This window comes from Actinospineispora spinosispora DSM 44797 (assembly GCF_000429025.1).
Classification (GTDB): Bacteria; Actinomycetota; Actinomycetes; order Mycobacteriales; family Pseudonocardiaceae; genus Pseudonocardia; species Pseudonocardia spinosispora.
In genome coordinates, this window is record NZ_AUBB01000006.1 from 623421 (window position 1) to 738763 (window position 115343).

Below are 115343 nucleotides of genomic sequence, written 5' to 3' on the forward strand. Positions count from 1 at the left end.
GCGGTCAACGAGGCGGAGAAGGCGGCCCGGATCAAGGTCGTCGACTACCGCATGATGGGGGCCACCGGCCGGATCTACCTGACCGGGGACGAGGACGACGTCCGTCAGGCGGCCGACGCCGCACGGGCCGCGTTGGGGGCCGGCCGATGAGCCCCACCGAGGACGAGATCCGCCGGATGATCCGTGAGCTGCTGCGCGAGCTCCTGCCGGCGCTTCCCGACCCGGCGCGCGCGTGCGGCCACCGGGTCGAGGCGAAGGCGGTCCTGGAGCGACATGTCGTGGCCGCGGCACAAGCCGGTGTCACGGAGCTGGTCATCGGGCCCAGGGCGGTCCTCACGCCGTTGGCGAAGGACAAGATCAGAACGCTCGGGCTGACCGTCCGGAGGGAGGACTAGATGCTGCGAGCCATCGTGCGGGGCAACGTGTGGGCCACCAAACGGCTCGACGGGATACCCGGCGGCGCGTTCCTCGACGTGGAGGTCGAGGACAGCGGCGCTCGGCTGATCGCATTCGACGTGCTGGGCAGCGGGGTCGGTGAGCACGTCCTGGTCGCCCAGGGCTCGGTCGCCGCCTCCTGGTTCCCCGGTACGCCCCCACCGGTCGATGCGCTGGTCATCGGCTCGATCGACGAACAACCCGACCCACAACCCGAGCAAGGAGACACCTCTCATGGCCAGTAACGCGATCGGTCTCATCGAGACCAAGGGCTACGTGGCGGCGCTCGCGGCCGCCGACGCGATGGTGAAGGCGGCCAACGTCGTCATCGCCGGCCGGGAACAGGTCGGTGGCGGCCTGGTCGCGGTCACCGTGGTCGGCGACGTCGGCGCGGTCAAGGCCGCCACCGAAGCCGGGGCTGAGACCGCCTCGGCCGTCGGCGAGCTGGTCTCGGTGCACGTCATCCCGCGTCCGCACGCGGAGCTGGGCAACCACTTCAGCGTCACCGGCGAGTAGACCGTGTCGCACGCGGGCGCACCGGAGCTGCGGGTCTACCTGCCGATCGAGGATCTGCAGCGCCAGTTCGCCGCCTACCTGGGTACACCGACCAGAGCGAGAGGCTATCCGCCGGTCCGGGGCCAGCACTCGCTGATCATCGAGGTGGCTCCTGGCCTGGCGATCGAGCGGGTGACCGACCTGGCGCTCAAGTCGGTGCCGAGCGTCGAACCGGGAATCCTGTTCGTCGAGCGCCAGTTCGGCGTGCTCGAGGTGCACAGCGACGACCGCGCGGACATCGACGCGGCGGGCAAGGCCATCCTGGATGGTCTGGGCGCCGGCCCGGCCGATCAGCTGGCACCCCGCATCCTCTACTCGGACGTCATCGAGAACCTCACCGACCAGCACGCGGTGATCATCAACCGCAACCGGGACGCGTCGATGGTGCTACCCGGGGACAGCCTGCTGGTCTACGAGATGACGCCGGCGCTGTTCGCGTCGGTCGCCGCCAACGAGGCGGAGAAGGCGGCGCCGGGCATCACGATCGTCACCGTGTCGATGATCGGCGCGGCGGGCCGTCTCTACCTGAGCGGCACCACCGCGCAGGTGCTGACCGCCCGCGATGCGATCACCTCGGTGCTGACCGGCATCGAGGGGCGCGCCGGCTAGCTCCCCGCGCAGGTCACTCAACGACGAGGACACCACCATGACCAACCACGATCTCTCCGAGGCCGACGCGGTCGCCCGGCTCACCGAGGTGGCCCACCAGGCACTCGAGCAGTACGACGTCGCGCCGGGCTGTGACGTGTCACTGCTCGACCTGTCGGAGAACGCCACCTTCCGCGTCACCGACGCCGCCACCGGCACGGCATCGATTCTGCGGGTGCACCGGCTCGGCTACCACGACCATGCCGACGTCGTGTCCGAGCTGCGCTGGCTCGACGCGCTGCGCGAGGAAGCCGGCGTGCGCACTCCGCACGTGCTGCCCACTGTGGACGGTGAACCGGTGGCGACGGTCGTCCCGACGGACGGTGGCCCGGAGCGCATGGCGGTCCGCTTCGAGTTCCTGTCCGGCGGGGAGCCGCCGGAGACACGCAGGCACCGGGACTTCGAGACGCTCGGCGAGCTGACCGCACGCATGCACCGGCACGCGAGGCAGTGGCCCCGACCGGCCGGGTTCAGCCGGTTCAGCTGGAACTGCGACGCGGCCTTCGGCCCCGGGGCCCGCTGGGGGCAGTGGCGCGACGGCGTCGGTGTCGGCCCCGAGGAACGCGCCGTTCTCGGCAGGCTGGAGGACACGCTGCGCCGACGGCTCGCGGCGTTCGGCTCGGGTCCGGCTCGGTGGGGGTTGATCCACGCCGATCTCCGGCTCGCCAACCTGCTGGTCGACGACAGCGCCGACGACGCCGATGCGGTCAGCGTCATCGACTTCGACCACTGCGGCAACGGCTGGTACCTCTATGACCTCGGCACGGCGGTGAGCTTCTTCGAGCACCAGCCGGAGGTGCCCGAGCTCATCGACCGGTGGCTGCGCGGCTACCGCCGGGTCCTGCCGCTGCCCGCCGATGACGAGGCGGAGATCTGGACGTTCGTGCTGTTCCGCAGGCTCCTGCTGGTCGCCTGGATCGGCTCGCACACCGGGGTGGATTTCGCGCGCGGCCTCGGCGCCGACTACACGGCGGACTCGTGCGCGCTCGCCGAGCAGTATCTGTCCCGACACACCTGACCAGGAGGACTCCATGTTCACCTCACTCGCCGGCAGCTCGGTCGTCGTGACCGGTGCGAGCAAAGGCATCGGCAAGGGCATCGCCTCGGTGTTCGCCGACGCGGGCGCGAAGGTACTGATCGTCGGGCGGGATGCCACGACCGCACAGGCTGCCGCCGAGGAACTCGACGCGGGCCGGGGCTCGGTCACCGCGCTCGCGGCCGACGTGAGCGACCCGGCGGGCTGCGCCGCGATCGCCGCCGCCGCAACGATGCGGCACGGCGGCATCGACGTGGTGTGCGCCAACGCCGGGAAGTTCCCGGAGGGCAGGCTCGCCGACCTGACCGCGGCCGACATCGACGACGTGCTCGGCACCAATCTCAAGGGCACGATGCTCACCGTCCAGGCGTGCCTGCCCGCGCTGCGCGCGTCCGGTCACGGCCGAGTGGTCATCACCTCGTCGATCACCGGCCCGTTCACCGGGTTCTCCGGCTGGACGCACTACGGCGCGAGCAAGGCCGGCCAGCTCGGCTTCATGCGGACCGCGGCACTCGAGCTGGCACCCGACGGCATCACGGTCAACGCGGTGCTGCCGGGCAACGTGCTGACCGAGGGTCTGCAGGATCTCGGCGAGGGATATCTGAACCAGATGAGCGCGTCGATCCCGCTCAAACGTCTGGGAACCGTCGCCGACATCGGTTACGCCGCGCTGTTCCTCGCCACCAGGGAGGCCGGCTTCATCACCGGCCACGCGCTCGTGGTGGACGGCGGCCAGATCGTCCCCGAGTCGCTGGACGCCATGGCCTGAGCATTCACAGCAGCAACACGCGACCGAATGCCAGCTTTGGTCGGTATTGGTTATACCCTGGGCTCACCGACCGGACGAAGAGGTGCAGTTCCAGCATGACCGTCGACATGATCGCCGAGGACGGCGGCGCCTACGAGTTCACCGCCGAGGAGATCCGCCACGAGCTCCACACGCGGATCACCGAGGGCACCCTCAAGCCCGGCGAGCGACTCAGCCCGGAGCGTGAGCTCGCCGCCTCGTACGGGGTGAGTCGTTCGACGATCCGGCTTGCGCTGGAGGCGTTGGAACGCAGCGGGAACGTACGACGGTTGCCCGGCCGAGGCGGCGGGACGTTCGTGAGCGAACCGAAGATCGAGCGCGACCTGTCGAGCGTGGTCAGCGTGCCCGCGCTGCTGCGCAAGCAGGGCATGACGGCCGGCACCCGCATCCTCAGCACGGCGATGGTCGGCGCCGACGAGGCGACCGCGACCGCGTTGCGGTTGCCACGTGGTGAGCTCGTGGTCGAGGTGGTCCGCATCCGGCTCGCCGACGGCAGCCCGCTGTCGCTCGAGCACGCGCGGCTGCCCGCCGCACGCTTCCCCGGGCTGTTGGAGCTACCGCTGGGCGGTTCGGTCTACGAGCTGCTGGAGGAGCACTTCCAGGTGAGCCCCGCCGAGTCGGTCGAACAGATCGAGGTGGTCACCGCGACCGAGCACGAGGCGGCGATCCTCAACCTGAGTGGTCCGGCTCCGCTGCTGTCGATCACCCGCACGACGACCGACCGGGACGGTGAGCCCATCGAGTTCTCCCACGATCTGTTCCGGGCGGACCGCACGCGCATCGTGATCAGGTCACCCTCGGCGAGTGGCGCCGCCGGCTCCTCGACCGAGCCCGGCCAGCGCATCGAGATCGTCTCCTCACCGGGGCGGTCGGGCTGAAACTCGGTGGCACCGCCCCGACGAGGGCCGCGACACTGGGCGGGTGTTGACCGACGAGGAGATCGCGAGATTTGTCGATGCCGGGTTCGTCCATGTCCCGGCCGCTGTACCGCGCGACCTCGTCGACCGGTGCGGCGCCGAGCTGTGGGCGGCGACCGGCTGTGACCCCGAGGACCCGTCCACCTGGACGGAGCCGGTGATCAGGCTGAGTGACTTCGCCACGGAGCCCTTCCGGCGCGCCGCGAACACCCCGGTGTTGCACGAGGCGTTCGACCAGCTCGTCGGATCCGGCCGGTGGGTGCCGCGAGGCAGCCTAGGTACTTTCCCGGTGCGTTTCCCCACCGAGCAGCTGCCCACCGACGACGGCTGGCACGTCGAGGCGAGCTTCGCGGGTGCGGACGGCAACTACCGGGTGAACCTGCGGTCCCGGGGCCGGGCGCTGCTCATGTTGTTCCTGTTCTCCGACGTCGGCCCCGACGATGCACCGACCAGGATCCGGGTGGGCTCGCACCTCGACGTGCCGCCGCTGCTCGTCGAAGCGGGCGACGACGGCCGCGAATGGATGGACCTGTGCCGCGACGCCGTACCCGCGTCGGCCCATCGCCCCGAGGCCTACGCCACCGGTACGGCCGGTGACGTCTACCTGTGCCATCCGTTCCTGGTGCACGCCGCCCAGCCTCACCGGGGCACGACGCCCCGCTTCATGGCGCAGCCCCCGCTGCTGCCCAGAGCACCTCTCCCCCTGGACCCCCAGGCCCCGACCCCCGTGGAGCGCCCCATCCTCGCCGCTCTGGCCGGCGCGCCCGCCCCCCGCGAGTCGGGCGCGTGAGCACCGCCTCACGGCCACGATCCTCCGACTCGCGCCGCGGGATCTAGCGGCTCGCGGGTGGTGGGGTCTTGCGGTAGCGAGCGGCGGCCTCGTCGTATCCGCTTTCGGTGGAGAGCGTCACCCAGGAGTCCAGGGCGCCGGCGAGGTTCGCCTCTCTGCGTGGGCCGTCCCAGGCGAGGCCGGCGACGCAGCGGCGGGCGAAGGCCGTCGCCGCGCCGGTGAGGTCGGCGAAGATCGAGACCAGGGCGTCCACGATCACCGGCTCCATCACGTTGAGCTCGAGCTCACCCGCCGCCACCGCGTACTCGACGGTGTTCGCCGCCCCTCGGATGCGGTAGCTCAGCTGCATCACGTACTCCGGGGTCGCCGGGTTGACCTTCGCCGGCATGATCGACGAACCGGCCTGGACGGCGGGGATGGTGAGGTCCCCGATTCCGCCGGCGGGCCCGGACGACAGTAGCCGGACGTCGGCCGCGATCTTCGCCAGCGTGATCCCGGCCCGCGCGCCCGCGCCGGCGACCGCCGCGTAGGGGTCGAGGTGGGCGAGCGCGTCGAACAGGTCGGGCGCGGGGCGCAGCTCGTGGCCGGTGACCGCGACGAGCTCGGTCAGGCACACCTCCGCGTATCCGTCGGGCGCACCCAGGCCCGTACCCACGGCCGTGGCCCCGATCGGCACCGAGGTCAGCTGCTCGGCGGCCGACCGCAGCCCCTCGGCGGCGCGCTGGATGGCGGCGGCCTGCGCGCGGTGAGTCTGTCCGGCGGTCACCGTCACCGCGTCGCGCAGGCAGGTACGGCCGAGGTGCGGGGTCTCGTCGAACTCCGCGGCCTTGCGCAGCAGCGCAACCGCCAGCTCGTCGAGCGCGGCAAGCGGCCGCGCGACGAGGTCCAGCACGGTGAGCGCCATCGCCGTCGGATAGGTGTCGTTGGTCGACTGGGAGGCGTTGACGTGGTCGTTCGGATGTACGTCGATGCCGCCCAGCCGGGAGGCGAGCGCGGCGACGACCTCGTTGACGTTCATGTTGGTCGTGGTCCCGCCGCCGCCGAGCACGAGCGCGGACGGGAACTCGGTGCCGTGGAGCCCGTCGGCGATCTGCGTGCACGCCTGAGCGATCGCGTCCGCGCGCGACACGTCGAGCACTCCGACGGCCTGGTTCGCGCGGGCGGCGGCCAGCTTCACCAGCGCGTAGTTGCGAACGAACTCGCCGACGTCGCCGAAGGCCCGACCGGGTGCCGGGAAGTTCTCGAAGGACAGCCGCGTCTGCTGGCCGTAGAGCGGGGTGTCGCGATCAGGCGCCATGTCCAGCCTTTCAACCAGGTGAGCCGGCCCCTCGCAACAGCCGGAGCTGGCCGACCTCCGCGATGTTCTTCATCAGTTCCGCGTTGACCCAGGCCAGGGTGTGGGCCACGGTCTTGTCCGGATCGTCCGACCACGGGAAGGGTGCGGCGCCGTCAAGCTCGTCATCGGTGAGCCGCGCGAGGACCGCCAGCCATTCCCGTCGAAGGTCGCGCAACCATTCGACGACCGAGTCGCGCCCGCCCGGCCATTCGACGTCGGTGCGCTCCCTCGGCTCCCGGCCCTGCAGGTGATCGAGCGTGACCGACCACCACCAGCCCATGTGCCAGGTGATCCAGCCGATCGTCGGAACGGGGATCGGGTCGGGCTCGGTGTCCGACCAGTCCGGCACCCAGCGACCGTCGGCCGGCCGCACCGTCCAGCAGAGCGCGGCGGGCTCCCACAGCAGGTCTCCCGGCTTCAACGCGTCCAGGTGCAGCTCCACGAGTGACCAGGTCAGGTCGAACTGCCAGCGGATCAGCTCGGCACGGGTGACAGCCATGACCTGATCTTGTCACGACTCCCCGGTAGCCGGACGACGAGCCGAGTATATCGATCGTCACACCGGGTCACCGGCTATATCAATAACAGCCATGCGTTACGGAAATGCGGCTGCGCCAGCTTTATTCCATTCGTTGACCAGTGCACTGACAGACGTCAACAGAGGAGTTGAGTTCGGTCGTGAGAAGAATCCCTCGGTGGCGGACGGTGGGAGCCGCGGCGGTGGTCGCACTCGCGGTGGCCATGCTGGTCCCGGCGACCTCGAACGCCGCTGAACCGGTGAACGACGACGCCGGGCCGGGGTGTCGGTTCCTCGATGTCCCGGTCCCGGCCTCGGTTCTGGACGAGCAGATGGTGCCAGCGCCGGGTGCGAATGTCCTGGCCAAAGCTGTCAACCCGGGAAAGCCCGACCTCACCGTGCACGGGCGGCTGTGCCTGCCGCACGACGGGCAGGTGAAGACCGTCATGCTCGCTCTGCACGGAATCACCTACAACAATGGTTATTGGAATGTCGGGTTCGAGCCGGAGAAATACAACTATTCACGCTACATGACCGATGCCGGATACGCGATCTTCGCAATCGATCGGCTGGGCGCGGGGAAGAGCAGTAAACCGCCGGCTGCTCTGGTCACGCTCGATGCGCAGGCAGCTATGGTGCATCAGCTGATCGGCAAGCTCCGGCACGGCGATATCGGCGGTCACAGGTTCGAGCGGGTCGTGCTGGTCGGCTATTCCTACGGTTCCGCGACGACGTGGCGGGAGACGTCGAAGTACAACGACGCCGACGCGATCATCACCACCGCGTGGGGCAGCACGTTCCAGAACGGCCCGCTGCTACGGGTGTTCTCGACGTTCCAGCCGGCCCAGCTGGACCCCCAGTTCCGTGACCGGCCGCCGGGCTATCTGACCCTCGGCCCGACCGGCCGCGACCAGGACTACTTCTACGACCTGAGCAACGTCGACCCGAAGATGCTGCGCTACTCCGCGACCGAGCTCGACGACACGCTCACAGCGGGTGAGGTGGCGAGCTTCTATCCCCGCTTCGGCGCCGTTCCGCTGGGCCAGGTGCCAGGAGGCAGCACGGAGCTGGAGCTGCCGCTCCCGCATCAGACGAAGTCCATCACCGTGCCCACGTTCCTGGTCAACGGCACCGGTGAGCTGTTCTTCTGCGGGGTGAACCAGCAGCACTGCACCAGCAGCCAGGAGCTGCAGCGCCAGGAGTCCAAGTACTTCTCCGAGGCCGCCTGCTTCCGGGCCGCGGTGATCCCGAACTCGGGTCACAACCTGAACCTGCAGCGCAACGCCCCGTTCGCCTTCGAGACGATGCGGACCTTCGCCGACGAGGTCCTCGGCCCGGACGGCGACAACCTGGACCACTACCGCGCGACGTGCTCCGGGATCAGCGGAAGCCACGTCCGCCCCGGCCCGGCCCGCTTCGGCGCCCTCTAGAAACCCGTGAGTGGCGAGTGGTCCTATAGGACCACTCGCCACTCACGGGTGGTTCAGCGGTTGCGCTGGTCGATGAGGCGTTTGAGCTTGCCGACGGAGCGTTCGAGGGTGTCCGGCTCGATGATCTCGCAGGTCACGCTGACTCCCACGGTCTCCTTGACCGCGTGAACGAGCGCGGCGGCCGCGGCCGTGCGCTGATCCGGGTCGACTCCGTGGCGCGCTTCGACGCGGACGCCCATGGCGTCCATCCGGCCTCGGGTGGTGAGGACGAGTTGGAAGTGCGGTGACAGCCCGGCGGTGCGCAGGACGATCTCCTCGATCTGGGTCGGGAAGACGTTGACCCCGCGCAGGATGATCATGTCGTCGGTGCGTCCGGTGATCTTCTCCATGCGCCGCATCGACGGTCGCGCCGTTCCCGGCCTCAGTGTGGTGAGGTCGCGGGTGCGGTAGCGGATGATGGGTAGCGCTTCCTTGGTGAGCGAGGTGAACAGCAGCTCACCCTGTTCCCCGTCGGTCAGCGGGGTGCCGTCGAGCGGGTCGATGACCTCGGGCAGGAAGTGGTCCTCCCAGATGTGCAGCCCGTCCTTGGTGTCCACGCACTCCTGCGACACCCCGGGCCCCATGACCTCGGACAGGCCGTAGATGTCGACCGCGTGCATGTCCATGCGCTCCTCGATCTCGGCGCGCATCTGCTCGGTCCACGGCTCCGCCCCGAACACCCCGACCCGCAGCGACGACGTGCGCGGGTCGATGCCCTGACGCTCGAACTCGTCCATGATCGTCAACATGTACGTCGGGGTGACCAGGATCGCGTGCGGCTGGAAGTCCTGGATCAGCTGCACCTGGCGCGGGGTCATCCCGCCGGACACCGGGATCGCCGTGGCTCCCAGTGCCTCGATGCCGTAATGCGCACCGAGGCCACCGGTGAACAGCCCGTAGCCGTAGGCGTTGTGCACCCTCTGACCGGCCCGAACCCCCGCCGCGCGCAACGACCGGGCGAACAGACCGGCCCAGTTCTCGATGTCGCGGGCGGTGTAGCCGACCACGGTCGGCCGCCCAGTCGTCCCCGACGAGGCGTGCACCCGGCGCACCTGGTCCTGGGGCACGGCGAACATGCCGAACGGATAGTTGTCGCGCAGGTCCGCCTTGGTGGTCGGCGGGAACTTCGCGATGTCCGCCAGCTCCCGGCAGTCGTCCGGGTGGACACCGGCCGCGTCGAAGCTCGACCGGTAGAACGGCACGTTGTCGTAGGCGTGCCGCAATGTCCACCGCAGCCGCGACAGCTGCACCGCACGTAGCTCGTCGGTGCTCATCCGCTCCGCGTCGTCCCACAGCTCGGCCGCCAACGGGTCACCGAGCCGGCGGGTGCTGGTGCTCATGGCTACTCGCCCTTCGGCTGTTTGGCGACCAGGGTCAGCACGTCGTACTGGGCGACCGACTCGCCGTCGCCCCTGGTGATGTTCGCGTCCCATCGGACCTCGCCGTAGTCGGCGGTGTCGCGCGGGGTGATCTGCTTCGCGGTCAACGTCACGGTCAGCTCGTCACCGAACTTCGTCGGCGCGAGGAACCGCAGGTTGTCGACACCGAAGTTGGCCAGCACGGGGCCCGGGTCAGGGTCGACGAACAGACCGGCCGCGAGCGAGACCACCAGGTAGCCGTGCGCGACCCGCTCGCCGAAGAACGGGTTCGCGGCGGCGGCCTCGGCGTCCATGTGCGCGTAGAACGTGTCGCCGGTGAACTCGGCGAAGTGCTCGACGTCCTCCTGGGTCACCGTGCGCGGACCGGCGACGATCGTGTCGCCGATGGACAGCTCCTCGAGGTGCCTGCGGAACGGGTGCACGTCGGTGACGGTCCGCCGCGAACCGGCGACCCAGCGCCCGGTGATCGCGGTCAACGTGTCCGGGTCGGCCTGGATCGCGGTGCGGCGCATGTGGTGCAGCACGCCCCGGATGCCGCCCAGCTCCTCACCGCCACCCGCGCGACCGGGCCCGCCGTGCACGAGCACCGGGAGCGGCGAGCCGTGCCCGGTGGACTCGGCGGCGTCGCGCGCGTTGAGCACGAGGAGCCTGCCGTGCCACGGCGCGACCCCGAGCACCAGCTGCCTGGCGAACGCGGAATCGGCGGTGACCACCGATCCCACCAAGCTGCCCAGGCCGCGTGCCGCATAGTCGATGAGCTGCTCGGTCGAGTCGTACGGCAGCACGGTCGACACCGGACCGAACGCCTCCACCTCGTGCGGCTCTGCCCGCTCCGGGTCACCGACCAGCAGGATCGGTGACAGGAATGCGCCGTTCTCGGCATCCGCGCCGACGACGTCGACCTTGTCCGGGTCGCCGAACACGATCCGCCCGGCGTCGGCGAGCGCCTTCACGCTGCGCCGGACGTCCTCGCGCTGCTCCAAGGACGCCAGCGCACCCATCCGGACGCCGTCCGCGCCGGGTGCCCCGACGACGACCTTCGCCAGCTTCGCGCTGACCGCCTCGACGACGGCGTCGACCTGCGCCGTGGGCACGAAAGCTCGCCGGATCGCGGTGCACTTCTGGCCTGCCTTGGTGGTCATCTCGGTGACCAGCTGCTTCACGAACAGCCCGAACTCCTCGGTGTCCGGCGTCGCGTCCGGCCCGAGCACCGACAGGTTGAGTGAGTCGGCCTCGGCACTGAACCGCACCGCGCGGGCCACCACGGTCGGGTGCGCGCGCAGTGTCGCGGCGGTGGACGCCGAACCGGTGAACGACACGATGTCCTGCTCGGTCAGATGGTCGAACGTGTCACCGAGGCTGCCCGCGACGAACTGCAGCGAGCCCTCCGGCAGCACCCCGGAGGAGACGATGAGCTCCACGAGCTTCGCGGTCAGGAACGCGGTCGGGCTGGCCGGTTTGACGATCGAGGGCACTCCGGCCAGGAACGCGGGCGCGAACTTCTCCAGCGGACCCCACACCGGGAAGTTGAACGCGTTGACCTGCACGACGACAGCCGGCGGCGAGGTGAACACGTGCTGGGCGACGAAGCTGCCGCCCTTGCTCAACGGCTCGACCGCACCGTCCAGGTAGACCGTGTCGTTCGGCAGCTCACGGCGTCCCTTGGACGCGTAGGACAGCAGCGTGCCGATCCCGCCGTCGACGTCGAACTTCGAGTCGCCGAGGGTGGCGCCGGTCCGCGCGGACTCCGCGTACAGCTCGTCGCGGTGTTCACGCAGGTGGGCCGCCAGCGCCTTGAGCAGGCCGGCCCGCTGGTGGAACGTCAGTGCCCGCAGCGCGGGCCCGCCGACCCGCCGGCCGTGGTCGAGCACGCCGGCGAAGTCCACCCCGGTCGAGGAGACCCTGGCGATCTCCTCGCCGCTGGCCGCGTCGTACAGCGGGCGCCCCTCGTCGGTCGGGCTGTGCCAAGCCCCTTGGACGTAGCTGCGCAGCGGGGTGGTGGTCATGACGTCCCTTCCATCTACCGAATGTTCGTTCGTGCAGACTAGCGGGTCAGGACTGTCCCGAACAATGGGTCGATCCGGACGGCGGCACGTCCAGCGTGGGGTTGCGGTCGAAGAACCCCACCGGCTTGAGGGTGAACCCGGCGTAGTCGACCGGCATGATCGGCCAGTCCTCGGGCCTCGGCACGTGGGTGAGCCCGAACGTGTGCCAGACGACGAGGTCCTGGCCGTTGATGTCCCGGTCGGCGGCGACGTAGCTGGGCAGTCCCGCTCCCCCGGCGTGCTGGTTGACGAAGTCACCCGCCGAGTACCGCTGGGCCGGGTCGTAGCGGGTCACCCACAGGTGCCTGGTGGCGAACGCGGCGCGCGAGGCGATCGAGGAGTCCGGGTCGGCCAGCAGGGTCGGCAGCCCTTCCGGCATGAGCGCGTAGCCGACCGGCTTGCCGACGTGGTTGAGCCGGTCCGGGTTGACGATGTGCCACACGCGGTTGCGGCTCCGGTCGGCGTCGCGCTGTGCCGCGGACTCGGTCTCCAGCGGGGTGTGCCGCATGGTGAACGCATTGCCGCGCAGGTTGTCCGGTCCCATCGGCACCCGCTGGACCTCGACCTCGTCGACCCGGTTGCGCACGCCGTCGACGGTCATGTCCAGCCGGGCGCTGAACAGGTGCTGGTGTACCGGGGCGCCCAGCCCGGGGGCGATCTGCGAGGCGTACGGGTAGTCGCCGCCGTCGTGGGCCGAGGTGAACACGACGCCGGTTGCCTTGGTCTCGAAGCCGATGGTGCCGTCGAGGTACAGGTACCAGTAGAAGCCGTAGTCGTAGTTGCCGACCGTGGTGAAGAACGAGACGACCAGCCGCCGTTGCCTGCGGGTCTGCGCGGAGCCGCTCCACAGGTCGGTGTGCTTCCAGAGGATTCCGTAGTCCTCCTCGTGGATGCAGATCGCGTTCGGCAGGGTCTTCGGGTTGCCCTGTTCGTCGGAGATGACCGCGTCGACGTAGGTGATGTCGCCGAGGCAGTCGCAGCCCAGCTCGAGTGCGTTGGCGTAGCGCCCGACGAGGTACTCGCCGGTGTCGAAGTAGTTCTGCCAGGACCGCACCGGTGCGGGGTCGCCGTAGGGCACGACCATCTCGGCGATGGATGCCCGGTAGATGATCGGCCGCACGCCGGCGCCTTCGTCGAACCCGATCTGGTGCAGCACCAGGCCTTCGCGTGCGTCGAACCCGACCCGCAGCGACCATTTCTCCCAGCTCAGCTGGTTGCCGTCGAGCTGGAGGCTGCTGCCTTCTGGTTGGGTGATCTCGATCGGCCGCTGGGTGGTGCGTGCCGGGCCGCTCACCGCCGGGTCGTCGTAGTTGCCGTCGGCGGTGGGGATCGGGACCGGGCCGGCGTCGATCACCCGGTCGACGACCCGGTTGATCGTGTCGACGTAGGCGACGAGCCCGTCGATGGGGTGCGCCCACGCGGCGTCGGTCGGGTGTTCCTGGACGAACGCCAGCCCGCGCAACATGCGCCGACCGGTCTCTTCGGGGTACTCGTCGGCGTAGACCCCGGCGGACAGCGGGGCCACCCGCACCTTCTCCACGTCGAGGCCCCGAGCCGCGAGCGCCGCCAGCCATCTCTCGTCCCCCGCCAGCAGCTGCTCGACCAGTTCGAACTCCGAGTCGAGCACCGGGAGCTGCCCGGAGGTGACGGTGTCCAGCTCGATCCGCGACACGACCGCCGAGGCCGCGACGTCGACCACGACGTCCCGCGAGACCTGGCTGGCCAGGTCGATCAGCAGAACGCGGAACCGCCGCGCAACAACGTCTCCCGGCGAGTGCCCGAGCACCTCCCCTTTGTCGGGTTCATCGAGCCCGACATACACGAACCGCGTGCTGTCGGTGACGAGCCCAGCCTCGTCGACGATCCGACGAACCTCGGCGACCTCCTCCGCGACAACCGCATCAAGCGGATGCGTGCGACGAAGCTGGTCGGTAGTGACGGTCATGGCAACTCCGTGTCCACTATCTGACGATCAGGATGGATGAGCTAGAGCAACCGCGGTAGGAACCAACTGAGGTAAGGACTGAGTGCGGTCGGACCAACTGCGGTAGGAGGTAGTGGAGCCGGCTCCGCGAGTCTCCGAAGGAGTTCCGGCGAAGGCCGGCGCACTGAATGTCCCCAACCAGGCTCCCAACCCGAACGGCGGCTGCCAAGGCCCCACAAGCGCGCGCCCGGCGACGAAGGAGCTTGTTTTTCTGGAAGCACCCCCGAAGCGAAGCGAGTGGGGTGGTTACAGAAAAACTCCGCGCGGAACAGGCCCAAAGAACAAGCCCTAGAGGATTACGGTCACAGCCTTCTCCTCCGTGTTGGCGAGGATTCCGCTCCAGCCGAGCTCGCGGCCGATGCCGCTGGTCTTCATGCCGCCCCAGGGCAGCGCCGGGTTGATCGCGGCCCACCCGTTGACCCACACGGCGCCGGCGCGGACTTTCCCGGCGAGTACGTGCGCGTGTGACACGTCGCGGGTCCAGATGGTCGCGGCCAAGCCGTAGCGGGAGGCGTTGGCGATGCGGATGGCCTCGTCCGGGTCGTCGAACGGGATGACCGAGCCGACCGGCCCGAAGATCTCTTCGCGCGCGATCGTCATGTCGTTGTCGACGCCCGCGAAGACGGTCGGTTCGACGAAGTAGCCGGGCAGGTCTGGCTGTCCGCCACCGGCGACGACGCTGGCACCGTCGGCACGGCCGGCCTCGATGTAGCCGAGGACCCGGTCGCGGTGCTTCGCGTTGATCAGCGCGCCCATGGTGGTCGCGCCGTCGAACGGGTCGCCGAGGACCTGGGCCTTCGCGGCGCCGGCGAGACCGTCGACGACCTGGTCGTACAGCGAGCGGTGTACGAGCACGCGTGTGCCGGCGGCGCACACCTCGCCCTGGTTGAAGAACAGGCCCATGGCGGTGCCCTGGACGGCGGCTTCCACGTCGGCGTCGGCGAGGATGATCTGCGGTGACTTGCCGCCGAGTTCCAGTGTGACCCGTTTGAACGTCTCGGCGGCCGCGATCTGGATGGCGCGGCCGACCTCGGGGCTTCCGGTGAAGCTGATCTTGTCGACGTCCGGGTGCGCGGTGAGCGCCGCCCCGGCATCGGGGCCGAGTCCCGGCACGACGTTGAGTACGCCCGGCGGCAGTCCGGCTTCTTCCAGCAGGGCGGCCAGGTGCATGGTCGACAGCGGTGCGTCCTCGGCGGGTTTGACGACCATGGTGTTGCCGGTGGCCAGCGCGGGTGCGATCTTCCATCCGCCGATCATGAGCGGGGTGTTCCACGGTGTGATCGCTCCGATCACACCGACCGGCTCGCGGACCGTGTACGAGTGCGTCGGCCGCCCGAAGTACCCGGCGGTGGGGATCGACGATCCGGTGATCTTGTCGGCCCATCCGGCGAAGTGCCGGAATGTGGCGGCGGCGTTGGGGATGTCGAGCAGGGCGGGCTGCCCGACCGGTTTGCCGACGTCGAGCGCCTCGAGCCGGCAGAGCAGGTCGGCGTCGCGTTCGATCAGGTCGGCCGTCCGGTTGAGGATGCGGCCGCGCTCGGTCCCGGGCATCGCGGCCCAGTCACCCTCCAGCTGTGCCCGAGCGGCACGCACGGCGGCGTCCACGTCCTGGGCCGACGCGGCCGCCACCTCCACGAGTGCCTCGCCGGTGGCCGGGTTGCGGTCGGTGAACGTCCCCGCCGAGCCATCCCGCCATTCACCGCCGATCAGCAGCTGGTGCGGCAGGTCGGTGGCACGGCGATCGTCAATGGTCGTCATGCCCCTCACGGTGCCTCGCCGTTCACCGCCCGGTCTTGCGCCTCACGGCCCAGAACTTGTCGGTCACGGTCGTCTTGCCCGTCGGCTCATCCGTTGTGGCGGCCCGCCTGCCGGTACGCGCGGGGCGGTACCCCGTAGGCGGCGCGGAACGTGCGGCTGAAGTGGGCGGCGTCCACGAGGCCCCAGCGCGCGGCGACGGCGCTGATCGGCCGGTCGGGGAGCATGGTCAGGTCACGCCGGCACCGCTCCAGCCGCCGCGACCGAATCCACCCGGCCACCGTCTCACCCTCGCGCTCGAAGAGTTTCTGCAGGTAGCGCGTGGAGATGTGGTGAGCGGCAGCCACGGTGTCCGGTCCGAGGTCGTGGTCGGCGAGGTGGTCCTCGATGTAGCGGTGGACTCGCAACAGCAGGCTGTCGGAGCGCGCCGACGATCCGTCGGTGAAGACCGCTGCCAGCATGTCCAGTACGGCTTCGTTGAGGTGCCATGCGGCCGACTCCGACACCGCGTCGAGCTGTGCGGCCAGTCCGGCGAGGAACGGCGAGACCAGCGCGCCGGTCCCTTCCCGGCCGCTGACCCGCACGGCCGTCATCCGGGCCATGGTCCGTTCCGGCACCTTCACCGCGGACCGGGGGCACATCAGGACCAGCATCCGGAACGTCTCGTCGAACACCAGCCGGTAGGGCCGCGACGTGTCGTAGACCGCGAAGTCACCGGGTGTGAGCAGGGCTTCGCGGTCGTCCTGGAGCACCAGTCCCCTGCCGCGCAGCTGCAACCCGATCTTGTAGTACTCCGGGTCGGCACGGCGGATCATCGCCCGGTCCCGGTGCACGACCTGGCCGGTGCCGGTCACTTCGGCGAGCTGCAGGCCGTCCAGGTCGGTGGAGCGCAGCGTCCCGTCGAACGGGGCGTCACCGGGCGTCGTGTCGAGGGGCACGAAGGTGCGGGACAGGGTGTGCCGCCAGTAGTCGACCCGGTCGGTCGGGGCCTGGTCGGCGGCCCGCACCACAGTGCTCATCGCATGCTCACCGGAATTCAGAACTTCATCATCGGCACCGGGTTCACCGGCGACTCCTTGAGCCCTCGACCGAAGGCCCGCATCAGCATAGGTCGGAATCCCTTGTCCGGGTACTGCGCGACGAGCTCCTTGAACTGTGCTCTGCTCGCGCCCGGTGCACCGATCAGACCGGCGGAGACGTCGGTCAGGTCGGCGCGCCGGAAGGCCTCGACGAGCGGGTCGTCGTGCCGGGCCTTGCGCATCCGGTGGTGCTCGGTGATCAGGCTCGATACCAGCTCGGCGTGCTGTGCATCGGATTCGCCCAGCTCCTCGGTGGCGCGGCGGGCCGAGGGCGGCAGGTAGTCCCAGGTGCCGTCGAACCAGATTCCGGCGTCGTGGAAGAAGGCCGCGATGCCCAGCGGTGCGGCGATGTCGGCGGGGACGTCGCACTGCAGTCCGACGACCCCGATCACCCGGTGCACGTGCCCCCGGTAGATCGGGAGCTCGTCGCCGAAAACCGTGGCGTGACGTTCGAACAGCTCGTCCGCCGTCTCGTGGGCGCGGGCGATCGTGGTGGTGGGCACGGTGACTCCAGTGTCGGGGACGGTCGAGTAGCAGCGATCATGTCGCTGATCACCGGGGCCCGCCAGTGACGTGCGCGTCGACTATCGACCATTGTGCGCCACGTGCGCGTACGCCGCGGCCCGGATGTCCTGATGCACCGGTGGCAGCGCCGGCGAGTCGAACATCCGCTGGGTCGCCACGATGACGACCAGTTCTTCGTTCGGGTCGACCAGGAACGACGTGCCGTAGCCGCCGTCCCATCCGTAGGCGCCGTTCGCGGCCACCGCCTGCCCGAACCCCCAGGACGTTCCCTCCTCCAGGAACACGGCGCCGCTGGTCCGCTGCTCCGCCGTCAGCTGCACGCTCGTCATGGCGGCCACCGCCCGGTCCGACAGCACCGGCGCTCCGCCCTCGAGCAGCATCCGGGCGAAGGCGAGCAGATCGTCGATCGTGGACACCAGGCCCGCGGCGCCGTCGCAGAACGCCGGTGGTGTGCTCCAGGTCCCGTCCGGGCCGTCCCATTCGACCAGCCCGTCCGGGGCCGGCCGGTACGCGGTGGTGAGCCGATCGGTGTCCTTCGTCCAGAACGCCGTGTCCCGCATGCCGAGCGGTTCGAACAGCCGGGTGCGCAGGACGTCCGCGAGCGACGTGCCCGCCGCCCGGGCGAGCAGCACGCTCAGGATCGACGCACCGGTGTTGTACATCCACTTCTCGCCCGGCTGGGCCATCAGCGGCAGCGAGCCGAAGCGGGCGATCCAGGTGTCCGGGTCGGGCTGGCGCGCCGGGTCCGGTGGGCCGAACTGCTGCAGGTCCAGCTCGCTCGCGGCCGCCACGACCGGCCAGGGCGTCTCCGCCTGGAACATCTCGGCCACCATGCCGAAACCGCAGGTGAAGGTCAGCAGGTCGCGCGTGGTGATCGGCCGTCGCGCCGGCACGGTCTCGTCGAGCGGCCCGTCCATCCGGCGCAGCACCCGACGATCGGCGAGCTCCGGCAGCAGCCGGTCGACCGGCTCGTCCAGCGCGAGCAGGCCTTCGTCGACCAGGGCGAGCGTGGCCGCCGCGGTGATCGGTTTCGACGTCGAGGCGATCCGGAACAGCGAGTCCCGCCGCACCGGCGGGCCGCCGATGCTCACCGAGCCCAGCGTCAGTACCTCGGCCTGGTCCCCTCGGGCGGCCACGGCGGCCAGCCCCGGCACCAGTGAATCCCCGACGTGCCGTTCCGCCGCCGCGCGCAGACCCATGTCACCCATCGCATCCTCCTCGCCACACCCGGCCTTCTCGCCAGAACAGACCCGGGCCGACCGCGAAACTAATCGGCCACGCTGGCTACGCTCCATCTTTATGCGTCAGAAGATCGTCGTCGTGGTGCCGGAGGACGGCAGCCTCTTCGAGATCGCCACTCCGCTGCGGGTCTGGGGCCGCGATCCGGGTGAGCCGGACTGGCCGGACACCGAGCTGGTCGCCTGCGGTACCGCGACCGAGCAGACGAACCTGGCCAACCAGCCGCTGACCCTCGGCGGGCTGTGTGCCCTGTCCGAGCACGTCGCGGACGCGGACATGGTCATCGTGCCGACCTGGCCGATCGATGTGCGCCCGGTGCCCCGCTCGCTGCTCGACGCGCTGCGCGAAGCCCACACCCGGGGCTCCCGGATCGTCGGGCTGTGCCTCGGTGCGTTCGCGCTCGCCGAGGCCGGGCTACTCGACGGTCATCGCGCGGTGACCCACTGGCGCTACGCCGACGACTTCGCGCGGCGGTTCCCAGACGTCGTGCTCGACCGGGCGCCGCTCTACGTCGACGACGGTTCGGTGGTGACCTCCGCGGGCAGCGCCGCGGCCATCGACTGCTGCCTGCACCTGGTGCGCCGCGACCACGGCGCCGACGCGGCCGCGCTGGTCGCCCGGTCGCTGGTCACGGCGCCGCACCGGTCCGGCGGCCAGTCCCAGTTCGCCGCCGTCGCACCGCTGAGCACCGCCGACGACCGGCTCGGCGGGCTGCTCAGCACCGCCGCCGCCGACATCCGTGACGTCCGCTGCGTCGCGGACCTGGTGGAACGGTCCGCGATGAGCCGCCGCTCGCTGGAGCGGCTGTTCCACGCCCGGCTGGGCAGCTCGCCCGGTTCGTGGTTGACCGCGCAGCGGGTCCAGACCGCGCGTGAGCTGCTGGAGGGTTCCGATCTGAGCGTCGAGGCGGTCGCGGAGGCGGTGGGGTTCGGTTCGGTCCAGGCGTTGCGGCGGGAGTTCAAGCTCGCCGTCCAGGTCTCCCCGACCACCTACCGACGAGCGTTCCGCGCGCCCGCCTGATCAGTGGTCGTACCAACCCCCGTCGGCGCGCAGGGTCGCGCCGGTGAGGTATCCGGACAGCGGGCTTGCCAGGAACGCGACGAGATCGGCGTACTCGCGGGGACGACCGATGCGACCGACGTCGTTGGGTCCCAGCGCGGCGACCGCGTTGCGCTCGATCTCCGGCCAGTCCTCACCCCACCCGTTGGCCGGGGCCAGCCCGGTCAGCAGCTCCCGCACCGGTGTCGTGAGGATGCCGCCCGCCGCGACGGCGTTCGAGGTCACGCCGGACGCCTTCAGCTCGTGCGCGAGTGACGCCGCGAGGTTGTTGCGGGCGGCGTTGGTCGCGGCGTAGTGCGGCTGGCTCGCGGCCGGCAGCTGGCCGAGGACGCTGCTGATCTGGATGACCCGACCCCAGCCGCGTCCGCGCATGCCGGGCACGAACCGCTGGATCATGCGCACGCTCGATCCCACGTTGGTGTTGTAGATGTCGAGCCAGTCGCCCGCCGACGTGCTCGACCACGTCGCCTCCGGGTCGTAGATCCCCAGGTTGTTGACGAGGATGTCGATCGGGGTGTCGCCGATCGCCGCCGCGACGGCGTCGGCACCGACGTCGGTCGCCAGGTCACCGATCGCCACCGACGCCGCGCCCCCGTCGTCGCGGATCGCGACGGCGACGTCGGTGGCCCTGCGCGCGTCCCTGCCGTGCACGATCACCGCCGCACCCTCGGCGGCCAGCACCCGGGCGATCTCGGCGCCCAGTCCGTTGCTGGAACCAGTGACGAGTGCGTGCTTGCCCTCAAGACCGAGCTTCATGGTTGCTTCTCCCAAAGAGTGGACCGATGAGTCCAGACTCTCCCTCAAATAATGGACCGTCAAGTCCAGAGTGCGTTATCGTGGTCACGTCGCCCGGAGGGAGCCGAAACCAGATGTTGACGCGCAAAGGTGCGGCGACCCGGCACCGGATAGTGGTCGGGGCCGCCGAGCAGATGCGCGAACATGGACCGGCGAACGTAGGTCTGGACGACATCCGGGCCGCCACCTCGACCAGCAAGAGCCAGCTGTTCCACTACTTCCCGGACGGCAAGGCCGAGCTGCTACTCGCCGTGGCGAGGTACGAGGCCGAGCAGGTCCTCGTCGAGCAACAGCCCATGCTGGGCGATCTGACGACCTGGGACCAGTGGGAGGCCTGGCGACAGCGGGTCGTCGAACGATACGAGCTGCAGCGCCGTCGCTGCCCGCTGACGGCACTGACCGCGCTGCTCGGCCTCGCGGACCCGGCCGTGCGCACGATCATCACCGAGCTGTACGAGCGGTGGCACGGCTACGTCGCCGAGGGCGTGCGCGCACTGCGCGACGGCGGCCTGATCGACGCCCGGATCGACCCGGACACGTCGGCCGTGGAGATCCTCACCGCGATCTCCGGCGGCGCGACGATGCTGCAGGCGACCGACCGGATCGACTACCTCGACATCAGCCTGCGCGAAGTCATCAACGGCCTGCGCCGCCCCGTGGTCTGACCCGCACCCTCAGAAGGATCGGGGGACGCCGCGCAGCGCCGCGTCCAGGTTCTGCCGCAGGTGCTCGCGCACGACCTCCCTCACCGCGTCCGGTTCGCCGCACCTGAACGTCGCCAGCAGCGCACTGTGAGTGGTCACCACGTGGCCTTCCAGCGCCCGGCGGTCCGAGGTGGCGAGCCCGGCTCGCACGCAGCGCTCGGCGGCGTACCAGGCCATCCGCAACACTCGGTCGTCCCAGGGAGTGAGGGCCGGGCGCAACAGCTCGGAATGGAAGTCCCGATGCGCGGTGTACCGCGCATCGTCGGACAACGAGGTGTCCGCGGCACGCGCGAGGTGCCTCTCGGCACGTTCCAGATCCACCGCGTGCAACAGCTGGCTGGCGTGCGCGGCGAGCTCCGGCTCGATGAGCTGACGCAGCCGATGCACCCCGAAGAGATCCTGCGCGTCGAGCGGAGCGACCACAGGGCGACGACCGCCCCGGATCACTACCAGCCCCTCCGCCTGCAGGCTGCGCACCGCCTCGCGTACCGGGATGAAGCTCACCTCGAACCGTTGCGCCATCTCCCGCATCGAGAACTCCGAACCGGGACCGAGCCTGCCGGCCACGATGGCGTCACGCAGCTGCCCGGTCACCCGATCCGCGATGGAGCCCTCGCCCGCCATCCGCACACCCTGCCCCGGCCGTGCCGGCGGGTCTTGTCGCTCACGGCCCAGCCTTTGGCGATGCGCGTACCTCCGCGATATTCGCCGAGCAAACGAAAACGGTTTTCATTCCTGATAGCCTCCTGAGGTCGATGCTCGACCACTGAGAGGCAGGGACATGCCGCGTATCCGTCCGATCGTGTTGCTGACCGTCACGCTCGCCGTGACGCTGGCCGGGTGCGCGGGGCAGCCCACGGGGCAACCGCCCGGCGAGGAACCCCGTGCGGAGGGCGAGACGGACCGTGCGGTGACCCGACTGCTCGTCGCCGACGGCGCGCAGGGCCGCAGCACCCTGCTGGACCTCGACACCGGTGCCACGATGGCGACCTTCGAACACGCCGCCCCGCCCGCCCTGCACACCAGCCCTGGTGGTCGGTTCGCGTTCGCCGTCCAGGGCAAGGCCGACGTCGTCGAGATCGTCGACGGCGGGGCATGGACGAGGTCGCACGGCGACCATTCCCACCACTACGCACTCCCGCCGAAGAAGCTCGACCTCGCGCTGCACGGCGCGAAACCGTCGCACCTGGTCGAGCACGGCGGACGGATCGCCGCCTTCTACGACAACGACGGGCGCGCCGAGGTGTTCGATGCCAAGTCGCTGCCGACGGGGCCGCTGAACCCGGTGGCCGTGTCCAGCACCGGCCCGCACCACGGCGTCGCGGTGCCGTTCGGAGCGAACTACCTGATCAGCCTGCCCGCGCCGAACCCCGAGGACCTCCCGAACGGCGTGGCGCTGAAGGACCCGGCCGGCGCGGTGCTCGCCGAGAGCCGGAACTGTCCGGAGCTGCACGGTGAGGCCGCGATGGACGAGACCGTGCTGTTCGCCTGTGCCGACGGAATCCTCACCGTGACCCCGGGCGGCGTTGGCGCGAAGTTCGCCAAGGTCGGTTACCCGGCCGGGCCGCTGGGCCCGGAAGGCGACCGGCGCACGTTCTCACTGCTGGTCGACAAGTCACGCCGGGCGGTGCTCGGCAAGCTGAGCACCGAGACCGGCCTGGTCCGGCTCGACCTGGCGACCTCGACCATGACCGAGGTCCCGCTGCCCGCCGGAACGTCCGCGCTCGACGTGGCGCCCGCCGCCGGCGGGGCGGTACTGACGGTCACCGAGGACGGCACGCTGCACAAGATCGACCCCACCACCGGCGCCGTCGCGGCCGTCGTGAAGCTCACCGAACCGTTCCGCGCGGCGGGTGAGTTCACGGTTCCCCGGCCGAAGCTGGAGGTCAGCGGCAAGCAGGTGTTCGTCAGCGACCCGGCGCGCGGAACGGTCACCGAGCTGTCCGCCGACTCACTGGCCGTGACCCGCACGCTGAAGGTCGACGGCGCACCGACGAACATGGTGCTGCTCGGCGCCGACAACAGGCAGTCGCAATAGGGCGAGACCCATTCCGGACAACCGAAACCGCCGCGGAGTCCTCGATTCGAGGATTTCGCGGCGGTCGGTCGGACTATGTCATTTCTCAGCGGCGGTGATGCCACCGACAGAAGCGGTCGAGGCCGTCGTTGTAACCGTCACGGAAACCGCGCTCGTAATCACGGTCGCTCCGCGAGATGCGGTTGCCGTGGTGCGGCCGACAGTCCCGCCGGGCCTCGCGCATGCCGTCGCGGTAGCCCCGTCCGTAGTCCTCGCGTCGCATCGGAGCCAGACCCTGGGCAGCGGTGGACGCCGTCTGCACCGTGGCCACCTGGCTCCCCGTCGCCGCGAGAGCGGACGGTGCACCGATCAGCATCGCCATGACGGAAACCCCGGATGCCGCCAGAGCAAAGCCAATTCTGCGCCCTTGCCTCATAACCCTCATCCTCCCCTTGTGTTACCGGACCAGATACATCATGAGGACGTTCTCAGCGGTAGTCCAGGTTTATTCGGGGAAGATCGGTCAAGAAGTGCCGGAACGGAGCATCCGATTAATTCGGCATTTTGTATCGGCCCACCCGAAGCATTCGTTACGGCGCCACGCGGCCGTTAACCGGTCGGGTGATCCGCTCGGCGATACCGGACGGCTCAGCCGGTGGGGACCGCCAGCTCCGGATCACCGACGTGCAACAGGAGCTTGCCGGTGCTGGTGCCCTCGAACAGCTGGTTGATCGCTCCGACCACGTTCTCGATGCCCTCGACGATCGTCTCGTCGGAGCGCATCCTGCCTTCGGAGAGCAGGCCAGCGAGGTACTCGATGGCTTCCGGGAAACGCTCTGCGTGGTCGAGCACCAGGAACCCGGTCATCGACGCGCGCTGCATGATGAGCTGGCCGATGCTCTGCTGGCCCGCCCAGGTCGAGGTACCGCTGGACGCCTCGTACTGGGAGATCATGCCGGACAGCACCACCCGGGCGCCGATGTTCAGGTGCAGCAGCACCTCGTCCATGATCGGCCCGCCGACGTTCTCGAAGTTCACGTCTACGCCGTCGGGGACGGCGGCGGCGAGCAGCTCGCGCCACGCCGGGTCCTTGTAGTTCACGCACTCGTCGAAGCCGAGCGCCTCCACCACGTGGGCGCACTTGTCCGGCGACCCGGCCAGCCCGACGACCCGGGCACCCCTGGCCTTGGCGATCTGCCCCGCGACCGACCCCACCGCTCCGGCGGCAGCCGACACGAAGACCGTCTCACCGGGCTCGGGGCGACCGATGTCGTGCATCCCGAGGTAAGCGGTGATGCCGGTGTGGCCGAGTGCGCCGAGGAACATCGGCAGCGGCGCCGGAGTCGGTTCCGGCAGTCGTGTGTAGGGCGTCAGGTCGGTGGCGTCGTCCAGCACGGCGTACTCCTGAAACCCGGAGAAGCCCATGACGAGCGCGCCGACCGGGAAGTCCTCCCGCCTCGACGCGACGATCTGGCCGATGCCGATCGCCCGCATGACCTCGCCCAACGGCACGGGAGGCAGGTAGGAGCGCATCTCGCTCATCCAGATGCGGTTCGACGGGTCGAGCGACAGGTACAGGTTGCGCACCAGCGCCTGCCCGTCGGCCAGCTCCGGAACGGTCTCCTCGACGAGCTCGAGGTCGGCGGACGTCACTCGCCCCGTCGGCCGCTGACGAAGCCGGTAACACCGGTTCGTCTTGCCTGCCAGCGTCTCCTCGACCTGCTCCATCGCAGTACCTCTCCCGTAGTCGGATCGCGCGCACCCGGACGCTATCGGCGGACCACGCCCCCGGACACGGTCCGGGACACCAAAGATCGGGCCGTTGATCGTGACGAGGCCACGATCGTGAAGCGCGGCCGCCGGACTTCCGTCGGATACTGCGTTCCATGGTCGAGATACGAGAGTTCACCGTCGACATCGCCGAGGCGCAGATCACCGACCTGCGTGAACGCTTGGGCCGGACCCGGTGGCCCGAGCGGGAGACCGTCCAGGACTGGTCGCAGGGCATCCCGCTCGACTACGTCCGCGAGCTCGCCGAGTACTGGGCACGCGACTACGACATGCGGCGCCTCGCCACGAGACTCAACGCGTTCCCTCAGTTCCACGCCACGATCGGCGACCTCGGGGTGCACTTCCTGCACATCCGGTCGCGCCACGAGAACGCCCGGCCGCTGCTGCTGACCCACGGCTGGCCCGGATCGGTGCTGGAGTTCCTCCAGGTCATCGAGCCACTCACCGACCCGACCGCGCACGGCGGCACCGAGGCCGACGCGTTCCACCTGGTGATCCCGGCGCTTCCCGGCTACGGCTTCAGCGACAAGCCGGGCAGCCCCGGGACCGGGATCGAGCGCATCGGCGCCACCTGGGACGAGCTCATGAAGGCCCTGGACTACCCGCGCTACTACGCCCAGGGCGGCGACTGGGGTGGGCTCGTCACGGCCGCGCTGGCCGTCGACCCGCCCGATGGACTGCTCGGCGTGCACCTCAACTTCCTGGTGCCCAACCCGCAGGAGGTCGCCGGGTTCGACGACCCCACCCCGGACGAGCAGCAGCTGGGCGGACTGCAGTACTACGTCGACCAGGAGGCCGGCTACTCCACCCAGCAGTCGACCAGGCCGCAGACCCTCGGTTACGGGCTGGCCGACTCCCCGGTCGGGCAGCTGGCCTGGATCGTGGAGAAGTTCTATGCCTGGACCGACTGCGCGGGACACCCGGAGAACGCGGTCTCCCGTGACGAGCTGCTCGACAACGTCATGATCTATTGGCTCACCAACAGCGCCACGTCGTCGGCCCGGCTGTACTGGGAGAGCATGAAGGCGACGTTCACCTCCTTCGACCCGATCTCGCTGCCCTCGGCGTACAGCCGGTTCCCGAAGGAGCTGCTCCAGGTGAGCGAGCGGTGGGCCCGCACGCGGCTCATCGACCTGCGCCGGTACGGCAGCCTCGACAAGGGCGGCCACTTCGCGGCGCTCGAGCAGCCGACGCTGTTCGTCGAGGAGGTACGCGCGGCGATCGGCGCGCTGGCCGCGGACCGCTAGCGCGCGGCGAACCCTCGGTTCGTGACCGGACGGAGCGCGCGCGGCTCGGGCAGGCGCTGCTGGGAATAGGGGCCGTGCGGGCGCCGCCGGGCGAGCCGCTCGGCCGCGACCGCGATCTGGTGCAGGTCACACGGCCATTGCACCCGTCCGCCGCATTCACTGCAGCAACCCCAGTGGTCCGCGACGTGCTGGGCCTGGACACGGCGACGGAGATCGGGCATGCGCGCCAGAAGCGTGGCCATCAGCATGATCGGGGACCCTCCCGTTGAGCCTGAGATCAGTGGTGCCTATGGGGTACCAACTCTCAGTCAGACTCCGGGTGACGCCCGAGCGTGAAAAAATTGCGATGCGTCGACAAGTGGTCAACACGGCCGGGTGAGCGGTCGCGTATTTCGAGCTTAGCCGCGCCTTAATACTTACCCTGAGTGATCAAGGCTCGGTCAGCGGCCAAGATCTCCATCACCCGTCAGCGTAAGCCGCCGTCTCGCAGGAACAGCTGCTGTACCAGTCCGTGAAGTTCTTCATCCGTCAGTGACGGGGTGCCCGGTTCATCGACCCCGCGAGCGCGAAGCCCGTCCAGCGTGAACGCCAGGTGCCTGCGCCAGGCGTTCGGCGCGATCGAACCGGCGGCCGGGATCATCTGCTGGACCGAGCAGAGTGCCATCCCGACGTCCTCGACCGTGACCTCGGGCCGCAGCACACCCTGGTCGTGCGCACGACCGATCAGCTCGCCCATGAACTTCGAGCCCTCGCGCCATTTCTCGGTGAACGTGGGCGCCCCGGGGAAGCCGCCGGTCATCATCAGCTCGCACAGCGCGCGGTTGCTCACCGAGAGCATGCTGACGCCCTCGAAGTAGGTGACCAGCGCGAGCCAGGCGTCCTGGATGCGCAGCACCTCGTCCTGCAGGCGCCGGACCGTCGCGTCACCCTCCGCGTACACCGCCGCGTACAGGTCGGCGCGAGTGGGAAAACGCCGGTACAGCGTCGCGTTGCCGACTCCGGCACGCCGGGCGATCTCGTCGAGCGAGGCGTGCAGCCCCTGCTCGGAGAAGACCTCGACCGCCGCCGCGACCAGCAACCGCCGATTCCGCTCCGCGTCCTTACGCAGCCGCGGCGCACTCTCGGTCATCACCATGACGTCCAGACTACCAAAGAACCGAGGACTCCTCCCCATTTCTGCGAACGCCCCCGCGCACACACCCCCGGGCCCGCGAGTCGGGCACCCCAGCACCGCGAGTCGGGCGTGTGAACACACCGAGTCGGGCACGTCAGCACGCCTGCCTCGGAAATCCACGGCGCTCGAAAGCCTCGCGCAGCGCCGCCGCGAGCCGTCGGTTGTTCTTCAGATCGTCGTGCGCCACCAGGATGACGATCCATCCCCGGCGCCGAAGATCCTCCAGGCGAGCGAGGTCTTCAGCCTGGCGCTCGACGTGGACGGCGTAGCCCTGGTACTCGACCGCGATCCGCTGCTCGGGCCACGCGAGGTCGAGCCGATACACCTCGGCTCCGGACGGCGACCGCAGTGACCAGTTCGCCTCCGGCGGCGGAAATCCGAGTTCGGCGACCTCCAGCATCAACCAGCTCTCCGGCGGTGACTCCGCCCGCCCGGTCGCCAGCCCGAGCAACCGCGCGCCGCGACGCGTCCCCCTCGGATCAGCCCGCCGGCTGATGCGGCGAGCGACCTGCCCCCGGAACTCCTCGCGCCACTCGGCGGGCTGGGCCGCGAGCATCTGGTCGGCGATCGCCAGGGCGTCCCTCGGCCTCGCCGTGCACAGGAGGTCGGACGTCACCCGGATCGCACCGAGCGATCGCAGACCGTCCAGCTCGACGACGTCGTCGTCCGCCGTCGAACCGTTGTGGACGATCAGGCCCGGCCGGCGCCGCCCCGGATGGCCGTAGGGCAAGAGGACATGAATGTTGGCCTCGTCGATCGACTGGCAGCCGTGGAGCCACGCGCCGGTCGGGCCGGAGAGGACCGCATCCGGCCCGTGCAGCAGCAGTGCGGCCGACGCTCGCGTGCGCGGGTCCGCAACCCGCTCGGTATCGACGAGCACGCGATCCCATAATCGGAGCAACGCACCGTCACGTAGCGCCGCTCGCACCGGATATCGACCGATCGCGCCGATCAGCTCGCGCTGGAGTACCGCACCGTGCAGCCCGCCTGGAATGTCCATTCGCCCAGGTTCGCGCGTTCCGCGGGATCGCGGGGCGGCTTCTCGCGCGGCTGTGGACAAGTCGGCGCGGTGTGGACAGATCGCGGGAATGCGTGTGCCCACACGCCCGACTCGGTGTGCTGAGGTGCCCGACTCGCGGGCCTGGGGCCCGCGCGCCCAGAGGGCAGGGGGCGTGGGAGTCAGGGGGCGTGGGCGTGGGCCTTCGTGAAGGTGTAGTGGAAGGTGCCTGTGGGGTCGGTGGTGCGGTGGAGGTCCGCCACTCCCCTGGCCCAGGTTTCACTGTCGGTCAGGTTCTCGGCCAAGGCCCGCTCCCGGACCGACTCGATCATGGCGATGAACGTGTTGCGGGTGAAGCCCTCGACGAGCTCCGGACGGCCGGCGTCCGCGTAGACCGTTCGCGGCCGGACCCGCACCCGCTGGTAGCCGGCCGACTCCAGCAGCGGGTACAGCTCGCGCCCGATGAGCGCGTTGCCGCCGTCGGCTCGCTGCAGTCTCACCTGGCAGTCGATCACCGCGCGGGCGTCCGCGCTGTCGGGGTGGAAGAACGCCGATCCGTGGTCACCCTCGATCACTGTGATCGAGCCGCCCGGCCGCAGCAGCCGACGCAGTCCCGACAGCGCGACCGAGGGAGCCGCCAGGTGCTCCAACACGAAGCACACAAAAAGATGATCGAACGTCGCGTCGGCGAACGGCAGTTCCCGCAGGTCCGCCCGGTGCCAGCTCACCAGGGCGTCCGGGTGCCGCGCGGTGACCGAGGCACGTGCCCTGGCCAGCGAGGCCTCGGCGACGTCCACCGCCACGATCCGTGCACCGGGGCTCGACTCCACTAGGTGGACGGTCTGTGCCCCGACACCGCACCCGACCTCGAGCACCCGGCTTCCCGCGGGGTAGGCCGTACCGGAGTGCAGGAGCTCGGCAAGGGTGTCGGCCTGGTCGCCGAGGCGGCGGGACTCGGAGTCGGAGTACCCGTGCACGTACGGATCGGTGATTTTCAGTGCGGTCATGCGCCCAGGCTGCTGCCACACTGGACCGGTGACCAGGTCCAGAAACACCTCGCCGAGCAGGGCCATAAGCTCGCCGAGCGGCTCGGACTTCCTCCAGCTGACGATCGACGACGCCCCACCGAGGGGCCGCTGCGAGTGGCTCACCGAACAGCTTCGGCTGGCGATCGCGGACGGCAGGCTACCGATCGGCGCCACTCTGCCCGCCACCCGCACCCTGGCCGCTGACCTGCGGGTATCGCGCGGCGTGGTCACCGAGGCGTACCAGCGCCTCGTCGAGGACGGGCACGTCGCCGGGCACGGCAGAGGCGGCACGACGGTGGTGGCCGCCCCGATCGGGACCCGGCCGCCGCGGGCGACCCCGCGAGCCGTCCGCCCCTCGAACCCGTTCACCGGGCCCCCCGAGGCCGACGTCTTCGACGCCGTACGAGCGGCGCCCGCCCGGATCGACCTGACCCCGGGCGTCCCCGACCTGGCGGCCTTCCCGCGCGCCGCCTGGATGCGCGCCGAGCGGGCCGTGCTGGACGGGCTCTCGGCCGCCGACTTCGGCTACGGCGACCCCCGGGGCGCCCCCGCGCTGCGTGCCGAGGTCGCCACCTGGCTCGCCCGCAACCGAGGTATCCGCGTCGAACCCGCCGAGGTGGTCATCGTCGCCGGGGTCGCGCAGGCGCTCGCCCTGTTCGCCCGGGTGTTCCGCGACCAGGGCATCGACCGGATCGCGGTGGAGGACCCGAGCTCGCTCGGCGCACGCCAGCACCTGAACCACTGGGGGCTCACCACGCCGCCGATCGCGGTGGACTCCGCCGGGCTCGACGTCGAGGAGCTCCGCGCCTCCGGTGCACCCGCCGCACTGCTCACCCCGGCGCACCAGTTCCCGACCGGCGTGGTCCTCGACGGCGAACGACGCCGCGAGCTGCTGCGCTGGGCCGAGGAGGGTGGCGTGATCGTCGAGGACGACTACGACGCCGAGCACCGGTACGGCCGGGCGCCCGTGCCCGCGTTGCGTTCCAGGTACGCCGAACGCATCTGCTACGCGGGCAGCGTGTCGAAGTGGCTCGCGCCGGCGCTGCGGATCGGCTGGCTGCTGGCCCCACCGGAGTACTTCGACGCCGTGGTGAGCGCCAAACGCTTCACCGACCTCGGCAGCCCGGTGCTGGCCCAGCTGGTCCTCGCGCACCTGATGCGCTCGGGTGAGATGGAACGCCAGCTGCGGTTCGTCCGCACCCGCCACCGGCGCCGCCGTGACGCCATGGCCGCCGCGATCGCCGAGCACCTGCCCGGGGCGGTCGTGCACGGCGTCGCGGCGGGCCTGCACCTGACCGTCACCTGGGACACCGGCCCCGACGACGTCGAGCTCGCCGAGGCCGCCCTCGCCAGCGGGGTGAAGGTGCAGCCCCTGTCCTGGCACCGCCAGCGCCCCGGACCGCCGGGACTGGTCCTCGGTTACGGCGCCCGCACTCCCACCGACATCGCCGACGCCGTCGCGACGCTCGGCGCGCTCCGGTAGCCGTCCCGCTCTTCTGCAACACAGAACACACTCACCCGGTGGGGTCACCGGGTTAACACCGCCGCCATGCATACCGACACACAGGGCATGGAGGAGGTCATCTGATGGACGCACAGTTCAACGAATTGTCGAGGTCGCAGCTGGACCGGCTGGTGGAGCTGGACGCCTGCGACGGCTACATCGTGCTCGTGGTCGACCCGGAGACCGAGGAGGCCGACGCGCACGGTCCTTACGACGGTCTGTCCGCGACCGGGGCGGCTGACCGGTTCCGCCGCGATTTCGACTCGGCAGGCCTGCCGGACGTCCAGGTGACCGTGACCAGGCTGCACCGGCCCGCGCACCACACCGCCCGGCACGCGGCGTAGCCGACGTACTAAACTGACCGCGTGCTGCCACGCGAGATTATCGGGCCGCGCACCGGCTGATCCAGGCCCCGGTGCGCAACCTCCTCGTCCCCTGGGGAGGTTTTTTTGTGCCCCGCGCGGTGGGCCCGAGAGTCTGGCTCGTCGACACTCATCGATCGCCAGACCTGGAGCCGAGCGACCATGTCACTGCCGGACCATCACACTCGGGAATCTCGAACCGACGCACGATCGCACCATTGTTACGCGGTGCAGACCCATGACGGTTTCGACGGAGTCGTGCGCATCGCCACATTGCTGCGGCAGCGCGCCTATCAGGTGAAAAACCTCACCGCCGATGTGCGCGACGGCCTCGACAGAACCACGTTGACCTGCGTCCTCGCGGTCACCTCGGACGAAGCCGCCTTGTTCGAACGACGACTTCTCCGGGTGCCGTCGGTCATCAGCGTAGAACGTCGATGACCCCGAATTCACCGGCTTTGATACCGCCGACGAGGGCCGCCAGCTGGGCCCGGCCGACGATCAGTACGGCTCCGGCGGGCTCGCGGGAGTTCCGGACCGCAACCCGGCCACCGAGCAGAGCAGCTAGTTCGACACACTCGCCGTGAGGGTTGCTGTACGTACTCTTGCGCCACGACACAGCAGGCGAACCTCGCCTGTCGTCGTCGATCTGTAACTTCACCGCGCCCCCGACCCTCCTGATATAGCGAATTATCTCGCCGGCCCCAGGCTATGTTCCGAACACGGCAAGTGTCGATTCAAATTTGTCGACTCAATTATATTTGAAGTCCTTTCACAAAGCCCTTTGTCGGCCGCGCTAAATCCACAGGTATTTCGGTTACCCAGCTTGGTCGCGGGGAAGCATAGGCTTCACTGACTGGAAGCAATCCGGATCCGCTGCTTCACTCTCATCCATGGTCACCCACGAGGACGAGCCGCACACCGCTCACCTGAGCGCCCGGCTCAACTGGCTGCGCGCCGGAGTGCTCGGCGCGAACGACGGGATCGTCTCGGTCGCCGGTCTGGTCGTCGGCGTCGCGGGCGCGACGACCGCGCGCGGTCCGATCTTCACCGCCGGACTCGCCGGCCTGGTCGCCGGCGCGGTCTCGATGGCACTCGGCGAGTACGTGTCGGTGTCCAGCCAGCGCGACACCGAGCTGGCCGCGATGGCGAAGGAACGGCGGGAGCTGCGCGAGGATCCCGAGGACGAGCTGGCCGAGCTCGCGTCGCTCTACCAGGAGAAGGGGCTGAGCGCGGAGACCGCACGGGCCGTGGCCGTCGAGCTGACCGCTCACGATGCACTGGCCGCCCACATCGAGGTCGAGCTCGGTTTCGACCCCGACGAGCTGACCAGCCCCTGGCAGGCCGCCGGGGCATCGGCCGTGTCGTTCTTCCTCGGCGCGCTGCTGCCGCTCGTCGCGATCCTGCTGCCGCCGGCGAGCTGGCGGGTACCGGTCACGTTCGTCGCGGTGCTGGCGGCGCTCGCCATCACCGGCACGATCAGCGCGCGGCTCGGCAACAGCTTGCTGCGCCCCGCACTGCTCAGGGTGATCATCGGCGGCGCGCTCGGGCTCGCCGTGACCTACGGCATCGGACGCCTGTTCGGCACCGCGATCGGCTGAGAACCGCACTGACCAGGGCGAGCCCGGAACTGAGAAAGTTGCCAGATTCGGGTCAGTAGCGTTGCGTGGTGTTCCCGTTGAGCCCTACCGAACCACGTCCGTGGCGGCACCCATGACCCAGACGCTGACCCGTCCCGGCTCGTCGTCGGGACAAGCCGCCGGCTCCGGGTCCGATGCCATGGACAAGGGCTCGAAGGCTCTCCTCGCGGTCGCCGTGCTCGGCACCGTGGCCGCCGCGGTCGCCAGCGCCGCGATCGCGCCGAAAGCCGGCTACGGCGTGGTCGGTTTCCTGCTCGTGATCCTGCTGGGCAGCATCGCGGGGCTCTACCCGATCTTCGGCACCTACGCCTACCTGGTCACCCTCCCGATCCTGGCCGGCATCGACCGGGACGCGCTGATCCCGCTGGTCCGCCCGAACGAGGCGGTCCTCGCGGTGGTGATGGCGGGCGCGACCATCGGGGTGTTCCTGCGCTACCTGCGCGGCGACCTGATCCGACCACGGATATTCCCGCTGATCGACATCCCGCTCGCGGTGTTCCTGCTGATGGCGACGATCTGGCCGCTCGCCTCGCTGACCCTGCGCGGGCTGATCCCGGACGGCGCGGAGTACGCGGGCGTGCTGCCGTTCACCAAGCTGGTCGCGTTCTACTTCATGGTCCGCTACACGGTGCAGACCGAGCAGCAGATCCTGCGGATCATCCGGTTCATCGTGTGGCCGGGCGCCGTCGTGGCGATGATCGCGGTGCTGCAGACCCTGCAGTTCCCACCGGTGATCGCGTTCCTGCAGATCTTCTGGGGCAGCGGCGCCGAAGGCACCCCGGACACCGCCTCCGAGCTCGGTGAACGCGGCAGCGCGACCCTCGGCTCACCCATCGCGGCGGGTGACGTGATCATCATCAGCCTCATCCTGGTGATGTGCTGTGTCGCGCGCGGCCTGCTCGGCAGGCGGGAGCGGCTGTTCCTCGCATTGACGCTGGGCACCGGGGTGTTCGCCGCCGGCCAGTTCTCCACCTGGATCGCGGCCGCGGTCGGTTTCTCGCTGCTGGCCTGGCGGTTCCCGAACCTGCGCCGCCAGGCCACCCGGTTCGCGCCACTCGCGGGTGTGGCGCTGGTGATCGGGGCGCCCGCGTTCGTCGGACGGCTCAGCGGCATCGGGGGGATCGACGGCTCCTGGATCCCGGAGCCCGAGCTCGGCCGCATCGACAACCTCAGCCACCTGTACCTGCCGCACTTCAACTGGATCACCACGCTCATCGGGGTCAGCCCGAACGAGGCGCTGATCCCGCCGGAGACCTGGCGCAACGTCGTCTACCTCGAGTCCGGCGTGCTGTACTTCCTGTGGATCGGCGGGATTCCGCTGCTGGCCGCGTTCATCTGGCTGTCGATGCGCGTCCTGCGCGCGGTCCGGCCCGCGCTGGCCCATCCCGGCCCGTTCGGCGCGACGGCGTCCTGTCTGGACATCGTGTGGCGCTTCCTGCTGGTGTTGACGCTCATCGACCCGCACCTGCAGCTGCGCGGCAGCGGTGACCTGGTGTTCACGCTGCTCGCGGTCGTGACGACCGGTCTCGCGCAGCGGAACATGGTGGCTCAGCCACACCAAAGAGTCATGTCCGCGACCGGCTGACACCAGTACCGTTGACTGCGGTGTTGTCGGCCGCCATCCCCCGGTGTGTCGACAGCACCGCCCCCCGACCACCCGCCAGGGATGGCACAGCCCTGGCGGGCGGGTGGGCGACTCAGCCGGTGGGCACCAGTCCGGCCTCCGCCAGCATGAACCGGTGCAACAGCCGCCGACGTTCGGCGAGGCTCCCCGGCCCGGTGCGCGGCACCGGCACCGCCTCCGACAGCGGCGCCCCCGCATGGAACGGACAGCCCAGCTCCGCGTCGGAGTTCTTGTCCGGCAGGAAGTACTGCCGCCATTCCCGGTTCGTCGGATCGCCGTAGTTGCCCAGCGCCGTGGACGGCGCGGTCCCGTCGAACGCCCGGAGACGCTTGCGGATGACCCGCCGTGCCGCCGCGCCGCGCGGTGACTCCGGTTCCAGCCCGTCGAACACCCAGCGGGGCTGGAAGGTGATCACGAATCCCGGCGAGTAGCGGCTGCGCCGCCTCGTGTGCGCGGGAGTGTTGCACACGACGAAGATCGACGTGCCGCCGTAGCTGAACTCCCACATCGGATGATCGGGGTCCTTCGGCACGTCGTCCGGCCAGTGCTCCGGGTCGTTCTCGTGCAGGTATTGCATGACCGACCAGAACTTGCCGTGGTACTCCTCGATCGTCCGGACCTTCGGTTGCGGCCGGAAGAACACGATCAGCGAGGTGTCCTTGGAGATCGTCTGGTAGGTGTCGAGGTAGTTCCCGATGATCGTGGTCAGCGACGACCACGTGTTCGTGTCATCCAGGTCGTCGACGAACCCGAACCGCAGTGTGCGTTTCTTCGCGCCGGCCACCGCGAACGTGCAGGGGAACGGTGAATCCGTCGACAGCAGCGAGTCGACCAGGTCGTCGAGACAGGCCGCGCCCCAGGGCGGCACGTCGCCGATCGTCCAGTCCTTGATCCGGGTGTCGTCTCCGACCGGGCAGCTTTCGGTAGTCACTTCCACTCCAGGATTCGCCTCGGTCAGAACTGACGGAACATCTCGTCGGGAATGATCGGCTGGTGGTATGTGCACGAGCCGGACAGGACCGTCGAGCCGTGCAGCCGGGACGTCGGGATCAGCACCTTGTCGCCCTGGTTCAACTCGATCTTGTGGGTGACGTTGTTCCAGAAGTGCATCTGACCGACCTCGATCATGACCAGCCGGTGGTCGTCGTGCACGTGTGTCGTGGAGGTCTCCGCCGAGGTCTCGACGAACGTGTCCAGGTCGAACTCGATGTTCTCGTTCGTGAGGTGCTGGTCGATCTTCTCGGCCTTCTCCTTGTACTCCTCGATCCGGTCGGCCCAGTTGACCTGCGCGGCGAGGTCGGAGTGCCACAGGTCCCCGAGCCACGCCGCGTCCGCGAAACCGCGGTGCACGCCCGCGACGACCTCGTCACCGAAGGTCTCCACCAGCGGCGCGACGAGCGCGGTCAGGTACTCCTCGAGGCCCGCGCCGTCGAGCGTGGCCGGCCGGCTGAAGAAACCACCGGTCGAACCGAGGCCCTCGGCGAAGACCTGGGCGAACCGGGCCCGACTGACCTCCTCGTCGATCTTCTTGTGCAGCAGCGCGCCGAGGAACTCGTAGAGCTTCTCGTGGTTGCTCGCCGTGTAGTGCACGTAGTTGCCGCGGGCGAGCGAGGAGTTGAGGTACAGCTGCCAGTACGCGCCGATGGTCGGCTTCAGCTCGGCGTCGGCGAGCAGCGCGCGGTACTTCTCCGCGTCCGCGACCCAGGCGCCGTATTCCTGCAGGAGCAGCCCGCGCAGGCCGGGGTGCGCGACGTCGTACTCGCCGATCGCGTTGCGTGCGATCGCCGCGTTGGACGCGGGCAGGAACGCGGAGAGCTGCAGCAGCAGGAAGGTCGCCGACTCCCGGCGCCCCTTCGTGGCCAGCGCGGCGTCGAACGCCTCACCCGGCGCCGCGGCGCGCTGGTCGCGGTAGTCGTGCAGGTACCGGCTCAGACCCGCGAAGCTCGTGCTCGGCAGGGTCTCGCGCTCGCCCTCGAGGAAGGTGAACAGGTGCCGTTCCAGGATCGGCTTGGCCTGCGCACCGAGCGTGCGGTTGCGGTCGGAGTAGAAGTCCCTGTGGTCCTGCGCGGCGGCCGCGTTCGCGGTCGGCGCCACGTACAGCAGGTCGGTGTCGTAGATGTTGCGCAGCATGCGGTTGCCGAGCAGACCGCTGAGCATCAGCACCCGCTCCACCGGCATCGGCTTGCTGTAGTCCAGCCATTCCAGGTCGTCCGGACGCACCGGGCGCCGGAACGGGTTCTCCTCGGTGGTCAGCTCCTCCCACTCGGCGGCCCTGAACGCCGGGTTCCTGGAGAACACCTTGACCAGGTCGTGAGAGTCCTCTGTTGTCATGCTCGCCCTTCTGATCGCTATGTCGCGCCGCCGCCACGGCACGCCATCCGACCATAATTAGGCAAGGCTTACATAACAAGTAGTAGGCTCAACTACCTAGGAACTCTACGAGAAGCCGGTTGACCTCGCCCGGTCGCTCCAGGTAGCCGAAATGGCCGGTATCGGGAATCTCGCTATAGCGTGCTCCCGGCACTACGTCGGCCACCTCCCGGGACAGCGCACACGGGATCATCACGTCGTCCGCGAAGCCCACGACCAGCAAGGGAGCCCGGATGTCCCGGTACGCGTCGCGCCGGTCGCGCAGCTGGGTGGACACCGCGAGCTGGGCCCGTTCCCCCGCGGACATCGGGCCGGCGGAGAACTCCAGCACGTCCAGCCAGTCCCGCGCCGCCTTCTCGTCACGCAGCGTCGCCGGGGAGAGGTTCAGCACAGCGGTGACCGCCGAGTGGTAGGCCGGAGGCAATGTGACGCCCTGGTCGAACAGCGCCTGCTGGCCCGAGGTGAACATCGACTGCACCGGATCGAGACGCGCGTGCGCGGCCATCGCCACGACCTTGCCGACCAGCTCGGGCCTGGCGAGCGCCAGCTCCTGGACCACTCGGGCACCCAGCGACGTGCCGACGACGTGCGCGGGGCCGCCGCCGAGATGTTCGATCAGCGACGCGACGTCCCCGACCAGATCGTCGATGGTCAGGCCGGAGCCGGCAGGCGGCGATGCCCCGATGCCCCTGCTGTCGAAAGTCACCACCCTGAATCCGGCCGCGACCAGCGCGGGCACCTGGTGCAGCTTCCAGACGCGACCGGGGCTTCCGGTTCCCATCACCATGACGACGAGATCGCCGTCGCCCGCCACCTCGTAGCTCACCGGGAGTCCGTTTGAAAACACAGCCTAACCTTGCCACGCTACCGATATGAGCGTGCTGACGTGACCGAGCCGACCATCGGACGGTCCATACTCCGCGACTCGGTCGCCGCCGATCGCCGGGACCTCGCAGCGGCATCCGTGCTGCTCATGCTGCACCAGGCGGGCGAGGCACTCGTGCCGGTCCTCGTCGGTGTGGTGATCGACAAAGCGGTGCGTGGCGGCGCCGGAACGGCACTGCTGACCTGGCTCGCGGTCCTCGGGCTGGACTTCCTGATGCTGTCGGTGTGCTACCGGTTCGGTGCACGCCGGACCTGGTTGGCCGAGGCCCGCGCCGACCAGCGGCTGCGACTGCGGATCACCGGGCGCGTGCTCGATCCCCGGGGTGGCGCGGAGCTGGGGCACCTGCCGGGGGCGCTGGTCAACATCGCGGTAGGGGACGCCAAGCGGGTGGCGAACCTGCACCTCGCACTGCCGTTCGGACTGGCCGCGCTGGCCGCACTCATCGTGGCCGGGATCGCATTGTTGCGGATCTCACTGCCGCTGGGTCTGCTCATCCTGCTCGGCACTCCCCCGCTGCTGTACCTGCTGCGGCTGCTCGGCAAGCCGTTGCAGCGGCGCAGCGGGCCGGAACAGGAACGCGCGGCGCAGGCGGCCGGCGTCGCGGCCGACCTGGTGAACGGCGTCCGTGTACTCAAGGGCATCGGCGCCGAAGCGGCGGCGGTCCAGCGCTACACCCTGACCAGCCAGGACGCGCTCACCGCGACACTGCGCGCCGGACGTGCCCAGGGTTGGTACCAGGGCGCGATGCTGGCCGCGAACGGTCTGTTCCTCGCGCTCATCGCGCTGGTCGGTGGCCGCCTCGCGGCGGAGGGTTCGATCAGTGTCGGTGAGCTGGTCTCGGCCGTCGGCCTGGCCCAGTTCCTGCTCGCCCCGATGAACATCTTCGGTCGCGTGGTCAGCTCGTTGGCACAGGCCAGGGCGTCCGCCGAGCGCATCGCCTCGGTACTCATCGCGCCGCACGCCGCCGACGGTGGCGCCGGCAGGCCGTCCGAACCGGTCTCCGGCGCGCTGCGCATCCGCGGCCTCGACGGGCTCGACCTCGATGTCCCGGCGGGCCAGCTGCTCGGCATCGTCAGCCCCGACCCGGCGGTGATCACCACCCTGTTGCGCTGCCTGAACCGGGAGTCCGACCTCGGGTCCGGCAGCATCGAGCTGGACGGCCGCGCGATCACCGAGCTGGACCCGGCCGCGCTGCGCGGCGCGATCCTCGTCGCGGCACACGATGCGGAGCTGTTCGCCGGCACGCTGTGGGAGAACGTCACGTCGGCGGCGCACGGCCGCGATCCGGGCGCCGCGATGGCCGCGGCGCAGGCCGACGAGGTCGCCGGCACGCTCGCCGACGGCGTCCACTCGCTGATCAGCGAACAGGGCCGGTCGCTGTCCGGTGGCCAGCGTCAGCGGGTGGCGCTGGCCAGAGCCCTCGCGGTCGACGCGCCGGTACTGGTGCTGCACGACCCGACGACCGCGCTGGACACCGTCACCGAGGCGCGGATCGCGGGCGCGCTGCGCGAGGTGCGCGCCGGTCGCACCACGCTGGTGGCCACCACCAGCCCCGCGCTGCTCGCCGCGTGCGACCGGGTGGTCGCGCTGGACGGCGGCTCGGTCACCGCCGACGGCAGCCATGCCGAGCTGCTGAACAGCCATGACGACTACCGGACGTTGGTGCTGGCATGAGCGAACGACAACTGCTGCCGGTCGCCACCGCCGGGCGGGTCAGGGCCGAGCTGTCGGTGCTGCTGCGGCCTCGGCGGCTGTGGGGCTATTCGGCGCTCGTCGCGCTGGTGGGTGCGGCGGCGGTGAGCCTGCTGACCGCACCGCTGCTGGGGCGGATCGTGGATCTCGTCGCGCAACGTCAGCCGGCGTCCTCGGTGCACGGCCCGGTGCTGGCGCTGGCCGGGGTCGCGCTCGGCCAGGGACTGCTCACCGTGCTCGGCATCGCGCTGGTGAACCGGGTCGGCGAGGGCATGCTCGCGTCGCTGCGGGAACGGTTCGTCGCGCAGGTCCTCGACCTGCCGCTGGAGCGGATCGAGCGCGCCGGCTCGGGCGACCTCACGTCCCGGGTCAGCGCGGACGTCGCGGTGGTCAGCGAGGCGGTCCGCCAGGCGGTTCCGCAGTTCGCCCGCTCCGGCCTGCTGATCGCGCTCACCCTGGTCGGGCTGGCCGCGTTGGACTGGCGGTTCATGCTGGCCGGGCTGGTCGCCGTTCCGGTGCAGGTGCTGACCGCGCGCTGGTACCTGCGTCGTTCGGCGCCGATGTACCGGGCGCAGCGAGAGGCGGCCGGCGCGCAGCAGCAACAGCTGCTCGACACCGTGGGCGGAGCGGCCACGGTCCGTGCGTTCCGGCTCGGCGAGGAACACACCGCGCTGGTCGCGCACCGTTCCGAAGCGGTCGTCGAGACGGCCGTGCGGGTCATCCGCACCCAGACCAGCTTCTTCGGCAGGCTCAACCTCGCCGAGTTCGTCGGCACCGCCTCGGTACTGGTCGTCGGCTTCTTCCTGGTCCGGTCCGGTACCGCGACGGTCGGTGCGGCGAGTGCCGCCGCGTTGTACTTCATCAACCTGTTCGGCCCGGTCAACCAGGCGCTGTTCTCGCTGGACACGGTGCAGTCCTCCGGTGCCGCGCTCGCTCGCCTCGTCGGGGTGCTGGACACCGCGCCCCGGACCGAGTCACTCGGCGGCGCGCAGCCGGTCGACGGCTCGGTGAAGCTCAGCGAGGTGAGCCACGCCTACCTGGACGGCCCCGAGGTGCTGCACGACATCGATCTGGACGTGACGTCCGGCAACCGCATCGCGCTGGTGGGTGCCACCGGCGCCGGGAAGAGCACGCTGGCCAAGCTGGTGTCCGGCATTCATCAGCCGAGCAGCGGCACGGTCCAGATCGGCGGGGTCGAGCCGGTCTCGGCCGACGCGCGTCGCGGGGTCGCGCTGGTCACCCAGGAGGTTCATGTGTTCGCCGGCAGACTCGCCGACGACCTGCGCCTGGCCCGCCCCGGTGCGACCGACGACGAGCTGCTCGCCGCGCTGCGCACGGTCGGGGCCGCCGACTGGGCGCTGGCGCTGCCCGACGGACTGGACACGATCGTCGGCTCCGGAGGTCACAGCCTGACCGTCGTGCAGTCCCAGCAGCTGGCGCTGGCCAGACTGGTACTGGCGGACCCGCCGGTGGCGGTGCTGGACGAGGCCACGGCGGAGGCGGGGAGCGCGGGCGCGAAGGTGCTCGACGGTGCCGCGCTCAACGCGCTGGAGGGGCGCACCGGTCTGATGGTGGCGCATCGGCTCACCCAGGCGGCCACGGCGGACCAGGTGGTGGTGATGGACGGTGGCCGCATCGTCGAGCAGGGCACCCACGACGAGCTCCTTGCCGAGGGCGGCCGCTACGCCGGCTTGTGGGCCGCATGGCAGCACAGCCGATGAGCGGCCTGAGCCGACGCGGCTTCCTCGGTCTCGGCGGCCTGGGCCTGCTGGTGGCGGGGTGTGGCAGCACCGTCGCCGAGCAGCGCCCGGGCAGGACCGTCACGGACAAGTTCGGCCAGGTCACGATCCCCACCGAGCCGAGGACCATCGCGTCGGTCGGCCGGACCGACCACGACGCACTACTCGCCCTGGGCATCGTGCCCACGTCGGTCTACCAGTTCGTACCGACCATGCGCCGGGGTGTCGGGGTGTGGGCGGAGCCGAAGCTCGGCGCCGTGAACCCCGCTCTGGTGACCGCGCCGCTGAGCTTCGAGAAGATCGCCGCGCTGCGCCCCGACCTGATCCTCGACGTCCAGTCGAGCGGCGACCCGACCGAATACCGCACGCTCAGCGCGATAGCCCCCACGATCGGCCTCCCACCGAACACCGCGCCGAACACGGTCTCCTGGCAGGACTCGACCCGCCTCATCTCGACGGCGGTGGGCCGGGCCGCTGACGGCGACAAGCTGGTCACCGATACCGAGCAGCTGCTGGAGCGCACGAAGTCCGCGAACCCGTCGCTGCACGGCAGAACCATCTCGATCCTGCTGTGCGGCGCGGGCGAAATCGACGCCTATACGACCCGGGACGTCCGAACCCAGCTGGCCGTCGCGCTCGGCATGGTGCCGTCGCCGTTCGTCCTGCGCCTCGACCAGTCCCGCTACTACGCGGCGCTGTCGGCGGAGCTGGTCAACGACTCCACCGCGGACGTAATATTGGTGCTCACCCGCACGGGTCTGTCCGAGGCCGAGACCCTGAACCAGTACCCGATGCTCGCCTCCCCCGCGCTGCGCGACAGGGTCGTGGTGGTGGAGGACTTCAACGTCTCACTCGCGCTCGCGTGCGCCTCGGTGTTGAGCATCCCGTACGCGATCGCCGGTCTGGTGCCGCTGTTGATCCGCTGAGCTGGCCACAGCCCTTCCCGTGTGGTCAGAAGGGCGGCAGGTCATCACCTGGTGTGGAGGGTGGTGGGGTGATGATCGGGTCGCCTCGGGTGTGGTGGGTCTGGCCGAATGGGCTGGTCCAGCGGAACTGGCCTGGTGTGGGTTGTTGGAGTCGCCATCGGCCCCGGGTTTTGAGGTCGTGGTCGTGGGCGCAGAGTTGGCCGCCGTTGGTGTCGGTGGTGGGGCCGCCGTGGTGGAAGTCGATGGTGTGGTCGAACTGCGATTCCTGTGCTGGGCGTCGGCAGCCCGGGCCGAGGCAGTAGCGGTCGCGGATCTGGCTGTAGAGCCGGAGTGCGGCGGTGGGGAAACGACGCCCCGGCCGAGAGTTGATCATGGTCCGGGCCTGTGGCCAGGCGGCGCACTGGTTTGCAATGTCGGTAAGCACCCGTTCCCAGCCTGGTGGCGGGTTCTGCATCAGTTGGGCGAGCAGTGAGGCGGTCAGCTGCAGCTCGACCGCGCCACCGGCACGCTCGCGGGTGGCGTGGGTCGGGCGGGAGCGCAGCACACCGGGAACCAGGAGGTAGCCGTGCTCGTCGCAGACGGCGAACGTCCAGGGCCCGCCTCGTTGCTGCAGGACGGTGCGGCGGGTGTTGGCGGCGAGGATGGGTCCCCAGCCGGGTAGTTCGCCGGGGCGTTCGCTGAGGTCGAGCAGGGTGGCGAGTTCCGCGCGGATTTCGACGCCTTGGGGCTTGCCCGCTGGTGCATGGCCCAGGAAGAAGGCGACGATCCCGGCGCGATCTAGACCGTGCAGGGTGCCATCCAGCAGCCCGCAGAACACATCCGCGCGAATCTGATCCACCCGCGCCGGACACCCAGCCCTCTTGATCGCCCCGGCCAGAGCATTGACCCGAGTACACGCGGCGGCCATGTCCTCCGGCGCGATACCCGAGGCGGAGAGAGTCGCGGTGCCGTCCTCATTCAAATACCCGACCACGGTCCGGCGCTCGAACGCCTTCTCATACAAGTCCTGGGCACGCTCGGGGTCGGAGCCGATGACCAACTTGCGCAGATACGCGGCCAGCTTCCCGGTCGTCCACGGCGGGGTCTTGGGCAGCACCGCCTGACAGATTTCGACGCGCTGGGCCTCGGGGAGGTCGGCAAGGTAGGTGGCGAAGATGCGGGCTTTGGGCAGGTCGATCCACCCCGAATCGAGGGCGTCGAACACCAGCGGTAGGCGGGACAGCAGTAGCCAGGAGAAATCCAGCTCCGCATCCGACTTACGCCGAGTCCACGACAACGCCACCCGCAACTCATCAGCCACATACCGACCAGGCTCAGCCACCAACGCGACCTCACAAGGATCAGCTTCAGGATCACGCCCACCCAACGCCGCGATATCCGCCGCCAACTGGGCAGCCACATGCGCCTGCAACCGATACCGGGCCTTCAACACCTCGACCAGGTCACCGTTCGACACCGAGGACCGATCAATCCCAGCCAGGGCAGCGGCGAGTTCCGGGCCTGGCGCCATCGACGCCAACCCCTCCGGAACCACACCCGCCGCTGCCATATCAAGCACGCTACGGGCGACCCCCGACAAAAACCGCCCGCGCAGACTAGGCCAAAAGGGTGATATATCCAGGCCAGACAGCTAAAGCCGCGCAACCGCCTACGGCGTGCACGCACACCACCCCCATCCCCGCGATCCTGGCCAGCACTTGGCGTGGCGGGCCGGGGTCAACCCTGAAACCTCGCCCCCGAACGGCGTGCAACCAGGAACCCGCGCGAGGCCGGCGAAGCCGGGGGTTGAGGCCGGCCCGCCACGCCAAGACACTGGATGGCCAGCGGGGACAACCCCCGAGGCCCGCGGCGACAGCAACAGACCCCTATAAAGACCCAGCCAACTGCCGCTTATCGATCTTCCCCACGGCAGTCAAAGGCAGAGACTCCCGAACCACCAACCGATCAGGATTGAAGAACCGAGCCAACCCCCGCCCCGCGAGCCACGCCCGAATCTCCCGAAGCTTGGGAGCCCGAGCAGCCTCGGGCGACAGCGTCACCACGGCACACACCAACTCCCCGACCGCCTCGTCAGGCACCCCGAACACGGCGACCTGAGCAAGGGAGGGATGCTCCAGCAGATGCTCCTCGAGCGTCGCGGCCGAGACGTTCTCCCCGCCCCGGTTGATCACGTCCTTGACCCGCCCGGTCACCACCAGGTGCCCGGACGGCAGCTGACGCACCAGGTCACCCGAGCAGTAGAAGCCGTCAGCGGTGAAGGCGTGCGCGTTGTACGACGACGCCCGGTAGTAGCCGCGCAACGTGTACGGCCCACGAGTCCACAGTTCACCCGAGGAACCCGGCTCGACCGGCGAACCGGACCGGTCGACGACGAGCACCTCGTCGTCGGGACACAACGGGCGCCCCTGGGTCGACTCGATCAGCTCGGACGAGTCGTCCAGGCGCGTGTAGTTGAGCAGCCCCTCGGCCATGCCGAAGACCTGCTGCACGCCACACCCCAGCGCCGGCGTGATGCGACGGGCGAGCGCAGCGTCCAGTTTCGCGCCGCCGACCTGCAGCAGCCGGAGGCTCGAGCGGTCGTGGGTGTCCCATTCGGCCACCTCGACCCACATCCTGGCCATCGGCGGTACCAGCGCGGTGACCGTGACACGCTCCCGTTCGACCAGTGCGAAACCCACGTCGGGGCTGGGTGCCGGCGCCAGTACGACCCGGGCGCCCACCCCGAACGCGCCGAGCATGCCGGGGCAGGCGAGCGGGAAGTTGTGCGCGATCGGCAGGCACGCCAGGTACACGTCCCGCGCCGTCAGCCCACAGATCTCGGCGCTGGCCCGCGCGTTGTAGGCATAGTCGCGGTGCGTACGCGGGATCAGCTTCGGCTTGCCGGTGGTGCCGCCGGAGATCAGTAGCACCGCCACCTCGGCCGGGTCCGACTCCGGTAGCGGCTCAGGCGTACCGGACGGCAGGTCGTCGAGGCCGACGAACGGACCGGGGTCACCGGAGGCCACGATCACGTGCCGCAGCGACGGAGCGCCCTCGGCGATGCCGGTGGCCAGCTCGCGGTAGTCGAAACCGTCGTGGCGCTCCGGGATGACGTAGCCGACCGCGTCGGCGAGCCCGACGAAGTGCTCGATCTCGACGTGCCGGTGCGCGGGCAGCGCCAGTACCGGCACCGCCCCGCAGCGCATCAGCGCGAAGAACACCACGACGAACTCGACCGTGTTCGGCAGGTGCACGACCACCCGGTCAGCCGGTGCGATCCCGAGTGCCCGCAATCCCCTGGCCACCCGGTCGACCCGCTGGTCCAGCTCCGCGTAGCTCAGCCGGGGGCCGTCCGGCCTGCCGTCGACCACCGCGATCTCGGAGCCGGAGCGCGCCGCCCAGTCATGGAGCAGCCCGTCCAGGGTCTCGTCCCGCCAGTAGCCCGCCTCCCGGTACTTCCGCACCAGGTCGTCGGGCCACGGGTTCGTTCCGTCCAGCTTCATCCGGTCAACCGTGCTTCCAGCGCGCAGGCCACCTCGTCGTCGCTCATCGTGGCGATCGCGGCGAACATCGCGGCCGCCTCGTCGAGCCGTCCCGGCAACGGTTCGGCCGCGCGCAGCCGGGCGGCCAACGCGTCGATCGTGGGCGCCGCGAACAGCATCCGCACCGTGGCGACCTGGGTCGCCAGCACCTCGCGCAGCCCCCTGACCAGGACGGTGGCACTCAGCGAGTCACCACCGGCGGCGAAGAAGTCGTCGGTGACCCCGGGCAGCTCGGTCTCCGGCAGACCCAACGACTCGGTCCACAGCAGCGCGATCGCATGTTCCAGGTCGTCCCTCGGAGCGACCTGTTCGGCGGGAACCGGTTCGGCCCGGGGACGCGGCGCCCGGCGCGGCGGGAGCAGAGCCGGATCGGACAGGTCACGCAGCGGTGTCACCCAGGCCTGCTGCTCCACCGCGAGCCTGCGCAGCAGCGCCACGAATGCCTGGAACATGGCGGGCACGACGCCGTCGGAGAACTCGCGCACGCGGACGTCCCAGTTCACCAGCAGACCGCCGGACACCTCGGTGACCTGCGCGTCGAGCAGCACCTGCGGACCCTGCGAAATGATCCACACCGCGTCGCCGAACGCGGCGGCCACCTCGGCGGAGAACAGCTCCCCCAGGTTGAGCGCGCTGGTGAACACCACCGGGGCGAGCACCTGCTCGCCGTCGCGTCTGCTCAGCTCACGCAGCACCTCGACACCGCAATGATCGGCGTTCGCGGCATCGGTGTGCAGCTGCGCCTGGATCTCGCGCACCCGGTCGGCGAACGTCCGTGGCTCGGTCAGGTCGACGGCGAGCAGTACCGAGCTGGTGAAGTCCCCGACCAGCAGGTCCACGTCTGGATGGACCTGCTCGCGGTCGAACATCGGCACGTTGAGCAGGAACTTCGACTCGCTGCTCCACGCACCGAGCACCTCCGCGAACGCCGTGGCGATCGCCGCGGCCAGCGTGACGCCGTGCCGGCGGGCCGCGCCGGCCAGCGCCTCACGCTCCTCCGGACCCAGCAGCACGTACTCACGGGTGACCTCCGGCCGACCGGCCACCGGGTGGTCCGGCGCCATCGGCAGCTCGGGTGCACCGGGGAGCGAAGCCAGCCGCGACTGCCAGTAGCCGGTGGCACGCTGGACGTCCTCGCGGTGCTCGGCCGCCACCGCGTCCAGGTAGTCGCGGTAGCCGCTGCGGATCGGCGGTAACTCGCCGTCCGGTGCCAGATAGAGCGTCGCCAGGTCGGCGAGCAGGACCCGGTAGCTGACCGCGTCGGCCGCGACCATGTCGACGTCCAGGTGGAACCTGGTGCGGCCGCCGGGCAGCAGGGTCAGCGCGGTGCTCAGCACCTCGCCCGCCTCGATGTCCAGCAGCTGGTGGGAGTACTCGTCGCGAACCTCGGCGAGCACCCGGTCGACCTCGGTCGGCAGGCTGTCCCGCAGGTCACGCACCGTCAGGCCGCGCCAGCCGCTGTCCCCGGTGATCGTCTGACGACCGGTGTCGGTGATCCGCACCCGCAGCATCTCGTGCCGCTCCACCAGCCGGTCCAACGCCGCCGCGAGCCGTCCCGGGTCGACGTCGCTGCCGTCGAACTCGCTGTACAGGTGGGCCGCGACACCGCCGAGACGCTGGTCGTCGCCGCGACCGATCCAGTAGGCGTGCTGCAGCGGCGCGAGGTCGAACTCCTCGCTGTCGCTCTCGACGCCGCCCACGACCTCACCGAACCCGGCGGGGACGGCGTGCTCGCCGACCGCCCTGGCCTGGCTGCGTGCTCTCGACTCGGCGGCCGCCCGGCGCGCCGCGATCAGCTGGGTCCAGTCCGCGACCGTCGGCCGCTCGGCCAGCTCGGCGAAGTCGACCTCGACCCCGGCGCGACGCCACCTGGCGACCAGCTGCATCAGGCTGATCGAGTCCAGCCCGAGCTCGAACAGGTTCTCGCTGGCCTCGACGACGGAGGGAGCCTCTTCCACCAGGTCGGCCAGCGTCGCCGTCACATCTCGTACGTCCCCGGGCAGTCCACTGACCGGTACCTTCGAGGCCGTCACGGTACGACCACCCTCCGATCGTCGGCCACGTGCTCGGTCGCCGGCACCAGGAAGCGGCTGATGCTGCGCAGCTTCTCCCTGGTCTCCTCGAACTCCCGCTCCGGGTTGGACTGGCCGACGACACCCGCGCCGGCGCGCAACCAGGTACGGCCGGCGCGCTGGAAGACGGTCCGCAGCACCAGCGCGGCGTCCAGCGACCCGTCGGCGTCCGCGACGACGACCGCGCCGCTGTACAGGTGGCGCGGTTCGCTCTCGTACCGGTGGATCGCCTGGCAGGCCTCGAGCTTCGGCACCCCGGACGCGGTCACCGCCGGGAACAGGCAGGCCAGCGCGTGCCAGGCGGTGCGGTCCTCGGCGAGCCTGCCGGTCACCCGGGAGGCGAGGTGCTGCACGCTGCCTCGGCGACTCACCGACATGAAGTCCTCGACCAGCACCGAGCCGTCGGTGCACACCGCGCGCAGCTCCTCCTGCGCGCCCAGCACCGACACGGCGTGCTCGTAGATCTCCTTCGGGTCGGCGAGCAGCTCCTCGCGCAGCGCGGTGTCGGTGTCGGTGTCCCCGGACAGCGCCCGGGTGCCGGCGAGCGGCTGCGTCGACACGGTGCCGTCACCCCGTACCTCGACGACGGTCTCCGGGCTGAAGCCCGCCGCGCCCAGGTCACCCAGGTTCAGCAGGAACGACCGCGCGGGCGTGTTGCCCCGGCGTCCCGCCTGGTAGGTGCCGGCGAGGTCGGCGCCACCGGGCACCGGAACGACACGGGACAGGATGACCTTGCGCAGCAGCTGCGCGTGGATGTCGTCGACCGCGGCGGACACGGTGTTCCGGTAGGCGTCATAGCCGACCATCTCGTCGGCGAGCAGCTCGCTCACCGGCGTGGCCGGCACCTCGCGCAGCCCCTCGATCTCGATGCACAGCGCGGCGAGGTCATCGGTGTGCAGTGCGCGCAGCTCGGCACTGTCACCATTCAGCCGCACCTCACGGGCGGGCACGATCAGGTGCGCCAGCGTTGCGTCGCCGACCGCGTCCGGCATGCCGTGCAGCAGGTAGCTCAGCTCGAACGCGAAGTAGCCGTAGGCGCGCCAGCCTGCGATGCCGCACTCGGCGAGCAGGTCACCGATTTGCCGTAGCGGCTCAGAGCCGACCGGCACCCGGCGCTCGCCGTCCTGAGTGGTGAGTCGGATCTCGCGGCCGGTCATGATCAGCTCGGCGGCGGCGCCGATGCCGATCGACACCTCGCCGTGGCGCTCGTAGAGCACGAACGGCCCTTCCGCGCCCCTGGCCAGCCCGACACCGGCCGCGACCGGGTCGACGCCGAGGTTGACGGTGGTTCCCGCGTAGTGCGGTTCGGTGCGGGTCGTTCCGGACATCAGCTCAGACATTCGACCGCTCCGCCTGGTCGCGCTCCATCCGGGCGCGCAGGCTGGCCGGCCGCATGTCGGTCCACGCCGCCTCGATGTGATCGAGGCACGGTTGTCGGCCGTCCGGCCCGTGAGTGATCGTCCAACCTTGTGGCACCGGTGAGAACGTCGGCCACAATGAGTACTGGCCCTCACCGTTCACGAGTGCGTAGAACGTGCCTGCCTCGTCTGCGAACGGATTTTCGGACATGGGTGTGCCTCCAAACTCGTGGTTGAGAAGCCCGCCGGGGCGCCTCAGCGAACGGCCCGCGGGATGTTCGGACGCAGCCAGACCACCGAGGAACTAGCTCTCGCTACCTCGACTTAGGTTAGGCTAAACATCGTTGTAACGCAGCCCGAACATGGGGCAAGTGAGTGCTGAGTCACGCAACTAAGCGCCTCCAGAGAACCACTGTTCGACTCACGCGCATCACGCTACTCAGTGAACACACAACTAAAGGAAAGTTTCCCCCGAATGCCGGGGCTGAGCGACGCGGGAATAGGCGCCCTCCCGGGCCCGTTGAGGCGTGCGCGGATCAACCCGATGCAGGAGGTGGCGTAATGATCGAGACCTTGATGGAGCGCTACGAACGGGCTCAGATGTACTTCGACGCCAAGGACTTCGTCACCGCATCGACGCTTCTGGACGAGCTCGTCGAGGACGTGCCCGACGAGACGGCGGTGCGCGTGCTGCTGGCCCGGGCGTACTTCCACTCCGCCCAGCTGCACCGCGCCGAGCGGGAGCTGCGGATCGTGCTGGACCGTGACCCGGTGGACGACTACGCCCACCTGCTGCTGGGACGCACGCTGGAGCGGCAGAGCCGGCACGGGGAGGCGGCCCGTCACCTGCGCATCGCCGAGGCGATGACCGGGGAGAGCAGCCGACGGATCCTCGAGCCGGTCGACTAGAACCCCCGTGAGTGATTTGGGCTGCCCTGGCAGCCCGAATCACTCACGGGTTCTTCGTCAGGCGCCCTTCGCGGCGCGGAAGCCGGCGTCCAGATCGGCCAGGATGTCCTCGATACCTTCGAGCCCGACGGACAGACGCACCAGCCCGGGATTCACTCCCGAGGCGAGCTGCTCCTCACCGGACAGCTGGCTGTGCGTCGTGCTCGCCGGATGGATCACCAGGCTGCGCACGTCACCGATGTTGGCCAGGTGGCTGTGCAGCTGCAGCGCGTCGACGAACCTGCGGCCCGCCTCCAGACCACCCTGGATGTCGAACGCGAGAACCGCGCCGGCGCCGCGCGGCAGGTACTTCTTGGCCAGCTCGTGCCAGCGGCTGGACGGCAGCCCGGCGTAGTGCACGCGCTCCACCTCGTCGCGCTGCTCCAGCCACTCGGCCACCGCCTGGGCGTTCTGCACGTGCCTCTCGATGCGCAGCGACAGCGTCTCGATGCCCTGGATCAGCAGGAAGCTGTTCTGCGGGGCGATCGCCGGACCGAGGTCGCGCAGCAGCTGCACCCTGAGTTTGATCAGGTAGGACTGCGGCCCGAGCGCTTCCCAGTAGTTCAGCCCGTGATAGCTGGGGTCCGGGGTGGTGAGCCCGGGGAACCTCTCGGCATGGTCGCCCCACGGGAAGCTGCCGGAGTCGACGACGACGCCGCCGATCGTGGTGCCGTGACCGCCGAGGAACTTCGTCGCCGAGTGGATCACGATGTCGGCGCCGTGCTCGATCGGCCGCAGCAGGTAGGGCGTGGGGATCGTGTTGTCCACCAGCAACGGCACGCCCGCGTCGTGCGCGACGTCGGCGACCGCGCGCACGTCCAGCACGTTGGCCCGGGGGTTGCCCAGCGTCTCGGCGTAGAACAGCTTGGTGTTCGGCCGGATCGCGCCGCGCCATTCCTCCAGGTTGTCCGGGTCCTCGACGAACGTGACCTCGACGCCCAGCTTCGGCAGCGTGTAGTGGAACAGGTTGTACGTTCCGCCGTACAGCGAGGCGCTGGAGACGAAGTGGTCACCGGCGTGGGCGATGTTCAGAATGGCCAGGGTCTGCGCGGCCTGGCCGGAGGCGAACGCGACCGCCCCGATGCCGCCCTCCAACGCCGCGACGCGCTGCTCCAGCACGTCCTGCGTCGGGTTCATGATCCGGGTGTAGATGTTGCCCACCTCGGTGAGCCCGAACAGCGCGGCGGCGTGCTCGCTGTCCCGGAACTGGTACGACGTGGTCTGGTAGATCGGCGTCGCCCTGGCACCCGTGGTCGGGTCGGCGGAGGCGCCCGCGTGCACCTGTTTGGTCTCGAACGACCATGCGGCGGTCGGATCTGGCGTGGTCACAGAATTCTCCCTGGGAAAGGATCGTGCGGAGCGGTGGCCTGGGTCAGTCGGTGGATCGACAGGCCGCACTCGTGACGCGCATGTAGTCCACATGTCTGCGTACCACGAGGGAGATCACGCGCTGACCGTAATGGAGCCGCTGCACCGGCACAACAACCCTCACCTGACGGGCAGGTCCAGCCAGAACAGCACCCCGAGCACCGGCAGCACGATGATCTTGAGTCCTTCCAGCGCGATGTAGACCAGGTGACCACGCGACGCCGGTGGTGTCTCTCCCGCGATCAGCGCCAGTGCGCGCCGGTCGAGCTTCGGCCGCAGGAAACCCAGCTGGACGACCAGCAACAACCACAGCACGAGCACCAGCGACGAGGTCGCCCCGGTGTGGAACTCCGACGGCGGCACCAACAGCGCCACCGTGATCAGCAGCGCCCAGACCAGCTCGGCGATGTTCAGCGCACGGAACACCAGCCGGCCGATCCCCAGCCCGAGCGGGACGGTGATGCCCGGCGCTCGGAACTTCAGCGGCGCCTCCAGCCCGGAGATCGCCAGCACCATGCCCCACCAGGTGAACGTGCCCAGCAGTCGCAGGAACTCGGGAAGCGTCACTCTCGCACTTTACGAGAACGTGTAGCGGATGACCGGGAGTATCGAGTCCTCGTCGGCAGGCTCGTCCCGCTCGCAGTCGCGCAGTGTCTTGTCCAGCAGAGCGCGGTCCAGGTCCGATCCGATGATCTCCAGCGCGGTCTCCCTCGGCTCGCCGCGCGGCCACGATGTGCGGTCGAACCGCAGGTAGCGGCCCACCGCGTGCACGACGAAGCGCTGCCGGTGGCCGGTCACGCCGAAGTAGGCGAACCCTTTGATGCGGTAGGCGCCGGCGGGCCGGTCGTCGAAGAACGCCGCGAAACACCTCGGATCGAGCGGACGGTCGGTGCGAAAGGTCACCGCGTCGTAATGAGTGTGCAGGTGCTCGTCATGGTCGACGGCCTGGCCCAGCATGAGCTGGCGGCCCGGTTCGACGTGGATGTCGAACAGCAGGCCGGGGTCGACGACGGCATGGCTGGTGGCGACCATCGGCGCGTCGGCGTTGGCGGCGCGACACAGCTCGCGCACCCGGGCGAGCACCTCCGGGTCCACCCGGTCGATCTTGTTGAGTACGAGCAGGTCGGCGAACCCCACGTGGCGGTCGAGCGACGGGTGCCTGCGCCTGGTCTCCTCGAACTCGGCCACGTCGACGACCTCGACGAGACCGCCGAACGTCAGCCCCGGCACGTCACACCCGAGCACCAGCTGGACCAGCGCGCCCGGCTCGGCGATCCCGCTGGCCTCGATGACGATCACCTCGATGCCGGAGGCGGGGTCGGCCAGCTGCTCCAGCAGCGGGCCGACGCCCTGCTCCCCCACCTCACAGCACAGGCAGCCGTTGCCCAGCGAGGCCACGCCGCCGGCCTGACCGCCCACCAGCATGGCGTCGACACCGACGCTGCCGAAGTCGTTGACGATCACGCCGATGCGCACGTCCAGGCTGTTCCTGAGTAGATGGTTGAGCAGGGTCGTCTTCCCAGAACCGAGGAACCCCGCCAGCACGAGTACCGGTATCCGCACCCTGTACTTCTAACAGGGCGCCCGGCTCACGTCTGGGCCGGGAGCACGTGCTCGCCGGTCTTGTCGGTGCTCAGGCACAGCGAGCAGATGTGTTCGCTGTGCTCCAGGCAGGCGACGACGTCCGGTCGTTCGAACCGCTGGTTGCACACGTGGCAGTCGAGCACCTCGCCGGACGGGTTGCCGTACTCGTCGTACATCGGCAGCGCGACCCCGTCGTCGGTCCGGCGCAGGTAGTACCTACCCCGGGTGGCGATCGCCAGTACCGGCGGCAGCAGGAGGGCCAGGACGATCGCCACGAGCGGCGAGAACGGGCGTAGCGCCTCACCGAGACCGCCGAAGAAGTCGACGATCGACACCCCGGCCGCGATGATCATCGAACCGAACCCGACCGGGTTGACCGCGTAGATCATGCCCCGGCGGAACTCCGGCTCGATCGGCGAGAGCTTCAGCAGGTATTTGTTGAACACGATGTCCGAGGCCACCACGACGACCCAGGCCATTCCGCAGTTCGCGTAGAAACCAAGGATCGTGTTGAGGAAGTCGAACATGTTCGCTTCCATCAGGACCAGCGCGATCAGCAGGTTCACGCCGAGGAAGACCAGCCTGCCCGGATATGTCTTGGTGACCCGGGTGAACGAGTTCGTCCAGGCGAGCGATCCGGAGTAGGCATTCGTCACGTTGATCTTGACCTGGCTGATGACCACCAGAATCACCGCGAGGGTCATCGCGGCCCACGGCGGCATGATGTCCTGATAGATCTCCAGGAACTGGTGCACCGGCTGGTTCGCCACGGTCGCCGGGCCGGCGGCGTGAGCGATGAGATAGACCGCGAGGAAAAGACCGACGACCTGCTTGATCGCACCGAACAGAACCCAGCCGGGGCCGGCCAGGATCGTCGCGGCCCACCAGCGGCGCGCGTTCTCCGGGGTCTTCGGCGGCATGAACCGCAGGTAGTCGATCTGCTCGGCGATCTGCGCGATCAGCGACAGACACACCCCGGCCGCCAGCATCACCGAACCGAGGCTGGGCGCACCGGCGCCGTTCTCACCCTGGTACGCGAAGAAGGTGCTGACCGACTCCGGGTGGCTGACCAGCAGATACCCGAACGGAAGGACCATCAGGACGAGCCACAACGGTGTCGTCCACAGCTGCAGCTTCGACAGCAGCGACATCCCGTAGACCACCAGCGGGAAGATCACCAGGGTGGACAGCGCGTAGCCAAGCCACAGTGGGATGCCCAGCCCGAGGTTGAGCCCCTGGGCCATGATCGAGCCCTCTAACGCGAAGAAGATGAAGGTGAACGTCGCGAAGATGACGTTGGTGACCACCGAGCCGTAGTAGCCGAAACCACTGCCCCGGGTGATCAGATCGAGGTCGAGGTTGTATCTGGCCGCGTAGTAGGCGAGCGGGAATCCGCTTGCCGCGATGACCACGGCGAACACCAGAATTCCCCACAGTGCATTCGTCGTGCCGTAGGAGATTCCGATATTGGCACCGATCGCGAAGTCCGCCAGATAGGCGATCCCGCCCAGTGCGGACACGGCGACGACGCCCGGGGACCACTTCCGATAACTGCGCGGCGCGAACCGCAGTGTGTAGTCCTCGAGCGTCTCCTTCGCCGCGGCCCCGCTATTACTGTCCGGGCCATTACCACCGGCCCTGATGTCAACGGCATCCTGCGTCATTCGACAAGCGTCAAATCCGGGAGCTATCCAGGAGTTTCGCTGTTATGACGTTCAGGTAACGGTAGGTCCCAGGCGTCAGGGCAGGCGCACGACCTGTGCCGCGTAGGTCAGACCGGCGCCGAAACCGACCAGCAGCGCGAGGTCGCCGGACAACAGCTGCCCCTCGTCGATCAGGCGGTGCAGCGCCAGCGGGATCGACGCCGCCGACGTGTTTCCGGTGTCGGCGCCGTCCCTGGCCACCACCGCCTTCGGCGCGTCGATCTTGCGCGCCAGATGGTCGACGATCCGCAGGTTGGCCTGGTGCGGAACGATCGCGGCCAGTTCCTCGACCGGTACCCCCGCCCTGCGGCAGGCCTCCAGCGCGACCGGATGAATCTCCGACGTCGCCCACCGGAAGACCGCCTGGCCCTGCATCGTCATGATCTGGTTGGTCTCGATCGTGATGAGGTCCTTCTGTGCGCCGTCGCTGCCCCACACGACCGGCCCGATCCCCGGGTCGTCCGAGGGGCCGACGACCACGGCGCCCGCGCCGTCACCGAACACGATCGCCGTCGGTAGGTCGTCCGGGTCGACGAAGGTGCTCATCCGCTCGGCGCCGACGACGAGCACGTGCTGAGCTGATCCCATCCGCACGCTGTCCGCCGCGACGGCGAGTGAGTAGCAGAATCCGGCGCAGGCCGCATTCAGGTCGGTACCGGCCGCGCCGGTGGCGCCGATGGCCGCGGCCACGACGTCCGCGGAGCCCCTCGGCGGTGCCGTGCTGCAGCTCGCCACGATGATGAGGTCGATCTGGCCGGGAGCGAGCCCGCTCGCCTCGACCGCGCCACGGGCCGCGCCGATCGCCATGTCGGACAGCGACTCGTCCTCGGCGGCGATGGTCCGGCTGTTCATCCCGGTGCGCGCACGCACCCAGTCGCCGTCCTTACCCCATCGTTTTCCCAGGTCATCGCTATACAACAAGCTCGATGGCCGATGAACACCGAAGCCCATCAGGCGGGCCCCACCGATCGCGGGGCGGGAGTGCAGAGAGATCACCGGGGCGGCTCACCGGCCGATCGACAGGAACGCATTGAACTACTTTGAAGACCTACTATCTGGTATCCAAATTGGTGTGACCCAGCTCTCGCATGCACCGCGCTCATCTTAGGGATGAACACGTTCGAGTGGTGTAACCCGTCCAGCTGCTGGGAAACCTGGTTCCAGCCCGAGCTAACGACCTCTTGGAGGTACTGATGGAACTCGGCAACTTGGTCAACAAGGTCAAGGAGTGGGCCGGGAAGAACCCTGACAAGGCCGACTCGGCCGTGGACAAGGGCACCGGCATGGTCAAGCAGAAGTTCGCCGGACACGACAGCCAGATCGACTCGGCTTCGGAGAAGGCGAAGAACTACCTGCACGGATCGGGCGAGCAGCAGAAGCAACAGGAGCAGCCGCCACCCCCGCCGCCCCAGTAGGGGCCGCATCGCCGTACCGGCGGAGGGCGCACACCGAACCTCGGTGTGCGCCCTCCGTCTTTTTGTGTGTGACCGTCCCGAGGTGATCGCTTCCCTCCGTGACCGTCGACTACCATGCGTCATCAACCTTTCACCTAGTGGCGTGACAATGAGACGCCGTTCACCTTTCAGAGGCGACCACTGGTCGACGCTCCGAAGTTTTTCTCGTCCCACCCGTCACTCGATGCCCAGACGAGTGTTGAACCGGGTGGGTACCGACACAGGGCCCACCGTCTACCGGAAGGAACGCCACCATGCTCATGGCCCGCCTACTGGCTCGGATGCCGGATCTGCGTCAGCGCGTCCAGACGGAACACGTCCCCGATGCCCACGGCAACTGCCAGGAATGCGGCGTCGCCCAGTGGCCGTGCGAACTCTACGAAATCGCGTCCAGGGCCGACGAGCTACAGCTGTCCGCCTGAGGTCTCGGCCGCCGCCGGTCTCGGGATGAGGTACGACACGGCCAGCGCGCAGCCGGTGATCACCAGACCGAGCAACAGGCCCCCGGTGTACCCGGCCGAGGAGCTCGACCCGCTCGGGCTGCCGAACACCTGGACCACCGGGAGCACGGCGAAGCTCAGGCCGGCGCCGAAGTTGAAGGCCGCCGAGTTCATCCCGGGTAGGAAGCCCGGGTTCTCCGGATGGGAGAGCACGATGCCGAGACCGTTCAGCATGATGTTCACGACGCCCGCATAGGTGATGCCGAGCAGCACCGAGGCGACCACCAGCATCGGCAGCGAGTGCAGGCCGAACGTCGCCATGATCGCCAACGAGACGATGCTGCCGACCATGCCGAGCCGCAGCACCCTGCGGTAGCCCAACGCGGGTGCCATACGGCCCGCGAACGGGCCGACCAGCCAGCCCACCAGCGCGAACGGGGTGAGCAGCAGCAGCGACGACACGTCGGGACGCAGTCCGAAACCGGCGTGGGTGTCCTGGGCGAACGTCACGGCGAGGCCGTTGATGGTCGCGAAGATGCCGGTCATGGTCAGCAACGTGGTCAGCAGCAGCGCCCAGGTCTCGCGCTTGCGCAGCTGCTCCGGGCTGACCAGCGGATGCGGCCTGCCCTTCTCGACCCGGTAGAAGAGCACGAAGAACCCGACGCCGAGCACCAGCAGCCCCGCGACCAGCGGCCAGTTCGCCGAACCGAGCTTGCCCGCCTCGTTGACCGAGGTGAGGATGGCGGCGACGGACAGCACGAGCGGAACGACGCCCCACCAGTCCATCGCGACGCCCTCCGACGGGCGCGACTCCGGCGTCCAGGCGAACACCACCGCGGTGGCGATCAGCGCGATCACCGTCATGGTCCAGAAGACACCCCGGAAACCGAAGTGCGTGGCCAGCAGACCGCCGAAGTACGCGTCGACGCCCGCGACGCCGCCGTTGACCGCCGTGATCACGCCCATCAACGTCCCGTAGCGCTTCGGCTCGGTGACACTCGCGCGCAGCATCAGCAGACAGATCGGCACGACCGGGCCCGAGCAGCCCTGGATGATCCGCGCGATGTCGAGCACCACGATGTTCGGCGCGAGCGCCCCCAGCACGGAGCCCACCGCGACCAGCGCGAGCAGCCCGCCGAGCACGAGTCGTCTGCCCCTGATGTCGCTGAGCCTCGGCAGGAACACCCCGAAGATCGCGCCCGAGGTGAAGAACATCGTCTGGGACAGCCCGACGGCGACCTCGTCGGTCCCCAGCTCCCGCGCCATGGTCGGCAGGACCGGGCTCATCATCGTCGCGTTGAGCTGGAACGCGATGCACGCGCTGAGCAGAGCCGTCATCAGCGCGACCGTGCTCCCCGCCCTCACGGGCGCGTCCTGGGTCACCGCATGGCCCGGATGGCGTTCTCGACCATGTCCCAGAAACGCGCGACGTCTAGGGTGATCGCGACCGTGGCGTTCTGCTCACGGCCCAGCTTGTCGTGCAGGTCGACGCTCGTCGCTCCCGCCGTCTCGGTGCCGCGCAGCTCCACGTCGAGGCGCGCCCGGACCGACGCGACTACCTCGGGCACCGCCACCATCGCGACCGCGACCGGGTCGTGCAACGGCGCGGCCGGCATGCCTTCGGCGGTGTTGTAGCTCGCGCAGAAGAACTTCAGCAGCTGCGCGGCGAACTCCGAGGTCCGGTTGCCGATCGCGGCGATGCGGTCCAGCACCTCGGCGGTGACCAGCGCCTGGTGGGTGATGTTGAGCCCGACCATGGTGAACGGGACCTGCGCGCCGAGCACGACCGACAACGCCTCCGGGTCCACCCACGAGTTGAACTCGGCGTACGGGGTGACGTTCCCCCGGCCGGTCGAGCCGCCCATCCAGACGACCTCCCGGACGTTGCGCAGAACGTCCGGGTGCGTGCGGACCAGCAGTGCGATGTTGGTCAACGGACCGGTGGCGAGCACCGTCACCGGCTCGGGCGAGCCGGTGATGAGCTCGCGCAGCAGCTCGATCGCGCCACGCGGGTCGAGATCCACCTCGGGCTCGGGAAGCACCGGGCCGTCCAGCGCGCTCGCGCCATGAATGTCGTCCGCGACCGTCAGCCGCCGCACGAGCGGGCTGTCCGCGCCCGCCGCGATCGGCACGCCGTGGATGCCCCCGACCGTGCAGACGACCCGCGCGTTGTGGGTGGTGTGCTCCAGATGCCCGTTGCCGCCCACCGTGGTGATCCCCAGCAGGTCGATGTTCGGGTCACCCGCCGCCAGCCAGATGGCGAACGCATCGTCATGACCTGGATCGCAGTCCAGAACCACCGGAACCGACACCACAACGCTCCCTCACCTTCGCGACCGCCTGACTCCGCTGGCACAGTACCTCTCGCTTTCGGAACCAAGCGTGATCGTCAGGTACCTCCTTCGGCGTCTCAAGGTGGGCCGTCCGGGGAGAGTTCGGAGACCCTCAGTGACCTGCCAAGATCAGGAGTTGCACCACCCGAAGATCCGTGAGGAGCCCGACCGGCATGCCCCAGCTCTGCGCCGCGTGTACAGCCCCGCTCTCCTACCTGGTTGGCGATGCGACGCCGTACGAGCTGATCGACCCCCTCGAGGGCGGCCCGAAGGCACTGGTCCCGCACACCGACGAACGGTGCAGGTTCCACCGCTTCCTCACCCCCGAACTGGGCCCGCCCTTATCCCAGAAGACCAAGCCCGAAATGATCACCCCCCGCCCCAGCATCCGCCTGGAACGCTGGGTCAGGACCGATTAGCCGGCCGGCTCCTCGCGCGTCGAAAGTTTCCGGTTGGGACCCCGCTCCGCTTCGCTCCGGGGGCCCGCAACCGGAAACTTGGGCGGCTTCGCCGTTCGCTTCGCTCCGGCTTCGCTGCCCTTGCTTGACGCGCGCGTGTCTGATCGCGTTTTGCTTCGCCTGTTGCGTTTTGTGCAGTGCTTCGCACTGAACCCCCTTCGGGGAGACTCGCGGAGCGAACCTCGCCCACCGCGCGCATCTTGCGCACCTCGCAGAGGTTCTGGCCCACCTCGCAGAGGCTCGTGTCGTGTCGCAGATGTTGGAACATCTGCGACACGACACGAAGCTCTGCGAAGTCACCCCGCCCCTCCCGGGGCGCACTGCAGCCGGTGAGGCACGGCACAGCCGTGGACCTGTGGGCGCGCAAAGCTCCCCCGTCCCCGCGATCCTGGCCTGCACTTGGCGTGGGTGGGCGGTGTCAACCCTGAAACCTCGCCCCCGAACCCGTGCAACCAGGAACGGGTGCGAGGCCGGCGTCAGCCGGGGGTTGATACCGCCCACCCACGCCAAGACACTTGATGGCCAGCGGGGACACCCTGAGAACCCGCGATCCCAGACACCGGCGCGGCGCAGCCGCGGCCCTGTGCCGTCAATTGCGCAGGATCGCGGCGTCCAGCCAGAGCTCGGGGATGCCGAAGCCGTCGACCAGGGTGTCGGCGTGGGCCCGCACCTCCCGGCACAGGTCGTTGACCGCACCGATGATCGCCTTGGACTGGGCGGCGGTGATCCGGCCGTGTTCGAGGAACCAGCCCCGGTCGGCTTCGATGTTGGACAGCGCGTACAGCGCACGGACCCGCTCCAGCAGGGCCACGACGTCCGGCTCCTCGCAGCGCTCCAGCGCCGAGGTGAACGACTCCAGGACCCACCGGTCCACGTGCGCCTTGGCCGCCGCGAGCAGGTGGTCCTGTGCGTCGTTGAACACCTCGAACGGGTCGGCGTCGTCTTCGGTGGCCCGGCGCAGCCTGCGCGCCGCACCGGCCAGCAGGTGCTCCTCGCGGTCGGCGAACAGTGAGTGGTGCCAGTCGGCGTCGTCGGTCGCCGGGTCGCGGAAGCGCTGCGCGATGGTGCGCGCCGAGGTGCGTTCGGCGATCGCGTCGACGACCTGCTCGGCGAGGAACTTGAACATCTCCAGGGAGTTCAGGTCACCGACGGTGTCCCGGTACTCGGTCAGCAGGCCCTTCGCCACCAGCTGCAGGAGCACCGTGTTGTCACCCTCGAACGTGGTGAACACATCGGTGTCGGCCTTGAGCTGCGGCAACAGGTTCTCGGTGAGGTAGCCGGCGCCACCGCAGGCCTGCCGGCACGCCTGGATGGTGTGCGTGGCGTGCCCCGTGGTGACCGCCTTCATCCCGGCCGCCCGCGCTTCCAGCTGACGCTGGATCTCTTCGTCCTGGGTGCCGCCGCTCTGCGTGTCGTGCAGCAGCCGCACCAGCTCCTCCTGCGCGAAGTGCAGTGCGTAGCTGGTCGCCAGCGCGGGCAGCAGTGCGCGCTGGTGCGCGGTGTAGTCCAGGACAACGATCTCCTGGTCGTGACCGGGTGCCTCGAACTGACGGCGCCGCTGGCCGTACCGGATGGCGATCGCCAGCGCGGACTGCGTCGCGCTCGCCGCCGCGCCCGCCACGCTGATCCGGCCCCGGACCAGGGTCCCGAGCATCGTGAAGAACCGGCGCTGGGCGTTCTCGATCGGGCTGGAGTAGCTGCCGTCGGGGTCGACGTGGCCGTACCGGTCCAGCAGCGCCTCGCGCGGCACACGGACCGAGTCGAACACCAGCCTGCCGTTGTCCACGCCGTTGAGCCCGGCCTTCACGCCGCAGTCGGAGATCGTCACCCCGGGCATCGCCCGGCCGTGCTCGTCCCGGATCGGCACCATCAGCGCATGCACGCCGTGCCCGCCCTCGGGCGTGATGAGCTGCGCGAACACGACCGCCATGCGGCCGTCGCGGGCGGCGTTGCCGATGTAGTCCTTGCGCGCGGTCGGCGTCGGGCTGTGCACCACGAACTCGCGCGTCGCCACGTCGTAGGTCGCGGTGGTCTCGAGCGCCGCGACGTTGCTGCCGTGACCGGTCTCGGTCATCGCGAAGCAACCCGGCAGCGTCATCTCCATGATGTCGCGCAGGTACTTGCGGTGGTGCTCTTCGGTACCGAGTGCCTGCACCGCGCCGCCGAACAGCCCCCACTGCACGCCCGCCTTGACCATGAGCGACAGGTCCGCGTAGGCGAGCATCTCGATGGAGGTGACCGAACCGCCGATGTCGTCGGAGCCGCCGTGGTCGGCGGAGAAGCCGTGCACCGTGTGGCCGCCGGCGGCCAGCTCGTGAGCAAGGTCGGTGATGTGGGCGCGGTGACGTTCGAGGTCCCATTGAGGGTCCGGATGAAGCCTGCGGTCACCGAGCTGCTTGCGTACGTCCTCACGGACCGACGCCCAGCGCCCGTCCATCAGCTCACGCAGACCCGGCAGGAGCGTGGCCGGAGTACTGGCGGTGGTGCTGCTCATCGTGCCTCCGATGCGGTGTGGTCGATCGAGGTATTGATGACCGGACAGAGCCCGTCCCAAACCAGTCTGGTGAGGTTTGTGGTCAAATCCGCCCTGCTCAGCGACACTCGCCCGTCGAGCCAGGGATCGGCGGCCGCACGAACCATGCCGATCAGCCCGTGCCCCCAGGGCAGCGCCGCGGCCGGATCGAACCCCGCTGTGCGGAGCCTAGGCTCGATCACCCGCGCGACCTGGTCCCCGATCAGCTGAATCAGCCCCCCGACCGGGTCGGCGTCGAGCGGGCGGTCGAGTGAGGCGTGGCGCACCACGAACCGGTACACCTGCGGGTCGGACTCGATCAGGTGCAGGTAGACGTCGATGCCGGCCGCGACGGTGTCCCTCGGGTCGGCGTCGGGGCGCAGTACGGAGCGCAGCTGACCGAGCAGCGTGTCCGCGACCCGCGCACAGACCGCCAGGTAGAGCTGCGATTTGTCGGCGAAGTGCCGGTACAGCACGGTCTTGCTGGTGCCCGCGACCGCCGCTACCTCGTCCATTCCGACCAGCGGGCCGTGCCGGCGGATCGCGACCAGGGTCGCTTCGACCAGCTCTGCCCGACGGGCATGACGGTGTGATTCCCAGCGGGTGCTGCGCCCATCCGTCATCTTCACGAAACTAAGAGTACCGTGTACTTTAAGTACCGGCTATCTGGGGAAAGAGCGTGCCATGGCAGACAGCACTCGCCGCGCCGCGGTGATCGGCGGCAATCGGATTCCGTTCGCCCGCGCAGGTGGCCAGTACGCCCGCGCGTCGAACCAGGACATGCTCACGGCGACAGTGGACGGTCTCGTCGCCCGCTACGGATTGCGCGACGAGCGCCTCGGCGAGGTGGTCGCGGGCGCGGTCCTCAAGCACAGCAGGGACCGGGACCTCACCCGGGAGTCGGTGCTCGGCAGCCGGCTGTCCCCGAGCACTCCTGCCTACGACGTGCAGCAGGCCTGCGGCACCGGCCTGGAGGCCGTCGTACTGGTCGCCAACAAGATCGCGCTCGGCCAGATCGACAGCGGCATCGCGGGCGGGGTGGACTCGGCCAGCGACGCGCCCATCGCGGTCAACGAGGGCCTGCGCCAGGTTCTGCTGGAGCTCAACCACGCCCGGTCGCTGAGCGCCCGGCTGGCCGCGCTGGCGAAGCTGCGGCCCGGCCAGATCGTGCCGGAGGTGCCGCGCAACGCGGAGCCGCGCACCGGGCTGTCGATGGGTGAGCACGCCGCGATCACCGCCGCCGAGTGGGAGATCGGGCGCACCGAGCAGGACGAGTTGTCCGCCGCGAGCCACCGCAACCTCGCCGCCGCGTACGACCGGGGCTTCTTCGACGACCTCATCACCCCGTATCTGGGCCTGACCAGGGACGCGAACCTGCGCGCCGACTCGACGCCGGAGAAGCTGGCGAAGCTGAAGCCGGTGTTCGGCGGTCCCGGCGGCACGATGACGGCGGGCAACTCGACGCCGCTCACCGACGGCGCGTCCTCGGTGCTGCTGGGCAGCGACGAGTGGGCCCGCGAGCACGGGCTCCCGGTGCTGGCCCACGTGGTGGACGCCGAGACCGCGGCGGTCGACTACGTGCACGGCGGCGAGGGGCTGCTCATGGCACCGGCCTACGCGGTACCCAGGCTGCTCGCCCGCCAGGGACTCACGCTGCAGGACTTCGACTTCTACGAGATCCACGAGGCGTTCGCCTCGACGGTGCTGAGCACGCTCGCGGCGTGGGACGACAAGGCGTTCTGCACCGAACGCCTCAGGCTGGACGCCCCGCTCGGCACGATCGACCGGTCCCGGTTGAACGTGACCGGGTCGTCGCTGGCCGCGGGACACCCGTTCGCCGCCACCGGCGGGCGGATCGTGGCGACACTGGCGAAGCTGCTCGCCGAGAAGGGCTCCGGGCGCGGCCTGATCTCGATCTGCGCGGCGGGCGGACAGGGTGTGGTGGCGATTCTGGAGGCCGCGAAGTGAGCGGGCGCGCACCGACCGACCGCTATCGGGACCTGGTCAACGGGCGGATCGGCGGCAAGCTGAGCAAACAGCTCGGCCTGCCGCGCCCCGCCCGGCTGCGTCGTCATCAGGCGGGGCAGCCGTTGACGGACGGCCCGGTACTGGTCGGGCAGGCGGGCGCGGGCAAACTCGCCGATCACGTCCGTTCGCTGGCCAGCATCGAGCTCGCGGCGGACTCGGACGGACGGCTGGGCGGTCTCGTCCTGGACGCCACGGGTGTGGACGCCCTCGACGATCTCGACGCGGTGCGGGAGTTCCTGCACGTCGGGCTGCGCAGGCTCGGCTCGTCCGCTCGGGTACTGGTGCTCGGCCGTCCCGCTTCGCCGAGCGGCACCGTGGAGGCGGCGGCCGCCCGGCAGGCGCTGGACGGTGTGGTCCGCTCGGTGGCGAAGGAGCTGCGGGGCGGCGCGACCGCGAACCTGGTGCTGGTGGACGAGAACGCCGATCCCGCCGATACCGAATCGACGGTGAACTTCGTGCTCTCCGCCCGTTCCGCGTACGTCGACGGCCAGGTGATCACGGTCGGCCCGAGCGGTTCCGCCGGCTCGCGCAACCCGGCGGGTCCGGCCCAGCAGGGCCGGGTCGTCGTGGTCACCGGGGCGGCCAGGGGAATCGGCGCCGGCATCGCCGAGGTGTTCGCGCGGGACGGCGCGACGGTGGTGTGCCTCGATGTGCCCGCGCAGGGCGAGGCGCTGACCGCCACCGCCAACCGTATCGGCGGTCTGGCCGTCCAGCTCGACATCACCGCGCCGGACGCGCCGAAGCGGCTGGTGGAGCACCTGAAGAGCCGGCACGGTGGCCTGGACGTGATCGTGCACAACGCGGGCATCACCAGAGACAAACTGCTGGTCAACATGGACGCGGCGCGCTGGGACGCGGTGCTCGCGGTCAACCTGCGCGCCCAGCTGGCGCTCAACGACGCGCTGCTCGCCGACGGCGGCCCGCTGCGTTCCGGTGGCCGGATCGTGTCGGTCGCGTCCACCAGCGGCATCGCGGGCAACCGGGGCCAGACCAACTACGCGGCGAGCAAGGCCGGCGTGATCGGGCTGGTCAGGGCGCTGGCGCCGACGCTGGAGCCGCGTGGCATCACGGCGAACGCGGTCGCGCCGGGCTTCATCGAGACCGAGATGACCGCGAAGATGCCGCTGGGTACCCGGGAGGCAGGCCGGCGGATCAACAGCCTGCAGCAGGGCGGGCTGCCGGTCGACGTCGCCGAGACGATCGCCTGGCTGGCCGAGCCCGGCAGCGGCGGCGTCACCGGTCAGGTCGTGCGGGTCTGTGGCCAGAGCATTCTGGGGGCCTGAACATGGCGACGGAGAACCTGACGACCGAGCCGCGCCTGGGCTCCCGCTACGCGCTGGCGCTGTTGCCGTGGCGCGGTGGTGGTGGCGGTGAGCTGCCGGACCGGGAGCTGGCCCTGGACGGTCTGACGGTCGATCCCGGCAGGCTCGCCGACTACGCGCGGGTGTGCGGCTTCCCGCTCGACGGTCGGCTGCCGACGACGTTCCCGCAGGTCCTGTCGTTCGGTCCGCAGGTGCAGCTGATGACCGAGCCCGGTTTTCCGCTGCGGCTCCCCGGTCTGGTGCACCTTCGCCAACGCATCACGGTGCACCGTCCGATCGGTGCCGACGAGCGGCTCGACCTGCGGGTTCGGGCGGCTGACCTGCGGCCACATGCCAAGGGAACGCAGGTGGACCTGCTCTCCTCGGTGACCGTGTCCGGCGAGGAGGTGTGGTCCGCGGTCAGCACCTACCTGTCCCGGGGCACGCCGACCGGCACCGCGGAAGCGGAGCGCGAACCCGCCGAGGTGCCCGATGCTCCGCTGGCGGCCCGCTGGCACCTGGCGGGTGACACCGGTCGGCGGTATGCGGCGGTCAGCGGCGACGTCAACCCGATCCACCTGCATCCGCTGGCCGCGAAGGCGTTCGGCTTCCCCGGCGCGATCGCGCACGGCATGTGGACCGCCGCCCGCTGCCTCGCCACGCTGCAGGGCAGGCTGCCGGAGGCCTACGACCTGGACGTGGTGTTCCGCAAGCCGGTGGTCCTCCCCTCGGACGTGCAACTGCACGTGGCGCACGCAACCGGCACCTGGGCGCTCGCCCTACGCTCCACCGACCGCCTGCACCTGCTCGCCACGGTCACCCCTCGCTGATCCCGTCCCGAACCCGCCGCTCAACCGCACCACACCACCCCAGTGGCACGAATGTGGCTTTAGGGACGTTGAACGTCCCTATTGCCACATTCGTGCCACTTCGGGCTGGGCGTGTCAGGCGGTTTCGGGTTGGGGGCGGCGGAAGCGGTCCAGGTAGGTTTGCCAGTTCCAGGTGGACAGGAAGGTTTCCGCCGCCTTGTAGCCGTCGTCGTGCAGTTGGTGGATCTGCTCCTGGGTCAGGTTGAACTGGGTGAAGCCCGCCGCGTCGGAGTTGACCTCGATCGTCCTGGTCTGCACCCACGGTTTGTGCTGGTAGGCCTGATCACGCCCGACCAGTGCGGTGGTCACGACCCGTTCCATCAGGTGCACCGGCGCCGGCATGATCTTGTTGAGCCAGTGCGGCAGCAGAGTGCCGTCGGGGCCGGGGATCTCGGGCATCAGGGTGATGCCGAACGTCGGCCAGCGCGGGAGCTTGCGGTCGGTGCGGTCCAGCGAGTCGATCGGGAAGTTCGACACCACTCCCCCATCGACGAGCGTCGACTCGACGCCGGTGTCCGGGTTCGTGAGCGTCATCGGGCGGAACAGCAGCGGGATCGACATGGAAGCGCGTACCGCGTCGGCCACGAGCTGTTTGTCCGGATCCAGTCCGTAGACGTCGCGGTAGTCCCAGGGCAGCCGGATCAGCCTGCCGAGCGTGATGTCCGCGCAGGTGATCACCAGCTTGTAGCGCTGCTGGGCCGGTAGCTGCGGATCGTCCAGCACCAGGTCACCGAACGTGCGCACACCAAGCTGCTCGAGCTCGTCGGCGATCCACTCGCGGGCGTAGTCCCCCTTGTACAGTCCGTCGTCGCCGAGCAACGCCAGGCCCGGGCCGAGCACCGGGACGTGGTCGAGCGGCACCTTGTCGGCGAACTTCGCGTAGTCCAGCCGCATCGCGGCCGCCGACAGTGCCTCGCCGGTCAGCCCGGCCGCGACCAGTGCGCCGACGATCGCGCCCGCCGAGGTCCCGGACACACGCCACGGTCGATAGCCCGAGTCGTTCAGCGCGGCCACCGCACCCGCCAGCGCGATGCCCTTGACCCCGCCCCCGGAGAGCACCAGATCCGCATTGAGCCGCTTGTGATTACTCCCGCTGCGCGTCACCGTTCCATGAGATCACAACGCGCCTGAGCGCGTGGATGTGCAGTTCTCATGATCACCACCGCCTCATGGCTGTTTCGGCGCCGAAGAACAGCCATGAGACGGTGGTGATCATGGTTTGGGCCGCGGGGTTACTGGGTGAGGTCCAGGGCGGCTGAGACGATGGCGTCCGTGTTGATCCCGTGGTGGCGGTAGACCTCCTCCAGGGAACCTGACTGGCCGAAGCCGGTCACCCCGAGCAGGGCGCTGCGAACTCCTCGGATCGAGGCCAGGAACGCCAGGGTGTGCGGGTGGCCGTCCAGAACGGTCACCATCGGCGTCGCGCGGTCCTCTCCGAACAGCTGGTCGAGGATCCAGGTCGGGCCCTGTTCGCGGCCCTGCCGGGCACGCAGCGCACGGAACAGCAGGTCGGGGCTGGTCACGCACACGACGTCGGCCACGATGCCGACCTGGTCCAGCCGGTCGGCGGCGTCCAGTGCCTCGGTGACCATCGCGCCCATGGCCACGACGGTCAGCACCGCTCCGTCGCGGCGGCGCAGCGGGTAGCCGCCCGCGACGACCTGGCGGCGGCGGCGCTCGCGGGCCGCGGGGTCGGTCGGGACCGCCGCCAGTGACTGGTCGACCGGTCGGGTCGACAGCCGCAGGTAGGACGACCCGCCGTCGGGGCGGCCGAGGCGTGCCATCGAGTCCAGCAGCGTCCACTCGACGTCGATCGCGAACGCCGGTTCGTAGGTCACGCAGCCGGGCTGCTCGATGCCGATGGACGGGGTCTTGATCGACTGGTGCGCCCCGCCCTCCGGCGCGAGCGTCACCCCGGACGGTGTGCCGACCAGGATCGACTGTCCGCCCGCGTAGATGCCGAACGACCACGGCTCCAGCGCGCGCTCGACGAACGGGTCGTACATCACCCCGATCGGCAGCAACGGCTCTCCCCAGCGGCTCCAGGTGGCGCCCAGCTCGCCGAGCAGGCCGACCAGGTTGGTCTCCGCGATGCCCAGCTCGATGTGCTGCCCGCCCGGGTTCTCCCGCCAGTGCAGGATCGTCTCGGCGTCGTCGGCGAACCAGTCCTGACGTTCGGTCGCCGACCACACGCCGACCTTGTTGACCCAGCCGCCGAGGTTGGTGGTGGAGCTGACGTCCGGGCTGACCGTCACGACCCGGCGCGCCGCCTCCGGCGCGGAACGGGTCAGGTCCAGCAGCGCCCTGCCGAGCGCGGCCTGGGTCGTCGCGACGCCGGCGGGCGCCGGTCGCCCGATGTCCCGGGGGACGTCCGGCGCCCCGGTCGCCGTGATCGGTTCCCTGCGCAGTCTCGACGCGGTGTCGGCGCAGGTCCGGCCGGCGGGGCTGCTCGGGTCGAACCGTTGCCACGGGTGCGTGGGATCGACATCGACCTCACCGGCCAGCGCCTGCATCTGCTCCTCGGTGAGCAGCGAGGAGTGGTTCTGCGGATGGCCCCGGACGGGCAACCGGTAACCCTTCACCGTGTAGGCGAAGATCACCGTCGGCCGGTTGTCGTCGATCTGCCCGAACGCCTTGTCCAGCGCGTCCAGGTCGTGACCGCCGAGGTTGCGGATGGCCTCGACCAGCGTCGCGTCGTCCAGGTCGGCGATCAGACCGGCGATCGGCGCGGCGCCCTCACCGTCGCCGGGCACCCGGGTGCGCAGCTCCTCCGCCGAGCAGCGCAGCAGCCGCTGGTACTCCGGGTTGCTCATGCCGTCGATCCGCACGCGCAGCTGCTCGCCGCCGGGCTTGGTGAACAGCTCCTCGAGCAGACGGCCGTACTTCAGGGTGAGCACCTGCCACCCGGCGGCCTCGAACATGCCGTGCAGCCGGTCGGCCGCGATGTTCGGCACCACCCGGTCCAGGGACTGGCGGTTCAGATCGACGATCCACACCACTTCGCCGAGCTCGGCGACGGCCGGGTCGAGGATCGCCTCCCACACCGCACCCTCGTCCAGCTCGGCGTCCCCGACCAGGGAGAACTGTCGTCCCCGGCCGGTGCTCGCACCGAGCGAGGAACGCAGGTAGCGCCGCGACACCGCACCCCAGATGGGCGCGGTCGCGCCGATGCCGACCGATCCGGTCGAGTAGTCCACCGGGTCGGGGTCCTTCGAGCGGCTCGGGTAGCTCTGCAGTCCGCCGAACTCGCGCAGCGTGGACAGCTTCGCCTCGTCCAGCTCGCCGAGCAGGTAGTTGATCGCGTGCAGCACCGGGGAGGCGTGCGGCTTGACCGACACCCGGTCGCCGGGCGCGAGGTGCCGGAACCACAGCGAGGTCATGATCGACACCATCGAGGCGCAGGACGCCTGGTGGCCGCCCACCTTGAGCCCCGACGGGTTGGGCCGCACCCGGTTGGCGTGGTGCACGATCGCGCTCGACAGCCACAGCACCCGCTGCTCGATCTGGTCGAGGACGCTGGTGCTTGCCGGGGCGGGAACGGTACTGGTCATCAGGTGTCAGGCCTCCGAGGCGTGCAGATCGTCCTTGAATGACAGCACCCTTTGTCCGACTGCTCAACATGGGACACAGAATTAGTGCATAGTGCACAACTTCGAGTGTTCCTCTCGATCTGGAGGTCAGCAGGATGCGCAACGGTGACCGTGTCGACCCGGTGGACGCCCGGCTGCTTCTCGCACTCGCCGAGCAGCCGAGGGCGACGACCGTGGCGCTGGCCGAGGAGATCGGGCTGTCCCGCAACACGGTGCAGTCCCGGCTGACCAGGTTGGAGGAGCGCGGTGCGCTGGACACGTTCGAACGTCGGGTCGACCCCGCCGCGCTCGGCTATCCGCTGACCGCGTTCGTGACGACCCAGGTCACGCAGCGGCGGCTGGACGAGGCGGGTGCCGCCCTGGCCGAAATCCCCGAGGTCCTGCAGGTTCTCGGTCTGAGCGGTCAGTCCGACCTGCTGGTGCACGTGGTGGCGACCGATGCCGACGATCTCTACCGGATCGCCGGGCAGATCCTGGCGATCCCCTGGGTCGAGCGGACCAACACGGCGCTGGTGATGCGGGAGCTGGTGGGCTACCGGATCCGGCCGCTGCTCGACCGGCTCACCGGAGGCTGAGCTGGGCCATGGCCCCGCCCAGGACCTGACCCACCAGTCCGGTGCCGCGCTCACGCTCGCCGGTCGGGACGCGGTCGCGGGTGGTGTTCCCGGTGCGCGGCGGCGCGGTCGTCGGCTGGGGCGTCGCGGTCGCACCGCCCGTGACCGGCGGCCGGCCGAACATCGGCAGAGCCGCGGCGGGTGCTCGGTGGCTCGGCGCCGAAGGTGCGCTCGCCAGATCGGGTCGCTCAGGCCCGGGGATCGTGAGTGCGTTCGTCGGAGGCAGCGGCGCGGCCAGTGCGGGAGCCGGTGCGACTGGACCGCCACGGCCGGCCGCGAGCCAGACCCCGGCGCCGCCCAGCAGCAGGACCAGTCCGGCGAGACCCACAGCCAGACCGCGGTGCCACCCCGCGAGCGTCTCGGCGGAATGCCGACCGGCGGGGACCAGCTCGTCCTCGACCGGCCGGGGCGCTGCCGCGCGCAGCCCGCTGAGCAGCTGCACCGCCAGCCCGGCGAACAACACGAGCAACGGGATCCGCCAGCCCGAGGTGTTCTGGTGCAACACGCCCACCAGCAGTGGGCCTGCCGCCGCCAGCAGGTACCCACCGCTCTGCACCAGCGTGGACAGTGCGGTGGTCATCTCGGCGCCGCCGGACCGCAGCCCGATCATGGTGACCGCCAGCGGCAGAGCGCCGTTGCCCGCGCCGAGCAGCACCGCCCACACCAGGGGCGCCGAGGCGGGTGCGATCAGCAGCCCGAGGTAACCACCCGCGTACAGCGCCGTGGTGACCACGACCAGCCCGTACTGCGACACCTTGCGGGTCGCCAACCCGGGCACGAGCAACGACATCGGGATCGACATGGCGCTGGACAGCGCGAGCGGCAGGCCGGCGTCGCGTGCGTCGAGCCCGGCGTCGGCGAGGATCGTCGGCAGCCAGCCGAACACGACGTAGGCGTTGAGCGACTGGCAGCCGAAGAACAGCGTCAGCGCCCGCGCGGTACCAGAGCGATGTACACCCGTGAGCGTTTTCGGCTGTCCTGGCAGCCCAACGCACTCACGGGTCCCGACCAGGGCGAACCACGGGGGTGCAGCCAGCAGCGCCAGCCCGCCCCAGACTCCGAGCCCGAGCCGCCAGTCGCCGCCGAACGCGTGCTCGATCGGCACGGTCAGGCCGGCGCCGCCGGTCATCCCGAGCGCGAGCGCCGTGCTGTAGAGGGCGGTCATCGTGCCGATGCGGGTCGGGAAATAACGCTTCACCAGAGGCGGCAGGAGCACATTCCCGATGGCGGCTCCGGCAAGGGCGAGCACACTCGCGGCCAGGAACACCACCACGGAACCGGCGAGTGCACGCAGGATCAACCCAGTCGCGGACAACGCCATCGCGGCGGCGACAATGCGTTCCGCCCCGAATCGGCGGGCCACGACCGACGCGGTGGATCCGACAACGGCGAATGTGAGAACCGGCAATGCCGTCACTATTCCCGCGACGACTCCGGAGAACTGCCAGTATCGGGTCATCTCGCCGAGAACCGCGCCGAGACTGGTCACGCCGGACCGGAGATTCAACGCCACCGCCACGATCCCGACGATCACGATCGCCTGGCGGGAATGCGGTGAACTCGGCACGTCGATTACCGTTCTGGCTCGGAAAGAATGATCGTCCGGGTGGACGGGCGGCCGCCCCGGCGCGGCGGATCACGCTCGGGTAGTCCACTATTGGTCAGTGCGGGTTTCAGCAAGGGCCGACTACGCGGTACGGGCAGCCGTCGAGCTGGCGGCCGATCCGGATGCCCATCGCAACGCCGAGTCGATCGCCGCTGCCCAGGACATCCCCCAGAAGTTTCTGCAGACCATCCTGTGTGACCTGCGCCGGGCCGGCATCGTGGCCAGCAGGCGCGGTGTCGACGGCGGCTACCGGCTCGGTCAGCCGGCCAAGGAGATCAGCGTCGCGGACGTGCTGCGTGCGGTGGACGGACCGCTCGCCACGGTGCGTGGCGAGCGGCCGCAGGACCTCAGCTATCCGGGAGCTGCCGAGGCCCTGCGGCCACTGTGGGTGGCCATGCGCGCGAGCGTCCGAGGAGTGTTGGAGAACGTCACACTCGCCGATCTCGCCGCGCGCAAACTCCCGGCCAAGGTTCGCCGTATCGCGGAGAGCGACGACGCCTGGCAGAACCACTAGGCGGGAGTTCCCTGCCACCTCGGGACAGCGCGGGCTCATACGGCAGCCCCGAGGCGTTGTGGGCGCAGGTCAGCCGGTGGCGCTGCCCAGGGTGTTGTAGACCGGCGGCAGTGCCGTGCCCTCACCCAGGGTCGGGTCGCTCAGCGGCACCGCGGGGGCACCGTTGAGGACGTAGGTCGGGGTCGGGCCACCGGACAGGCCGGAACCCTGGCCGTTCGGGTGGTGCGAGTTGCCCGAGTCGTCGGCCGCGTTGGCGACGCCGGCGGCGGCGATCAGGATGGCGCCGGTGCCGACGGTGACCGCCAGCGTGCGCCGAACTGCGTTGTGCATTTTTCTCCCTTGTCGAGGACGGGGACGGTGTTCGCCGAGCCGATCAGCAGATCGAGTCGGACGGCTTGGGGTTGGTCAGGCCGAACAGCGGGCGAAGCCGCAGTCCGGCGAACGTGCCGATCAGTGCCATGACGCCCCACAGCCAGCCGTGCAGGCTGAACGAGGCGATTCCGGAGAAGTAGGCGCCGATGTTGCAGCCACCGGCCAGGCGCGCGCCGTAGCCCATGGCGATGCCGCCGAGTACCGAACCGAGCGCGAGACGCCACGGGACCCTGCGGTGCAGCGTCCACACGCCGCCTGCCGCCGAGGCGAGCAGCGCGCCGATCATGATGCCGAAGTCGAGGACCGAGACGCGGTCCGCGAGGACCGGCCCGGCCAGCTGCTTGGCGTTCGCCGGCACCTGCCAGAACGCCCAGTGCGAGACGTCGAGGCCGAAGAGCCCGAGGATCTTCGCGCCCCACAGCCCGAACGCCGAGGTCACGCCCCATGGCTGGCCGGACACGAACAGCACGGCGGCGTTCAGCACACCGAGCACGATGGCGCCGACCCACAACGGCCACGAGCCGCGCACGATCCTGGCGAAGCCGTGGCTGGTGGGCGGGTCCTCGACCGGCGGCGGGTTGCGGCGCTTGGCGATCGCGTACGAACCGGCGACGACCAGTGCCATGACCGCGAGCGACAGCACGAGCGCGCCGCCGTAGCCGAACGTCTTGGACAGCGAGATGGTCGGGCCGATGGGCAGGGTGACGAACCAGAACGTGTAGTTCGCCGCCGCCAGCACCGAGCCGACGATGAAGCCGAACAGGGTCAGCACGATCGCCGACTGCCCGCCGCCGACGGCGAACAGCGTCCCGGACGCGCACGACCCGCCGACCTGCATGCCCATGCCGAACAGGAACGCACCCACGATCAGCGCGATGCCGACCGGCTGGGTCAGCCCCTTCGGCGCGCCGTTCAGGCCGAACCCGGTGGCCAGCACCACCGCGAACAGCACACAGGCGACCGCCAGCATCAGCATGTGCGCCCGCAGCGCGACGCCCTGCCCGACCGAGACGACCTGACGCCACGCCGAGGTGAAGCCGAACCGGGAGTGGAACAGGGTGAAGCCGAGCGCCAGACCGAGCACCGAGGTGCCGACCATGATGCCGGTGCTGGAGCGCGACACACCCCAGGCCAGCAACAGCGCGAGCAGCACGCCGACCCCGACCATGGCCCAGTTGGTCGGCGGGGATTCCTGCTCGTTGGGCCGGTGCGAGGCACGGTCGACGGCGGGCAGCCGGCGGAACGTGGCACCGAACCCCCCTTCGGCAGGTTCGTTAAGAACCGACACGGGTCCTCCTCCTGTTTCCAGATGCGCTGGTTGTGATGCGGTCACGGCGTTCTCACCGGTGGCCCCAACGGGGCCACCGGTGGCCCCAACGGGGCGTTGATCGCGACGACCGTTCCGTCCGGGTACCAGGCACCCGGGTCCGGACCCATGTCCATGTCGACCCCCATCGGAACGTTGACGGGCGCGGCGCCGTAGAACGCCGCCCGCTCGTCCAGCTGGATGCCGTGGTTGCGCGCCCAGGCCAGGTACCCGGCGGCGGACGGTCCTTCGCCGGGGAAGACGGCGGCCACGGTGACGCCGTACTGCCGGGGCGCCGTCTCCTGTGGGTTGAACGTCAACGCGAGCACCTCGGATTCCGCCGAGGGCAACAAAGTGTCCGCGAGCAACCACGGTGCCACCACGATGCCGCCGTTGGCCGCTTCGCGCGACTGGGCGGTCGCCTGGTCCAGCGCCGGTTTGGCCGCGGCCCAACCGGACACCACCAGCACGGTGTGCCCCGGCACGCCGGTCAGCCCGGCCGAGACCGGCAGGTTGTGCTTCGCCGCCTCGGACCGCACCAGCTCGGCCGCCGACCTCGACCTCGGCGAGTCGTCGGCGACCAGGTCGAACGCGGTGATGCCGCGCCCCGCCAGGAACGTGACCGTGTCACGCACCGCCTCCCGATCGCTCGCGGTCAATGTCTCGGACGGGCACGAGGTCAGCGCGGGCTGGGCGGCTGTGCTCGCACTGAGCAGCGCCGCCAGCGCCGCGCTGGCGCATTCCGGTCCATTGACACCGGTCAGTGCCCGGGTGACGACCGGGTCACCCGGTTCCGTGCCGACGTCGATCGGCACGACTCCCGGGACGCCGTCGCCGGTGACCGTCAGCTGCTCGGTCCCGGCGGGGATGTCCACCACCGCCCAGGTCCCCGACGCACCGGGGCGCGTGGTGAGCGGCACCGGAGCACCACCGGCACTGACCGACAGCGCACTGCTCGGGGTGACCGGCGCGACCGGCCGATGACCATGGCCGCCGGGCAGTGCCTGTCCACCGCCGGCATCGCCGATGTGGACCAGGTTCGGGCCGGGGCGCATGGGCGCGACGAGCACCGCGAGGTGCCGAAGCCCCAGCTCGACCGGCCGCAGCAGCGGCTGGCCCGGCTCCGGCGCCGCCGCCGGCCGGGGCTGGGTCGCCAGCATCGCGCCGGCGAGGAAGGCGAATGCCAGCCCCGCGGCGGCCAGCCTGCTGAGCTCCGGTCCGCGCGCCCTGCCGGCGGGGCCGGTGAGCAGGTACCAGGTCAGCGCAACCACCACCGGGAGTCCGGCCTGCGCCAGCGCGGCGAGTCCGTACCCGGTGTGGAGAAGATCGAAGAGTGACCGGGGTCCGGTCACCAGTGCCTGGGTGATGCCCGCGACCGAGGCGACGACGGCGGCGATCAGGCCCGGCCAGGTCAGCCGCGCCAGCACCGCCGCACGGCGCTCGGCGTCATCCGGGGCAGAGGTGTCGACGGCACCGTTCAACAGCCGATCCTTCGGCGAGACCCGGCCCGGCAGCAGCGCCACGCCGAACGCCGAGGCACCCAGCAGGACCGCGCCGGACACCGCGTAGACCACATCGAGAGCGAGGGACAGACCAGTGCGCGCGGCGCCGAGCTCGACACCGAGCAGCCCGACCAGCGCGATCCCGACGACGCCGACCGGCCATGGCCGCCGCAGTGCTCCGAGCAGCAGGGGTACCGCCAGGGCCAGCGCGAGCTGCACCGCGGCGATCGGCCGGGTCGTCTGACCGGTGATCACACCGGCGGCGCAGGTCACGGCCACGGTCAGCGCCCCGGTCCAGGCGAGCAACCGGATGCCCGAGGTCACCGGACGAACGTCCAGCCAGCCTCTGACCAGCGCGAGTCCCGCCACCACCGCAGTGGCGACGAGCAGTGCCACCCGCACCAGGATCGCCGAGGCGTCCACCGGCGGGGTGACCATGGAGGTGATCAGCTCATCGGCGGGCAGACCGGCACCCGGCCGGAACACGATGCGGACCAGCACCGTGACCAACGCGACCAGCACGGCCGCGCCGACGAGGAGTAGGGCCGGGCCCCGGCCGCGCCACCCGCGAGGGTGACGCGACCGGGGCTGCCCGTTGCCGCTGCTACTTGATGTCGTCATCAGCCGTGACGAACAGCATGGAGTGCGGCTTGGCGTTGCCGAACGCTCCGTGCGGCCAGTTCTTACGGTTGAAACTGATGCAGGTCTGACCGGTCACTTCGTCCTTGAAGTTCTTGTCCAGGGTCAGCTTGCCGTCCTTGCCGATGTCCACGATGCAGACGCGGTGGTCACCGTCGAGGCCGGTACGGGCCACGAAGTAGTCAGCCGTGGCAATGCGCCGGGGCTGGTCGGTCTCGTGGTAGTACCCATCGTCACCCAGCTTCAGGTTGTCCAGCGCGCCCCAGTGCGGGCCACCGGCCTTCTTGTCCGGGTTGATGGCGAGCGCACTGTCCAGCTTCGGGCAGTCCGACTCGTGGCCGCCGGCGGTGATCTCCGACTTCTCGTCGATGTTGCACTTGAAGTCGGTGCCGGCCTCGACGAGCTTCGAGATGTCCAGTGCGAACACCCCACCCGCCGTGCCGGGGTCGTCCGGCCCGAGGCCGCCGGGAGCACGGCCCTGCAGCGAGTGGTAAAGGATCTTGTCGTCGGGGCTGGTCTGGATCCAGGCTCCGTTGTCACCTTCCGCGCTGACCGGCTTGCCGTTGATCTTGGAGTCGGCCTGCGTGTTGTCGTACACCTCGCGCCACACCGGGTGCTCGGCGGTCATATCCGGCGTGTAGAAGATCGCACCACCCTGCATGGACTCGGCGAATGCTCCCTTGTGCCCCGGCAGATTGGTGGCGGTCACCTCCATCGCGGCCCGGTTCTCGGTGTGCAGCGGGTCGTTCGCCTTGGCGCGCGGCCCCTCCGGCAGGAAGCTGACGCTCTTCACCTTGGGGTGGTTGAGGTCGCTGATGTCCCAGGTTCGGACGGTCGGACGCCGCAGGTAGGGCGACGGGGCCTTGACCGGGTCGAGGATGATCGTCCTCGGTTCCGCGTAGTCACTCGTCACCATGGTCTTCAGGTCTTCACGGACATGAATACCGTGCGGGTTCGCGCAGCTGGGCAGGCCCAGCCTCGGGGTGTTGAGGCACTGCTTCGGATCTTCGGACTTCGTCGTGGCGGCCGGCGCCTCCACCAGGTTCTTGCCGTCCTTGGCGAACCGCACGACCTCACCGGGGGTACCGGCGAACCCGTTACCGCTGCGGACCTCGCCGTGGGTGTACTTGCAGGGACCCGGAGCGACCGGACCACCCATGTACGTGCCGTAGGCGCTGCCGTCCTTCAGGACCCAGTACGCGTCCGGAACCGAGCCACACAGCGTGTTGCTGGGCAGGCTGATGCCGGACAGGCTCAGCGACGGCAGCTTCGACACGTCGAAGATGTAGGTCGCCGCCGAGTACAGGCCACCGGCGTAGATCTTCTCGCCCTTGTGCCAGACGTACTGGACGTGGTGCGGCTCGTTCTCCACCAGCGGGCCGACGGTGCCGGTGTTGACGACCTTGCCGTAGCTCGGGGAACCCGGCGTCACGTCCAGCACGGCCAGGAAGTCCGGGCCGGGCAGGGCGTTGCGCACCTTGTCGACGGTGCTGTTCAGCGAGCCGGGCAGCTTCTGGATGTCCGGGACGATGGTGTCCGCGACGTTCTCGTCACCGGCCCACACGATCAGGTATTCGGGGCGCTTACCTGACTTGTGGGAGTCGTCGGCGGCTTTGTGGTCCAGGTGGTTCTCCACCCAGTAGTCCTTGCCGTCCTTGCCCTTGATGATCGACTTGGCGGACGTGATGTCCGCGTATGCGTCGCCGACACTCGGCGCGACGATCAGTCCGGCGGCCACAGCGAGCACACCGACACCGACCAGCACCTTGTGCAGCGGCCGCACACCTGAGAGGAACCGAGGCATCAGTATCCCGGCCCCTGCTGCCCACCCGGCAGTACCTTGGTCGCGCCGGTCGCCGACTTGACCGTGCCGTGGATCGGGACACCGCCCGGGGTCAGGTCGCCGTCGGCGGTCTGCGTACCGGTCGCGTCCGCGCCCGGGATGTCGCCGTTGGGAGTGGCGGCGCTGGCCGTGCCCGCGGCCACCACCAATCCGACACCCGCGAGCGCCAGGCCTACGGCCGCGGCGCGGGTTACCTTGGAAATTGACACAGTGCTTGCACCTCGTGTGAGTTTCGATGGGGAGCGAAACACACGACTCAACGCTGAATTCGCGCAGCACTAATCACCGACAGAGAATGCCGGAATAGCGCTGTCTGAACAGCGTGGATATCGCGGTAGAACAACCGGGTACCCGAGTGCGGGACGGTGATCAAAGGAGATGACAGACTTTGTGGCGCGTAGCGCCTCAGATCACCCGGAGTAGAGAGAGGCTGAGCGGATTCGGTCCTGGCGAATGTTTTCTCGGCGCCACTGTCCAGGCGTCACGAGCGATTCACCGGGGCAGGAATCAGCTCACTGGCCTCGTACACAGCGCGCTGGCTTGCCGCCGGAGATCCACGTGGATCCGGTAGGCGGCGAATAGCTTCCAACTGAGCACGTCGAAATACTTGCATTACGACATCCGGGTGGTCAAACCCCACCCCCTCGGTCTGCCCCCTTGACGGCGCGGTCAAGAGCCGTCTCGCGGATCGATACGGCTTCTGAATCGATTCACAACGTGACTCGACCCACCTAAACTGAACCAAAACAGTGGATTTAAGGGCCCTCTGACCAGTTCCCGAGCCGAACTGAGAGCACCAGATCGTGTGATCAGCAGCGGTAACGCGCACGAACTGTGGCGAGCTTGCCGACCAGATCAACATGTCGTCACCCGTTCGAGGTTCAGCGCTTCCGACCTGGATCGAAACTGCCCCGGTCGACGACACTGCGCAACATCCGGCCATCCCACCCGCCACACCGACACCCAACTTTCCCGCGCTGAACGCAGAAACGGGGTGGCTCCCCGGTGCTCGTGACACCAGGAAGCCACCCCGAGGGTGGAACACGGCCCTAGGCGGGCTCGTAGGTCTCGTGCTCCGGGACCGCCCGGTACTCCAGCCGTGGGCCCTCGGTCGTGATCGAGCGCAGCGCCTCGACCAGCCGGTCCACGTCGTCGACCGAGCTGTGGCACGCCAGGCTGGCGCGCACGATGCCATAGCTGGCCAGCCGGTCGCCGGCCTCGATCTCCGCTTCGATCCGGGCCTGCTCGTCGTCGGGTACCGCGAGCCAGCGCCGCACCAGGCGGTGGTTGCAGATCGTGCCGGCGCGCACCTCGATGCCGTGCTCGTGCTCCAGCACCGCGGCGACCTTGGCGTGGTGCTGCCCAGGCACCAGGAACGGGAACGTGCCGATGCGGTCGTCGGTCAGGTAGCGCTCGGCCGGCACTGTCATCCGAATCCCGGACACCGTGGCCAGCTCGGCCGCCGCGTACCGGACCAGCGCGCGTTCGTGCCCTTCCACGACGTCCCAACCGGCGTCCAGGAGCTCGGCGCAGGACGCACCGAGCGCCACGATGCCGGTGGCGTTCCAGGTACCGGTCTGATGGCGTTCCGCCGAGGGCGACCAGAGCACCGACCCCGAATCGGTGATCATGTCGATGGAGCCGCCGCCAGGGTCGGCCGGCGCCCGGTCCAGTACGTGCCTCGGCACCGAGAGGACGCCGAGACCGAACGGCGCGTAGACCTTGTGCGCGGAGAAGGCCAGCGCGTCGACGCCGGACTCGGCCATGTCGATGCGCCGGTGCGGTGCCAGCTGGGCGGCGTCGACGAACAGGAGCGCACCGGCCGCGTGCACCCGGTCGGCCAACCCGCGAAGGTCCGGGCAGAACCCGGTCAGGTTGGAGGCCCCGGTGACCGCGAGGAGCCGCACCCGGCCCGCGTGTGCGGCCAGCAGCTCGTCCAGGTGCTCGAGGTCCAGCGCTCCACTGTCGTCGGCGCGCACGTCGACCACCCTGGCCTGGGTGTTGTAGCGCCACGGCAGGTTGTTCGAGGTGTGCTCGATCTCCGAGGTGAGCACCACGTCCTCGGTGCTGAGCGGCAGTAACCTGGCCAGCTGGTTGATCGCCGCGCTGGTGTTCGCGCAGAACAGCAGACCGTTGTCGGCGGGCTGCCCGATGAACCGCTGAATGCGCCCCAATGCCTGTTCGACGGCTTCGACGGTCGCCCTCGCCCGTGGACCGGCTCCTCGGTGCAATGCGCCATAAGCGCCGAGGAACTGCTCCGTCTCGCGCAGTGTGCGTTCGAACGGCGGTGTGGTGGCGGCATTGTTGAGTTGCACGACGCGAACGTCGCGGCCGTCGGCGAGAGTCGTGCGGGAATCGGTGCCGAACACCCGGGGAAGTGTTCGACTGTCCCCGCCGGGCGGGGACAGTGAGTCGTTCAACAGATCGGTCATCCGGCCATCCTGTCTGAATTGACCGATTTAGTAGTAATAAGCCGACCCATCTGTGTGCTAGTCGACATGACAGGCTGTCCGGTGATGAGCGGACCGAAGCGTGACCACCCATCCGGGCGACACGCTCGCGTGTCTGTGCGGCACAGACCCGAAGAAAAGCTACGTTCCGTAATCATGCGCCGATGGGAGAAGTGGTTACCTCAGGCCGCGGCCGCGATCCTGACCGCGTCCGGCATGACCGCGACGCTGACGGCCACCGAACCAGCGGCCCTTCCCAGCGTCACGGTGCCGGCCAGCCACTACGTGGTGCCCTCCGGGGGCAACGACGCCGCGGACGCCCAGGGCTACCGATCCGGCTGCACCGACGGCCGGGCGGGTGTGCCCGGCCTGCGCGTCCTGTTCTTCGGCACCCAGGAGAAGGACGGGCGCATCCGCCCTCCCGGCACCTCGGTGAGCACCCCCGCCGTCCGGGTCGACGACGACTGGGTAGTCAGTGCGGCCGCCGGCTGGATCCGGGGGTTCACCCAGTGCGGCCAGACCAACGCCGTCCTCGCGTTGGGTGTGAACAACAAGTCCGACGGCGGAGCCGACCCGGCGAAGGCGGGCGCCGCCTGGGCGACACTGGTCAACAAGGTCGCCTCCGCCGCGCCGGTCACCCGGGTCACCGTGACCGGGGCCCTCGACGGTGAGCCGTCCTGGTCGAAGTCGAACTGGGCTCGCGGTTGGGTCGACGCCTACGTCGGTGGCACCCGCAAGCTGCTCTACGCAGCCAACTCCGCCGACGGCTGCCCCCAGAGCGGCCCCGGCGAGGCCTGCTCCAACGGCTGGACGCTCGCCGACGTCCACCACGTCTCGACCGGCGCGGCCAGCACGGTCGTCGCGCTGCCCCAGATCTATCGGACCGACGGCGTCCAGGCCAAACAGTGGGCCAACATCAGCAGCTGGGGCGCACGCACCGGCGCGGGCCCGCTGCGGGTGGTCGGCGCGATGAGCCAGCAGGCCGCGTGCCGTCAGCAGGCCGGTTGCTCCCGTACCGACAACTCCCCCGCGCAGGCCCGCGACCAGCTCGCCCAGGCGCTCGCCGCGGTGGGCACGTCCCGGCCCCGCCTGGTGGTCACCGACATGGACTGGCTCCGCGACTCAGACCCCCGGTAAACGACCGTGAGTGGCGCGGCCGCCTATAGGCGGCCGCGCCACTCACGGGTCAGTTGAGGAGGGTGAGGGCGCAGATTATCGCTGCTCCCACACCGACCAGGGCCGCCACCAGGAGGGACCAGTCCGAGGGGATCGCCGCCGCCACCACCGCGGCAGGGGTCGTGACCGCGGCACCGACGAGCATCGGGCGTTGCGCGGTGAACCATTCGCCCAGATCGACCGGACCGGCCAGGGACTGCCGGTGCAGCCGGACGGCGAGCAGGAACGCCAGGCAGGCGAAGCCGCACACACCGTCACCGATGGCCTCGGGCGGCACCAGGAACAGCGCGAGCGCGGTACACAGCACGGCCAGCGCGGGCATCGCCCCGGCCCTCGGCCGCACGGTGGTGAGCACCACGGCGAGCGCCCCGACACCCAGCACGATCGTCACCGCGAGACCGAGATCGGACTCCTCCGCCGACCGGGGCGGCCCGGCGATCAGCGCGAGCACGGTCGGGACCGCGAGCATCACGGCCCCGGCGAGCAGGCACGGCCCCGGGCGCCCCAGGCGCCGGTCCTCGACGGTGTCCGTCATCGCCTGACCCCGCTGCCGATCAGCGGACGCAGCGACATCGGCCGCAGCACCTCGTCCAGCTCGATGTCCTCGGCCCACACACTCACCGGGATTCCCATGTCCGCCAGCCGGTGCCGGACACCCTCGCGGCCCAGCCGCCACATCCGGATGGCGATCGGGTCGTAGTCGGAGTTGTCCCTCGGTTTCGGCTCGGCGCGCAGCACGTCCACCACGACCAGGCCGAACCCTCGCCTGCGCAGGTCCATCAGCGCACTGATCACCCGTTCGTCCAGCAGCGGCGAGAACACCACGATCGCGGCGCCGTAGGGCAGCACGGTACGCGGGAACCCGCCGGCGTTGGCCGGGGCCGAGCCACCGCCGGGCTGCACGTCCAGCAGCGCCTCGATGATCCGGTAGAAATGCCGTCGTCCCAGGTCAGGAGCCATCCAGCGCAGCACACCGCCGAGCGCGACCACTCCGGCCCTGTCCCCTCGGCGCAACGCTGCCTGCACCACGGCCAGCGCGCCGTGCACCGACAGCTCCAGCGTCGAGGGCCCGTGCTGATGGATGTCACCGGCCGCGTCGATCAATGTGACGACCTTGGCGGACTGCTCCGCCAGCCGCTCGGTCACGTGCAGCCGGCCCCGACGCCCGCTGACCTGCCAGTTGACCGACCGCAGCGGGTCCCCCGGCTGGTACTCGCGCAGACCGGCGAACTCGACACCCTCCCCCTTGCGCCTGCCCAGGTGCACCCCCAGGAGGTCGGGCAGGTCCATCGGGCGGGGCACCGCGCTGATCCGGTCGGCGTTCGGGAAGACCGCGACCTGCGCGAGGTCCGCGCGCGACACACCGAGCAGCAGCCCGCTCGCGGCGCGTGTCGTGACCTGGACCCTGATGTCTGCACGGCCCCACCGGGCGGCACTCAGCTCCCACTCGGCACGCACCACGTTGTTGGTGGGCCGGCGCATCCGGATCAGCTGCGCGTCCAGCTGGTAGCCGTACTCCAGCTCGACGTCCATCAGCTCGATGCCCGACGGGGCGTCCAGCTCGACGGTGAGCGTCACGGTCTCGCCCTCGAACACCCGCCCCGCCGACGTCGTGGCCTCGACCCGCAGGGACTGCTGCGGCCTGGTCGTCCACCAGCCGCCGGCCAACGCCCCGACCAAGGGCGCCGCGAACACCAGGATCTCGGTGCGGCCGAGCGCGACGACGCACAGCACGACGATCACGGCGAGCGTCACCACGGTGAACAGCCAGCCGGCCGGCTGCCATTCGATCCGGCGCTGGGTCACCAGCCCGGCTCCGCCCGACGCTGCTTCGGGCTCGAGTCGGCGAGCAGCTCGGAGGACAGCGCGGACGCGGGCCTGTCGGAGGAGGTCGACACGGTACGCGGCGCCGCCACCTTGCTCAGGATGCGGGTCAGCACGTCCTCGGCCTGGACCCTGCGCACCCACATCTCCGGACGCAGGCTCAGCCGGTGCGCCAGCGTCGGCACGGCCAGCGTCTTGACGTCGTCCGGCGTGACGAAGTCCCGACCGTCCAGCACGGCACGCGCCCTGGCCAGCTGCAACAGCGCGAGCGACGCTCTCGGGCTGGCCCCGACGAGCACGTCCTTGTCCTCGCGGGTCGCCGCGACGATCCGGACGACGTAGTCCAGCACGTCCTTCTCGACCGTGACCGCCTCAACCGCCTCGCGCATCGAGATGAGCGTCTCAGCGTCGAGGATCTGGCCGGTCTCCTGCTGCGCCGAGCCCCGGCTGAGACGCCTGCTGAGCATCTCGACCTCGTCGACCTTGGGCAGGTAGCCGATCCGGACCCGCAGGCCGAACCGGTCCAGCTGCGCCTCGGGCAGCGGGTAGGTGCCCTCGTACTCGATGGGGTTGTCGGTCGCCAGCACCACGAACGGCTGGGGCAACGGGTGCGAGTACCCGTCGACGCTCACCTGCTCCTCGGCCATCGCCTCCAGCAGCGCGGCCTGGGTCTTCGGCGGTGTCCGGTTGATCTCGTCGGCGAGCAGCAGGTTGGTGAACACCGGGCCCTGCCGGAACTTGAACTCGCCGGACGACTGCTCGAGCACGGTCGTGCCGGTGAGGTCGGCGGGCAGCAGGTCGGGAGTGAACTGGACCCGGCGGAAGCCGAGGCCCAGCGCCGACGCGAAGGACCGCGCGATGAGCGTCTTACCCAGCCCGGGAAGGTCTTCGATCAACACGTGCGCTCTGGCCAGGACGGCACACAGGATCAACTCCAGTGCTGGTCGCTTACCGACCACCACCTTCTCGATCTCATCCAGCACCGCTTCGGCGCGGCGCTTCACATCGGTCACGGCTTCTCCAGCCTGTCGAGAATCTGCAGCAGGGCCTCACGGCCCGCGCCGGGGGTGGACAGATCATGGGATCGGGGCGAGTCACGGTCCACCAGCGGCCACAGCTCACCGAGCCGCTCGCGGGCCGCGGCTCTCGGGTCCTCGCTACCCACCACCCGCTGTGCCATCGCGAGCTCCACCAGCTCGGAGAGCACCGGACGGACGCTGTGGTCCCAGTTGCGCATCGAGCCGCCCGCCCAGGCGGCGGCCACGAGGTAGCGCCGGTAGAACGTCGACGACTCGACCGTGTGCGGTTCGATCTTCTGCGGCCGGCTGCGGATTCGTTGCCACTTCAGCCAGATGTTGGCGCCCGCGACGACGAGCGCGACGAACACCGCGCCGAGACCCATGACGACCAGTCCGGTGACGGAACCGACCACCGAGCCCTGCGCCAGCACCGACGCGGTCACCGGGTACTCCCCGCGCCGAGCGAGTCGAGGATCGAGGTCAACGCCCGGTCGGCGGCGTCCCGGTCGCTCTCCCCCATCGGGTGGGTGCTGAACCTGGCCTCCTGGAACAGGTCGAGCAGGCGTCCGGCCGGTTCCTCGGGCAGCCGGCTGCCGTCGATACCGCGCCGCAGCACCTCCTGCGGGGTGTCGGCGGCCCTGGGGGCGGCCTCCCCGCCGACCCTGGCCAACGCCCGCTCCATCGCCGCGAAGCACGCCACGATGGCCTCACGCGGATCGGTGATCGCCCGGTCCTGCACCGCGGCCTGCCCGGCGACGACCGCGCGCGCAACGGTCTCGTCCTCGTCCTCTTCTTCCTCGTCGTCGTCCACGTACTCGACCAGCTGGCTACGGCGGAACAGCACGATGGCCAGCGCGATCACCGCGACGACCGCGACCAGCCCGGTGATGTAGGTGCCGATGCCCGCCTCGCCGGGCATGTGCCCCTGGGTCTGGTCGATCCAGCCGTTGCCGTTGGGCTGGCCGGGCTGATCAGGAGGTGGAGCGGTCTGCTGCCGCTTCGGCGGGCCGATCAGCTGCAGGATGATCTGGTAGATCACCGCGACACCGAACCCGACGATGACCGCCAGGATCAGCCGCTTGCGCTGCGCCTTGTTCAGCTGCGGTTTGCGACCGGCGGCGGCAGCGGCGATCTTCAGCCGCTGAATCTTCCTGCCCCAGACCAGCAGGACGAGCCCCGCGCCGAGCACGCCGACACCGATCGTGCGGATCGTGCCGATCACCAGCCCGCTGGATGGACCGGCCACGTGCGGCAGGTCACCGCCCGCTCTGGCCCTGGCGGCGATCTCGGCGAGCACGAGGAGCACCGCGATGCCGCCGATCCGGACCGGCGTCGAGCCGAACCAGTTCTGCGCACCCCCCTTGCCCTGTTGCTCGGTCATGCGCCTCGTTCCGTCGTACATCGCTGTCTCAGGTGCCACATTGTGGCTGTTCGGCGCCCGATCGGCACACCCAGGCGAGTTCCGGGACCCCCACACGAGTGAGGTTCAGCCCGCACCCGGCACCGGCCGCACCATGACGAGCCTCGGCCAGGTGTCCAGGCCCGCCTCGCGTTCCATGCGCCGGATCGCGCGCAGACCCTCGCCCCACTCGGCCTCGGGCAGCTCCGCGAAGCCGAGCGTCCGGTAGTAGGGGCCGTTCCAGGGCACGTCGAGGTAAGTGGTCAGGGACAGCTCGTCGACTCCCGCCTCGGCGGCCCTCCTGTCCAGGTAGTCGATCAACGCACTCCCCAGCCGTTGCCCCGCCGCGTCCGGGTGGACCGAGATCTGCGCGATGTGCAGGTGGCCGTCCACCGGCTCCGCCAGCAGGAATCCCACCGGGACGTCGTCGTCGAAGGTCACCACCCAGGCCCTGCCCGCACTCCAGTAGTGCGTCAGGTCGGCGAGGCTCATCGGCTCCTCGTCGGCGATCTGCGCCATCCCGACATCCCGGAACGGCGCACCCGACGCCCGCTCGATCTCCCTGATCAGTGGCAGTTCGTCCTCGCGCGCTGTGCGAATCCGGGGCATACCCCAGATCTTGCCTGCTCTCTGCTCGGACTCTGCACACCGTCGTGCTGCGTCGCACAAGTCCGGACGTGTGCGACGCAGCACGTGAGTGTGCAGAGTCGCCGGGGAGGTGGTGGCTAGTGGCCGAAGGCCTCTGCCAGCCACCAGGCGGGGCCTGTGTCGGCGATCTTGGCGTCGATCAGGAGCGGGGTGTCCCTCGGGCCGTCCAGCCAGGTGGTCACCTGGGCCAGGTCGTCGGCGGTCCTGACCGTGATCGCGGTGCAGCCGAAGCCCCGGCCCACCGCTGCCAGGTCCGTGTCGGGGAACCGGACGATGTCCTGATCCTCGCCGGTGAAGTGGTGGACCTCGGCTCCGTAGGCCGCGTCGTTGTAGATGACCAGGACCATCGGCAGCTTCAGCCGCACGATCGTGTCCAGGTCGGCGATGCTCATCTGGAAGCCACCGTCGCCCAGCGCGGCGACCGGCAGCCTGTCGGGCTGCGCAAGTGCCGCACCCAGTGCGGTGGCCAGGCCGAGTCCGATCGACTGGAACGCCTGGGTGAAACAGAAACCCTGCTCGTCGGGCACCGACAGGTAGGCGCTCGGGTAGCCCATGAAGTTGCCGGAGTCCACCGCCACGACACGTTCGGCCGGGAGCAGGTCGTCGAGCATGCGGCTCAGCGTGCGGGCGTCGATGCCGTCAGCGGTCGACTCGTCGGGCGTCTGCTCGTCGGACCAGCGGCCCCTCGTGGCGATCCTCTCCCGCACGTCCGGGTGCCGGTAGCCGGTGGCGGTGAGGCCGCGGGTGGTGAGCTCGGCCAGGACGTCCTCGGCGACCAGACCGACGTCGCCCAGCACGCCCAGGTCGATCGGACGGTGCGCGCCCAGTGCGCTCTGGTCGACGTCGACCTGGGCGACGGTCGCCTCCGGGCCGATGAGCTTGCCGTGGCGCATCGTCCACATGTTCAGCGCGCAGCCCCAGCCGACGATCAGGTCGGCCTCGGTGATCAGCTCGGCGGCCAGCGGTGTGGCGAACCCACCCGAGATGCCCAGTGACCACGGATCGTCGTGGAACAGGCCGTTCGCCACGGCGGACGTGGCGAGCAGCGCACCGCTCGTCTCGGCGAGGGCACGCAGGCGGTCGCCGCTGGCCCGGGCACCTCGGCCGGCCACGAACACCGGCCGGCTCGCGCCCGCGATGAGGTCGGCCAGTGCGACCGCGGCGCCGTGGTCCGGACGCACCCGGGCCGGTACCGCGACCTCGGGCACCTCCGATGCGGCCGAGGGCATCTCCTGCACGTCGAGCGGAAGGTTCAGCACCACGGTGCGCCGCTGCTGTACCGCGGTCCGGTAGGCACGGACCGTGTCGGCCAGCGCGCTCTCCGGCGAGTGCACCCGCTCCGCCACGGCGCCGACCGCTCTGGCCAGTGCGTCCTGGTCGACGTTGAAGTTGGACAGCACCGCGGCGCCCGCCGTGTCGCCGGTCAGCACGATCAGCGGGGTGCGGCTCTTGGCGGCCTCGGCGATGCCGGTGAGCGCGTTGGTGAAGCCGCAGCCCTGGTGTGTGGTGACCACGGCCACCCGGCCGGTGAGCCTGCAGTAGGCGTCGGCGGCCGTGGCGGCACCAGCCTCGTGCCGGGTCGCGACGAACGGCACCCCGGAGGCGCGCAGCGCGTTCGTGACGTGGAAGTTGCCGCTGCCCACGACCCCGAAGACCTGTGCCACCCCGAGCCGCGCCAGTGTCGTGCCGACGAGCTCAGCTACGTCCACCGCTCAGCCGGACCTCTCCACGAGCGCGAGCACCCTTGCGGGGCTTCCTGAACCGCCGACGATCGGCAGCGGCGACACCACGAGGACCGCGCCGGTCGCCGGGAGGCGATCGACGTTCCTCAGCTGCGTGAGACCGAACTTACCGGCGCCCAGGATGCGCTCGTGACACGGAAACGGCGGGTCGAGCTCCGGCGCCTTGCCCGCGTCGGTACCCACCGTCTCCACACCGAACCCGATGATCGGTGTCTCCTCGGCCAGCCACCGCGCGCATTCCGGCGAAACGCCGGGCGTGTGGGATCCGGTGTTGTCGACGTTCAGGAATTCGGATTGGTCAGCGGCCCGGGTGTCCCATCCGGTGCGAAAGATCAACCAACCGCCGTCGGGTAACGGTCCGTGCTCGGATTCCCACGCACGGACATCATCGATCTGCAAAAGGAAATCCGGATCGTCGACCACTCGGTCCGACGCGTCGAGAACGGCGACCGGTCCGATCAGGTTGCGCAGTGGCACCTGGGAGACGTCGAAGCCGTCCTTGCCGCTGAGCCAGTGGTTCGGCGCGTCGAGGTGGGTACCGGTGTGCTCACCTGTGTGGATGTTGTTCCAGTACCAGCGCGGGCCGCGTTCGTCGTAGCGGCTGATCTCCTCGAGCTGGAAGTTGATCGTGTTGGCGAACGGCTCCGGCAGCCGCAGCACCGGGGTCGTACTCTCCAGTGGCGCGGTGAGGTCAATGATTTCCACGTGATTATTGTGAATAGCAGAGAGCACGTCCGTCAGTACTGACAAAATTACCTCCGTGTAGCCATTTCATCTATCACGTGGGCTGCTTATTGCGACCTACCGCAAAGTAACCAGCGACGATGGGGCCCGTCAAGATAATCGAATATCGCCGATAGCCGCGGTCACAATCATGATCCACCCACCGCCGCCCCGTTCGCCCCGTCGTCCGGCCGTGGCCCGCGCTGCCGGGCAGTACCGACCACTCGATGATTTCATCATCATCGACAGCATCTCGCCCGGCGAGCAGGCCACTCATCTCCCGAACGAGGCAGCCATCTCTCAGACGAGCACGAGGAGGATCCATGTCGGAGGTTCAGCGCCGGGTCGAGGCGTTCTGCGACCGGTTCGGGCTGCGGATCCCCATCCTGGAGGCACCGATGTCCGGCGCGTGCCCGCCGGAGCTGGCCGCGGCCGTGGCTCGCGCCGGTGGCATGGGCGCCAGTGGCGTACTCCTGGACGGCCCGGAGAAGATCGCCGAGTGGGTCGAGCGGTTCCGCGCCGACCACCCGGGAGCGCTGCAGCTGAACACCTGGATTCCGGACCCGGCTGATGACGTCCAGGAGCGGATCGACGCCGCGTCGGGTTTCCTCTCCCGCTACGGCACACCCGGCGAGCAGCCGACACCGCTTCCGGACTTCGCGCTGCAGTGCGACGCGATGCTCGCCGCCGGGCCGACGGTCGTCTCGTCGATCATGGGACTGTTCGACGCGGACTACGTGCGGCGGCTGCACGACCACGACGTCGCGTGGTTCGCCTGCGCCACCACCCTGGACGACGCGCTGGCCGCGCAGGAGGCGGGCGCGGACGCGATCGTGGCGCAGGGCATGGAGGCAGGCGGCCATCGGGGCAGCTTCGATCCGGACGACGCAGAGCGAACCGTGGTGGGCCTGTTCGCGCTGCTCCCCCGGTTCGCCGACCATCTGAGGGTGCCGATCGTCGCGGCCGGTGGCATCGCCGACGGCCGGAGCGTCGCGGCGGCGCTGGCCCTGGGCGCCAGTGCGGTCCAGGTGGGCACCGCACTGCTGCGCACCCCCGAGGCCGGGATCGACAAGAGCTGGTCATCCGCACTCGACGGACTCGCGCCCGAGGCGACCGTTCCCACCCGCGCCTACTCGGGCCGGTTGGGCCGCGCGGCACCGACCACCTACGTCACGGCGTGGACCGACCCGGACGCCCCGCTGCCCGCGCCCTACCCCTATCAGCGCCAGCTGGTCACCCGGTGGCGCCGGGGCGAGACGCAGGGCATCGACAAGGTCAACAACTGGGCGGGGCAGAGCGCCGCGCTGGCGACCGAGGAGCCGGCAGGCGCGATCGTCGAGCGCATGTGGCGCGAGGCGCGGGAACTGCTCGCCTGAGCTGGGCGACACATTTACCTCGTAATAAGAGGTAACCTTGTGGCGTGACCGTCACCGAACCGACGTCGACCTCGACCACCACCGCCCAGCAGGTCATGGCCGTCGCGGCCGGCCTGCGCAGGGTGACCCGGCGCAGGCTGCGCCTGGTCGTGGGCAACCCGCGGCTGCGTGGGGCCCAGCTGGAGCTGCTGCAGCTCGTCGAGGCCGAACCGGGTATCGGCGTCGCGGCCGCCGCCCGCGCGCTGCACCTGGCAGGGAACTCGGTGAGCACCCTGGTCAACCAGCTGAGCGAGGCCGGGCTGCTGCACCGCGCGGTCGACCCGGCGGACCGCAGAGCCGCGCGGCTCGCGCTGACCGAGAAGGCACAGTCGCGCCTCGACAGCTGGCGCCGCGAGCGCGGCCGGCTGGTCGGCTCGGCGCTGGACCGGTTGAGCGCCGCCGATCGGGACGCGATCGACGCGGCGCTGCCCGCGCTGCACCGGTTGATGACCGAGCTGGAGGACACAGCATCGTGACCGACATCCCCGCCGTGCGCTGCACCGGCCTGAACCAGCGGTTCGGTTCCACCCTCGCCGTCGACGACCTCGACCTGGAGGTCTCGCCCGGCGAGACGTTCGGGCTGCTCGGACCCAACGGCGCGGGCAAGACCACGACGATCCGCATGATCACCACCCTGCTGCCGCCCTCGGAGGGATCGATCGAGGTGTTCGGCGTGGACGTGGCGCGCCGCCGCACCGCGGTCCGCAGGCTGATCGGCTACGTCCCGCAGCAGCTCTCCGCCGACGCCACCCTCACCGGCAGGGAGAACGTGGCCCTGTTCGCCAGGCTCTACGACGTCCCCAGGCGTGGACGCCGCGCCCGGGTGGACGAGGTGCTCGAGGCCGTCGCCCTCGCCGACGTCGCCGACCGGTCGGCCAAGACCTACTCGGGCGGCATGGTGCGCCGCCTCGAACTGGCGCAAGCCCTGGTCAGCGCGCCGAAGCTGCTGATTCTCGACGAGCCGACGGTCGGCCTCGACCCGGTGGCGCGCGACGGCGTGTGGTCACGGATCGAAGAGATCCAACGGGACACCGGAATGACCGTCCTGGTCACCACTCACCTGATGCAGGAGGCCGACCAGCGCTGCGACCGGGTCGCGCTGATGCACCGAGGCCGGGTGGAGGTGCTGGGCAGCCCGTCGCAGCTGCGCGGCACCCTCGGTGAGGACGCCACGCTGGACGACGTGTTCCGCGCCTACACCGGCGACCGGCTCGACGACGCGAGCGGCAGCATGCGCGACGTACGCGCCGCCCGCCGTACCGCTCGGAGGGTGTCCTGACCATGATCGAGATTCCGGCCGACCCCGGCGCGCTCACCCAGGTGCGCACCGGGCTGTCCCGCATCGGCGCGATGTGCCTGGTCGAGCTGCAGAAGCTGCGCCACGACCGCACCGAGCTGATCACTCGCGCGGTGCAGCCGACCCTGTGGCTGCTGGTGTTCGGCCAGGTGTTCACCCGCATCCACGCCATCCCCACCGGGAACACCCCCTACCTGGACTTCCTCGCGCCCGGCATCCTCGCCCAGTCCGCGTTGTTCATCGCGATCTTCTACGGCATCCAGATCATCTGGGAACGCGACGCCGGCGTGCTGTCCAAGCTGATGGTGACGCCGACGCCGCGCGTCGCACTCGTCGCGGCGAAGGCGTTCGCCTCCGGGATCCGAGCCGTCGTCCAGGCACTGGCCGTGATGGTCATCGCGGCGCTGCTCGGTGTACACCTGAGCCTGGCTCCGCTCAACCTGCTCGGCATGGTCGCGGCGCTGGTGCTCGGCTCGGCGTTCTTCTGCTGCCTGTCGATCACGATCGCCGGGCTCGTGCTGTCCCGGGACCGGCTGATGGGCATCGGGCAGGCGATCACCATGCCGTTGTTCTTCGCCTCCAACGCGCTGTACCCGGTGCAGCTGATGCCCGGCTGGCTGCAGGTGATCAACCACATCAACCCGCTCAGCTACGAGGTCGAGGCACTGCGCGGCCTGCTGATCGGTACGCCCGCGCGCCTCGGGCTGGACTTCCTGGTGCTCGTCGTCTCGGCGGCGTTGATGATCAGTATCGCGGCGGCGCTGCTGCCCCGACTGGCTCGCGGCTGAGCCGGATCGCGGCGAGCGTGTCGAGCGTCCGGGCCCGCTCCTCCTCGGTGCCGTGCGCGCTGACCAGCAGTTCGGTCACACCAGCGCGGGCGAACCGGTCGACGGCGTCGGCGAGGGTGGACTCGTCACCCGCGACCATGGTCTCGTGCACACCGGTCATTCCCTGCTGAGCCAGCAGCAGCCGGTAGCTGGGTAGCTCGTTCGCCACGCCGAACCGCTGCGCCATCCGCTCGCGGGCACCGTCCGGATCGTGGGTGACCGAGGCCAGCACGGCGGCCACCACCCTCGGCGCGGGCCGGCCCACCGCCGCCTCGGTGAGCGCCGGAACGATGCGCTCGCCGATCGTCTCGGGCGTCGCCCACACTGTGACGGTTCCGTCCGCGAGCTCCCCCGCGAGCCGCAGCATCATCGGCCCGAGTGCGGAGATCAGCACCTCGGGGGCCTCGACACCGGTGATCGGAACCTGCCCCGCGACGCTGAGCGTGGCGCCCCGGTACTCGACGGTCTCGCCGCGCAACAGCGGACGCAGCGCGGTCAGGTACTCGCGCACGTGCCGGACCGGCCGTTCGAACGAATAGCCGAACACTCCCTCGATGATCGGCGCGTGGCTCGGCCCGATGCCCAGGGTGAGCCGGTTCCCGCTCGCGGCCTGGGCGGTCAGTGCCTGGCCCGCCAACGCCAGTGGGTGCCGGGGATAGGTCTGGACCACCGCCGTGCCCAGCTCGATATCCGGCACCGCCTGCCCCGCCAGCGCCGCGACGGTCAGGGCGTCCCAGGAGAAGATCTGGCTCAGGTACGCGCTGTGCAGGCCCGCGTCGGCCGCGTCGCGTATGCGGCCGATCAGCTCGTCGAGCCCGCCGTTCGCGGTGTCCAGGTAGATGCCGATCCGCATGACAACCTCCTAATAGGAACCGGAGATTCCGGTTCTGAGATCGAGGCTACCGTAGAATGTGAACGTCAGGTTCCGGTTATTCGACGAGGAGGTCGCCGATGAGGGCCGATGCGCGACGTAACCGCGACTGCATCGTGGCCGCGGCGCTGGAGCTGTTCCGCGCGCGTGGGACAGGCGTCTCGATGGACGAGATCGCCCGCGAGGCACGGGTCGGCGTCGGCACGCTCTACCGGCACTTCCCCGACCGTCAGGCCCTCGTCGACGAGATCGCCACCTCGGCGATGCGCGAGCTGCTCGACTTCAGCCGCGACGCGGCGGCGACTGATCTGAGCCGCTGGCAGGTGTTCCTGGAGATCGTCCGCAAATGCACCGAGCTTCCGCTGGCCATGCTCAAGTCGCTGCGCGAGGAGAACCCGGACAGCGTCGACCTGAGCGAGCTGAAGCAGGCGCAGGAGGCGGTGTTCCTCCGGCTCTTCGCGGAAGCCCAGCGGGAGGGCAGCATGCGTCCGGACGTGCCCGCCGACGAGGTCCTCAGCGTGCTCAACGTGATGGTGTGCCGGCCGGGCGCACGCGCGGGCGACCATCTGGTCACGGTCATGCTGGACGGTCTACGGGCGGGTCCGGTCGTGGATGGCGACGCCGGTGTCGAGCAGCCTGCTCGGCGTCAGCCCGAACACCGTGTGGAACGTGCTGCTCAGGTGTGACGGAGTGGCGAACCCTGCCTCGGCGGCGGCCAGGGTGAGGTTGCCGCCGCCCGCCAGTACCTGACAGGCGCGCAGCATTCGGGCCCACAGCCGGTAGCGGCGGAAGCTGGTGCCGGTCTCGGCGCGGAAGCCCCGCAGGAACGCCGAGGTCGACCAGCCGGCTAGCGCGGCCAGCTCGCCGGCCCGCCAGTTGCGGGCCGGGTCGTTCATGACCGCCTCCGCCGCGCCCCGGATCCCGGGGTGACCGACGACGGACGCCGGGCGGGGCGCCGCGAGGTCTAGCCATCGGTCGGCCAGGTCGGCATCCGGGGTTGCGCTGAGCCGACGTCCCAGAGCGATCAGCTCGTCCTCGTCCCGATGCCGGGTCGCGGGCTCGGTGTCCTGGCTCATCGCCGCGCGGCACGCACGCTCTGATGGCGAGCCGGGGTCCAGATAGCAGAACATCATCCGCCCACCCGGTGAGCGCAGCCGATGCCGCACCCGGGCCGGGATCAGTGCGCTGCGCGCGGTCACCGTGCCGGTCACCTCGACGGTGAACGGCTCGTCCAGCCCGACCGCGACACAGCTGACCGCGCCGGAATGCCGGTCGAGGTCGAGCGACGGACCGAGGTACAGGACACGACCCGCCCACAGCCACAGCGTGGGCGAGCACGTTTCTGACAGCGTCGGTGGCATCAGCCGCGCGATCCTTCCTCCCATGGCTACCGTACTGATCGCGCTGGTCGCGGTCTTCTTCCTGGGCATGGGGCTGCTCGGTCTCGTCGCGCCCGCTGTGTTGATCAAACCGTTCGGCATCGCGCTGACCGTCCCCGACGCCCGCAACGAGGTGCGCGCGGTCTACGGCGGCTTCGGCGTCGCGGTCGCCGCGCTGCTCGGCTGCGCCGCCGCCGACGTGGCGGGCCTGCGCCCCGGCGCGGTGCTGGCGATCGCGGTCGCGCTGGCCGGCATGGCACTGGGCAGGCTGATCTCCCGAGCGTTCGACCGCCCGAGCGCCTTCTACCCCACCTGGTTCTACTTCTGGGTCGAACTCCTGGCCGCCACCCTCCTGCTCTACGCAACCCTCTGACCCCCCTCGCAGCTCGCACAGAGGTTCTCTACGCCGCACAGAAGCTGGGGCCTCTGTGCGGCGTGCGCTCGGTCTGTGCGAGCTGGCTTTCTTGCGGGCGTGAGGTGGGACGCGGGGCGTTGCCTGGGCGAGGGTGCGGCCATAGGCTGCGGTCGTCCGACTACGGACGAGGGAATCCGGTGGAAGTCCGGAGCGGTCGCGCCTCTGTGACCGGGCCGAAAGGCCCGGGAGCCAGTCCTCTCGCCGTCGTGCCACCACCGATGGGCCGCGCCTGCCCGAGGAGGTCCCGCCATGATGTGCCAGCACCCGACGCCTTTCCCTACGGCGCGCTGACCCGGTGCGGCGCTCCGCGCGCACCTCGGTGGTCCTACTCGTTCTGATCGCGGCACTCGCGGCGAGCGTGGTGCTGTCCACCGGTTTCGGCGCCGAACAGCTCGCGCCGTCGATCGTGTGGGACGTGCTGCGGGCCAGGCTGCTGGGCGGCCCGACCGACGCGGTGTACGACACGATCGTCTGGGACCTCCGACTCCCCCGCACGCTGCTGGCGATCGTCGTCGGCGCCGGCCTCGCCGTCGCGGGCGCCGGAATCCAGACCCTGGTGCGCAACCCACTCGCCGACCCCTACCTGCTCGGGGTGTCCTCCGGCGCGAGCGTCGGCGCGGTCGCGGTGATCACCTCGGGCCTGTTCGCCGGCGCCGGGCTCTGGGCGCTGACCGGTGGCGCGCTGCTCGGCGCACTCGTCGCCGCGCTACTGGTGTTCGCGGTGGCGATCAGCCAGGGCGGCCTTACCCCGCTGCGCCTGGTGCTGACCGGCACGGTCCTCGGCGCGGCGTTCTCCGCGATCGCCAGCTACCTGGTGTTCCGCAGCGTCAACAACCAGGCGGCGGAGTCGGTGCTGTTCTGGCTGCTCGGCAGCCTGTCCGGCGCCGAGTGGAGCCGACTGCCGCTGCCCGCGATCACCGTGGGGGTGCTCGGTCTGCTGCTGCTCGCGGGCAGCGGCTGGCTGGATGCGCTGGCGGCGGGCCCGGACACCGCCGCGTCGCTCGGCATCCCGGTCACCGCGCTGCGCAACTCGCTGTTCGTGGTGTTCGCGGCGCTCGTCGGGGTCGTCGTCGCGGTCGCGGGCAGCGTCGGGTTCGTCGGGCTGATCCTGCCGCACATGGCACGTCTGCTGGTCGGCGCCCGCCACCGCAGGGTGCTGCCGATCGCCGCCGTGTGCGGTGGGCTGTTCATGATCTGGGTGGATGTCGCGGCTCGCGTCGCGGTGCGACCGTTGGAGATTCCGTTGAGCGTCGTCACCGGCCTGATCGGGGCACCGGTGTTCCTGTTGCTGATGGGCCGTCGCCGGTACCGCTACAGCGGTGGCGCATGAGCCCGCGGCTGAGCGCCGAGGGCGTGACGGCCACGATCGGGCGCCGCACCGTGCTGGAAGGTGTGCACCTGGAGGTCGAGACGGGTGAGACGGTCGGGATCATCGGGCCGAACGGGTCCGGCAAGTCGACGTTGCTGCGGGTGCTGGCCGGTATCCGGACGCCCGCCGAGGGCCGGGTGCTGCTGGACGGCACCCCACTGGACCAGCTGCCGGCGCGGCAGCGGGCGCGACGGATCGCGCTGGTCGGCCAGGAGCAGGAGCTGCCCGCCGAGCTGAGGGTCGGTGAGCTGGTCGCGCTGGGCAGGGTCCCGCACCAGGCGCCGTGGGCCGGCCCGGAGGCCGGTGAGCTGCACGCGGTGCGCCGGGCGTTGCTCCAGGTCGACCTGCTCGACGCGATCGACCGGCCGGTGGACCAGCTCTCCGGCGGCGAGCGTCGCCGGGTACTGATCGCTCGTGGTCTCGCGCAGGAGGCCCCGGTGCTGATGCTGGACGAACCCACCAACCATCTCGACGTGCGGCACCAGCTCGCGCTGCTGGAGCTGATCCGAGGACTCGGCCGCACCGTCATCGTCGCGATGCACGACCTGAACCTCGCGGCCAGCGCGTGCGACCGGCTGATGGTGCTGCACGACGGCAAGGCCCGGCCCGCCGCGCCACCGGCGGAGGCCCTGTGCCCGGACGCGGTCCTCGAGGTGTTCGGCGTCGAGGCGGTACCCGTGGTGCATCCGTTCACCGGCGAGACCCACCTGTTGTTCAGCACCCGTCCCCAGGAGTACACGTGAGACGTCGGGCCCTCGCTCTGACCGCCCTGACCTGCACTGCGGCCACGGTCGCCGGTTGCGCGACACCGCAACCGGCGGCACCGGCGGCCGACGGGCACACCGTCACGATCACCAACTGCGGCGTGCCGTCGAAGTTCCCGTCACCGGCGAAACGGCTGTTCGTCAACGACGGCAACATGATCTCCACGGTGCTCGCGCTCGGCGCGGCCGACCAGGTCGCCGCGATCTCCAGCCTGGAGGCCGACGCCCCGATGCTGCGCCGCCACTACGGCCCGGCCCTGGACCAGCTGAAGATCGCCGCGCCCCGCAGGCCCGCCCGCGAGACGGTGCTGGCCAACCGGCCGGACGTGATGGTCGCCGGCTGGCACTACGGCTACGACGAGACCACCGGCCTGACCCCGGACTCGCTGCGCGCGGCCGGCATCGCGCCGTACATCCTCACCGAGAGCTGCCGGCAACGCCCCGGCGAAGGTGCGCGCGGCATCGTCGAGCCGTGGACCGCGGTGCGCGAGGACCTGACGAACCTCGGTGAGATCACCGGCCGCCAGCAGCGCGCCGCCGAGCTGAACGCCGACATCGACCGCCGCCGCCAGGCCTTGCACGACGCGCCGGCACCGCCGAAACCGATCACCGTGTTCCTGTTCGACAGCGGTACCGACAGCCTGCTGACCAGCGGACGCTTCGGCGGCCCCGAGGCGATCATCACCGCGGCGGGCGCCCGGAACGCGGCGACCGACGTGGCGGACACCTGGGCGAAGGTGTCCTGGGAGAGAGTCGTGGCGAGCAAGCCGGACGCGTTCGCGTTCGTCGACTACCCGCCGCAGACCTTCGCCGAGAAGGTGGCGATCCTGCGTTCCCGGGACGGCATCAAGGACCTGCCGGCCGTCACGGAGGGCCGGTTCCTGAACCTGTCGTACTCGATGTGGACGTCCGGTCCTCTCAACATCGACGCCGCCGAGCAGCTGCGGGTGGCGCTGGAGGGCTGGGGGCTCGCCCCGCCGTCCGGTATCCGGCCCCGGTTCGCCGACCGGCTGGACCAGTGATCCGTTCGGCGCTCGTACTGCTGTGTGTCCTGCTCACCGGGTGTGCGCAGGCTCCCGCTCCGCCGCGGGGCGAGTCCGTCACCGTCACGAACTGCGGCGCACCGGCCGCGTTCCCGGTGCGACCAAGACTGTTCGTCAACGACGGCAGCATGATCGCCACGGTCCTCGCACTCGGCGCGGACGATCGGATCGTGGCGGTCAGCAGCCTGACCCCGGACCGGACCGAGCTGCGCCGACGGCTCGGCGAACGGGTCGACCGGCTGCGCGAGGTGGCGCCCACGTATCCGTCCTCGCTGGAGAACGTGCTGGCCAGCAGGCCGACGATGATGTTCGCCGGGTGGGGCGGCGGCTACAGCGAGTCGAAGGGCATCACGCCGGCGCGGCTGGCGCGCCACGGTGTCGCCGGTTATGTGCGGTCGGACAGCTGTCTGCGGTCCGAGGGCGGCAAACGCGGCACGATGGACCCGTGGGTCGCGGTCCGCACGGACGTTCAGAATCTGGGCGCCGTACTGGAACGACGCGAGCAGGCCACCCAGGTCGTCGGCGATCTGGACCGCAGGCTCGACGCGCTCCGGGCGGATCGGCTGCCCGGCCCGGCGCCGAGCATCTTCGTCTACAACCTCGGCACCGATGCCCCGGTCACCGGCGGTCACTTCGGCTCGGTACAGGGGATCATCGACGCGGCCGGCGGGCAGAACATCTTCGCCGACGCGGACACCTCCTGGCTGACCGGCAGCTGGGAGCGGGTCATCGGCCGCGACCCCGATGTCATCGTGCTGCTGGACCGGCCCGACCGGCCGGTCGCGGCGAAGGAGCAGTACCTGCGGGCGGACCCGAGGCTGCGCACGTTGCGCGCGGTGCGGGAGAACCGCCTGGTCACGATGCCGTACGTGCTGTGGACCAGCGGTGTGCTCAACATCGACGCGGCCGAGGAGCTGCACGCGGTGCTACCGCGGTGAGCGGGCCGGGTGATGCTCGGGTGAGGATGACAGCGTGACCGTGCACTTCATCGGCGCCGGCCCCGGCGCAGCCGACCTGATCACCGTCCGTGGCCGCGACCTGCTGGCCTCGGCACCGGTATGCCTGTACGCGGGCAGCCTCGTGCCTGCCGAGCTGCTGGCGGTGTGCCCGCCGCACGCGCGGCTGGTCGACACCCGGGACCTCACGCTCGACCAGATCGTCGACGAACTGGTCGGCGCACACCACGACGGACACGACGTGGCGAGGTTGTGCTCCGGCGATCCGTCGGTGTTCAGCGCGGTCGCCGAACAGACCCGCCGGCTCGACGCGGCGGGCGTGCCCTACGACATCACCCCGGGCGTGCCGGCGTTCGCGGCGGCGGCGGCGAGCCTGCGCCAGGAGCTGACCGTTCCCGGAGTCGGCCAGAGCATCGTCCTCACCCGCACGTCGGCGCGCGCGACGCCGATGCCGCCCGGCGAGGACCTGGCGACACTCGGTGCGTCCGGCGCGACGATGGTGCTGCACCTGGCCGTCCAGCGGATCGACGCCGTGGTCGCCGAGCTGGTGGACAACTACGGAACGGACTGCCCGGTCGCGGTCGTCGCGCACGCGAGCCGGGACAACGAGCTGGTCCTGCGCGGAACCCTCGCCGACATCGCCGACCAGGTGCGTGCGGCGGACGTCCGCCGCACCGCGGTGATCATCGTGGGGCGGGTGCTCGCGGTAGCCGGCTGCGACAGCCACCTGTACTCGGCGGCCCGCGACCGCACAGCCTGACCGCTTCCCTGAGAGCTTTGCACGTGTTCGTGCTGCGTCGCACATGTCCGGACATGTGCGACGCAGCACGTAGGTGTGCACAGTCGCCGCGAGGGGACTGGCGCGCGGGCTACAGGGTCTTCTCCAGGCGGGTTGCCAGGAGCGTGTTGAAGCGGGCCGGGTCCGTCAGCTCGCCACCCTCGGCCAGCAGTGCCATGCCGTAGAGCAGTTCCACCGACTCGGCCAGGTCCGCATCGTCCTTGCGCTCGGACTGGGCGGTGCGCAGGCCGGTGACCAGCGGGTGCGTCGGGTTCAGCTCCAGGATGCGCTTGATCGGCGGCAGCTCCTGACCCATCGCGCGGTACATCTTCTCCAGCGTGGGTGTCAGGTCGTGTTCGTCGCCGACGATGCACGCGGGTGAGGTGGTCAGCCGCGAGGACAGCCGCACCTCCTTGACGCTCTCGCTGAGCGTGCCGGTCATCCAGGTCAGCAGGTCGGCGAAGCCCTCGCGCTGTTCCTCGGCGGTCTTGCGCTCCTCCTCGGTCTCCAGGTCGACCTGGCCCTTGGCGATCGACTGGAACTGCTTCCCGTCGAACCCGTTGACCGAGTCGACCCACATCTCGTCGATCGGGTCGGTCAGCACCAGGACCTCGTAGCCCTTGGCCTGGAACGCCTCCAGGTGCGGCGACCGTTCGATACTCTGCCGCGACTCCCCGGTCAGGTAGTAGATGTGCTCCTGCCCGTCCTTCATCCGCTCCACGTACTGCCGCAGCGTGGTCGGCTTCTCGGGCTCGTGGGTCGAGTCGAACGAACAGATCTCCAGGATCGCCTCGCGGTTGTCGAAGTCGTCGAGCAGGCCTTCCTTGACCGCACGCCCGAACTCCTTCCAGAACGTCGCGTAGCGCTCCTCGTTGTCGGTCATCATCGTCTTGACGGTCGACAACACTCGCTTGACGAGGCGTTTGCGGATCAGCTGAATCTGCCGGTCCTGCTGCAGGATCTCCCGGGACATGTTGAGCGACAGGTCCTGCGCGTCGACGACACCCTTGACGAAACGCAGGTACTCCGGCATCAGCGCGTCGCAGTCGTCCATGATGAACACCCGCCGCACGTAGAGCTGTACACCGCGCTTGCGCTCACGCATGAACAGGTCGAGCGGCGCCTGCGAGGGCAGGAACAGCAGCGCCTGGTACTCGAACGTGCCCTCGGCCTGCACCCGGATCGTCTCGGCCGGGTTGTTCCAGTCGTGGCTGATGTGCTTGTAGAACTCGTGGTACTCGTCGTCGGTGACCTCGTCCTTGGCGCGTGCCCACAGCGCCTTCATCGAGTTGACCGTCTCGAACGCCGGAGCCTCGTCGCCGCTCGCCTCGCCGAGCATGCGGACCGGCCAGGTGATGAAGTCGGAGTAGCGCTTGACGATCTCCCGGATCTTCGACGGCGCCGCGTAGTCGAACAGGTGGTCCTCGGCGTCGGCCGGCTTGAGGTACAGGATCACCGAGGTGCCGTCAGCGACGTCGGTGGCGGGCTCGATCGTGTAGGTGCCCTCGCCGGTGGACTCCCAGCGCACGCCCTCGTCAGTGCCGGCCCTGCGGGTCAGCACGGTGACCTTGTCGGCGACCATGAAGCTGGAGTAGAAGCCGACGCCGAACTGCCCGATGAGGTCGCGGGACGCCGCCGAGTCCTGCGACTCCTTGAGCTTGCGCAGAAACTCGGCGGTGCCGGACTTGGCGATCGTGCCGAGCAGGTTCACCACGTCGTCGCGGCTCATGCCGATGCCGTTGTCACGCACGGTGAGCGTGCGGGCCTCGGAGTCGATCAGGATCTCGATGTGCAGATCGCTCGTGTCCGCCTGGAGCTCTTTGTCCCGATATGTTTCCAGCCGCAACTTGTCCAATGCGTCGGACGCATTGGAGACGAGCTCGCGCAGAAAGATGTCCTTGTTCGAGTAGATCGAGTGAATCATCAGCTGCAACAGCTGACGTGCCTCGGACTGGAACTCGTGCGTTTCGACCGACGCGGTCACGGTTGTCCTTTCGAACGGGCCCTACGGGAACTGCCCACATCGTACCGACCGGGACCGACGGATCAGGCCGGCTCCAGCTCGCTGTCCCGCACGCGCTGCATGGTCATGGCCAACCGGCGCTTCAACGGTGGCACCCGGTCGGTGATGCGCAGCGCGGTGCGCATGCCGAACCGCGACAGCGGCCCGATGATCGGCCGGCGAGCGCGGCCGTCGTCGTCCATGAACTCCAGCGACTCCCGGACCGCGACCGCACTGTAGGTCCGCATGCGCTGCTCGTAGTCGCCGATCGCGGCGAGCAGGTCCGCCCCGGCATCGCGGACCTCGACGAGCTTGTCGCGGATCAGCGCCGCGTCGCGCAGCGCGGTGTTCGCGCCCGCACCCCGGCCCGGCGTCATCGTGTGGATCGCGTCACCGAGCAGCGTGACCCGGCTGGGGCGCCACGGGTCGAGCGGATCGGACGTGCGGATGCCGAGCGCGAACGTGGTGGTCGGGTCGGAGCCCTCGGCCAGCTTCAGCAGGGTCGGGTGCCAGCCCGCCATCACGTCGCGCACGACCACCTCCTGCAGCTGTGAGCCGTCCATCGACAGCACCCCGGCAGGGGCGAGGTCGCGCGGAACCACCACACCCCAGGAGACGTAGTCGACGGTGTTGTCGAACAGCAGCCCCGGCCACTGCCGGATCAGCTCGGCGTCGGTGTCGCCGATGCCGTCCTTGAGCTGCCGGTCCGCCCGCCACGGGAACTCCATCGGATGCAGGATGCCCAGCTGGCCGCGGGTGTCGAAGAACATCGACATCGCGTTGCGGGCGCCCGGTGGCAGCATGTCGCGCACCTCGTCGGTCAACGCCTGTTTGCCGCCGATCGCGATCATCCCGGTCTCGGTCTGGGTGGCATGCGGCAGGTACTGCTTGCGGATGCGCGAGTTGGCGCCGTCCGCGCCGACCAGCAGCGCGCCGGTCACGCTGGAGCCGTCCTCGAAGAACGCGGTGACGCGGTCGCCGTGGTCGTCGTAGCGGACGAACCGCTTGTCGAAAGCCACGACGTCGTCCAGGCCGGACAACAGCACCTGGCGCAGGGTCATCCGGCTGACCGAGTAGTCCTTGATCACGTCGTCGGTCGGCATGAGGTGCTCGCTGCTGAATGTGATCAGCGGGGCGAACCGCTCGGTGCACATGGTGAAGGCCCGGTAGTCGCGCGCGGTCGTGGCGACGAACGTGTCGAAGAGCGTCGCCGGCAGGCAGGCGCGCAACGAACGGACCCCGTTCGGCGAGATGCCCACCCGGTAACCCTGCAGGCCGCCGGTCCGGTGCCGGTCGCGTTCGAAGACCTGTACCGGGATCCCGGCGCCGCGCAGCCCGTGCGCCAGAGCGAGTCCACCGGTGCCGGCGCCGATGATCAGCACCGGGCGTTCAGCTGAAAAAGGCATGGGTGTCCCCTGTCCCGAATTCATCCACAATTAATGTCCCATTTGCCGAGCCAGCTCGATGAGCTCGTTCGTATCCCAGTTCAGGCGCCCGTTCCGGATGTCGTCGATCAGTGACTGAATCCAGTCCCGATCGGTCCGCAGCCGGGCGATCAGATATTCGCTCTCGATCAGCACGATTCGCGGCAGGACATCGCTGACCGCGTCGGTCTCCCGTTCGAGGCCGGCGAGTTCGTCACTGACCGTGGTCAGTCTGGTCTCCAGTGCGGCGACCGCACTGTCCTTGTCGAGCACCGCGAGGTAGGCCAGCCCCGCGGCAAAGTCCGGGAAGTCCCGTCTCGGCGTGGCCACCATCTCGACCGTCCACTCGATCAGGATCCGGCGCCCGGCCTCGGTGACGGAGTAGACGGTGCGTTCGGGTCGCGCGGCGTCCCGCTCGACGTCGGCGACGTCGATCAGGCCCTCGGCCCGCAACCGGTCGATGGTCTTGTACAGCTGTGAGCGCTGGCCGACGTTGATGACCAGCTCCTTGCCGCGTTCCTTGATGAGCCGCTGCATCCGGTAGGGATGCATGGGCTCTTCCAGGAGCAGGGCGAGCACGCCCACGGCAAGACCGGATCGCTGCATAGTGTCGATACTACTAGTGTCCCAGACACTATTCAACAGTCGCCTGCTTGCCTGAACGCTCACGGTAGGCGTAACTGGCCGGGCGGCGGCCGGTTTTCATGATCACCACGGTGTAGTGGCTGATTTTCGGCGCCTGGAACAGCCACCCGACCGTGGTGATCTTGGCTTGAAAGCTGCCGGGCGCAGCCCGCGTACCCGACCGGCGGCCGGCGAACGAGAACCGGAGGAGCACCCGTCCAGCCCGATCCAGGCCGTAGTGGACAGGACCACCAGCTGATCGCTTGACCGCTGTTGCGTCACCTGTCAAGGTGGTGACGTGAGCCATACGGTCTCCACCCCCGACCTCGACATCGCCTACCTGACCAGCGGCCCTTCGGACGGGAAACCCCTGGTCGCGGCACACGGCTGGCCGGACGATCCGCACTGTTGGGACGGTGTGCTGCCGGAGCTGCACGCCGCCGGCTACCAGGTCTTCCGGCCCTACCTGCGCGGCTTCGGCGAGACGCGGTTCCGGGAGGACGGCGCGATGCGCAGCGGTCAGATCGGCGCGCTGGGCAAGGACCTCGCCGACTTCCTGGACGCGCTCGACCTTCGGGACGTGGTGCTCGTCGGCCACGACTGGGGTGCGCGGGCCGCGTACGTGGTGGGGTCGCTGTTCCCGGACCGGGTGCGCAGGATCGTCGCCATCTCGGCCGGTCACGCGACCAACCACCCCTACGCCCCGTTGAGCTGGGAGCTGAGCCACGCCTACTGGTACGAGTGGTTCGTCGCCACCGACCGGGGGCGCAGGGCCATGCACGACGACCGGCGCGCGTTCTGCCGTTACCTGTGGAGAAGCTGGTCACCGACCTGGGACTTCGCCGAGGCCGACTTCGACGCCGCCGCGCCCGCCTGGGACAACGACGACTGGCCGCAGATCACGATCCACGCCTACCTGCACCGGTGGGGCGAGGCCCCTGGCGATCCGGCCTACGCCGCGATCGAGCACCAGCTGGCGATCCCGGCGCCCGTGCTGTGCCCGACCGTCATGGTGCACGGCGGTGCCGACGCGGACAACCTGCCGGAGACCAGCGAGGGCAAGGAGCACCTGTTCCCGAACGGCTACCGGCGGATCGTGCTCGACGGGGTGGGCCACTTCCCGCCTCGCGAGGCACCGGGGGCGGTGGCGGAGGCGATCCTCAGCCCGGATAGTTCCGAGGGGTGAAGACGACCCGGTCGCCGTCGGCGCGTTCGACGAGCCTGGTCTGCGACGATCCGACGAGCAGCAGCGTCCGCATGTCGACCTGCTCGGGATCGAGGTCGGCCAGCCGCACGACGGTGATGCGCTCCCCGGTCCCGCCGACGTCGCGGCCGAGCACGACCGGGGTGTCCGGCGACCGATGGTCCAGCAGCAGGTCACGGGCCGCGCCGACCTGCCAGGTCCGGCTGCGCGACGCCGGGTTGTAGATCGCGATCACCAGGTCGGCGGCGGCAGCGGCGGACAGTCTGGAGGCGATGACCTCCCACGGCTTGAGCCGGTCGGACAGCGACAGCACGCAGTAGTCGTGCCCGAGCGGAGCACCGACCCTGCTGGCGACCGCCTGAGCTGCGGTCAGACCGGGCAGGATCCGGACCGGCACGTCCTTCCACTTCGGTTCGCAGGCCACCTCCAGCACGGCGCTCGCCATGGCGAACACGCCGGGGTCGCCGGAGGACACGACCGCGACCCGGGCACCACCGCGCGCGAGATCCAGCGCGAACGCGGCGCGCTCGGCCTCCACCCGGTTGTCCGACGGGTGTTTACGCTGGCGGGCGTTCGCCGGGACGCGGTCCAGGTAGGGGCCGTAGCCGACCAGGTCGCTCGCCGTGGACAGCGCTTCCTGGACCTCGGGGGTGAGCCAGGGGCGCCCGGCCGGCCCGAGGCCCACGACCACCACCTCACCGACGCCGACCTGCGCCGACGACACGACCGCTGACGACTCACGCTTCATCGTCGAGGCCGCCAACGGGCTCGGCAGCACGGCGAGCGAGAAGTACGGGACCGTGTCCGGGTCGACGTCGGCGAACACCTCGATGCGCTGGCTGTCGGTGCTGACGCGCTCCGCGTAGTGCAGCCGGTCGAGCACACCCGCCTGCTCGGCGGCGGCGCGGACGGCGCCGAAGGTGCGCCCGAGCTTGAGCACCGCGGCCGAGTCGGTGCCCGCCAGCCGTTGCGCGAGCTGCTCGGGTGCGAGGGTGCCGGGCAGCACCGTGAGTACCTCGTCGCGCTCCACCAGGGGCCTGCCCAGCGCGGCGGACGCGGCGGTCATCGACGTGACACCGGGCACCACCTCCGTCGGGTAGCGGTGCGCCAGACGTTCGTGCAGGTGCATGTAGGAGCCGTAGAAGAACGGGTCGCCCTCGGCGAGCACCACGACGTCGCGTCCCGCGTCGAGGTGCTGCGCGAGCCGCGCCGCCGCCTCGGCGTAGAAGTCGTCCAGCGCGCCCCGGTAACCGCCGGGATGGTCGGTGGCCTCGACCGTCACCGGGTAGACCAGCTGCTCCTCGATCTGGTCGCCGCGCAGGTACGGCTCCGCGATGCGCCGCGCGGTGCTCCTGCCGTGCCGGGCGCAGTGATAGGCGACGACGTCCGCCGCGCCGATCAGCCGTGCCGTCTTGACGGTGACCAGCTCGGGATCACCCGGCCCGACCCCGACGCCCCAGAGACGGCCGACATCCACACTGATCTCCTCACTCACCACTGAACCTGGCCCTCGCGGCCGCGGCCCGCACCGACGCGGGCTCGACGCCCCTGAAGTAGGTCGCGCCGTCGCGCACCACGCGATATCCGTCCGGATCGGCGATCACATCGACCACCTGCCCCGCCGGGCGGCCGCACCGTCGTTCACAGCCCGACCAGTGCACGGCCAGCGCGGGGGCGTCTTCGGCCGGTTCCACGGCCGTGCCCGCCGCGCGACCGGCCGCGATCGAGGCGTCGGCGCGCACGTCGGCGACAGCCTTCGCGCACCCGGGACGTCCGGTGCAGGCGGACACACCGAGCGCGGGCGAGTCCGAGTCGAGCACCAGGCCCGCGCCGGTCAGCCTGCGCATCGCGGCGGCCGTCTCGGGCGGGGACAGGTCCGGCAGCAGCACGCCGCGCCACGGGGTCACCACGACGTCCCGTTCGGCCACCGAGGCGATGACCTGGCACCGCGCCGGGGTCAGTTCGCCCAGCGGAACGGTCGCCGCGAGCGCGACTCGACCGTCGGTCTGCGCGATCCGGCCGACCGGACCGATCGGGTCGCGGTCCGGGACGCTGATCGTCGGCCCGGTGAACGCGTTCACCGCGGTACTGAGCTCACTCACCAGCGACAACGGCCCGTCGGGCAGCTCACGCAGCCGCCAGACCCGTTCGTCGGCCCGTCGGCGCAGGAACGTGGCGGCCGTCTCCAGCAGTGCCGTGACGGCTTCGTGCACCGGCAGCCGCAGGCCGCTGTCCCGGCCGCCGAGCAGCAGTGCGACCTGCTGGTTCGGCAGTGCGAGCGCCGCGACGTCCGCGCCGAGACCGGCCACGTCGCCGCGTCCGTCGTCCACCGCGAAGAGGAACCGGCCGGGCAGCTCCGCCAGCTCCGGCTCGGCGCACAGCCGCCGGTCGAGCTCGCTGAGCAGCGGACGGACGTCCAACGCGCCCACCCCGTCCAGACCGGACAGCGGCGAGGCCAGCATGTTGCGTGCCTTGTCGTGCTCGGGCGAAGGCAGCAACCCGTTGTCGGTGAGCCGGGTCGACAGCTCCAGCTCGGCGCCGGTCCGCAGACCGCGCAGCTGCACGTTGCCCCGGCCGGTCAGCTCGAGCCGACCGTTGCCCAGCTCGCGCGCCCAGCTCGCCAGCGACACCAGCAACTCCCTGGTCAGCGAGCCGCCAGGGATGCGAATGCGCGCCAGGCCGCCGTCCGCCGCCTGATGTACCGCGATCGTGCCCGGGCAGCGATCAGCACCGGCGCGGGGCGCACTCGAGACGACAGCGGACGAGACCACCCAGCGATCGTAGACGTCGGATTTGTCGGGTCGGTGTCCTACAGTGGCCGATGAGACCCGTGTGCACGCGATCCGTGCCACAAGCGGGCTCACACACCGTTGCCGCCCGGAGGGCTCTCCTGTGATCCTGCTGCTGTCCACGTCCGACACCGACCTGCTCAGTGCCCGTGCCAGCGAGGGTGACTATCGGCTCGGCAACCCGGCCCGGCTGACCAGCGAAGACCTTCCCGCGCTCGTCGACGGCGTCGATCTGGTCGTGGTGCGGCTGCTCGGCGGGCGCAGGGCGTGGGAAGAGGGCCTCGACACGCTGCTCGCCGGTTCGGTACCGGTCGTGGTCGTCGGCGGCGAGCAGGCTCCCGACGCGGAGCTGATGGAATGCTCCACGGTGCCCGGAGGCGTGTGTGCGCAAGCACACAGCTATCTGGCGCAGGGCGGGCCGGAGAACCTGGGCGAGCTGGCGAAGTTCCTGTCCGACACGGTGTTGCTGACCGGCTTCGGTTTCGCGCCGCCGTCGGAGACCCCGATCTGGGGCCGGCTGGAGCGTGCGGCGCGTGAGCTGCCCTCGGACGCACCCGTCGTCGGCGTTCTGTACTACCGGGCCCATCAGCTGGCCGGCAACACCGCGTTCGTCGACGGTCTGTGCACCGCGATCGAGGACCACGGAGCCCGCCCGCTGCCGATCTTCTGCGCGTCGCTGCGCACCGCGCCCGACGAGCTCGTCGACGACCTGAAGCAGGTCGACGCGCTGGTCGTCACGGTCCTCGCGGCCGGTGGCGCCACGAGCGGCGCGGCCCCGGCCTCGGTGAGTGCGGGCGGTGACGACGGTGCGTGGGACGTCGGCGCGCTGGCGGCGCTGGACGTGCCCATCCTGCAGGGCCTGTGCCTGACCAGCAGCAAGGCCACCTGGGAGGAGTCAGACGACGGTCTGTCGCCGCTCGACGCCGCGACGCAGGTGGCCATCCCGGAGTTCGACGGACGGCTGATCACGGTGCCGTTCTCGTTCAAGGAGATCGACCCGGACGGGCTCACCGTGTACGTCGCCGATCCGGAGCGCGCCGCCCGGGTCGCCGGTATCGCCACGCGGCACGCGAAGCTGCGGCACATCCCGGCCGCCGAGCGCCGGATCGTGCTGATGCTGTCCGCGTACCCGACCAAGCATTCCCGCATCGGCAACGCGGTCGGGCTGGACACCCCGGCCAGCGTCGTGCGGCTGCTCGCCGCGATGCGCGAGGCCGGCTACGACGTCGGTCCGGAGGACGGGCCCGATGCGCTGCCCGGTCTTGCCGCTCAGGACGGTGACGCGCTGGTGCACGCACTGATCGCGGCCGGCGGGCAGGACCAGGACTGGTTGACCGAGGAGCAGATCACCGGCAACCCGATCCGCATCTCTGCTGCTGACTACCAGGCGTTCTACGACACCCTGCCCGCCGAGCTGCGAGAAAGCATCCAGCGGCACTGGGGGCCGCCGCCCGGTGAGCTGTTCGTCGACCGGTCGCGGGACAAGCGCGGCGAGATCGTGCTGGCGGCGTTGCGCGCCGGGAACGTCGTGGTCATGGTGCAGCCGCCGCGCGGCTTCGGGGACAACCCGATCGCGATCTACCACGACCCCGACCTCCCGCCCACCCACCACTACCTGGCCGCGTACCGCTGGCTGGCGCAGTCCACCGGCACCGGTGGGTTCGGCGCCGACGCGATGGTGCACGTCGGCAAGCACGGCAACCTGGAGTGGCTGCCCGGTAAGAACGCCGGCATGTCCGCCGCGTGCGGGCCGGACGCGGCGCTCGGCGACCTGCCGCTGGTCTACCCGTTCCTGGTCAACGACCCTGGCGAGGGTACGCAGGCGAAGCGCCGGGTGCACGCCACCCTGGTCGATCATCTGATCCCGCCGATGGCCCGCGCGGAGAGCTACGGCGACATCGCCCGGCTGGAGCAGCTGCTCGACGAGCACGCGAACATCGCCGCGCTGGACCCGGCGAAGCTGCCGGCGATCCGTCAGCAGATCTGGACGCTCATGCAGGCGGCCAAGCTGGACCACGACCTGGGCGTCACGGACCGTCCGCACGACGCGGAGTTCGACGACTTCCTGCTGCACGTCGACGGCTGGCTGTGCGAGGTCAAGGACGCCCAGATCCGCGACGGCCTGCACATCCTGGGCGCCGCGCCGACCGGTGAGGCGCGGGTCAACCTGGTGCTGGCCATGCTGCGCGCGAGGCAGCTGTGGGGCGGCGAGCGTGCCCTGCCCGGCCTGCGCGAGGCGCTCGGCCTCCGGGAGGACGACACCGAGGGCCTCGGCCGCACGGACCGGATCGAGGAACAGGCCCGAGGCCTGGTGGCCGCGATGGAGGCCAAGGACTGGGACCCGGCCGCGGTCCCCGAGACCCTCCGCGAGTCGGGGATTCCATCAGGGCGAGTCGGGGATTCCGTCGGCCCGGACCTCGAGCAGGTCGAGGCGGTCCTGAGGTTCGCCGCGACCGAGGTCGTCCCGAGGCTCGCGCGCACGACCGACGAGCTGACCAACGTGCTGCACGCGCTGGACGGCGGCTACATCCCGGCCGGCCCGTCCGGCTCACCGCTGCGCGGGCTGCTCAACGTGCTGCCCACGGGTCGCAACTTCTACTCGGTCGACCCGAAGGCCGTGCCGAGCAGGCTGGCCTGGGAGACCGGCTCGGCGATGGCCGAGTCGCTGCTGACCAGGTACCGCACCGACCACGGCGACTGGCCCAGCTCGGTCGGCCTGTCCGCGTGGGGCACCTCCGCGATGCGTACCTCCGGCGACGACATCGCCGAGATCCTGGCGCTGCTCGGGGTGCGGCCGGTGTGGGACGAGGCGTCCCGGCGGGTCAGCGGCATCGAGCCGATCGCGCTGGACGAGCTGGGCAGGCCCCGCATCGACGTCACGGTGCGCATCTCCGGGTTCTTTCGCGACGCGTTCCCGCACGTCGTCTCGCTGCTGGACGACGCGGTGCGCCTGGTCGCGGGCCTCGACGAGCCCGCCGAGCAGAACTTCGTCCGCGCGCACGCCCAGGCCGACCTGGCCGAGCACGGTGACGAACGCCGTGCCACCACGCGCATCTTCGGTTCGAAGCCGGGTGCGTACGGGGCCGGCATCCTGCCGCTGCTGGAGAGCCGCAACTGGCGTGACGACGCCGACCTCGCCGAGGTCTACGCGACCTGGGGCGGCTTCGCGTACGGCCGGGGCCTGGACGGCCGCGCCGCCCGTCCGGACATGGAGAGCGCCTACCGGCGGATCGCGGTGGCGGCGAAGAACGTCGACACCCGCGAGCACGACATCGCCGACTCCGACGACTACTTCCAGTACCACGGCGGCATGATCGCCACGGTCCGCGCGCTCACCGGGAAGGCGCCGCAGGCCTACATCGGCGACAGCACCCGGCCGGACGCCGTCCGCACGCGCACGCTGTCCGAGGAGACGTCCCGGGTGTTCCGCGCGCGGGTGGTCAACCCGCGCTGGATCGCCGCGATGCGCCGCCACGGCTACAAAGGCGCGTTCGAGCTGGCCGCGACGGTCGATTACCTGTACGGCTACGACGCCACCACCGGTGTCGTCGCAGACTGGATGTACGAGAAGCTCGCCGAGTCCTACGTGTTCGACCCGGAGACCACGAAGTTCCTGCAGGAATCCAACCCGTGGGCCCGCCACGGCATCACCGAGCGCCTGCTCGAAGCCGTCGACCGCGGTCTGTGGGAACATCCGGAACCGGACACCCTCGCCGGCCTCCGCCAGGCCTACCTGGACACCGAGGCCGACCTGGAGGAGAACACGGAGTGAGTCAGTGAACAGCAAGATCGTCCTCGGCATCGAGACCTCGTGCGACGAGACCGGCGTCGGGCTGGTCAGAGACGGCGAGCTGCTCGGCGACGCCCTGGCCTCGTCGATGGACGAGCACGTCCGGTTCGGCGGTGTGGTCCCGGAGATCGCCGCGCGGGCACACGTGTCCTCGCTGGTCCCGTGCGTGCGCGAGGCGATGGCGAAGGCCGGGGCGAAGCCGCGCGACATCGGCGCGATCGCGGTGACCGTCGGCCCCGGCCTGGCGACCGCGCTGCACGTGGGCGTCGCCGCGGCCAAGGCCTACGCCGGCGCCTGGGGCGTGCCGCTCTACGGCGTGCACCACCTCGCGGGGCACGCCGCCGCCGACCTGCTGGAGCACGGCGCGCTGCCGCCGCGCAGCGTCGTGCTGATCATCTCGGGTGGGCACACCTCGCTGCTGTCGGTGGGTGATCTCGCGCGTGACGAGGTCATCCACCTGTCGGACACGATCGACGACGCGGCCGGCGAGGCGTTCGACAAGGTCGCCCGCATCCTCGGCCTGCCCTACCCCGGTGGCCCCTCGATCGACAAGGCCGCACGGGAAGGTGACCCGGCCGCGATCGCCTTCCCCCGGCCGTTGACCGGCCGGCGCGATCCCGAGCTGGGCTTCTCCTTCTCCGGTCTGAAGACCGCGGTGGCCCGCTGGGTGGAGCGCTGCGAGGCCGACGGCCGTCCGGTACCGGTGCCGGACGTGGCGGCATCGTTCCAGGAGGCCGTGGCCGACGTGCTCACCTCGAAGGCCCTGCTCGCCTGCCGGCGCCACGGTGTCCAGGACCTGGTGGTGGTCGGCGGCGTCGCCGCCAACAGCCGAGTGCGGGCGCTGGCCGAACAGCGCTGCACCGATGCCGGCATCACGCTGCGGGTCCCGCCGCTACGGCTGTGCACCGACAACGGCGCGATGATCGCCGCCGTGGGCGACCTGCTGGTCCGCTCCGGTGCCGAGCCGACCGACCTGTCCGTCTCGGCCCGCCCCAGCGTGGTGCTGCAGCGGGCTCAGCTCAACTAGGCCAGCCGCGCAACCTCGCAGACCTTGATGTCGCGTCGCAGACGCTGCGGCATCTGCGACGCGACATGAGGCTCTGCGAAGTGAACCGTGGTAATGCTCAGTTCGCGCCGGCGTGGTTCTGCAGTGTGGCCAGCTGGCCCGCGGGCTTGCGCTCCTCGCGGACGTCGGGACGGACCGCGGGGCGGACCACCGCCCCGGACCCTGCCGCCCGGATCGCCGGATGCACACCGGCGACGAGACCCACCAGCAGGCTGAGTGCGAACGCGATGATCACGAACGACGGCGCGAGCTCCGGCACACCGAGCTGCGGTTCGATGCTCGGCAGCATCTGCTGAGCCGTGTACACCAGACCCAGGCCGGCCAGCACGCCGACCACACCGGCCACGGCGGCGACCAGCACCGACTCGCCGAGCACCTGCGCCACGATCGTCTGCCTGCGGGAGCCCATCGTGCGCCAGACGCCGATCTCGTCAGTGCGCCGGGAGACCGAGGACATCATGACGTTCGACAGGCCGGCGGCGCCGATGATCAACGCGAGCGCGACCACGGCCCAGATGGTCCAGAACAGGACCTGCGCGAGCTGACCGGCGACCGCGACCTTCGAGTCCTGGTACGTGCTGGTCCCGAAGTCCTCTTCGAGACCGCTCGCCTTGGCCGGCGTGTGCAACGGGTCCAGGATCGCACTGACCTGATCGTTGACCGGATCGACGGCTTCCTTACTGGTCATGACAATGCCGATCTCGCCGACCGTACGGGTGCCGCCGAGGAGGCTGGAACGGACCACGGACAGCGGCGCCACCGCAATCGAACCACCATTCCCAGTGGCATTGTGCGCAAGCACCCCGATGACCTGGAAAGTCAACCGGCCGATCTGAATTTGGGACGCCAGAGCTTTGCCGGTGTCATTGTTGAACAACCCCTTCAGCGTACTGGGGCCGATCACCGCCACCCGTGCGGCGGACTCGTACTCACTTTCGGTGAACATCCGACCGGCCGCGAGTGGGGTCGACTTGTAGCTCAGCCAGTCCGGGGTCGAACCGATGATGCTGGCCCGGAATTGTGTGCCCTGATACCGCATCATCGCGGTGCCGCTGGTGATCGGCACGACGTTCGAGACCAGCTTCGGGTCCAGTCCCTGCTTGAGCGCCTCATAGTCCGCTTTGCCCAAACTCTGGAGACCAGTGGCCTTCGGCGAGTTGGTCGAGCCCGGCGTCAGGCTCATGGAGGTCATCAACGGGTCCAGACTGGTCTGATACGAGTCAGAAACCTTGTCCGAGAAACCGAGCAAAGCGATCACGAGAGCAACACCGAGAACAATTCCGAACGCTGCGAGCAGGGAGCGGAACCAGGCGGTGCGTAACGTGGAGAAGATATGACTACCCGACGACTGGAGACTCACGGAGGTGCCCTTCCCGTGCGTGCGGCGCGGGAAATCCCCATCACCGCTCAACCCCCCGGCTGAGCCCGATTTGAGCCCTCACAGAATAGCCACAGGGAATCGGTTAATCCAGGGGCAATTCTTCTTAACCCAGCCGTTGCGCAAACATAGGCCAGGCTAACTTTCTTTCTGAGAAATCTCAGGATTTGAATGTGAAGGCGAGGTGCTCTAGACACGCTCGTCGAGCACGGAGCCCAGGAAGGAGGTCCACTCGGCGCCCGACACCGTGATCACCGGACCCTGGCCACGGTTCTTGGAGTCGGCGATCTGGACGCAGGTTCCAACGAACCGCACCTCCACACAGGTCCCACCGTTGTTGCTGTGGCTCGACACGAACCACTCGGTGGCACCTGTGCTCATCTACAACTCCGTCTCCACCCGCTTGATCAGCGCCAGTGAATCATGTGAACTGAGCGCAAGATCCAGGGCCTCACGCAGGGCATAAGAGTACTGCCGCACGAGATCGGGCCGTTCCGCAATTTCCATGATCGTAAGGTTCTCCAGGTAGAGCAGGGACGGCAGCCTTGCGCCAGGGAAATCGAGCAGGTGATAGGTCGACGCACCGAGCCCGTCGTAGCCGCCGGCCGCGAATGGCACCACGCGGATGTCCACGTTGCCCGAGCGCTCTTCAGCAACTTCCAGGAGATGCCTCAGTTGCGCCTTGAGCACCTCAGGGCCACCGACCTGTTGCCGCAACGCACCCTCGTTGACGACGGCAGTGAGATGCAACGGTTCCTCGTCGAACAACCGGCGCTGCCGCGCCAACCGTGCTTCGATCCGCGGGTCCACCTCGGTCAGGCGATAGTTCGGCGTGCCATGGAACAGTGCCCGCCCATACGCTTCGGTTTGCAACAGGCCGGGAATCAGAAGCGTCTCGTGTGTTTGCACCGACTCGGCGCCATGCTCGCAACCGATGTAGCGCAGAACAGTCTGGTCGAAGATT

At 69.9% G+C, this 115343-nt stretch carries 110 protein-coding genes and 1 riboswitch (2 of these 111 cut by a window edge); of the genes, 46 read left to right on the top strand and 64 right to left on the bottom strand.

Annotation, left to right across the window (positions count from 1 at the left end; translation table 11 throughout):
- The 9 genes from G406_RS0103095 to G406_RS0103135 all read left to right on the top strand — a co-directional run.
- On the top strand, window positions 1–150 hold the end of the coding sequence (locus G406_RS0103095; protein WP_028932664.1) for a BMC domain-containing protein. 453 nt of this gene lie to the left of the window's left edge; 150 of the gene's 603 nt are visible here — the last part of the coding sequence; its start codon lies beyond the left edge, outside the window; its stop codon occupies window positions 148–150.
- On the top strand, window positions 147–395 hold the full coding sequence (locus tag G406_RS44335) for a hypothetical protein (RefSeq protein ID WP_028932665.1): 249 nt from the start codon (window positions 147–149) through the stop codon (window positions 393–395). The genes G406_RS0103095 and G406_RS44335 overlap by 4 nt, the downstream gene beginning before the upstream one ends.
- Window positions 396–680: a EutN/CcmL family microcompartment protein gene (locus tag G406_RS0103105; protein ID WP_028932666.1), complete on the top strand. Its 285-nt coding sequence runs from the start codon at window positions 396–398 to the stop codon at window positions 678–680.
- Entirely contained in the window at window positions 670–951 is a 282-nt protein-coding gene (locus tag G406_RS0103110; protein WP_028932667.1) for a BMC domain-containing protein, read from the top strand. Before G406_RS0103105 ends, G406_RS0103110 begins: the two co-directional genes overlap by 11 nt.
- 3 nt (window positions 952–954) lie before the next feature.
- Window positions 955–1599 (top strand): microcompartment protein, encoded by a 645-nt coding sequence (locus G406_RS0103115; RefSeq protein WP_028932668.1) that lies wholly within the window; start codon window positions 955–957, stop codon window positions 1597–1599.
- Between the two features lie 37 nt (window positions 1600–1636).
- Window positions 1637–2656, top strand: coding sequence for a phosphotransferase enzyme family protein (locus G406_RS0103120; RefSeq protein ID WP_051341397.1), 1020 nt, complete (start codon window positions 1637–1639; stop codon window positions 2654–2656).
- Between the two features lie 13 nt (window positions 2657–2669).
- Window positions 2670–3443, top strand: a complete 774-nt coding sequence (fabG, locus tag G406_RS0103125; RefSeq protein ID WP_028932670.1) for a 3-oxoacyl-ACP reductase FabG — start codon at window positions 2670–2672, stop codon at window positions 3441–3443.
- 95 nt (window positions 3444–3538) lie between these two features.
- Window positions 3539–4360 (top strand): GntR family transcriptional regulator, encoded by an 822-nt coding sequence (locus tag G406_RS44340; protein WP_211241017.1) that lies wholly within the window; start codon window positions 3539–3541, stop codon window positions 4358–4360.
- Window positions 4361–4403: 43 nt separating this feature from the next.
- The gene (locus G406_RS0103135) at window positions 4404–5189 is read left to right on the top strand and encodes a phytanoyl-CoA dioxygenase family protein (RefSeq protein ID WP_028932671.1); all 786 of its coding nucleotides are present in this window, start codon (window positions 4404–4406) and stop codon (window positions 5187–5189) included.
- Window positions 5190–5232: 43 nt separating this feature from the next.
- Here G406_RS0103135 and G406_RS44345 read toward each other — a convergent pair whose 3' ends face one another.
- Both G406_RS44345 and G406_RS0103145 read right to left on the bottom strand, forming a co-directional pair.
- The gene (locus G406_RS44345; RefSeq protein WP_037074706.1) at window positions 5233–6486 is read right to left on the bottom strand and encodes a lyase family protein; all 1254 of its coding nucleotides are present in this window, start codon (window positions 6484–6486) and stop codon (window positions 5233–5235) included.
- Between the two features lie 10 nt (window positions 6487–6496).
- The gene (locus G406_RS0103145) at window positions 6497–7024 is read right to left on the bottom strand and encodes a DinB family protein (protein WP_028932672.1); all 528 of its coding nucleotides are present in this window, start codon (window positions 7022–7024) and stop codon (window positions 6497–6499) included.
- 179 nt (window positions 7025–7203) lie between these two features.
- Between G406_RS0103145 and G406_RS0103150 the strand changes: the two genes are divergently transcribed.
- Window positions 7204–8472, top strand: a complete 1269-nt coding sequence (locus G406_RS0103150; RefSeq protein WP_156934647.1) for an alpha/beta hydrolase — start codon at window positions 7204–7206, stop codon at window positions 8470–8472.
- Between the two features lie 53 nt (window positions 8473–8525).
- Here the strand turns inward: G406_RS0103150 and paaK are convergent, their stop codons facing one another.
- From paaK to G406_RS44350, 7 genes are all read right to left on the bottom strand, one after another.
- Complete coding sequence (gene paaK, locus G406_RS0103155) at window positions 8526–9851, bottom strand: phenylacetate--CoA ligase PaaK (RefSeq protein ID WP_028932674.1); 1326 nt, start codon at window positions 9849–9851, stop codon at window positions 8526–8528.
- A 2-nt stretch (window positions 9852–9853) separates the two neighbouring features.
- The gene (paaZ, locus tag G406_RS0103160; RefSeq protein ID WP_028932675.1) at window positions 9854–11896 is read right to left on the bottom strand and encodes a phenylacetic acid degradation bifunctional protein PaaZ; all 2043 of its coding nucleotides are present in this window, start codon (window positions 11894–11896) and stop codon (window positions 9854–9856) included.
- Window positions 11897–11942: 46 nt separating this feature from the next.
- Window positions 11943–13880, bottom strand: coding sequence for a primary-amine oxidase (locus tag G406_RS0103165; RefSeq protein ID WP_028932676.1), 1938 nt, complete (start codon window positions 13878–13880; stop codon window positions 11943–11945).
- 327 nt (window positions 13881–14207) lie between these two features.
- Complete coding sequence (gene styD / locus G406_RS0103170; protein WP_028932677.1) at window positions 14208–15677, bottom strand: phenylacetaldehyde dehydrogenase StyD; 1470 nt, start codon at window positions 15675–15677, stop codon at window positions 14208–14210.
- A gap of 86 nt (window positions 15678–15763) precedes the next feature.
- The gene (locus tag G406_RS0103175; protein ID WP_051341399.1) at window positions 15764–16693 is read right to left on the bottom strand and encodes an AraC-like ligand-binding domain-containing protein; all 930 of its coding nucleotides are present in this window, start codon (window positions 16691–16693) and stop codon (window positions 15764–15766) included.
- Window positions 16694–16710: 17 nt separating this feature from the next.
- Window positions 16711–17256, bottom strand: coding sequence for a hypothetical protein (locus tag G406_RS0103180; RefSeq protein WP_051341401.1), 546 nt, complete (start codon window positions 17254–17256; stop codon window positions 16711–16713).
- Between the two features lie 81 nt (window positions 17257–17337).
- Window positions 17338–18486, bottom strand: a complete 1149-nt coding sequence (locus G406_RS44350) for a serine hydrolase domain-containing protein (protein ID WP_211241018.1) — start codon at window positions 18484–18486, stop codon at window positions 17338–17340.
- A 91-nt stretch (window positions 18487–18577) separates the two neighbouring features.
- Between G406_RS44350 and G406_RS0103190 the strand changes: the two genes are divergently transcribed.
- A complete protein-coding gene (locus G406_RS0103190; protein ID WP_037074708.1) occupies window positions 18578–19537 on the top strand; it encodes a GlxA family transcriptional regulator in 960 nt (319 codons plus the stop codon).
- Here G406_RS0103190 and G406_RS0103195 read toward each other — a convergent pair whose 3' ends face one another.
- Window positions 19538–20332, bottom strand: a complete 795-nt coding sequence (locus tag G406_RS0103195; RefSeq protein ID WP_028932681.1) for an SDR family NAD(P)-dependent oxidoreductase — start codon at window positions 20330–20332, stop codon at window positions 19538–19540.
- A gap of 113 nt (window positions 20333–20445) precedes the next feature.
- Between G406_RS0103195 and G406_RS44355 the strand changes: the two genes are divergently transcribed.
- The gene (locus tag G406_RS44355) at window positions 20446–21036 is read left to right on the top strand and encodes a TetR/AcrR family transcriptional regulator (protein WP_037074710.1); all 591 of its coding nucleotides are present in this window, start codon (window positions 20446–20448) and stop codon (window positions 21034–21036) included.
- A gap of 9 nt (window positions 21037–21045) precedes the next feature.
- Here G406_RS44355 and G406_RS44360 read toward each other — a convergent pair whose 3' ends face one another.
- Window positions 21046–21699, bottom strand: coding sequence for a GntR family transcriptional regulator (locus tag G406_RS44360; RefSeq protein WP_037075013.1), 654 nt, complete (start codon window positions 21697–21699; stop codon window positions 21046–21048).
- A gap of 157 nt (window positions 21700–21856) precedes the next feature.
- On the opposite strand from G406_RS44360, the gene G406_RS0103210 reads away from it, so the two are divergent.
- Window positions 21857–23113 (top strand): YncE family protein, encoded by a 1257-nt coding sequence (locus G406_RS0103210; protein ID WP_028932682.1) that lies wholly within the window; start codon window positions 21857–21859, stop codon window positions 23111–23113.
- 85 nt (window positions 23114–23198) lie between these two features.
- On the opposite strand, the gene G406_RS0103215 is transcribed toward G406_RS0103210, so the two are convergent.
- Window positions 23199–23474: a hypothetical protein gene (locus tag G406_RS0103215; protein ID WP_028932683.1), complete on the bottom strand. Its 276-nt coding sequence runs from the start codon at window positions 23472–23474 to the stop codon at window positions 23199–23201.
- Window positions 23475–23740: 266 nt separating this feature from the next.
- Window positions 23741–24820, bottom strand: coding sequence for an NADP-dependent oxidoreductase (locus tag G406_RS0103220; RefSeq protein ID WP_051341404.1), 1080 nt, complete (start codon window positions 24818–24820; stop codon window positions 23741–23743).
- Between the two features lie 158 nt (window positions 24821–24978).
- On the opposite strand from G406_RS0103220, the gene G406_RS0103225 reads away from it, so the two are divergent.
- A complete protein-coding gene (locus tag G406_RS0103225) occupies window positions 24979–26130 on the top strand; it encodes an epoxide hydrolase family protein (RefSeq protein ID WP_028932685.1) in 1152 nt (383 codons plus the stop codon).
- Here G406_RS0103225 and G406_RS0103230 read toward each other — a convergent pair.
- The 4 genes from G406_RS0103230 to G406_RS0103245 form a co-directional block, all read right to left on the bottom strand.
- Entirely contained in the window at window positions 26127–26372 is a 246-nt protein-coding gene (locus G406_RS0103230; protein WP_156934648.1) for a hypothetical protein, read from the bottom strand. The genes G406_RS0103225 and G406_RS0103230 overlap by 4 nt on opposite strands.
- A 224-nt stretch (window positions 26373–26596) precedes the next feature.
- Window positions 26597–27265, bottom strand: coding sequence for a TetR/AcrR family transcriptional regulator (locus tag G406_RS0103235; RefSeq protein WP_051341406.1), 669 nt, complete (start codon window positions 27263–27265; stop codon window positions 26597–26599).
- A gap of 133 nt (window positions 27266–27398) precedes the next feature.
- Window positions 27399–28304 carry a hypothetical protein gene (locus G406_RS0103240; protein ID WP_028932688.1) on the bottom strand — a complete coding sequence of 302 codons (906 nt, stop codon included), beginning with the start codon at window positions 28302–28304 and terminating at the stop codon, window positions 27399–27401.
- Window positions 28305–28483: 179 nt separating this feature from the next.
- Window positions 28484–29308, bottom strand: coding sequence for a methyltransferase domain-containing protein (locus tag G406_RS0103245; protein WP_028932689.1), 825 nt, complete (start codon window positions 29306–29308; stop codon window positions 28484–28486).
- A gap of 28 nt (window positions 29309–29336) precedes the next feature.
- Here G406_RS0103245 and pdxR point away from each other — a divergent pair, with 28 nt between their 5' ends.
- From pdxR to G406_RS0103260, 3 genes are all read left to right on the top strand, one after another.
- Complete coding sequence (pdxR, locus tag G406_RS0103250; protein ID WP_245606986.1) at window positions 29337–30812, top strand: MocR-like pyridoxine biosynthesis transcription factor PdxR; 1476 nt, start codon at window positions 29337–29339, stop codon at window positions 30810–30812.
- Window positions 30813–30916: 104 nt separating this feature from the next.
- Complete coding sequence (locus G406_RS44365; protein ID WP_051341411.1) at window positions 30917–31177, top strand: hypothetical protein; 261 nt, start codon at window positions 30917–30919, stop codon at window positions 31175–31177.
- A 246-nt stretch (window positions 31178–31423) separates the two neighbouring features.
- Window positions 31424–31636 (top strand): hypothetical protein, encoded by a 213-nt coding sequence (locus G406_RS0103260; RefSeq protein WP_028932691.1) that lies wholly within the window; start codon window positions 31424–31426, stop codon window positions 31634–31636.
- On the opposite strand, the gene G406_RS55420 is transcribed toward G406_RS0103260, so the two are convergent.
- Window positions 31617–31856, bottom strand: a complete 240-nt coding sequence (locus G406_RS55420) for a DUF397 domain-containing protein (RefSeq protein WP_211241019.1) — start codon at window positions 31854–31856, stop codon at window positions 31617–31619. The two genes, G406_RS0103260 and G406_RS55420, sit on opposite strands and share 20 nt — an antisense overlap.
- A 232-nt stretch (window positions 31857–32088) precedes the next feature.
- On the opposite strand from G406_RS55420, the gene G406_RS0103265 reads away from it, so the two are divergent.
- Window positions 32089–32796 (top strand): VIT1/CCC1 transporter family protein, encoded by a 708-nt coding sequence (locus G406_RS0103265; protein ID WP_028932692.1) that lies wholly within the window; start codon window positions 32089–32091, stop codon window positions 32794–32796.
- A gap of 112 nt (window positions 32797–32908) precedes the next feature.
- Window positions 32909–34420, top strand: a complete 1512-nt coding sequence (locus G406_RS44370; RefSeq protein WP_064742822.1) for a hypothetical protein — start codon at window positions 32909–32911, stop codon at window positions 34418–34420.
- Window positions 34421–34532: 112 nt separating this feature from the next.
- On the opposite strand, the gene G406_RS44375 is transcribed toward G406_RS44370, so the two are convergent.
- From G406_RS44375 to G406_RS0103285, 3 genes are all read right to left on the bottom strand, one after another.
- Entirely contained in the window at window positions 34533–35390 is an 858-nt protein-coding gene (locus tag G406_RS44375; RefSeq protein ID WP_169736581.1) for a YqcI/YcgG family protein, read from the bottom strand.
- 23 nt (window positions 35391–35413) lie between these two features.
- Window positions 35414–36790: a cupin domain-containing protein gene (locus tag G406_RS0103280; RefSeq protein WP_051341416.1), complete on the bottom strand. Its 1377-nt coding sequence runs from the start codon at window positions 36788–36790 to the stop codon at window positions 35414–35416.
- A gap of 88 nt (window positions 36791–36878) precedes the next feature.
- Window positions 36879–37616, bottom strand: coding sequence for an alpha/beta fold hydrolase (locus G406_RS0103285; protein ID WP_084215751.1), 738 nt, complete (start codon window positions 37614–37616; stop codon window positions 36879–36881).
- Between the two features lie 99 nt (window positions 37617–37715).
- On the opposite strand from G406_RS0103285, the gene G406_RS0103290 reads away from it, so the two are divergent.
- Genes G406_RS0103290 through G406_RS0103300 form a run of 3 tightly spaced genes read left to right on the top strand, consistent with a single transcriptional unit; the run spans window position 37716 to window position 42072 of the window.
- On the top strand, window positions 37716–39389 hold the full coding sequence (locus G406_RS0103290; RefSeq protein WP_037074712.1) for an ABC transporter ATP-binding protein: 1674 nt from the start codon (window positions 37716–37718) through the stop codon (window positions 39387–39389).
- Window positions 39386–41128, top strand: a complete 1743-nt coding sequence (locus tag G406_RS0103295; RefSeq protein WP_028932696.1) for an ABC transporter ATP-binding protein — start codon at window positions 39386–39388, stop codon at window positions 41126–41128. The genes G406_RS0103290 and G406_RS0103295 overlap by 4 nt, the downstream gene beginning before the upstream one ends.
- Entirely contained in the window at window positions 41125–42072 is a 948-nt protein-coding gene (locus tag G406_RS0103300; RefSeq protein WP_084215753.1) for an ABC transporter substrate-binding protein, read from the top strand. The genes G406_RS0103295 and G406_RS0103300 overlap by 4 nt, the downstream gene beginning before the upstream one ends.
- Before the next feature lie 25 nt (window positions 42073–42097).
- Here the strand turns inward: G406_RS0103300 and G406_RS0103305 are convergent, their stop codons facing one another.
- The 5 genes from G406_RS0103305 to G406_RS0103325 form a co-directional block, all read right to left on the bottom strand.
- On the bottom strand, window positions 42098–43621 hold the full coding sequence (locus G406_RS0103305) for an HNH endonuclease signature motif containing protein (RefSeq protein WP_156934649.1): 1524 nt from the start codon (window positions 43619–43621) through the stop codon (window positions 42098–42100).
- A gap of 316 nt (window positions 43622–43937) precedes the next feature.
- On the bottom strand, window positions 43938–45554 hold the full coding sequence (locus tag G406_RS0103310) for a (2,3-dihydroxybenzoyl)adenylate synthase (RefSeq protein ID WP_028932699.1): 1617 nt from the start codon (window positions 45552–45554) through the stop codon (window positions 43938–43940).
- A complete protein-coding gene (locus G406_RS44380) occupies window positions 45551–47626 on the bottom strand; it encodes a condensation domain-containing protein (RefSeq protein ID WP_051341418.1) in 2076 nt (691 codons plus the stop codon). Before G406_RS44380 ends, G406_RS0103310 begins: the two co-directional genes overlap by 4 nt.
- Window positions 47623–49005, bottom strand: coding sequence for a salicylate synthase (locus G406_RS44385; protein ID WP_245606987.1), 1383 nt, complete (start codon window positions 49003–49005; stop codon window positions 47623–47625). The genes G406_RS44380 and G406_RS44385 overlap by 4 nt, the downstream gene beginning before the upstream one ends.
- The gene (locus G406_RS0103325; protein ID WP_028932700.1) at window positions 48998–49234 is read right to left on the bottom strand and encodes an MbtH family protein; all 237 of its coding nucleotides are present in this window, start codon (window positions 49232–49234) and stop codon (window positions 48998–49000) included. The genes G406_RS44385 and G406_RS0103325 overlap by 8 nt, the downstream gene beginning before the upstream one ends.
- Before the next feature lie 350 nt (window positions 49235–49584).
- On the opposite strand from G406_RS0103325, the gene G406_RS0103335 reads away from it, so the two are divergent.
- Complete coding sequence (locus G406_RS0103335) at window positions 49585–49932, top strand: tetratricopeptide repeat protein (protein ID WP_028932701.1); 348 nt, start codon at window positions 49585–49587, stop codon at window positions 49930–49932.
- Window positions 49933–49989: 57 nt separating this feature from the next.
- Here G406_RS0103335 and G406_RS0103340 read toward each other — a convergent pair whose 3' ends face one another.
- The 5 genes from G406_RS0103340 to G406_RS0103360 all read right to left on the bottom strand — a co-directional run bounded on the left by G406_RS0103340 (window position 49990) and on the right by G406_RS0103360 (window position 55577).
- Window positions 49990–51300, bottom strand: coding sequence for a bifunctional o-acetylhomoserine/o-acetylserine sulfhydrylase (locus G406_RS0103340; protein ID WP_028932702.1), 1311 nt, complete (start codon window positions 51298–51300; stop codon window positions 49990–49992).
- A 159-nt stretch (window positions 51301–51459) separates the two neighbouring features.
- Window positions 51460–51906 carry a hypothetical protein gene (locus G406_RS0103345; protein WP_425414558.1) on the bottom strand — a complete coding sequence of 149 codons (447 nt, stop codon included), beginning with the start codon at window positions 51904–51906 and terminating at the stop codon, window positions 51460–51462.
- Window positions 51907–51915: 9 nt separating this feature from the next.
- A complete protein-coding gene (locus G406_RS0103350; protein WP_028932704.1) occupies window positions 51916–52902 on the bottom strand; it encodes a CobW family GTP-binding protein in 987 nt (328 codons plus the stop codon).
- A 26-nt stretch (window positions 52903–52928) separates the two neighbouring features.
- Window positions 52929–54587 carry a purine-cytosine permease family protein gene (locus G406_RS0103355; protein WP_028932705.1) on the bottom strand — a complete coding sequence of 553 codons (1659 nt, stop codon included), beginning with the start codon at window positions 54585–54587 and terminating at the stop codon, window positions 52929–52931.
- 75 nt (window positions 54588–54662) lie between these two features.
- Window positions 54663–55577 carry a beta-ketoacyl-ACP synthase 3 gene (locus G406_RS0103360; RefSeq protein WP_084215755.1) on the bottom strand — a complete coding sequence of 305 codons (915 nt, stop codon included), beginning with the start codon at window positions 55575–55577 and terminating at the stop codon, window positions 54663–54665.
- 242 nt (window positions 55578–55819) lie between these two features.
- Here G406_RS0103360 and G406_RS0103365 point away from each other — a divergent pair, with 242 nt between their 5' ends.
- Together G406_RS0103365 and G406_RS56485 are read left to right on the top strand one after the other, a co-directional pair.
- Window positions 55820–56041 carry an antitoxin gene (locus G406_RS0103365; RefSeq protein ID WP_037074714.1) on the top strand — a complete coding sequence of 74 codons (222 nt, stop codon included), beginning with the start codon at window positions 55820–55822 and terminating at the stop codon, window positions 56039–56041.
- A 293-nt stretch (window positions 56042–56334) separates the two neighbouring features.
- Window positions 56335–56502, top strand: a complete 168-nt coding sequence (locus tag G406_RS56485) for a hypothetical protein (protein WP_156934650.1) — start codon at window positions 56335–56337, stop codon at window positions 56500–56502.
- Here G406_RS56485 and uriT read toward each other — a convergent pair.
- Entirely contained in the window at window positions 56485–57903 is a 1419-nt protein-coding gene (gene uriT, locus G406_RS0103375) for a uridine transporter UriT (RefSeq protein WP_028932708.1), read from the bottom strand. The two genes, G406_RS56485 and uriT, sit on opposite strands and share 18 nt — an antisense overlap.
- On the bottom strand, window positions 57900–58832 hold the full coding sequence (locus G406_RS0103380) for a nucleoside hydrolase (protein ID WP_028932709.1): 933 nt from the start codon (window positions 58830–58832) through the stop codon (window positions 57900–57902). The genes uriT and G406_RS0103380 overlap by 4 nt, the downstream gene beginning before the upstream one ends.
- Before the next feature lie 194 nt (window positions 58833–59026).
- On the opposite strand from G406_RS0103380, the gene G406_RS0103385 reads away from it, so the two are divergent.
- A complete protein-coding gene (locus G406_RS0103385) occupies window positions 59027–59272 on the top strand; it encodes a hypothetical protein (protein WP_028932710.1) in 246 nt (81 codons plus the stop codon).
- Window positions 59273–59900: 628 nt separating this feature from the next.
- On the opposite strand, the gene G406_RS0103390 is transcribed toward G406_RS0103385, so the two are convergent.
- Together G406_RS0103390 and G406_RS44390 are read right to left on the bottom strand one after the other, a co-directional pair.
- Entirely contained in the window at window positions 59901–61805 is a 1905-nt protein-coding gene (locus G406_RS0103390) for an acyl-CoA dehydrogenase family protein (RefSeq protein ID WP_037074717.1), read from the bottom strand.
- Window positions 61802–62446 carry a TetR family transcriptional regulator gene (locus G406_RS44390; RefSeq protein ID WP_037074720.1) on the bottom strand — a complete coding sequence of 215 codons (645 nt, stop codon included), beginning with the start codon at window positions 62444–62446 and terminating at the stop codon, window positions 61802–61804. The genes G406_RS0103390 and G406_RS44390 overlap by 4 nt, the downstream gene beginning before the upstream one ends.
- 61 nt (window positions 62447–62507) lie before the next feature.
- On the opposite strand from G406_RS44390, the gene G406_RS0103400 reads away from it, so the two are divergent.
- From G406_RS0103400 to G406_RS44395, 3 genes are read left to right on the top strand one after another with little or no spacing between them, the layout of a single operon-like run.
- Window positions 62508–63791, top strand: a complete 1284-nt coding sequence (locus tag G406_RS0103400; protein ID WP_028932712.1) for an acetyl-CoA C-acetyltransferase — start codon at window positions 62508–62510, stop codon at window positions 63789–63791.
- Complete coding sequence (locus G406_RS0103405; RefSeq protein ID WP_037074730.1) at window positions 63788–65134, top strand: 3-oxoacyl-ACP reductase; 1347 nt, start codon at window positions 63788–63790, stop codon at window positions 65132–65134. The genes G406_RS0103400 and G406_RS0103405 overlap by 4 nt, the downstream gene beginning before the upstream one ends.
- A gap of 2 nt (window positions 65135–65136) precedes the next feature.
- The gene (locus tag G406_RS44395; RefSeq protein WP_037074732.1) at window positions 65137–65982 is read left to right on the top strand and encodes a MaoC/PaaZ C-terminal domain-containing protein; all 846 of its coding nucleotides are present in this window, start codon (window positions 65137–65139) and stop codon (window positions 65980–65982) included.
- Window positions 65983–66096: 114 nt separating this feature from the next.
- On the opposite strand, the gene G406_RS0103415 is transcribed toward G406_RS44395, so the two are convergent.
- Entirely contained in the window at window positions 66097–67125 is a 1029-nt protein-coding gene (locus G406_RS0103415) for a patatin-like phospholipase family protein (RefSeq protein WP_051341420.1), read from the bottom strand.
- Window positions 67126–67253: 128 nt separating this feature from the next.
- Window positions 67254–69572, bottom strand: a complete 2319-nt coding sequence (locus G406_RS0103420) for a transketolase-like TK C-terminal-containing protein (protein ID WP_028932715.1) — start codon at window positions 69570–69572, stop codon at window positions 67254–67256.
- A 134-nt stretch (window positions 69573–69706) separates the two neighbouring features.
- Between G406_RS0103420 and G406_RS0103425 the strand changes: the two genes are divergently transcribed.
- Window positions 69707–70186, top strand: a complete 480-nt coding sequence (locus G406_RS0103425; protein ID WP_028932716.1) for an Lrp/AsnC family transcriptional regulator — start codon at window positions 69707–69709, stop codon at window positions 70184–70186.
- Here G406_RS0103425 and G406_RS44400 read toward each other — a convergent pair.
- Entirely contained in the window at window positions 70173–71792 is a 1620-nt protein-coding gene (locus G406_RS44400; RefSeq protein WP_064742823.1) for a CynX/NimT family MFS transporter, read from the bottom strand. The genes G406_RS0103425 and G406_RS44400 overlap by 14 nt on opposite strands.
- A 97-nt stretch (window positions 71793–71889) precedes the next feature.
- On the opposite strand from G406_RS44400, the gene G406_RS0103435 reads away from it, so the two are divergent.
- A complete protein-coding gene (locus G406_RS0103435; protein WP_028932717.1) occupies window positions 71890–72345 on the top strand; it encodes an RrF2 family transcriptional regulator in 456 nt (151 codons plus the stop codon).
- 69 nt (window positions 72346–72414) lie between these two features.
- Here the strand turns inward: G406_RS0103435 and G406_RS0103440 are convergent, their stop codons facing one another.
- The 7 genes from G406_RS0103440 to G406_RS44405 all read right to left on the bottom strand — a co-directional run bounded on the left by G406_RS0103440 (window position 72415) and on the right by G406_RS44405 (window position 80439).
- Window positions 72415–72675, bottom strand: a complete 261-nt coding sequence (locus tag G406_RS0103440) for a hypothetical protein (RefSeq protein WP_028932718.1) — start codon at window positions 72673–72675, stop codon at window positions 72415–72417.
- A 43-nt stretch (window positions 72676–72718) separates the two neighbouring features.
- Window positions 72719–74005 (bottom strand): YeeE/YedE family protein, encoded by a 1287-nt coding sequence (locus tag G406_RS0103445; RefSeq protein WP_028932719.1) that lies wholly within the window; start codon window positions 74003–74005, stop codon window positions 72719–72721.
- Window positions 74006–74046: 41 nt separating this feature from the next.
- Window positions 74047–76146 carry a hypothetical protein gene (locus tag G406_RS0103450; protein WP_156934651.1) on the bottom strand — a complete coding sequence of 700 codons (2100 nt, stop codon included), beginning with the start codon at window positions 76144–76146 and terminating at the stop codon, window positions 74047–74049.
- The gene (locus G406_RS0103455; RefSeq protein WP_156934652.1) at window positions 76130–77968 is read right to left on the bottom strand and encodes a hypothetical protein; all 1839 of its coding nucleotides are present in this window, start codon (window positions 77966–77968) and stop codon (window positions 76130–76132) included. The genes G406_RS0103450 and G406_RS0103455 overlap by 17 nt, the downstream gene beginning before the upstream one ends.
- Window positions 77968–78216: a hypothetical protein gene (locus tag G406_RS0103460; RefSeq protein WP_156934653.1), complete on the bottom strand. Its 249-nt coding sequence runs from the start codon at window positions 78214–78216 to the stop codon at window positions 77968–77970. Before G406_RS0103460 ends, G406_RS0103455 begins: the two co-directional genes overlap by 1 nt.
- Before the next feature lie 298 nt (window positions 78217–78514).
- Complete coding sequence (locus tag G406_RS59640) at window positions 78515–78604, bottom strand: putative leader peptide (RefSeq protein ID WP_425414559.1); 90 nt, start codon at window positions 78602–78604, stop codon at window positions 78515–78517.
- Between the two features lie 452 nt (window positions 78605–79056).
- Window positions 79057–80439, bottom strand: a complete 1383-nt coding sequence (locus G406_RS44405) for an aminotransferase class V-fold PLP-dependent enzyme (protein WP_051341422.1) — start codon at window positions 80437–80439, stop codon at window positions 79057–79059.
- 174 nt (window positions 80440–80613) lie between these two features.
- Here G406_RS44405 and G406_RS44410 point away from each other — a divergent pair, with 174 nt between their 5' ends.
- Window positions 80614–81594, top strand: a complete 981-nt coding sequence (locus G406_RS44410; RefSeq protein WP_037074734.1) for a hypothetical protein — start codon at window positions 80614–80616, stop codon at window positions 81592–81594.
- Window positions 81595–81643: 49 nt separating this feature from the next.
- On the opposite strand, the gene G406_RS0103475 is transcribed toward G406_RS44410, so the two are convergent.
- From G406_RS0103475 to G406_RS0103510, 8 genes are all read right to left on the bottom strand, one after another.
- Window positions 81644–82168 carry a hypothetical protein gene (locus tag G406_RS0103475; protein ID WP_028932723.1) on the bottom strand — a complete coding sequence of 175 codons (525 nt, stop codon included), beginning with the start codon at window positions 82166–82168 and terminating at the stop codon, window positions 81644–81646.
- A complete protein-coding gene (locus G406_RS44415) occupies window positions 82165–83439 on the bottom strand; it encodes a DUF58 domain-containing protein (RefSeq protein WP_051341424.1) in 1275 nt (424 codons plus the stop codon). Before G406_RS44415 ends, G406_RS0103475 begins: the two co-directional genes overlap by 4 nt.
- Complete coding sequence (locus tag G406_RS44420) at window positions 83436–84470, bottom strand: AAA family ATPase (protein ID WP_084215723.1); 1035 nt, start codon at window positions 84468–84470, stop codon at window positions 83436–83438. The genes G406_RS44415 and G406_RS44420 overlap by 4 nt, the downstream gene beginning before the upstream one ends.
- The gene (locus tag G406_RS53605; protein WP_051341426.1) at window positions 84467–84919 is read right to left on the bottom strand and encodes a hypothetical protein; all 453 of its coding nucleotides are present in this window, start codon (window positions 84917–84919) and stop codon (window positions 84467–84469) included. Before G406_RS53605 ends, G406_RS44420 begins: the two co-directional genes overlap by 4 nt.
- Window positions 84916–85857: a DUF4129 domain-containing protein gene (locus tag G406_RS53610; RefSeq protein WP_169736583.1), complete on the bottom strand. Its 942-nt coding sequence runs from the start codon at window positions 85855–85857 to the stop codon at window positions 84916–84918. The genes G406_RS53605 and G406_RS53610 overlap by 4 nt, the downstream gene beginning before the upstream one ends.
- A gap of 105 nt (window positions 85858–85962) precedes the next feature.
- Window positions 85963–86484, bottom strand: coding sequence for a GNAT family N-acetyltransferase (locus G406_RS0103500; protein WP_028932724.1), 522 nt, complete (start codon window positions 86482–86484; stop codon window positions 85963–85965).
- 116 nt (window positions 86485–86600) lie between these two features.
- Window positions 86601–88232, bottom strand: coding sequence for a thiamine pyrophosphate-binding protein (locus tag G406_RS0103505; protein WP_028932725.1), 1632 nt, complete (start codon window positions 88230–88232; stop codon window positions 86601–86603).
- A gap of 3 nt (window positions 88233–88235) precedes the next feature.
- The gene (locus tag G406_RS0103510) at window positions 88236–89015 is read right to left on the bottom strand and encodes a cyclase family protein (protein ID WP_028932726.1); all 780 of its coding nucleotides are present in this window, start codon (window positions 89013–89015) and stop codon (window positions 88236–88238) included.
- A 296-nt stretch (window positions 89016–89311) separates the two neighbouring features.
- Here G406_RS0103510 and G406_RS0103515 point away from each other — a divergent pair, with 296 nt between their 5' ends.
- Genes G406_RS0103515 through G406_RS0103530 form a run of 4 tightly spaced genes read left to right on the top strand, consistent with a single transcriptional unit; the run spans window position 89312 to window position 92488 of the window.
- Window positions 89312–90364 carry an NAD(P)H-dependent flavin oxidoreductase gene (locus G406_RS0103515; protein WP_028932727.1) on the top strand — a complete coding sequence of 351 codons (1053 nt, stop codon included), beginning with the start codon at window positions 89312–89314 and terminating at the stop codon, window positions 90362–90364.
- 44 nt (window positions 90365–90408) lie between these two features.
- Window positions 90409–90879: a MarR family winged helix-turn-helix transcriptional regulator gene (locus G406_RS0103520; RefSeq protein ID WP_342666183.1), complete on the top strand. Its 471-nt coding sequence runs from the start codon at window positions 90409–90411 to the stop codon at window positions 90877–90879.
- Window positions 90876–91682, top strand: coding sequence for an ABC transporter ATP-binding protein (locus G406_RS0103525; protein ID WP_028932729.1), 807 nt, complete (start codon window positions 90876–90878; stop codon window positions 91680–91682). Before G406_RS0103520 ends, G406_RS0103525 begins: the two co-directional genes overlap by 4 nt.
- Window positions 91683–91684: 2 nt before the next feature.
- Window positions 91685–92488 carry an ABC transporter permease gene (locus G406_RS0103530; RefSeq protein ID WP_037074741.1) on the top strand — a complete coding sequence of 268 codons (804 nt, stop codon included), beginning with the start codon at window positions 91685–91687 and terminating at the stop codon, window positions 92486–92488.
- Here the strand turns inward: G406_RS0103530 and G406_RS44435 are convergent.
- Complete coding sequence (locus G406_RS44435; RefSeq protein WP_051341430.1) at window positions 92445–93380, bottom strand: TIGR03564 family F420-dependent LLM class oxidoreductase; 936 nt, start codon at window positions 93378–93380, stop codon at window positions 92445–92447. The genes G406_RS0103530 and G406_RS44435 overlap by 44 nt on opposite strands.
- Window positions 93381–93478: 98 nt before the next feature.
- Here G406_RS44435 and G406_RS44440 point away from each other — a divergent pair, with 98 nt between their 5' ends.
- Complete coding sequence (locus G406_RS44440; RefSeq protein WP_064742824.1) at window positions 93479–94084, top strand: TetR/AcrR family transcriptional regulator; 606 nt, start codon at window positions 93479–93481, stop codon at window positions 94082–94084.
- Here G406_RS44440 and G406_RS0103545 read toward each other — a convergent pair.
- Entirely contained in the window at window positions 93989–94759 is a 771-nt protein-coding gene (locus tag G406_RS0103545; RefSeq protein WP_037075056.1) for an AraC family transcriptional regulator, read from the bottom strand. The genes G406_RS44440 and G406_RS0103545 overlap by 96 nt on opposite strands.
- A 22-nt stretch (window positions 94760–94781) precedes the next feature.
- On the opposite strand from G406_RS0103545, the gene G406_RS0103550 reads away from it, so the two are divergent.
- The 6 genes from G406_RS0103550 to cobM all read left to right on the top strand — a co-directional run bounded on the left by G406_RS0103550 (window position 94782) and on the right by cobM (window position 100084).
- Window positions 94782–95150: a DUF4345 family protein gene (locus tag G406_RS0103550; RefSeq protein WP_028932732.1), complete on the top strand. Its 369-nt coding sequence runs from the start codon at window positions 94782–94784 to the stop codon at window positions 95148–95150.
- A gap of 132 nt (window positions 95151–95282) precedes the next feature.
- Window positions 95283–95412, top strand: a riboswitch (cobalamin riboswitch).
- A gap of 75 nt (window positions 95413–95487) precedes the next feature.
- Entirely contained in the window at window positions 95488–96522 is a 1035-nt protein-coding gene (locus G406_RS0103555) for a FecCD family ABC transporter permease (protein ID WP_028932733.1), read from the top strand.
- Window positions 96519–97304 (top strand): ABC transporter ATP-binding protein, encoded by a 786-nt coding sequence (locus tag G406_RS0103560; protein WP_028932734.1) that lies wholly within the window; start codon window positions 96519–96521, stop codon window positions 97302–97304. The genes G406_RS0103555 and G406_RS0103560 overlap by 4 nt, the downstream gene beginning before the upstream one ends.
- Window positions 97301–98347: an ABC transporter substrate-binding protein gene (locus G406_RS0103565; protein WP_051341432.1), complete on the top strand. Its 1047-nt coding sequence runs from the start codon at window positions 97301–97303 to the stop codon at window positions 98345–98347. The genes G406_RS0103560 and G406_RS0103565 overlap by 4 nt, the downstream gene beginning before the upstream one ends.
- The gene (locus G406_RS44445; RefSeq protein WP_051341435.1) at window positions 98344–99306 is read left to right on the top strand and encodes an ABC transporter substrate-binding protein; all 963 of its coding nucleotides are present in this window, start codon (window positions 98344–98346) and stop codon (window positions 99304–99306) included. Before G406_RS0103565 ends, G406_RS44445 begins: the two co-directional genes overlap by 4 nt.
- Window positions 99307–99340: 34 nt before the next feature.
- A complete protein-coding gene (gene cobM, locus G406_RS0103575; RefSeq protein ID WP_028932736.1) occupies window positions 99341–100084 on the top strand; it encodes a precorrin-4 C(11)-methyltransferase in 744 nt (247 codons plus the stop codon).
- 109 nt (window positions 100085–100193) lie between these two features.
- Here cobM and htpG read toward each other — a convergent pair whose 3' ends face one another.
- From htpG to G406_RS0103595, 4 genes are all read right to left on the bottom strand, one after another.
- Window positions 100194–102086 (bottom strand): molecular chaperone HtpG, encoded by a 1893-nt coding sequence (htpG, locus tag G406_RS0103580; RefSeq protein ID WP_028932737.1) that lies wholly within the window; start codon window positions 102084–102086, stop codon window positions 100194–100196.
- 62 nt (window positions 102087–102148) lie between these two features.
- Window positions 102149–103510 (bottom strand): FAD-dependent oxidoreductase, encoded by a 1362-nt coding sequence (locus G406_RS0103585; protein WP_028932738.1) that lies wholly within the window; start codon window positions 103508–103510, stop codon window positions 102149–102151.
- 30 nt (window positions 103511–103540) lie between these two features.
- Window positions 103541–104134 carry a PadR family transcriptional regulator gene (locus tag G406_RS0103590; protein ID WP_028932739.1) on the bottom strand — a complete coding sequence of 198 codons (594 nt, stop codon included), beginning with the start codon at window positions 104132–104134 and terminating at the stop codon, window positions 103541–103543.
- A 28-nt stretch (window positions 104135–104162) separates the two neighbouring features.
- Entirely contained in the window at window positions 104163–104459 is a 297-nt protein-coding gene (locus G406_RS0103595; protein ID WP_156934654.1) for a hypothetical protein, read from the bottom strand.
- Here G406_RS0103595 and G406_RS0103600 point away from each other — a divergent pair.
- Complete coding sequence (locus G406_RS0103600; protein WP_028932741.1) at window positions 104451–105338, top strand: alpha/beta fold hydrolase; 888 nt, start codon at window positions 104451–104453, stop codon at window positions 105336–105338. The two genes, G406_RS0103595 and G406_RS0103600, sit on opposite strands and share 9 nt — an antisense overlap.
- Here the strand turns inward: G406_RS0103600 and G406_RS0103605 are convergent.
- Window positions 105313–106851: a precorrin-2 C(20)-methyltransferase gene (locus G406_RS0103605; protein ID WP_245606988.1), complete on the bottom strand. Its 1539-nt coding sequence runs from the start codon at window positions 106849–106851 to the stop codon at window positions 105313–105315. The two genes, G406_RS0103600 and G406_RS0103605, sit on opposite strands and share 26 nt — an antisense overlap.
- Complete coding sequence (gene cobG, locus G406_RS0103610; protein ID WP_028932743.1) at window positions 106844–108127, bottom strand: precorrin-3B synthase; 1284 nt, start codon at window positions 108125–108127, stop codon at window positions 106844–106846. The genes G406_RS0103605 and cobG overlap by 8 nt, the downstream gene beginning before the upstream one ends.
- Window positions 108128–108248: 121 nt before the next feature.
- Between cobG and cobN the strand changes: the two genes are divergently transcribed.
- Entirely contained in the window at window positions 108249–111917 is a 3669-nt protein-coding gene (cobN, locus tag G406_RS0103615) for a cobaltochelatase subunit CobN (protein WP_028932744.1), read from the top strand.
- Between the two features lie 4 nt (window positions 111918–111921).
- Window positions 111922–112962 carry a tRNA (adenosine(37)-N6)-threonylcarbamoyltransferase complex transferase subunit TsaD gene (tsaD, locus tag G406_RS0103620; RefSeq protein WP_037074745.1) on the top strand — a complete coding sequence of 347 codons (1041 nt, stop codon included), beginning with the start codon at window positions 111922–111924 and terminating at the stop codon, window positions 112960–112962.
- Between the two features lie 97 nt (window positions 112963–113059).
- On the opposite strand, the gene G406_RS0103625 is transcribed toward tsaD, so the two are convergent.
- From G406_RS0103625 to G406_RS0103635, 3 genes are all read right to left on the bottom strand, one after another.
- On the bottom strand, window positions 113060–114361 hold the full coding sequence (locus G406_RS0103625; protein ID WP_169736585.1) for an ABC transporter permease: 1302 nt from the start codon (window positions 114359–114361) through the stop codon (window positions 113060–113062).
- Between the two features lie 207 nt (window positions 114362–114568).
- Window positions 114569–114760: a DUF397 domain-containing protein gene (locus tag G406_RS0103630; RefSeq protein ID WP_028932747.1), complete on the bottom strand. Its 192-nt coding sequence runs from the start codon at window positions 114758–114760 to the stop codon at window positions 114569–114571.
- A protein-coding gene (locus G406_RS0103635; RefSeq protein ID WP_245606989.1) for a helix-turn-helix domain-containing protein crosses the window boundary here: on the bottom strand, window positions 114761–115343 show its 3' portion. Its footprint extends 323 nt past the window's final position; 583 of the gene's 906 nt are visible here — the last part of the coding sequence; its start codon lies beyond the right edge, outside the window — the gene reads right to left on this strand; the stop codon is at window positions 114761–114763. It lies immediately after the preceding gene.

Coding starts and splice junctions, on each gene's coding strand:
- G406_RS44435 (WP_051341430.1), bottom strand. CDS start 93,380: ATGCGGATCGGCATCTACCTGGACACCGCGAACGGCGGGCTCGACGAG.
- G406_RS0103295 (WP_028932696.1), top strand. CDS start 39,386: ATGAGCGAACGACAACTGCTGCCGGTCGCCACCGCCGGGCGGGTCAGG.
- G406_RS0103450 (WP_156934651.1), bottom strand. CDS start 76,146: ATGACGACATCAAGTAGCAGCGGCAACGGGCAGCCCCGGTCGCGTCAC.
- G406_RS0103245 (WP_028932689.1), bottom strand. CDS start 29,308: ATGACCGCACTGAAAATCACCGATCCGTACGTGCACGGGTACTCCGAC.
- G406_RS0103425 (WP_028932716.1), top strand. CDS start 69,707: ATGCGCAACGGTGACCGTGTCGACCCGGTGGACGCCCGGCTGCTTCTC.
- G406_RS0103335 (WP_028932701.1), top strand. CDS start 49,585: ATGATCGAGACCTTGATGGAGCGCTACGAACGGGCTCAGATGTACTTC.
- G406_RS53610 (WP_169736583.1), bottom strand. CDS start 85,857: ATGACCGAGCAACAGGGCAAGGGGGGTGCGCAGAACTGGTTCGGCTCG.
- G406_RS0103285 (WP_084215751.1), bottom strand. CDS start 37,616: ATGGTGATGGGAACCGGAAGCCCCGGTCGCGTCTGGAAGCTGCACCAG.
- G406_RS0103325 (WP_028932700.1), bottom strand. CDS start 49,234: ATGTCCGAAAATCCGTTCGCAGACGAGGCAGGCACGTTCTACGCACTC.
- G406_RS44355 (WP_037074710.1), top strand. CDS start 20,446: ATGTTGACGCGCAAAGGTGCGGCGACCCGGCACCGGATAGTGGTCGGG.
- G406_RS0103110 (WP_028932667.1), top strand. CDS start 670: ATGGCCAGTAACGCGATCGGTCTCATCGAGACCAAGGGCTACGTGGCG.
- G406_RS56485 (WP_156934650.1), top strand. CDS start 56,335: ATGCTCATGGCCCGCCTACTGGCTCGGATGCCGGATCTGCGTCAGCGC.
- G406_RS44335 (WP_028932665.1), top strand. CDS start 147: ATGAGCCCCACCGAGGACGAGATCCGCCGGATGATCCGTGAGCTGCTG.
- G406_RS0103400 (WP_028932712.1), top strand. CDS start 62,508: ATGGCAGACAGCACTCGCCGCGCCGCGGTGATCGGCGGCAATCGGATT.
- G406_RS0103165 (WP_028932676.1), bottom strand. CDS start 13,880: ATGACCGTCACTACCGACCAGCTTCGTCGCACGCATCCGCTTGATGCG.
- G406_RS44345 (WP_037074706.1), bottom strand. CDS start 6,486: ATGGCGCCTGATCGCGACACCCCGCTCTACGGCCAGCAGACGCGGCTG.
- G406_RS44385 (WP_245606987.1), bottom strand. CDS start 49,005: ATGTCTGAGCTGATGTCCGGAACGACCCGCACCGAACCGCACTACGCG.
- G406_RS0103310 (WP_028932699.1), bottom strand. CDS start 45,554: ATGAAGCTGGACGGAACGAACCCGTGGCCCGACGACCTGGTGCGGAAG.
- G406_RS0103390 (WP_037074717.1), bottom strand. CDS start 61,805: ATGAGCAGCACCACCGCCAGTACTCCGGCCACGCTCCTGCCGGGTCTG.
- G406_RS0103550 (WP_028932732.1), top strand. CDS start 94,782: ATGGCTACCGTACTGATCGCGCTGGTCGCGGTCTTCTTCCTGGGCATG.
- G406_RS0103230 (WP_156934648.1), bottom strand. CDS start 26,372: ATGGCCACGCTTCTGGCGCGCATGCCCGATCTCCGTCGCCGTGTCCAG.
- G406_RS0103440 (WP_028932718.1), bottom strand. CDS start 72,675: ATGCACAACGCAGTTCGGCGCACGCTGGCGGTCACCGTCGGCACCGGC.
- G406_RS0103265 (WP_028932692.1), top strand. CDS start 32,089: ATGGTCACCCACGAGGACGAGCCGCACACCGCTCACCTGAGCGCCCGG.
- G406_RS0103240 (WP_028932688.1), bottom strand. CDS start 28,304: ATGGACATTCCAGGCGGGCTGCACGGTGCGGTACTCCAGCGCGAGCTG.
- G406_RS44410 (WP_037074734.1), top strand. CDS start 80,614: ATGCGCCGATGGGAGAAGTGGTTACCTCAGGCCGCGGCCGCGATCCTG.
- G406_RS0103475 (WP_028932723.1), bottom strand. CDS start 82,168: ATGACGGACACCGTCGAGGACCGGCGCCTGGGGCGCCCGGGGCCGTGC.
- G406_RS44365 (WP_051341411.1), top strand. CDS start 30,917: ATGGACGCACAGTTCAACGAATTGTCGAGGTCGCAGCTGGACCGGCTG.
- G406_RS44390 (WP_037074720.1), bottom strand. CDS start 62,446: ATGACGGATGGGCGCAGCACCCGCTGGGAATCACACCGTCATGCCCGT.
- G406_RS0103385 (WP_028932710.1), top strand. CDS start 59,027: ATGCCCCAGCTCTGCGCCGCGTGTACAGCCCCGCTCTCCTACCTGGTT.
- G406_RS44370 (WP_064742822.1), top strand. CDS start 32,909: ATGACCCAGACGCTGACCCGTCCCGGCTCGTCGTCGGGACAAGCCGCC.
- G406_RS0103595 (WP_156934654.1), bottom strand. CDS start 104,459: ATGGCTCACGTCACCACCTTGACAGGTGACGCAACAGCGGTCAAGCGA.
- G406_RS0103190 (WP_037074708.1), top strand. CDS start 18,578: ATGCGTCAGAAGATCGTCGTCGTGGTGCCGGAGGACGGCAGCCTCTTC.
- G406_RS0103105 (WP_028932666.1), top strand. CDS start 396: ATGCTGCGAGCCATCGTGCGGGGCAACGTGTGGGCCACCAAACGGCTC.
- G406_RS0103225 (WP_028932685.1), top strand. CDS start 24,979: ATGGTCGAGATACGAGAGTTCACCGTCGACATCGCCGAGGCGCAGATC.
- paaZ (WP_028932675.1), bottom strand. CDS start 11,896: ATGACCACCACCCCGCTGCGCAGCTACGTCCAAGGGGCTTGGCACAGC.
- G406_RS0103235 (WP_051341406.1), bottom strand. CDS start 27,265: ATGGTGATGACCGAGAGTGCGCCGCGGCTGCGTAAGGACGCGGAGCGG.
- G406_RS0103300 (WP_084215753.1), top strand. CDS start 41,125: ATGAGCGGCCTGAGCCGACGCGGCTTCCTCGGTCTCGGCGGCCTGGGC.
- G406_RS44360 (WP_037075013.1), bottom strand. CDS start 21,699: ATGGCGGGCGAGGGCTCCATCGCGGATCGGGTGACCGGGCAGCTGCGT.
- G406_RS0103530 (WP_037074741.1), top strand. CDS start 91,685: ATGATCGAGATTCCGGCCGACCCCGGCGCGCTCACCCAGGTGCGCACC.
- G406_RS0103585 (WP_028932738.1), bottom strand. CDS start 103,510: ATGCCTTTTTCAGCTGAACGCCCGGTGCTGATCATCGGCGCCGGCACC.
- G406_RS0103360 (WP_084215755.1), bottom strand. CDS start 55,577: ATGGGCTTCGGTGTTCATCGGCCATCGAGCTTGTTGTATAGCGATGAC.
- G406_RS0103545 (WP_037075056.1), bottom strand. CDS start 94,759: ATGCCACCGACGCTGTCAGAAACGTGCTCGCCCACGCTGTGGCTGTGG.
- G406_RS44350 (WP_211241018.1), bottom strand. CDS start 18,486: ATGGGTGACATGGGTCTGCGCGCGGCGGCGGAACGGCACGTCGGGGAT.
- G406_RS0103220 (WP_051341404.1), bottom strand. CDS start 24,820: ATGGAGCAGGTCGAGGAGACGCTGGCAGGCAAGACGAACCGGTGTTAC.
- G406_RS0103420 (WP_028932715.1), bottom strand. CDS start 69,572: ATGACCAGTACCGTTCCCGCCCCGGCAAGCACCAGCGTCCTCGACCAG.
- G406_RS0103305 (WP_156934649.1), bottom strand. CDS start 43,621: ATGGCAGCGGCGGGTGTGGTTCCGGAGGGGTTGGCGTCGATGGCGCCA.
- G406_RS0103280 (WP_051341416.1), bottom strand. CDS start 36,790: ATGACAACAGAGGACTCTCACGACCTGGTCAAGGTGTTCTCCAGGAAC.
- G406_RS0103455 (WP_156934652.1), bottom strand. CDS start 77,968: ATGCCTCGGTTCCTCTCAGGTGTGCGGCCGCTGCACAAGGTGCTGGTC.
- G406_RS0103500 (WP_028932724.1), bottom strand. CDS start 86,484: ATGCCCCGGATTCGCACAGCGCGCGAGGACGAACTGCCACTGATCAGG.
- G406_RS0103210 (WP_028932682.1), top strand. CDS start 21,857: ATGCCGCGTATCCGTCCGATCGTGTTGCTGACCGTCACGCTCGCCGTG.
- G406_RS44405 (WP_051341422.1), bottom strand. CDS start 80,439: ATGACCGATCTGTTGAACGACTCACTGTCCCCGCCCGGCGGGGACAGT.
- G406_RS0103590 (WP_028932739.1), bottom strand. CDS start 104,134: ATGCAGCGATCCGGTCTTGCCGTGGGCGTGCTCGCCCTGCTCCTGGAA.
- G406_RS44440 (WP_064742824.1), top strand. CDS start 93,479: ATGAGGGCCGATGCGCGACGTAACCGCGACTGCATCGTGGCCGCGGCG.
- styD (WP_028932677.1), bottom strand. CDS start 15,677: ATGACGACCATTGACGATCGCCGTGCCACCGACCTGCCGCACCAGCTG.
- G406_RS0103120 (WP_051341397.1), top strand. CDS start 1,637: ATGACCAACCACGATCTCTCCGAGGCCGACGCGGTCGCCCGGCTCACC.
- G406_RS0103355 (WP_028932705.1), bottom strand. CDS start 54,587: ATGACGCAGGATGCCGTTGACATCAGGGCCGGTGGTAATGGCCCGGAC.
- fabG (WP_028932670.1), top strand. CDS start 2,670: ATGTTCACCTCACTCGCCGGCAGCTCGGTCGTCGTGACCGGTGCGAGC.
- G406_RS44340 (WP_211241017.1), top strand. CDS start 3,539: ATGACCGTCGACATGATCGCCGAGGACGGCGGCGCCTACGAGTTCACC.
- G406_RS0103175 (WP_051341399.1), bottom strand. CDS start 16,693: ATGAGCACTGTGGTGCGGGCCGCCGACCAGGCCCCGACCGACCGGGTC.
- G406_RS0103195 (WP_028932681.1), bottom strand. CDS start 20,332: ATGAAGCTCGGTCTTGAGGGCAAGCACGCACTCGTCACTGGTTCCAGC.
- G406_RS0103145 (WP_028932672.1), bottom strand. CDS start 7,024: ATGGCTGTCACCCGTGCCGAGCTGATCCGCTGGCAGTTCGACCTGACC.
- paaK (WP_028932674.1), bottom strand. CDS start 9,851: ATGAGCACCAGCACCCGCCGGCTCGGTGACCCGTTGGCGGCCGAGCTG.
- G406_RS0103365 (WP_037074714.1), top strand. CDS start 55,820: ATGGAACTCGGCAACTTGGTCAACAAGGTCAAGGAGTGGGCCGGGAAG.
- G406_RS0103560 (WP_028932734.1), top strand. CDS start 96,519: ATGAGCCCGCGGCTGAGCGCCGAGGGCGTGACGGCCACGATCGGGCGC.
- G406_RS0103630 (WP_028932747.1), bottom strand. CDS start 114,760: ATGAGCACAGGTGCCACCGAGTGGTTCGTGTCGAGCCACAGCAACAAC.
- G406_RS44395 (WP_037074732.1), top strand. CDS start 65,137: ATGGCGACGGAGAACCTGACGACCGAGCCGCGCCTGGGCTCCCGCTAC.
- G406_RS0103515 (WP_028932727.1), top strand. CDS start 89,312: ATGTCGGAGGTTCAGCGCCGGGTCGAGGCGTTCTGCGACCGGTTCGGG.
- G406_RS0103215 (WP_028932683.1), bottom strand. CDS start 23,474: ATGGCGATGCTGATCGGTGCACCGTCCGCTCTCGCGGCGACGGGGAGC.